This window comes from Bacteroidota bacterium, from assembly GCA_016713765.1.
Taxonomy (GTDB): Bacteria; Bacteroidota; Bacteroidia; order AKYH767-A; family 2013-40CM-41-45; genus Pollutiaquabacter; species Pollutiaquabacter aromativorans.
On the sequence record JADJON010000003.1, the window covers coordinates 230,686 to 346,028 of the forward strand.

Annotated in this window: 84 protein-coding genes, 2 tRNA genes and 1 pseudogene (2 of these 87 only partly in view); 33 read left to right on the top strand and 54 right to left on the bottom strand. The window is 54.7% G+C overall.

The features are described from left to right. From IPJ96_11770 to IPJ96_11810, 9 genes and pseudogenes are all read right to left on the bottom strand, one after another. Positions 1–244, bottom strand: the start of a protein-coding gene (locus IPJ96_11770; protein MBK7911007.1) for a heavy metal translocating P-type ATPase metal-binding domain-containing protein. It extends 2,159 nt beyond the left edge of the window; 244 of the gene's 2,403 nt are visible here — the first part of the coding sequence; its start codon is at positions 242–244; its stop codon lies beyond the left edge, outside the window. Positions 245–272: 28 nt separating this feature from the next. Further along, positions 273–728 carry an OsmC family protein gene (locus IPJ96_11775; protein ID MBK7911008.1) on the bottom strand — a complete coding sequence of 152 codons (456 nt, stop codon included), beginning with the start codon at positions 726–728 and terminating at the stop codon, positions 273–275. Between the two features lie 84 nt (positions 729–812). Beyond that, complete coding sequence (gene hemN / locus IPJ96_11780) at positions 813–2,168, bottom strand: oxygen-independent coproporphyrinogen III oxidase (protein MBK7911009.1); 1,356 nt, start codon at positions 2,166–2,168, stop codon at positions 813–815. Between the two features lie 2 nt (positions 2,169–2,170). Further along, positions 2,171–2,620, bottom strand: coding sequence for a 6-carboxytetrahydropterin synthase (locus IPJ96_11785; GenBank protein ID MBK7911010.1), 450 nt, complete (start codon positions 2,618–2,620; stop codon positions 2,171–2,173). A gap of 105 nt (positions 2,621–2,725) precedes the next feature. Further along, positions 2,726–2,914, bottom strand: a complete 189-nt coding sequence (locus IPJ96_11790; protein MBK7911011.1) for a hypothetical protein — start codon at positions 2,912–2,914, stop codon at positions 2,726–2,728. Positions 2,915–2,987: 73 nt separating this feature from the next. Then, a complete protein-coding gene (locus IPJ96_11795; protein ID MBK7911012.1) occupies positions 2,988–3,467 on the bottom strand; it encodes a hypothetical protein in 480 nt (159 codons plus the stop codon). Between the two features lie 88 nt (positions 3,468–3,555). Beyond that, positions 3,556–4,293 (bottom strand): Crp/Fnr family transcriptional regulator, encoded by a 738-nt coding sequence (locus IPJ96_11800; protein ID MBK7911013.1) that lies wholly within the window; start codon positions 4,291–4,293, stop codon positions 3,556–3,558. A 63-nt stretch (positions 4,294–4,356) separates the two neighbouring features. Then, on the bottom strand, positions 4,357–5,487 hold the full coding sequence (gene hppD / locus IPJ96_11805) for a 4-hydroxyphenylpyruvate dioxygenase (GenBank protein ID MBK7911014.1): 1,131 nt from the start codon (positions 5,485–5,487) through the stop codon (positions 4,357–4,359). 25 nt (positions 5,488–5,512) lie between these two features. Beyond that, positions 5,513–6,686: pseudogene (locus IPJ96_11810) on the bottom strand (homogentisate 1,2-dioxygenase). A gap of 239 nt (positions 6,687–6,925) precedes the next feature. On the opposite strand from IPJ96_11810, the gene IPJ96_11815 reads away from it, so the two are divergent. Further along, the gene (locus IPJ96_11815; GenBank protein MBK7911015.1) at positions 6,926–8,560 is read left to right on the top strand and encodes a hypothetical protein; all 1,635 of its coding nucleotides are present in this window, start codon (positions 6,926–6,928) and stop codon (positions 8,558–8,560) included. A 58-nt stretch (positions 8,561–8,618) separates the two neighbouring features. Here the strand turns inward: IPJ96_11815 and IPJ96_11820 are convergent, their stop codons facing one another. The 10 genes from IPJ96_11820 to IPJ96_11865 all read right to left on the bottom strand — a co-directional run bounded on the left by IPJ96_11820 (position 8,619) and on the right by IPJ96_11865 (position 21,630). Further along, on the bottom strand, positions 8,619–11,891 hold the full coding sequence (locus IPJ96_11820) for a vitamin B12-dependent ribonucleotide reductase (protein MBK7911016.1): 3,273 nt from the start codon (positions 11,889–11,891) through the stop codon (positions 8,619–8,621). A 137-nt stretch (positions 11,892–12,028) separates the two neighbouring features. Beyond that, complete coding sequence (locus IPJ96_11825) at positions 12,029–13,105, bottom strand: c-type cytochrome (protein ID MBK7911017.1); 1,077 nt, start codon at positions 13,103–13,105, stop codon at positions 12,029–12,031. 6 nt (positions 13,106–13,111) lie between these two features. Further along, positions 13,112–13,849, bottom strand: a complete 738-nt coding sequence (locus IPJ96_11830; protein MBK7911018.1) for a hypothetical protein — start codon at positions 13,847–13,849, stop codon at positions 13,112–13,114. 121 nt (positions 13,850–13,970) lie between these two features. Then, a complete protein-coding gene (locus IPJ96_11835; GenBank protein MBK7911019.1) occupies positions 13,971–15,359 on the bottom strand; it encodes a cbb3-type cytochrome c oxidase subunit I in 1,389 nt (462 codons plus the stop codon). Positions 15,360–15,437: 78 nt separating this feature from the next. After that, on the bottom strand, positions 15,438–16,814 hold the full coding sequence (locus IPJ96_11840; GenBank protein MBK7911020.1) for a tryptophanase: 1,377 nt from the start codon (positions 16,812–16,814) through the stop codon (positions 15,438–15,440). A gap of 55 nt (positions 16,815–16,869) precedes the next feature. Next, positions 16,870–18,123 (bottom strand): cystathionine gamma-synthase family protein, encoded by a 1,254-nt coding sequence (locus IPJ96_11845; GenBank protein MBK7911021.1) that lies wholly within the window; start codon positions 18,121–18,123, stop codon positions 16,870–16,872. Continuing rightward, positions 18,120–19,520 carry a tyrosine phenol-lyase gene (locus IPJ96_11850; protein ID MBK7911022.1) on the bottom strand — a complete coding sequence of 467 codons (1,401 nt, stop codon included), beginning with the start codon at positions 19,518–19,520 and terminating at the stop codon, positions 18,120–18,122. The genes IPJ96_11845 and IPJ96_11850 overlap by 4 nt, the downstream gene beginning before the upstream one ends. A gap of 3 nt (positions 19,521–19,523) precedes the next feature. Beyond that, positions 19,524–19,913, bottom strand: a complete 390-nt coding sequence (locus tag IPJ96_11855) for a cytochrome c (protein ID MBK7911023.1) — start codon at positions 19,911–19,913, stop codon at positions 19,524–19,526. 12 nt (positions 19,914–19,925) lie between these two features. Beyond that, the gene (gene ric, locus IPJ96_11860; protein MBK7911024.1) at positions 19,926–20,663 is read right to left on the bottom strand and encodes an iron-sulfur cluster repair di-iron protein; all 738 of its coding nucleotides are present in this window, start codon (positions 20,661–20,663) and stop codon (positions 19,926–19,928) included. Positions 20,664–20,754: 91 nt separating this feature from the next. Further along, entirely contained in the window at positions 20,755–21,630 is an 876-nt protein-coding gene (locus IPJ96_11865) for a universal stress protein (GenBank protein MBK7911025.1), read from the bottom strand. A 157-nt stretch (positions 21,631–21,787) separates the two neighbouring features. Between IPJ96_11865 and IPJ96_11870 the strand changes: the two genes are divergently transcribed. Then, a complete protein-coding gene (locus IPJ96_11870; GenBank protein ID MBK7911026.1) occupies positions 21,788–23,707 on the top strand; it encodes a PAS domain S-box protein in 1,920 nt (639 codons plus the stop codon). Positions 23,708–23,709: 2 nt separating this feature from the next. Further along, complete coding sequence (locus tag IPJ96_11875) at positions 23,710–24,768, top strand: response regulator (protein ID MBK7911027.1); 1,059 nt, start codon at positions 23,710–23,712, stop codon at positions 24,766–24,768. Positions 24,769–24,867: 99 nt separating this feature from the next. Here the strand turns inward: IPJ96_11875 and IPJ96_11880 are convergent, their stop codons facing one another. The 3 genes from IPJ96_11880 to IPJ96_11890 all read right to left on the bottom strand — a co-directional run bounded on the left by IPJ96_11880 (position 24,868) and on the right by IPJ96_11890 (position 26,746). Next, positions 24,868–25,293 (bottom strand): hypothetical protein, encoded by a 426-nt coding sequence (locus IPJ96_11880; GenBank protein MBK7911028.1) that lies wholly within the window; start codon positions 25,291–25,293, stop codon positions 24,868–24,870. Further along, positions 25,290–25,613 (bottom strand): Hsp20/alpha crystallin family protein, encoded by a 324-nt coding sequence (locus IPJ96_11885; protein MBK7911029.1) that lies wholly within the window; start codon positions 25,611–25,613, stop codon positions 25,290–25,292. The genes IPJ96_11880 and IPJ96_11885 overlap by 4 nt, the downstream gene beginning before the upstream one ends. A gap of 269 nt (positions 25,614–25,882) precedes the next feature. After that, positions 25,883–26,746: a universal stress protein gene (locus IPJ96_11890; protein ID MBK7911030.1), complete on the bottom strand. Its 864-nt coding sequence runs from the start codon at positions 26,744–26,746 to the stop codon at positions 25,883–25,885. A 137-nt stretch (positions 26,747–26,883) separates the two neighbouring features. On the opposite strand from IPJ96_11890, the gene IPJ96_11895 reads away from it, so the two are divergent. From IPJ96_11895 to IPJ96_11910, 4 genes are read left to right on the top strand one after another with little or no spacing between them, the layout of a single operon-like run. Next, positions 26,884–27,711, top strand: coding sequence for a universal stress protein (locus IPJ96_11895; GenBank protein MBK7911031.1), 828 nt, complete (start codon positions 26,884–26,886; stop codon positions 27,709–27,711). 60 nt (positions 27,712–27,771) lie between these two features. Further along, complete coding sequence (locus IPJ96_11900) at positions 27,772–27,969, top strand: YtxH domain-containing protein (protein MBK7911032.1); 198 nt, start codon at positions 27,772–27,774, stop codon at positions 27,967–27,969. A gap of 22 nt (positions 27,970–27,991) precedes the next feature. Continuing rightward, positions 27,992–28,357, top strand: a complete 366-nt coding sequence (locus tag IPJ96_11905; protein MBK7911033.1) for a phage holin family protein — start codon at positions 27,992–27,994, stop codon at positions 28,355–28,357. Next, positions 28,341–28,730, top strand: a complete 390-nt coding sequence (locus IPJ96_11910; protein ID MBK7911034.1) for a hypothetical protein — start codon at positions 28,341–28,343, stop codon at positions 28,728–28,730. The genes IPJ96_11905 and IPJ96_11910 overlap by 17 nt, the downstream gene beginning before the upstream one ends. Before the next feature lie 9 nt (positions 28,731–28,739). Here IPJ96_11910 and IPJ96_11915 read toward each other — a convergent pair whose 3' ends face one another. From IPJ96_11915 to IPJ96_11935, 5 genes are all read right to left on the bottom strand, one after another. Next, positions 28,740–29,375 (bottom strand): phosphoribosyltransferase, encoded by a 636-nt coding sequence (locus tag IPJ96_11915; protein MBK7911035.1) that lies wholly within the window; start codon positions 29,373–29,375, stop codon positions 28,740–28,742. Then, positions 29,365–30,009 carry an alpha/beta hydrolase gene (locus IPJ96_11920; GenBank protein ID MBK7911036.1) on the bottom strand — a complete coding sequence of 215 codons (645 nt, stop codon included), beginning with the start codon at positions 30,007–30,009 and terminating at the stop codon, positions 29,365–29,367. The genes IPJ96_11915 and IPJ96_11920 overlap by 11 nt, the downstream gene beginning before the upstream one ends. A gap of 83 nt (positions 30,010–30,092) precedes the next feature. Continuing rightward, positions 30,093–30,302 carry a DUF2892 domain-containing protein gene (locus IPJ96_11925; GenBank protein ID MBK7911037.1) on the bottom strand — a complete coding sequence of 70 codons (210 nt, stop codon included), beginning with the start codon at positions 30,300–30,302 and terminating at the stop codon, positions 30,093–30,095. Between the two features lie 73 nt (positions 30,303–30,375). After that, positions 30,376–31,014, bottom strand: a complete 639-nt coding sequence (locus IPJ96_11930; GenBank protein MBK7911038.1) for a Crp/Fnr family transcriptional regulator — start codon at positions 31,012–31,014, stop codon at positions 30,376–30,378. Positions 31,015–31,016: 2 nt separating this feature from the next. Further along, a complete protein-coding gene (locus tag IPJ96_11935) occupies positions 31,017–32,294 on the bottom strand; it encodes a divalent metal cation transporter (protein ID MBK7911039.1) in 1,278 nt (425 codons plus the stop codon). A 142-nt stretch (positions 32,295–32,436) separates the two neighbouring features. Between IPJ96_11935 and IPJ96_11940 the strand changes: the two genes are divergently transcribed. From IPJ96_11940 to IPJ96_11955, 4 genes are read left to right on the top strand one after another with little or no spacing between them, the layout of a single operon-like run. Next, positions 32,437–33,231, top strand: a complete 795-nt coding sequence (locus IPJ96_11940; GenBank protein ID MBK7911040.1) for an ABC transporter permease — start codon at positions 32,437–32,439, stop codon at positions 33,229–33,231. Further along, a complete protein-coding gene (locus IPJ96_11945) occupies positions 33,231–33,980 on the top strand; it encodes an ATP-binding cassette domain-containing protein (GenBank protein ID MBK7911041.1) in 750 nt (249 codons plus the stop codon). Before IPJ96_11940 ends, IPJ96_11945 begins: the two co-directional genes overlap by 1 nt. Positions 33,981–33,983: 3 nt before the next feature. Next, on the top strand, positions 33,984–34,949 hold the full coding sequence (locus IPJ96_11950; GenBank protein MBK7911042.1) for an MCE family protein: 966 nt from the start codon (positions 33,984–33,986) through the stop codon (positions 34,947–34,949). Between the two features lie 42 nt (positions 34,950–34,991). Next, positions 34,992–35,516, top strand: a complete 525-nt coding sequence (locus IPJ96_11955) for a hypothetical protein (GenBank protein ID MBK7911043.1) — start codon at positions 34,992–34,994, stop codon at positions 35,514–35,516. An 8-nt stretch (positions 35,517–35,524) separates the two neighbouring features. Here IPJ96_11955 and IPJ96_11960 read toward each other — a convergent pair whose 3' ends face one another. From IPJ96_11960 to IPJ96_11980, 5 genes are read right to left on the bottom strand one after another with little or no spacing between them, the layout of a single operon-like run. Next, entirely contained in the window at positions 35,525–36,295 is a 771-nt protein-coding gene (locus IPJ96_11960) for a patatin-like phospholipase family protein (protein ID MBK7911044.1), read from the bottom strand. Beyond that, positions 36,292–37,416 (bottom strand): beta-lactamase family protein, encoded by a 1,125-nt coding sequence (locus IPJ96_11965; protein MBK7911045.1) that lies wholly within the window; start codon positions 37,414–37,416, stop codon positions 36,292–36,294. The genes IPJ96_11960 and IPJ96_11965 overlap by 4 nt, the downstream gene beginning before the upstream one ends. Position 37,417: 1 nt before the next feature. Next, a complete protein-coding gene (locus tag IPJ96_11970; protein MBK7911046.1) occupies positions 37,418–37,828 on the bottom strand; it encodes a hypothetical protein in 411 nt (136 codons plus the stop codon). Between the two features lie 10 nt (positions 37,829–37,838). Then, a complete protein-coding gene (locus IPJ96_11975) occupies positions 37,839–38,678 on the bottom strand; it encodes a universal stress protein (protein MBK7911047.1) in 840 nt (279 codons plus the stop codon). 11 nt (positions 38,679–38,689) lie between these two features. Then, positions 38,690–39,778, bottom strand: coding sequence for a hypothetical protein (locus tag IPJ96_11980; GenBank protein ID MBK7911048.1), 1,089 nt, complete (start codon positions 39,776–39,778; stop codon positions 38,690–38,692). A 308-nt stretch (positions 39,779–40,086) separates the two neighbouring features. Here IPJ96_11980 and IPJ96_11985 point away from each other — a divergent pair, with 308 nt between their 5' ends. From IPJ96_11985 to IPJ96_12005, 5 genes are all read left to right on the top strand, one after another. Further along, positions 40,087–40,473 carry a hypothetical protein gene (locus tag IPJ96_11985; GenBank protein MBK7911049.1) on the top strand — a complete coding sequence of 129 codons (387 nt, stop codon included), beginning with the start codon at positions 40,087–40,089 and terminating at the stop codon, positions 40,471–40,473. A gap of 111 nt (positions 40,474–40,584) precedes the next feature. Continuing rightward, a complete protein-coding gene (locus tag IPJ96_11990; GenBank protein MBK7911050.1) occupies positions 40,585–42,276 on the top strand; it encodes a multicopper oxidase domain-containing protein in 1,692 nt (563 codons plus the stop codon). After that, a complete protein-coding gene (locus tag IPJ96_11995; protein MBK7911051.1) occupies positions 42,273–42,506 on the top strand; it encodes a hypothetical protein in 234 nt (77 codons plus the stop codon). The genes IPJ96_11990 and IPJ96_11995 overlap by 4 nt, the downstream gene beginning before the upstream one ends. 238 nt (positions 42,507–42,744) lie before the next feature. Then, positions 42,745–43,506 (top strand): hypothetical protein, encoded by a 762-nt coding sequence (locus IPJ96_12000; GenBank protein MBK7911052.1) that lies wholly within the window; start codon positions 42,745–42,747, stop codon positions 43,504–43,506. Positions 43,507–43,514: 8 nt separating this feature from the next. Next, positions 43,515–44,561, top strand: coding sequence for a c-type cytochrome (locus IPJ96_12005; protein MBK7911053.1), 1,047 nt, complete (start codon positions 43,515–43,517; stop codon positions 44,559–44,561). Between the two features lie 13 nt (positions 44,562–44,574). Here the strand turns inward: IPJ96_12005 and IPJ96_12010 are convergent, their stop codons facing one another. Continuing rightward, positions 44,575–46,767 carry a T9SS type A sorting domain-containing protein gene (locus tag IPJ96_12010; protein MBK7911054.1) on the bottom strand — a complete coding sequence of 731 codons (2,193 nt, stop codon included), beginning with the start codon at positions 46,765–46,767 and terminating at the stop codon, positions 44,575–44,577. Positions 46,768–47,286: 519 nt separating this feature from the next. Here IPJ96_12010 and IPJ96_12015 point away from each other — a divergent pair. From IPJ96_12015 to IPJ96_12025, 3 genes are all read left to right on the top strand, one after another. Further along, the gene (locus IPJ96_12015; protein ID MBK7911055.1) at positions 47,287–49,632 is read left to right on the top strand and encodes a T9SS type A sorting domain-containing protein; all 2,346 of its coding nucleotides are present in this window, start codon (positions 47,287–47,289) and stop codon (positions 49,630–49,632) included. A gap of 257 nt (positions 49,633–49,889) precedes the next feature. Then, positions 49,890–56,711 carry a T9SS type A sorting domain-containing protein gene (locus tag IPJ96_12020; GenBank protein ID MBK7911056.1) on the top strand — a complete coding sequence of 2,274 codons (6,822 nt, stop codon included), beginning with the start codon at positions 49,890–49,892 and terminating at the stop codon, positions 56,709–56,711. A 143-nt stretch (positions 56,712–56,854) separates the two neighbouring features. Then, entirely contained in the window at positions 56,855–58,771 is a 1,917-nt protein-coding gene (locus IPJ96_12025) for a tetratricopeptide repeat protein (protein ID MBK7911057.1), read from the top strand. Here IPJ96_12025 and IPJ96_12030 read toward each other — a convergent pair whose 3' ends face one another. Then, positions 58,772–59,389, bottom strand: a complete 618-nt coding sequence (locus IPJ96_12030; protein MBK7911058.1) for an HD domain-containing protein — start codon at positions 59,387–59,389, stop codon at positions 58,772–58,774. It abuts the gene before it with no gap. Between the two features lie 53 nt (positions 59,390–59,442). Between IPJ96_12030 and IPJ96_12035 the strand changes: the two genes are divergently transcribed. Then, positions 59,443–60,744, top strand: coding sequence for a cyclic nucleotide-binding domain-containing protein (locus IPJ96_12035; protein MBK7911059.1), 1,302 nt, complete (start codon positions 59,443–59,445; stop codon positions 60,742–60,744). A gap of 68 nt (positions 60,745–60,812) precedes the next feature. Here the strand turns inward: IPJ96_12035 and IPJ96_12040 are convergent, their stop codons facing one another. The 4 genes from IPJ96_12040 to IPJ96_12055 all read right to left on the bottom strand — a co-directional run bounded on the left by IPJ96_12040 (position 60,813) and on the right by IPJ96_12055 (position 75,205). Then, complete coding sequence (locus tag IPJ96_12040) at positions 60,813–71,099, bottom strand: PKD domain-containing protein (protein MBK7911060.1); 10,287 nt, start codon at positions 71,097–71,099, stop codon at positions 60,813–60,815. 41 nt (positions 71,100–71,140) lie between these two features. Further along, the gene (locus IPJ96_12045) at positions 71,141–71,338 is read right to left on the bottom strand and encodes a transposase (protein MBK7911061.1); all 198 of its coding nucleotides are present in this window, start codon (positions 71,336–71,338) and stop codon (positions 71,141–71,143) included. 139 nt (positions 71,339–71,477) lie between these two features. Then, positions 71,478–72,233, bottom strand: coding sequence for a response regulator transcription factor (locus IPJ96_12050; GenBank protein ID MBK7911062.1), 756 nt, complete (start codon positions 72,231–72,233; stop codon positions 71,478–71,480). A gap of 116 nt (positions 72,234–72,349) precedes the next feature. Further along, complete coding sequence (locus tag IPJ96_12055; protein ID MBK7911063.1) at positions 72,350–75,205, bottom strand: histidine kinase; 2,856 nt, start codon at positions 75,203–75,205, stop codon at positions 72,350–72,352. A 343-nt stretch (positions 75,206–75,548) separates the two neighbouring features. Between IPJ96_12055 and IPJ96_12060 the strand changes: the two genes are divergently transcribed. Both IPJ96_12060 and IPJ96_12065 read left to right on the top strand, forming a co-directional pair. Then, positions 75,549–77,630, top strand: coding sequence for a T9SS type A sorting domain-containing protein (locus IPJ96_12060; GenBank protein MBK7911064.1), 2,082 nt, complete (start codon positions 75,549–75,551; stop codon positions 77,628–77,630). Positions 77,631–77,770: 140 nt separating this feature from the next. Beyond that, entirely contained in the window at positions 77,771–79,087 is a 1,317-nt protein-coding gene (locus IPJ96_12065; protein MBK7911065.1) for an MFS transporter, read from the top strand. Positions 79,088–79,196: 109 nt separating this feature from the next. Here IPJ96_12065 and IPJ96_12070 read toward each other — a convergent pair. The 4 genes from IPJ96_12070 to mutS all read right to left on the bottom strand — a co-directional run bounded on the left by IPJ96_12070 (position 79,197) and on the right by mutS (position 83,815). Continuing rightward, positions 79,197–79,281: transfer RNA gene (locus tag IPJ96_12070), tRNA-Leu, on the bottom strand. Positions 79,282–79,492: 211 nt separating this feature from the next. Beyond that, positions 79,493–79,568 (bottom strand) — tRNA-Gly (locus tag IPJ96_12075). Between the two features lie 117 nt (positions 79,569–79,685). Next, the gene (locus IPJ96_12080; protein MBK7911066.1) at positions 79,686–81,200 is read right to left on the bottom strand and encodes a DNRLRE domain-containing protein; all 1,515 of its coding nucleotides are present in this window, start codon (positions 81,198–81,200) and stop codon (positions 79,686–79,688) included. 53 nt (positions 81,201–81,253) lie between these two features. Further along, entirely contained in the window at positions 81,254–83,815 is a 2,562-nt protein-coding gene (gene mutS, locus IPJ96_12085; GenBank protein MBK7911067.1) for a DNA mismatch repair protein MutS, read from the bottom strand. Positions 83,816–83,895: 80 nt separating this feature from the next. On the opposite strand from mutS, the gene IPJ96_12090 reads away from it, so the two are divergent. Beyond that, complete coding sequence (locus tag IPJ96_12090; GenBank protein ID MBK7911068.1) at positions 83,896–84,435, top strand: RNA methyltransferase; 540 nt, start codon at positions 83,896–83,898, stop codon at positions 84,433–84,435. A 179-nt stretch (positions 84,436–84,614) separates the two neighbouring features. On the opposite strand, the gene IPJ96_12095 is transcribed toward IPJ96_12090, so the two are convergent. The 3 genes from IPJ96_12095 to folK form a co-directional block, all read right to left on the bottom strand. After that, the gene (locus tag IPJ96_12095) at positions 84,615–86,093 is read right to left on the bottom strand and encodes an OmpA family protein (GenBank protein ID MBK7911069.1); all 1,479 of its coding nucleotides are present in this window, start codon (positions 86,091–86,093) and stop codon (positions 84,615–84,617) included. A 111-nt stretch (positions 86,094–86,204) separates the two neighbouring features. Beyond that, complete coding sequence (locus IPJ96_12100; GenBank protein ID MBK7911070.1) at positions 86,205–86,855, bottom strand: deoxynucleoside kinase; 651 nt, start codon at positions 86,853–86,855, stop codon at positions 86,205–86,207. Beyond that, the gene (folK, locus tag IPJ96_12105) at positions 86,852–87,352 is read right to left on the bottom strand and encodes a 2-amino-4-hydroxy-6-hydroxymethyldihydropteridine diphosphokinase (protein ID MBK7911071.1); all 501 of its coding nucleotides are present in this window, start codon (positions 87,350–87,352) and stop codon (positions 86,852–86,854) included. The genes IPJ96_12100 and folK overlap by 4 nt, the downstream gene beginning before the upstream one ends. A 78-nt stretch (positions 87,353–87,430) precedes the next feature. Between folK and sppA the strand changes: the two genes are divergently transcribed. Both sppA and IPJ96_12115 read left to right on the top strand, forming a co-directional pair. Further along, on the top strand, positions 87,431–89,203 hold the full coding sequence (gene sppA, locus IPJ96_12110) for a signal peptide peptidase SppA (GenBank protein ID MBK7911072.1): 1,773 nt from the start codon (positions 87,431–87,433) through the stop codon (positions 89,201–89,203). Positions 89,204–89,211: 8 nt separating this feature from the next. After that, a complete protein-coding gene (locus IPJ96_12115) occupies positions 89,212–90,864 on the top strand; it encodes a DNA polymerase/3'-5' exonuclease PolX (GenBank protein ID MBK7911073.1) in 1,653 nt (550 codons plus the stop codon). 223 nt (positions 90,865–91,087) lie between these two features. Here IPJ96_12115 and IPJ96_12120 read toward each other — a convergent pair whose 3' ends face one another. From IPJ96_12120 to IPJ96_12135, 4 genes are all read right to left on the bottom strand, one after another. Next, on the bottom strand, positions 91,088–91,327 hold the full coding sequence (locus IPJ96_12120; protein MBK7911074.1) for a twin-arginine translocase TatA/TatE family subunit: 240 nt from the start codon (positions 91,325–91,327) through the stop codon (positions 91,088–91,090). 147 nt (positions 91,328–91,474) lie between these two features. Further along, complete coding sequence (gene secDF / locus IPJ96_12125; protein MBK7911075.1) at positions 91,475–94,483, bottom strand: protein translocase subunit SecDF; 3,009 nt, start codon at positions 94,481–94,483, stop codon at positions 91,475–91,477. Positions 94,484–94,628: 145 nt separating this feature from the next. Further along, positions 94,629–94,820: a hypothetical protein gene (locus tag IPJ96_12130; GenBank protein ID MBK7911076.1), complete on the bottom strand. Its 192-nt coding sequence runs from the start codon at positions 94,818–94,820 to the stop codon at positions 94,629–94,631. Positions 94,821–94,854: 34 nt separating this feature from the next. Next, complete coding sequence (locus IPJ96_12135; protein ID MBK7911077.1) at positions 94,855–95,016, bottom strand: hypothetical protein; 162 nt, start codon at positions 95,014–95,016, stop codon at positions 94,855–94,857. A 138-nt stretch (positions 95,017–95,154) separates the two neighbouring features. Between IPJ96_12135 and IPJ96_12140 the strand changes: the two genes are divergently transcribed. The 3 genes from IPJ96_12140 to msrB all read left to right on the top strand — a co-directional run bounded on the left by IPJ96_12140 (position 95,155) and on the right by msrB (position 99,544). Continuing rightward, the gene (locus tag IPJ96_12140) at positions 95,155–97,425 is read left to right on the top strand and encodes an aconitate hydratase (protein ID MBK7911078.1); all 2,271 of its coding nucleotides are present in this window, start codon (positions 95,155–95,157) and stop codon (positions 97,423–97,425) included. Between the two features lie 152 nt (positions 97,426–97,577). Beyond that, positions 97,578–98,984: an FAD/NAD(P)-binding protein gene (locus IPJ96_12145; GenBank protein MBK7911079.1), complete on the top strand. Its 1,407-nt coding sequence runs from the start codon at positions 97,578–97,580 to the stop codon at positions 98,982–98,984. A gap of 62 nt (positions 98,985–99,046) precedes the next feature. Further along, complete coding sequence (gene msrB, locus IPJ96_12150; protein ID MBK7911080.1) at positions 99,047–99,544, top strand: peptide-methionine (R)-S-oxide reductase MsrB; 498 nt, start codon at positions 99,047–99,049, stop codon at positions 99,542–99,544. 9 nt (positions 99,545–99,553) lie between these two features. Here the strand turns inward: msrB and IPJ96_12155 are convergent, their stop codons facing one another. After that, positions 99,554–101,833 (bottom strand): T9SS type A sorting domain-containing protein, encoded by a 2,280-nt coding sequence (locus IPJ96_12155; GenBank protein ID MBK7911081.1) that lies wholly within the window; start codon positions 101,831–101,833, stop codon positions 99,554–99,556. Between the two features lie 151 nt (positions 101,834–101,984). Between IPJ96_12155 and IPJ96_12160 the strand changes: the two genes are divergently transcribed. Next, a complete protein-coding gene (locus IPJ96_12160; GenBank protein ID MBK7911082.1) occupies positions 101,985–102,476 on the top strand; it encodes a YajQ family cyclic di-GMP-binding protein in 492 nt (163 codons plus the stop codon). Between the two features lie 2,414 nt (positions 102,477–104,890). On the opposite strand, the gene IPJ96_12165 is transcribed toward IPJ96_12160, so the two are convergent. Then, on the bottom strand, positions 104,891–107,125 hold the full coding sequence (locus IPJ96_12165; protein ID MBK7911083.1) for a TonB-dependent receptor: 2,235 nt from the start codon (positions 107,123–107,125) through the stop codon (positions 104,891–104,893). A gap of 412 nt (positions 107,126–107,537) precedes the next feature. Here IPJ96_12165 and IPJ96_12170 point away from each other — a divergent pair, with 412 nt between their 5' ends. Then, positions 107,538–108,155 (top strand): hypothetical protein, encoded by a 618-nt coding sequence (locus IPJ96_12170; GenBank protein MBK7911084.1) that lies wholly within the window; start codon positions 107,538–107,540, stop codon positions 108,153–108,155. Positions 108,156–108,436: 281 nt separating this feature from the next. Here IPJ96_12170 and IPJ96_12175 read toward each other — a convergent pair whose 3' ends face one another. Further along, positions 108,437–109,564: an IS91 family transposase gene (locus IPJ96_12175; protein MBK7911085.1), complete on the bottom strand. Its 1,128-nt coding sequence runs from the start codon at positions 109,562–109,564 to the stop codon at positions 108,437–108,439. After that, complete coding sequence (locus IPJ96_12180) at positions 109,561–110,496, bottom strand: tyrosine-type recombinase/integrase (GenBank protein MBK7911086.1); 936 nt, start codon at positions 110,494–110,496, stop codon at positions 109,561–109,563. The genes IPJ96_12175 and IPJ96_12180 overlap by 4 nt, the downstream gene beginning before the upstream one ends. Before the next feature lie 387 nt (positions 110,497–110,883). Between IPJ96_12180 and IPJ96_12185 the strand changes: the two genes are divergently transcribed. The 3 genes from IPJ96_12185 (at position 110,884) to IPJ96_12195 (ending at position 113,627) form a co-directional block, all read left to right on the top strand. Beyond that, a complete protein-coding gene (locus IPJ96_12185) occupies positions 110,884–111,366 on the top strand; it encodes a transposase (GenBank protein MBK7911087.1) in 483 nt (160 codons plus the stop codon). A gap of 188 nt (positions 111,367–111,554) precedes the next feature. Continuing rightward, positions 111,555–112,271, top strand: a complete 717-nt coding sequence (locus IPJ96_12190) for a transposase (protein MBK7911088.1) — start codon at positions 111,555–111,557, stop codon at positions 112,269–112,271. A gap of 576 nt (positions 112,272–112,847) precedes the next feature. Then, positions 112,848–113,627 (top strand): SPASM domain-containing protein, encoded by a 780-nt coding sequence (locus tag IPJ96_12195; protein MBK7911089.1) that lies wholly within the window; start codon positions 112,848–112,850, stop codon positions 113,625–113,627. 383 nt (positions 113,628–114,010) lie between these two features. On the opposite strand, the gene IPJ96_12200 is transcribed toward IPJ96_12195, so the two are convergent. Beyond that, positions 114,011–115,343, bottom strand: partial view of a phenylalanine--tRNA ligase subunit beta gene (locus IPJ96_12200; protein MBK7911090.1) — the 3' portion only. 1,106 nt of this gene lie beyond the right edge of the window; 1,333 of the gene's 2,439 nt are visible here — the last part of the coding sequence; its start codon lies beyond the right edge, outside the window — the gene reads right to left on this strand; the stop codon is at positions 114,011–114,013.

Consider the following 115,343-nt stretch of genomic DNA (forward strand, 5'->3'; position numbering starts at 1 on the left):
GTTTCTGCCGCACCTGGGCATCGTCCAGGTAGGCAAAACGCTCGTCGCGCGCCTGCTTGGGAGAAACGCCTGGTTTATCATTGAATTGGTAATAGGTGCAAAGATTGTTCTCCTGAAGAATCTCGTACACCAATTTGCAACCGTCGCAACAGAAGGTCTTGCTGTCGAAGGTGAGTGTTGTTTCACGGCATTCGTCGCCGCAATGGTAACACAAGACCCGGGAGTCGGTCAGTGTTTCTTTCATTCTAACAACCGGCCTTAGCGACCGCGTTTCAATTATAACGAATTTGCGGCTCTACTATCACTTCGCCCTTTACGGAATTGCTGACAATGCAGTAGCGCTTCGCTTTGGAAAGCAGGTTGTCGATTACATGCGGATCGGGGGTATTCGGGAATTCGATCTCCGGATAGATCCGGTAAGCCTTTGCCCAAAATCCGCCACCCGACACTTTTTCAATCTCTACCTCTCCCCTTACCCGGATATCCTTCAGTTCAACCCTTAACAACTGCGCGAAGTAGTTGAACGTGGTGAGGTAACACGAAGAGATCGATGCAACCAGCAGATGTTCCGGCGACCAAACCGTATCGGTACCGTTGAACTCCGGAGGAGCAGCGAACAATACCGGCATACGATTTCCCGTGCGGATCACCCCGCTTTGACTGATCTTATCCCACTGCAACGCTACATCGAATGTGTGGGAAGTGGCTTTTACAGCTTCGGTGGCCATGACAATTAATTTTATGTAAAAATGCCACTAAATGCCGCTTCCGCTGAATGACGCGGGTCAAGACCGGTACTGACAAAGGTCAGGTCAGACGGTCATGCTGAACAGGCTGGTCTCCGGTTGCTTCCGCCAGAGCCGGGCATCGAAGGCCATGCAAATGTTGCGAACGAAGGCGCGACCTGCTGGAGTGACTTCAACGGAAGCCGGAGTGAGACGAACCAATCCGTCCTGCTCCATTTCCGACAATTCTTCCGGGATGCGATCCAGCCAGTCCACCCGGCTTCCAGGTTCGTTCCAGGCCGTCCTCATATTACACATCAGGTTCAGGATGTGCCGGCGAAGGATCCGGTCCTCGTCGTTCAGCAGGTGGCCCCGGAATACCGGCAGGCGGCCCGCCCTCACCATTTCTAAATACGCTTCTACGGTTTTTACATTCTGGGCGAACGCCGTCCAGCAATCGGAAATGCTGCTGACGCCGAGTCCGATCATGATCCGGGAAGTCGTGGTGGTATAACCCATGAAATTCCGGTGGAGCCTTCCGTTCTTCTCTGCCTGAAATAAAGCGTCACTGCGAAGAGCGAAATGATCCATGCCGATCTCTTCGTATCCGGACGATTCCAGCATGGATCGCCCGAGTTCGTACAATCTTCTTTTGGCTTCGCCTTCCGGCAGGTCGGCTTCGGTGAAGCGCCGTTGCCCTGGCTTCAGCCAGGGTACGTGAGCGTAACTGTAGAAGGCGATGCGATCCGGCAGGAGCCGTTGAACAACGCCCAGCGTCTGCCGGATGCTGTCTTCCGTTTGATACGGTAGGCCGTAAACAAGATCATAGTTGATCGACGTATAACCGATCTCGCGCGACCAGCTGGTCACGGCTTCTACTTGTTCGACCGATTGAAAACGGTGGATGATATCCTGGACTTTGGGGTCGAAGTCCTGGATGCCGTAACTCACGCGCCGGAAGCCGAGGTCATAGAGAGTCTGCAAGTGCTCCCGGGTGGTATTGGCCGGGTGCCCCTCGAATCCAAACTCATGATCGTCGGCTATGGCACAGCCATCGAGCAACCCGAGAATAAGACGCCGCAGTTGAGCCGGATCGAAGAAGGTAGGCGTCCCGCCTCCTAGATGAATCTCTTTGATCAACGGCCGATCGCCGATCCGCTTTCTGTACATCGACCATTCCTGCAAGACCGCGTCGATATATGGACCTTCCACCCGATGATCGACGGTGATACGCGTATTACAACCGCAATAGGTACAGAGGCTTTCGCAATAAGGAAGGTGAACATAAAGACTGATGCCTTCTGCCGCGTGCGCATGTGCCTGAAGACTCAACTCCTCGGCCCATTGGTCTTGTTCCATCGCGCCCTCCCAATACGGAACAGTTGGGTAGCTCGTATAGCGTGGACCCGGAACATTGTACTTCACATATAAACGATGGTCCATGATTACCGGGGCTGATCCGTTTCGTTCCATTCCGCGAAGGCGTTCGCAGTTTCGTGCAATCGCATGCTTACCATACGGACCGAGTTCGGCAACTTCGCGGCGATCCGCTCGCGAAAATCCAATAAAAGGTTCTCGCAGGTCGGTTGATAATCGACATAGATGATCTTTTCGAAATTGTCCCTCATCCTATCCAGGTCCTTGTGCGGAGATTGTCCGTTCAACACCAGGGCGTGATCGAACTGGTTGACTACGGCTTCGTTGACGATTTTTTTCAGGTCTCCAAAATCCATCAACATTCCGTCTTTCGGATGTCCTGATTCCTGCAGCGCCTTCCCCAGCACCGTCACTTCCAGGCGATAGGAATGGCCGTGAATATTCTTACATGGACCATCATACCCATACAGGGCATGCGCCATTTCGAAGGGGAATTTTCGGGTCAGACGTACGAACATATTGCTTGCAAATTAGAATAAAAGAACACGCCGGAAAGATGATGAGCGTCATCTTTCCGGCGCATTGCACCACTAAACTCACAGAACATTACACTGATCTGACGATCAGTCCTTGTCGTCTTTCTCCTTCTCCTCCTCCTGCTCACCAGCCTGTCCGGCTTTTTCGGTGGCAGCATTTACGGAGTCGGTGGCAACAGCCGCTTCCGTGGCCGGAGCAGCGGCGGATTGAACAGTATCAGCCGGTTGATTTCCGGTTTGCTCGTTGGTACCGGTCGAACAGGACGAAACCAACATTGCCAAACAGCACGTTACGACGGGGATCAATAGTCTTTTCATGGCTATAATATTGAATTGCTTCATGCGATATTTAATCATCATCCTGTTCACCGGCAACATTTGCCGGGGCGGCGGAACTGATTTCGGAGTGACGGATCTTACCGCCCAACCAGCCAGTTCTGGCCAATGAAACGGACGACATGACGGCTAACAAATAAACCAGCACCAGGAGGCGACGACCTTTACCGGCCGGGCCGATGCCCAAAAACAAGGTTATCGCCGAGACAATTCCGGTTACGCCGATCACCCAGATAGCGGCTTCGCCCGCCTCCTCGTGCTCATGAATGGCCGACTCCGTTACGCCCGGCAGGTGTTCTACCGCTTCCTCAGCAGGTTCTCCCGTTAGAAAAACGGGAACGGCTACGATCGCCGAGAATACCAGTCCGAACAGTGCCGACTTCCGCAGAACAACCTGACCAAAAACAGATCCCGCTAACAGCAGAATGAAAGAGAAGATTGCTCCGAGAATGGCAACGTGATTGAGGAGTAAATGGATGTGGGTCTGATTCATGGCTGATGTTTGTTCAAAAGTATCCCAACGACTGACCGATCACTCATGAGCAATGTCACCCGAATGGGTTAACAGAAAGTTAATCCGTTCAAGCCAAGCCTGCCAATTGCATCAGGGCGCTCAGGTTGATCAGGTCGATCTGTTTTCCGTTCGTGTCGATCATACCTTTGTTCTTCAAGTCCGTCAGGACTTTGCTGACCTGTTCCTTGGTTGTCCCCGCAAGGTTACCAATATCCTGTCGGGAAAGTTCGAGGCAGAGCGTGCGTTGCTTCCCTTCCGCTCCGTAAGCTTCATAAATGGTCACGAGTGCATCAGCCACCTTTTCCTGTACCGTCATGGTTGCCAGTTTGAGGCTGCGCATTTCGGTCTTGTGCAGTTCGGCACGGTAAAATCGCAACAACTCAAAAGCAAGCTTTGCATCGGAATTCAGTAATTCAACAAAGGCATCGTGGTTGACATGACACAGCATGGTGTCCTCCATCGCCGTAGCGGACACTTCATTCTCGGGTCGCTCGGTATTGACACTCAGCCCGACGATATCACCTGGTTTAGCGAAGCGAATGATCACTTCCTGACCACGAACATCCGTCTTGAACAATTTCACCTTACCTTGCAGCAGGAAATAAACGCCCCGGGCCGGGTTACCTTCCAATAAGATCCGTTGTCCCTTGAAGAATCCGACTACTTTCTTGAGTTTATCGATCTTCTCAAGACAATCCTGCGTACAATGGCGCAAGACCGAACAGTCCAGTACCGGACAGTTATGACAACTGAGTTCGTAGAAAGGTTCTACAAGCTGTTTCTTATTCGCGGCAGAGGGTTGCATGTCCCAATATACAATAAAATGGGCGGCAGTGAAAGTAACCGGATCCGCCCATCTGATTATCCGTTATAGGGTTCCTCTCCTTGCCTGCTCCGCTTCGATCGATTCGAAGAGTGCCTGGAAATTACCTTTACCAAAAGATTTCGCCCCTACACGTTGGATGATCTCGAAGAAAAGCGTCGGGCGATCCTCAACCGGTTTGGTGAAAATCTGGAGCAAATAACCCTCTTCATCCCGATCGGCCATGATACCCAATCCTTTCAACACCTCGAGATCTTCCTTGATTTTTCCCACCCGTTCCGGAACGGTATCGTAATAAGAGCCCGGCACATAGAGGAACTCCACCCCACGCTTGCGCAATTCGGATACGGTGAAGATGATGTCATCCGTAGCGACCGCGATATGCTGGCAACCGGCACCTTCGTAGAAATCGAGGTACTCTTCCACCTGCGATTTCTTCCTACCGGTCGCCGGTTCGTTGATCGGGAACTTGATACGGCCGTTACCATTCGACATCACCTTACTCATCAACGCGGTGTACTCGGTACTGATATCCTTATCGTCGAAGGTGATCAGGTTCTTGAAACCCAGCACATCTTCGTAAAACTTCGCCCAGCGGTTCATCTGTCCCATCTCCACATTGCCTACACAATGGTCGACGTACTCCAAGCCGATCGGCGTAGGGTTGTATTCACTTTCCCATTTTTCGTAACCCGGCAGGAAGACGCCTTGGTAGTTCTTGCGTTCCACGAAAATATGCAGGGTCTCTCCGTAAGTATGAATACCGGATCGGGTCACATTACCGAACGCATCCGACTCGGTGGTGGGTTCCATATAGGGTTGCGCACCACGGCGAACCGTTTCGTTGAAGGCATAGGTCGCGTCATCGACCCAGAAGGCGATGACCTTCACACCATCGCCGTGCTGCCGAATGTGATCAGCGATCGGTGTGGCTGAACTCATGGGAGTCGTCAGCACCAGGGTGATCTTACCTTGGCGCAAGACGTAGGACGCCCGATCCCGGACATCCGTTTCGAGCCCCGCGTACGCCAGCGATTGGAATCCGAAAGCGGTTTTATAAAAGTGGGCGGCCTGTTTGGCATTTCCCACATACAATTCGATATAATCCGTTCCGTGAATCGGCAGAAAATCGCCTTCGGTTTTCAGTTCAGGACCTTGTTGGATCAGCGTTTCCATGGTGATGGTATGGTTTTGTCAATAATCAGGCGTTGGTAGTTTCTTTGTCGAGCCAGGAGAGGTAATACTCCGGTACCTCGAGCTCGAGGGCGGTTTCGGTGATCATGACGGGATGGAACGGGTCGATCATCACCGCGAGTTCTTTTGTTTCCTTCTGACCGATGCTTCGTTCGATCGCCCCGGGATGCGGGCCGTGCGGAATACCGGCCGGATGGAGCGTCAACTGACCTTTGTGGATGTTGTTTCGGCTCATGAAGTCGCCATCGACATAATACAGTATCTCGTCCGAATCGATGTTGCTGTGGTGATAAGGTGCCGGGATCGCTTCCGGATGGTAGTCGTACATGCGCGGCACGAAGGAGCAGATCACAAAATTCCGGCCTTCAAACGTCTGGTGAATAGGAGGCGGCATATGGATGCGGCCGGTGAGGGGCTCGGAAGTCGAAGATGGAGAACGCGTAAGGATAATGATAGCCATCCCAACCCGCGACATCGAACGGATGGAACGCGTAGGTGTACGGGAAAATCGTCCCCCGCTTCTGAATCATGATCTCGAAGTCGCCGGGCTCGGCATGTGTTTCCAGGTTTTCCGGACGGCGGAAATCTCGTTCGCAAAACGGCGAGTGCTCGAGCAATTGGCCGAAATCATTGCGGTATCGACGTGGTGTAAGGATCGGCCCATTGGACTCGACGAGTAAGAGACGATTTTCGGCATCATCGAAATTCAATTGATAGACAGTACCCCGGGGAATGACCAGGTAATCGCCGTATCCGAACCGAATCGAACCGAACATGGTCTTCAGGGTACCAGACCCCTTGTGTACGAAGAGCATCTCGTCCGCGTCGGCGTTCTTGAAGAAGTAACCAGCTGTTTCGGACGGCGCCATCAACCCGATGCGCATGTCATCGTTCATGAACAGAATCTTCCGGCTGCGCAAATAATCCTGCTCCGTGGGAATTTCCAGTCCGTGAAAACTCAGGCTTCGCATGTTGTTCTCAACGGCCACTTTCGGTAGGATGCCAAAAGGCTTTCCCGTCTGCTTTACCCGTGTCGGCGGATGCAGGTGGTAGACCAGAGAGGACATGCCACTGAAACCCTGTGTTCCGACGAGTTCTTCCTGATAGAGTTGGCCGTTGGGTTGACGAAATACGACGTGCCGTTTTGCAGGCAGCAACCCCTGTCGATGGTAGATGGGCATAACGAATCGGTTGGTTTTCAAAATTGCTTTTTCAACTAAGCATACCGAATGACCATCGTCACATCAGTTCCTGACTAAAATCATCTCACCAGCCACGTCAAGGGTCGGAACTTGGTATGCCTTGCCAGATGATGCGCGGAGCGAAAAACCCCAAATTGCCAGTACGCTCCAGAAAGCGGGACGTGAAGCCTAAAATCACGCCAATTGGGGAGTCTGAGGTATTGGCATTTCGGAATACGTTGCTCCAATTCGATGCGGATCACGCCACCGAAAAAGCGGACATCCTAAACACCCTGCTCGGTCGACCGATTCGCTCCGTCAAAGTCTTCACCGCTTACCATGACGCATTGCTATTAGCTGAAGCCTATGCTCCAGACGAAAACCTGTATGCCCGGTGTCGGCAGGAACTCCAGCGCTTAACCGATCTTTCCCTCCAATGGTGGAACAGCACGGATGAGCGAAAGCGTTATGCACTATCCGGAACCGGGATCGCGAATTCATTGCTGGTCGGATCCTTCAGCTTTGAACTCGTTCAGTGGTTGGTGAAGCGGTTTCCAGAATCGTTCGGACTGGAAGGACAAGATGAAACCGAGCTCCCCTTTCAGGAACTGCTTTATCGGGGCCTTCACCCGAGCGAGAACGGGGTAACCGAAGAACGCACGCTTGAACTAAAACCCTGGTTGGCCAGGTTCAACGGTGATCAACGACTTCTAAGCAGACTGGTCAGGATCTTTCAGGAGTTGCCGGTCTCACAAGAATTGCGCGACCTCTTGTATGAAAATCAGAAATTGTATGTAGAAGCCCGTTTGGACAAGCCGGAGTTGACCAGAACGTTGGCACGTTTTTCCGCCGAGCCAATTTACTTCCACAGTTCGCTACTTCGCAAAATTAACTTCGAGGAAGAAATATCCCGACCACTGCCAAAGCCTATTTCCCTGAATGAGAGGCAGCGACAATCCCTTTGGACAAACGCTCGCGTTACCTTGTTCAACCTCTTTCGGGAGACAGACCCGGTAACCTTTACGGATCCGGAGGAGACACGCTGGTATCCGGTCGGACGTGGAACGGGGATCGCGTTGTTCTTCCTTCGGCCGAATCGGCGCTTACCGCTTGATAGTTATGTGGGCTACGTTGCCTACAAGAATGGTTTACCACAAGCCTACGGCGGCAGTTGGATCTTCCGGGGACAGGCCAAGATCGGCATCAACATCTTCCCGGCATACCGCGGAGGTGAGTCTTCCTGGCTGTTCGCCCAACTGATCCGCACGTATTCACAAGCGTTCGGGGTGAAGACATTCGCGGTGGAACCGTATCAGATTGGAAAGAACAATCCGGAAGGGATCGAAAGCGGCGCCTTCTGGTTCTATTATCGCCATGGTTTTCGACCGCTTCAGGCGGAACTGCGAACGCTGGCTGCAGAGGAATTTGACAAGATCAATGCTATTCGTCGATACAAATCCGCGTCCTCCACGCTCCGCAGGCTGGCGGAATCGGATCTGTTGCTGTTACCCGATGGAAGCGACGCCCAACCGTTCCCGATCCGCTATAGCCGGTGGATGACGGAACAGTTCTCCAGTCACTTCGATGGTGACCGGAAAAAATTCGTTAGCAAATCGATCCAATTCTGTAAGCGGCTCGGATTGCTACCCGAACGGATTCTCAACGTTCAGGAGCGACAAAGTCTTGAACTGCTGGCACCCTTCGTCATGGCAGTGTATGGCAACACGACGGCGCCTCCTCCATCGTCCATGGTCCACTTAAGCAACTGGCTTTTGTCGCGCTATCAAAAATCCGAATCCGAGTGGCAGGAGCTTTCGGGAAAATGCGTGCATCTCTTCGAGCGACTGGATGCACTACTCTCCGGGGATAGATGAAATCCGCAGACAATAAAACAAGCGGATCCGGTTGGATCCGCTTGTTAGTTGCCTATGCTCAGCTACAACCCAGGCTCGTTCCGCAATTCAGGCACTTGTAACAACTGCCCGACCGAATGGTGATGTGTCCACAGTTATGACAGACGGGAGCGTCGCCCATCATGCCGGCAAGGTATTCCTGTGTTTGCTGACCCGCCAGCTCCGTGTTGATTTCCGAAGGTTGGGTGTGCCTGACTTCAATCGGCACGGACGACTTGTGTGAGACCGGAGCCTGGGGAGGCACCTGGACCAGGTCCGTTCGATCCAGATACTCCAACGCGAGTAAACGGAAGATGTAATCGATTACCGAAGTGGCGGAACGAATATTCGGGTGTTCCACCGGTCCGGACGGTTCAAAACGGGTGAAGATGAATTTCTCCGTCAACTCCTCCAGGGGTACACCGTACTGCAGACCGATGGACACGGCGATGGCGAAGCAGTTCAACAGCGACCGGAAGGAGGCACCTTCCTTGTGCATGTCGATGAAAATTTCCCCCAAAGTACCATCGTCATACTCACCAGTTCGAACGAAAATCGTTTGTCCACCCACCTTCGCCTTTTGTGTAAAACCGCTGCGGCGTGCAGGAAGTCGTTTGCGTTGCACAATGTTCGAAAGCTGCCGTTTGAAAACCGTATCGGAGCTCGACTGGATGATGCGTCGTGCCGCATCCAGCACCTGATCAGCGGTCAGGAGTTCGCTGTTGATTTCCTGCGTCAGTGCAGCAGGTGCAGCAGGTGCATCCTTCTTTTTGGTTCTGGCGGACAAGGGCTGCGACAATTTGGATCCGTCGCGATAAATGGCAACCGCCTTCAGGCCCTTCTCCCAGCCGAAATGGTAAGCTTCCAGGATATCCTTCCGGGTTGATTCATGTGGGAGGTTGATCGTCTTAGAAATAGCGCCGGAAATGAACGGCTGTACCGCGGCCATCATCCGGATGTGTCCGAGCGGTTCGATGAACCGCTGCCCGATCTTCCCACACCGATTCGCACAGTCGAAAACCGGGAGATGTTCCTCCCGCAAGTGAGGTGCGCCCTCGACGGTCATCGTACCGCAAACAAAAGCGTTCGCTTCCTCAATTTGTTCTTCCGTAAAGCCCAGGTGCTCGAGCAGGCTGAAGTCCGGATCTTTCTTTTGGGCCGTCGTGATACCGAGTTTTTGCAATGATTCGTCCTGCAGGGACCAGACCGTTACGGCATAGCGAATATCAAAGGCCGACAGGCACAAACTGTCAATGGCCCTGATCTCGGCTTTGGAAAGGCCCTTCGCCTCCAGGGTTTCGTGGTTGATGACCGGTGCGCCGTAGAGTGTACCGTGTCCCTTAGCGTACTGTTCAATATCCTGAATCTGCCCGGGCGAATAGCCCAATCGCTTCAGGGCCTTGGATACGCTTTGATTCACGATCTTGAAATATCCGCCGCCGGCGAGCTTTTTAAACTTCACCAAAGCAAAATCCGGTTCAACGCCCGTCGTATCGCAATCCATGACCAACCCGATCGTCCCCGTAGGAGCGATGACACTCACCTGGGCATTTCTGAACCCATGACGCTCCCCTTCCTGCAAGGCGTTGTCCCAGGCATGGCAAGCCGCTTTGAGGAGGTAATCAGGGCATCTGCCTGCATCGATCCCTTCCGGTTTGACCGACAATCCTTCATATGCATCGTCCGCATGATAGGCGGCATAACGATGGTTGCGAATTACACGCAGCATCGCATCCCGGTTCTCCTTGAATTTTGCGAACGGCCCGAGCGCGGAAGCCATTTCCGCCGAGGTTGCATAGGCGGTACCGGTCATGATCGCGGTGAGCGAAGCGGCGAAGGCTCTTGCTTCCGGGCTGTCATACGCCATTCCTGCTACCATGAGCAGGGATCCCAGGTTGGCATATCCAAGGCCCAGGGTCCGATAGTCGTAACTGTTTTGCGCAACTTCTTCGGACGGATATTGGGCCATCAAGACGGATATTTCGAGGACAACCGTCCAAAGCCGGCAAGCATGCTCATAAGCCTCTACATTGAAACGTCCTGTCACTTCATCATAGAATCGGATCAGGTTCAGTGATGCGAGATTGCATGCGGTATCGTCGAGGAACATGTATTCCGAACAGGGATTGGACGCGCGAATGCGTCCTCCATTCGGGCAGGTATGCCAGTCGTTGATCGTAGTATCGAACTGTAATCCGGGGTCAGCGCAATGCCATGCTGCATCACCGATGTCTTCCCAAAGTTTTTGGGCGCTGACGGACCGGATGACACTACCGTCGGTCCTGGCCCGAAGATCCCAATTCCGGTTCTGCGCCAGCGCGGAAAAGAACGTATCCGGAACACGAACCGAGTTGTTGCTATTCTGTCCGGAAACCGTGGCGTAGGCTTCGCCTTCGTAGTCGGACGGATATCCTGCAGCAATCAGAGCCGCTACCTTTTGTTCTTCCTTCGCTTTCCAGAGAATAAAGGATTCGATTTCGGGGTGATCGATATCCAGGCAGACCATCTTCGCAGCGCGACGGGTGGTCCCGCCTGATTTGATCGCACCCGCGGCACGGTCTCCGATCTTAAGGAACGACATCAACCCGGAAGAATAACCGCCACCGGAAAGTCGTTCGTGTTCTCCGCGAATGGAAGAATAGTTCGTTCCGACACCGGAACCGTATTTGAAGATACGTGCCTCACGCACCCAAAGGTCCATGATTCCCCCCGGGTTGACCAGATCATCCTTCACGGACAGTATAAAGCAGGCATGCGGCTGTGGGCGTTCATATGCCGAAGCCGATTGACGCAATTCCCCCGTATCCGGATCCACATAGTAATGGCCCTGCGGCTGACCGGTGATGCCATAAACCGAATACAAGCCTGTATTAAACCATTGCGGAGAATTGGGTGCGGCCATCTGAGCGAGCAGCATATACACCAATTCCTCATAGAATATGTGCGCGTCCCGCTCCTCTTGAAAATATCCGTAGCGTTTTCCCCATTCCACCCAACAGGACGTCAATCGATGAACAACCTGGCGAACAGAGGTTTCACCGCCGGTCGTTCCATCGGTTCGCGGCACGCCGGTGCGACGAAAATACTTCTGGGCCAGAATGTCGGTTGCCACCTGCGACCAACCTGCCGGCACCTCGACACCGCGCATCTCGAAGATCGGATCGCCTTGCGGATTCCGGATGATCGAATCACGCAACTCATAGGTAAACTGATCGAAGGCCGAAACACCTTCCCTGGTAAACAATCGACGGATATGCAGGCCATGCTTTCCGGAAGATCCGGCCGAAACACGATTTGTTTTTGATTTACTCATAGCTGATTGAAATTGGACAACGAAGTACCATCCAGGTCGAAATTCAAAAAATGACTTTTCATAGGTTCTCCTAAATATAATAAACAAACCGCCGGGGAAAAAATTCTCCGGCGGTCGAAAACTTTACGAATATTCAGTTAGAATGGATTTGCGAAATCCGGATTGGTCAATATGGACGTATCCGTGAACGTTTTCAAAAACGCGACCAGATCCGCCTTCTCCTGTGCCGTCAATTGCAATCCGTATTCTTTGAAGGGCTTTGTCATGATCGGATCGATGTTCAATGAATTCCAATGAACGCCCGAATTATAAAACTCCACCACCTCCTCCAGGGTGGAAAACCTTCCGTCGTGCATATAAGGAGGTGTCAATTCGATGTTCCTCAAGGTAGGGGCGCTGAACTTACCAATGTCGCTTGAATCTCCGGTATACAGGAACCGCCCCAGGTTCTGCCCGACAAAGACCGTGTCCATACCGTTATTATGAAACAGATTATTGGTCAGCAGAGCGGTACCATGACAATGAAAGCAATCGCCTCGTTCGGTAAAGAAGATATTGCTCCCATCCGACTCTTCCGGCGTGAACACTTCCTGATGCCGCATGACGCGGTCATACTTTGAATTCGAAGAAACGATGGTGCGAATAAACTGAATGATTGATCGTGCAAGCTGGTGCTTCAGTTCTTCATCACCGACAGCATATAAATCACTAATGCCCAATGCTTCATAGACATAGCGGGGATACAGGGCATGCCCGCTCAATCGTGCCCGGATCGTATCCATGTTGGAATTAAAAAACTCCGGACCAAAATCCGCCAACGGCACATGCTCCATCACCGGCTCCTGTCCGTACCACTCAAAATCCGGATTGAATGTCAGGTTGATTACCGGCGGAATGCTGACGGATTCACCTGCGGGATTTACATGGATGGATCTTGCAAACGCTTCGTCCTGTGGATGACAAGAGGAACACGACTTGCCATTGGAAGACAGGATCGGATCATAAAACAACATTCGCCCGAGCCGGACTCCTTCCACCGTCAGTGGATTGCTCTCGTAGTATTTCGGCTGGGGAAAACCGGCCGGAACATTGAACTGATACGGAGTAGGTTGATACGCTTCTTCGGGTTCATCCGTCTTGTCCTTCCGACAAGCGGAAACACTCAGGGCCAATCCGCCAACGAGCAACCAACCGGCAATGGTGAGTTGTTTCATGATCTATTAATTTAATCTGAATACATCAGGTCCGTTCATTGCCAATTTCATCATGGCCGACATGCTGCCCATACTGGAAGAACCGTCGACATTGAAATCATAGATGGCCGGGTTCCGAAACCATTCATTCAAGTTCATGGTCATGGTAAAATTGACCGCGGTGGATTGTACGGCTACCCGTTGCCAGATCGCGGTGCTCACCAGGTTCTCATTGCGGCCGAGGTGCATGGCGAATCCGTGCTGTACGGTATCGGTATAATATCCTTCAAACTTCATGAAGTGATATCCGCCACCCATCGGCACCGGCCATTCCATGCCTTGATTTTCAGAAGTCGCCGGCAAGGCATCAGTCTGATTCAAAACCGAATCCAAACCGATATTGAATTTCAAACCGATATAATCATCCAGCGGAACCGAAGAAGCTGAAAAGGAGCAGAACTGGCTTTGCTCCGCATCAACATATTGGAAGTCTTTCAACAATACCGTACTGCTGTCCGCTTTCACCAGTCGCACATCCGATAAGTAATAGAACAGCCGTGTGACGCTGTAGGAATAACTACCCGCGGGATGATTATACCACTGCGTGTTGTATACCAACGCATCACCATCCACTTCATGCTGCAGGGAGAAAGTGACTGTCGATGAAGTCGGAGCAGGTGTCGGAGTTTCTTCCTCGTCCTTTTTACAGGAGGATAACAGCGCTAAGCCTGTTAATGCACTGATCAATCCGAGTTTATAGTTCATAGCACTCTTATTTTGGTTATTGATTAAACTACATTATTCGCTTCAATCCGTCCATGATAGCGATCAGATATGAAATGATCTTCCTGGATAATTCAAGTAAAATGAGCGGAATTCGACACCGTCAGCCATTATCGGTTACAACTTGCATTTCCTTTTCCGGTTCACTTTCAGTTTTTACGCTTTTCACGGGTTTCAGTAGCGCTCTTAGAAATCTCCAACCCACGAATCCAACCAAGGCGCCAAGGATCCAACCTGCAAAGCCGAGGTAGCGGTAATACGGAAGGAGACGTAAACCCATTTCCGCGAAAGTCAATTGTTGCCGAATGGCATCTATCCGTAACCAACCCGCCAGCAGCAATCCTGTCCAGAAGCACAATAACAAACACTGCATGGACCACAACAGCCAGGAAACCGACCGGAGTTCATTCGAAGGTTGATCCTTCGCATTGGGTTTGAATGCGAGTGAGGCAAACAATAAGTTCGTATTGATACCGATCGTTGCCCCCATGGCATGAGCGACCGTGATATGCGTTCCATGCGTAAAAGCATTCAGAGCAGGAATCGACAATAAAATCGCCAGCGCAAGGTTCAAGAGCACCCATGCATCCGCGGCAAAAATCCACCGTCGTGCTTCCGTGTTCCAATGTACTCGGGCTTGCCGTGCATCACGGAGAAAATTCCAGAGGATCCTGGCCAGGAGCAGCAGCTCCGTCATGCTGACACCATAAGCGATGTTGCGCAATACCGCCGCGACCGGCAGCGGATAGATATGATGCCCCCAGTTGAATAGTAAATTGAGAAATCCGAGCAGGTACACCAGAAATACATCGCGTTGAAAACCCCGTCCGACGTTTCCGTCGATTCGTTCCAGGATAAAAAAGCCGCCGCCATAAATCAACATGTTCCAGGAACCCACCATGGAGCCAAGGGATTTCCATTGGATCGTCAGGTCACGAACGACCGTTCCGCCAACCGACGGGATGAGCCAGGAGAATGCTTCGATGTAGGAAAACAAAAACGCAACGATACCGGTCGCGAACATCCAGGCGTAGACCGGCCAGGAACGCGGATGGCCTGCGTTGCTGAAGAATATCGCCGCGAACAACAACCAGGAGAGAAAATAGCCGATACCCAAAACCGGCGGAAACTCCAGGTACTCGCGACCACCATAACGTCCCGACAGCAGCGCAATCAGGATCAGCAGCGATGTTCCGGAATGGAGCACAAAATGAAACGATCCCCAACGAGCCGGCTTCCGGCTCTCGGCCCAACGCGTTTGTCGCTCCAGCCATGCATAGACCCCGCCAATTCCGCCACAGAAGATCCACTGCACCACCAGAAAGACATGTAAGGGACGGGATCGCGCGAATGAAAACGAATCGCGCCAGAGCGAGGGAATCGCATACTGCAGGATAGCCGTCAAGCCGAAGACCAAACCCAGCAACAGGAAAATCAATCCCAAGACCTGGAACCGTTCCCCTACCCGCTTGGGAAAACGTATGCGCGACATGCCGCCAAGAAACGGCCGAACGAAGTTTGGAAAAATGATCGGACTCAACCGACCAGATATCAATTCACATTCCTGAAATCAAAGTCGCTCGAAGTGCGCCGTAAAATGACGCAGGAATTTCGGCTCATAGCTGATCCGGAAACCTTTGGCCGCGTCCCGCTCCTTCAACGCCGCTTCAAAGACTTCGACGACATAATCAATGTGGCTCTGCGTATAAACCCTTCGGGGTATGGCCAGTCGCACCAGGTCCATCGGCGCCGCCACGAGCTTACCCTGCTCATCGTACTTGCCAAACATCACCGATCCGACTTCAACGCATCTCACCCCGCCCAATTCGTATAAAGCGCAAACCAGCGCCTGACCGGGATAGTGCTCGATCGGTATGTTCGGATAAAAACGCCTGGCATCGACATAGACGGCATGACCGCCAACCGGAAACAGGATCGGGACACCCAAGGCTTTGAGTTTATCGCCCAGATAGGTCGTGCTCTTGATTCGATAGTGGAGATAATCCGGCTGGAACACCTCGCGCAATCCAACAGCGATGGCTTCCATGTCGCGGCCGGAGAGTCCGCCATAGGTGGCAAATCCTTCCGTAATGATCAACAATTGCGTACAGGCATCGGCCAGGGACTTGCTACGCAGTGTCAGGAATCCTCCCATGTTAACCAGCGCGTCTTTCTTCGCGCTCATGACGCAGGCATCGGCCAGCGAGCACATTTCCTGTGCAATCTGCAGATAGGTCTTCCCGCTATAACCTTTTTCCCGATGACGGATGAACCAGGCGTTCTCCGCGATGCGGCACATATCGAGAATGAACAAGATACCGTGCCGGTGGCAGATATCACGAACGGCACGGGCGTTACCCATGCTGACGGGCTGTCCGCCGCCACTGTTGTTCGTAACGGTAAGAATGACTCCGGCGATTGATCCGGCACCTTTCTGTTTGATGAGTTGCTCCAGCACTTCTATATCCAGATCGCCCTTGAAGGGAAAATCACTCTCAAAGTCGCGCGATTCCTGTACCGGGATATCGATCGCTTCCGCGCCGCTGAACTCGATATTCGCCCGCGTGGTGTCGAAGTGCGTGTTACTGATAAAGGTCTTACCCTTCCCGCCGATTTGACCATAGAGGATTCGCTCGGCGGCACGGCCCTGGTGAGTGGGCAGGATATACGGCATACCCGTCAGTTCGTGCACAGCATCGCGGAAATGCTCCCAACTTCTCGCGCCGGCGTAGGACTCGTCTCCGTCCATCATCGCCGCCCATTGCCGGCTCGACATCGCCGAGGTTCCACTATCGGTCAGGAAGTCGATTAAGACCTGTTCACTCGACAGCAGGAAGGGGTTGTAATGTGCTTCGTGCAGGTAGCGTACCCGATCCTCACGGGTTGTCATGGAAATCGGCTCGACGCTTTTGATGCGGAAAGGCTCTATGATGGTTTTAAAGTTCACCGGTCTTCTACTTTAATCGTGTGAATGCTATTATTTTCTTTCGGTAGTCTGATCCTTATACTTTTTCAAGCGCCTGATCGATATCCCAGATGATATCCTGTGCATACTCCACGCCGATCGAAAGTCGGATCAACTTATCCGTAATGCCCATTCCAACCCTTGCATCGGGTTGAATGTCGCAATGCGTCATGCTTGCAGGGTGTTCCGCGAGGCTTTCCGTGCCGCCCAGGCTGACAGCCAGCCGGATCAGCTTCAGGTTGTCGAGGAACCGAAACGCTTCCGGCTCTCCTCCGCGTATATCGAAGGAGACCATGGCTCCGGCGGAATTGCATTGCTTTTTGTAGATGGCGAACTGAGGGTCGTTCGAGTCCAGCAATCCGAGGTAGTATACTTTTTCCACCTTCGGGTGGGCCTGCAGAAATTCGGCCACCTGCGCCGCGTTCCTGGCTTGTGTTTCCATACGTGGTTTCAGGGTCTCGAGGCTTCGCATGAGCAACCAGCCTGTCCAGGGCCCGGCCATGTTCCCGAGAAACGTACGCAGCGAACGAACGCGGGCCATCAACGATTTCCGTCCAAGACATGCGCCTGCAATCACATCGGAATGGCCGCCGATATACTTGGTTGCCGAATACACGACCAGATCCGCGCCTAGTTTCAACGGGTGCTGCCACAAGGGACCCATATAAGTATTATCGACCACAATGGGCACAGGACGATCAGGCTTCCGATAGCGGGCAGCCACCTTCGCGCACATTTCGATATCGATGAGCGCGTTGGTAGGATTGGCCGGTGTCTCGAGGTAAATCATCCCGAGCCGATCCGACCTGCCACTGGAATCGATCATTTTCGCGAGTTCCGTTTCTCCCTGGCCCGCATGGAACGGAACGGCCATGATACCAAACCGGCTCAGCACCTGATGGATGAAATGGTCGGTACCACCGTAGAGCGGTGTACTGAAAAGCAGCAGGTCGCCTGGAGAAAGGAATTCCAGCATGACCGTGGTGATAGCGGCAAGACCGCTCTCGAAGACCGCACCTTCCTCCGCTTCATCCCACAGGGTGAGTCGATTTTCGAGAATCTCCAGGTCGGGATTGTTCAGCCGGCTGTAGATGAGCCCCAGTTCTTCTTTGGGTCCTTTCTCCTTGATTCCATATGCCACTTCGAAAAAATGCTTGCCCGCGGCCGCGTTCTTGAAAACGAAGGTGGAGGTCTGGAAGATCGGGCACTTGATAGCGCCTTCCGATAGTTCAGGCTTGTAGCCGTAAGACATCATCAACGTCTCCGGCCGGAATCGATGATCGCTACTCATTTTGAGAATGGTTTGAACCTGGCTTGAAAGAACCGCAGATACTTCGGCTCATAGATCATTTTTAAGCCGGGAACACTACGGCGCCGGCGATAGACACGTTCGATGGATTCGGCGACAACGTCCATATGGGCCTGCGTATAGACCCGACGCGGGATAGTCAGACGAACCAACTCCAATGGCGGATAGTAGTGATCGCCCGTTTCCTTGTTGCGTCCGGCGGATACGATACCGCGTTCCATCGATCGCACACCCGAATCAAGATAGATCGCCGCGGCCAGCGCCTGTGCGGGGAACTCCAGTTGTTTCAGGTGTGGCAGGAACCGGCGGGCGTCAAGAAAGATGCCGTGACCACCGATCGGCAATACGATCGGCACTCCGGCATCGCGCAGTTTATTGCCCAGGTATTCCACCTGGCCTATCCGGGCGTGGATATGGTAATCGTCGACCGACTCGGTAATGCCGATCGCAATCGCCTCCATGTCGCGTCCCGCGAGTCCGCCATAGGTGTGCAAGCCTTCATACACTACAACAAGGTTACTGGCTTCCTGGTAGATCTTGCGGTCGTTCACCGCCAGGAACCCGCCGATATTGACGAGCGCGTCTTTCTTGGCGCTCATCGTGGCCCCATCGGTATAGGAACAGATTTCCCGAACGATCTCTGCAACGCTTTTCTTCGCGTATCCTTTTTCTCTTTGCTTAATGAACCAGGCATTTTCGGCCACCCGGGTCATGTCGTGGATGATCCGGATACCGTGCTTACGCGTATATCGATAAAGCTCCTTCAGATTCTGCATGGAAACCGGTTGTCCGCCGGCCATGTTCACACTGGTCGCCAAGGAGACGTAGGGAATCTTTTTCGCCCCATGCTGCTTTACAAGTGCATCCAGCTTTGCCAAGTCGACGTTTCCTTTGAAAGGAAACTCGCTCCTGGGATCATGCGCTTCATCGATGATGATATCGGCGAAGGTCCCACCCGCCAGCTCCTGGTGGAGTCGCGTCGTGGTGAAATACATGTTACCGGGAACGATATCGCCCGGCTTGATCAGGATCTGCGAAATGATATTCTCCGCCCCTCTGCCCTGGTGCGTCGGGATGACATGCCGATAGCCGTAGTATTTCCGGATCACCGCTTCGAGGTGATAGAAATTCTCGCTTCCCGCGTAGGCTTCATCGCCCAGCATCATGCCCGCCCACTGGCGGTCGCTCATGGCCGATGTGCCGGAATCCGTCAGCAGGTCGATGTAGACCTGACCGGATCTGAGGAGAAAGGTATTGTAACCCGCGGCTTCCAGCGCCTTCCGGCGATCTTCCGGCGACGTCATCCGCACCAACTCGACCACTTTAATCTTGTAGGGCTCGGCCCAGGATGGTCGCTTGTTCTTTAGTTGTACTGCCATTGCTTATCCAGGTTGTTGAATCAGTTCGGACCGGCCAGGGACGATCACAGCACTGCGATCCACAGCCGATAAGAATTCAAGAAGTGCAGCCATATCCGCCTCCGTCAGGTCGTACGCCGGCATCCGTTCATTGCCGGTCCGAATGACGGCATTGGCCCAACGGCTTCCCTTGCCAGGCGTCGACATCAGCCGTGTCAGGTCCGGTCCGAGATAGCCGCCAAGACCGTACACCTGATGACAGGCGATGCAATTGTGTTGTTGAAATACTTTTTTCCCCGCCAATACCGTTTCGCTATCGGTGATGGAAGGTTCCCGCGACGAAGCGCAATAGACCCAGACGGAATATCCGAGTGAAGCGACGAAGAGCGACAACCAGGCTAGTACCTTCCACACGGCCCGGGAAGTTCAATTCAGGTTGATTGTTCCGATCGTTTGCTGCAACGCAACCGCTTTGGGAAACAAGAGGTTGTTCTCCAAATGAACGTGTTGGTGGAGATCCTGTTCAAAGGCCTTTAACTCCTCAAATACGAGCCGGTACGTCGTGCAGGCATCATCCGGAGGCGTGTAAGCCGAAGAAAGTTGATGGATCTCGGCGAGCGCCGTCCCCGCTTCGTCGTGCTCGGCTTCCATCACATGGATAGGCGCCGTAATATAATGGCGATCCGGAATCCAGTGCATACTGGCACTTTGCGCTGCGCGTTCGATCTCCAGGATACGCGGAAAAAGGATACGCTCTTCCTTGAACATATGCTGATCCATGTCGTCCTTCACCTGTGCGAACAGGTGCTGAATACGGTGCAGCTCGGGATGTCGCTCCCCGTGCTTGCCGGCCACCTTTCGCAGGTGAGCATCCAGTAATGGCATCGCTGAACGTACATAGTGATGGTGCTTTCCGATGATGTATTGCACCAACTCCTCCAGACTCAGGTGGTCGAACTCGGGGTATGTGGACAGGCCGCCTTCCAAGCGGGTAACTCGTTCCACTTCGGTGGTAACCGTGTTCAACAATAACGGATCATTCTCACAGGCATCCTGCAAGGTGCGTTTGCCGCGACAGCAATAATCCAGTTTATGACGCTCGAAGACAGCGGCGGCCATGGGGTGCCGTGTCACGATTTCGGCCAGCGTTTGTTCTTTCAGCATGACAATAGCTTATGCGCGTAAAGTTCCTGTATACCAAAAGGAAAGTCGCTGACACAAGTCATGCAATCCGCTACTCAAACACCCCTATTCGTCAGAATAAAGGTGTAGACGGCACATTCCGGGCATGGAACGCCAGGAGCGGAAGATGGGAATGAAAAGCCAGCTTTCGGGTCAGGCTCTTACTGGTGAGTTTTTCGAAAAAGCCGCGACGACGCGTCGCCACAGCCAGCATATCCGCTTTCTCCGAGGTTAAGAAATCATTCAGTGCGCCTTCGAGCTCTTCCGCGTGTATCAGGTGAAAGCTGAATTTATCGTAGGGAATGCTGGCGACTACCTGAGCTTCAAACCAATCCAGCATCCGCTGTTCGATCCGGTTATGTCGGTTTTCTTCCACATGCACGACCATGATCTCCGGATTGAAGGAACGGAACATGTCCGCAAGCATATAGAGCGTCTGAAAATCGTTGTCCGCGTAATTCGTCGCGAAGACGATACGGGCGGGCGGTACAAACCGGGCATCTTCCGGAACCGCCAGTACCGGGCAATGGCAGTGACTGATGACGTCAGCAGTATTGCTGCCGATCAGCATACTCTGCAGACGTGTGGCACCTTTGGTACCCATGACCACCAAATCGAAATCTTCGTGCTCGACCAGTTCCTTGATCTCATCCACTGCGAAACCGCTGCTGATACGAACATCGATGTTCAGATATCCGGTCTCGGACTGAAGCCGGTCGGCAAACTGGCGCAACCGATCCTTCGACTCGCGTTCCAGATCGGTATTGGAAGCGGCGATCATCATCTCGTTAGAAGCGAGCACGGGTACCCGGCAAGCATGGTACAACACCACACTGGAGGCCATGTTCCTTCCCAACTCAACGGCAAAACGCGCAGCATTGGCGGCATTTTCCGAAAAATCGGTGGGAACCAAAATCTTACGAATGGACCGGGCTTTTTGGATCGTCATAGTATTTCCCCTTTTCTGATTTCAAAACTATCGAAAGCAGTGACCCCGCCCCTATGACCTTTGTCATTCATTATCATTGACCTATGGCAGTTTTCCGGAAAGGACAAGTGCACTCCATTTTCTATTTTAAATCCATTATTTTTGAAGAGGGATGCAAATGAACGCTGTTCAAAAGAGGATACTCCTGACCGGGATCCTATTGGCGCTGGGTATTTTCGGTTTGGGGTACTACCTCGGGCCTGACTATCATCTGGAGTTCCTGTACTCGCTGGTGGTCTTGCTGACCATTTTCGTACCTGGCAACCGCTCCACCTTCGATGCCAGTGTGGCGATGACGGGGCTGATCCTGGTCGGTTTCTTCCTGAGCAAGGACACGGTGGCGACCAACAACCGGGTGCTCTTCACTTTTTTTCCGGTGTTGATCATCTGGTCTTTCACGTTCGCCATTATCAAATACAAGCTGTCGCAGGAAAATCTGCTCAAAAGCACCGAACATCTCAATGCCATGTTCCGGTTTGCTACCGAAGGAATCCTGATCTCGAATTCCAAAGGCGTCATCGTGATGGCGAATCCCCGGGCCTGTCAGTTGTTCGGATATGATGCGGACGGGCTGAACAACCGATCCATCGAGGACCTTGTTCCTACCCGGTTTCGCGACCATCATGCCGGATTCCGGAAAGGCTATACGCAGGATCCCAAGAATCGTCCGATGGGAAAGGGCCGCGACCTTTTTGCTAAAAGAAGCGACGGCTCCGAGTTCCCGGTAGAGATAAGTCTCAGCACATTCGTGATCAAGAAAGAAATGTTCGTCATCTCCTTCCTGATCGATATCACGGAGCGAAAGCTACAGGACGAACTGATCCGACAGGCGAACGAAGAACTGGAGCAACGGGTAGAGCAGCGTACCGCCGAACTTGCCGCCGCGAACCTCAGCCTGGCCACCGTGAACCGTACCCTCCACGGCGAAATGGCTACCCGCGCGAAAGTGGAAGAAGCCCTGCGCGACAGCGAACGACTATTCAATACGATCGCCCACAATTTTCCGGACGGGATCATTTGCGTATTGGACCGTAACCTGCGCGTGGTACTGATCGACGGGAACGCATTGCAGGACCTCGATATTCCCCGTGAAAAGCTAAACGGCAAGTCGTTACAGGACCTTCAATTCCTCCAATTGGATGATGAAACGAAGGAAAAATTCAGGCGGGTTTTCCAGTGGGAAACGGCTTATGTGGAATTCAGCTATGCCGATCAGCGCTTCGCGCTCAATGCTGTTCCGCTCCCCGACAACAAAGGTTTTGTCAAGGAGATCCTGTTGGTCATCCATAACGTGACCGAGATCCGGAAAGCGGAGCAGGAAATGAAAGCGTCGCTCGAAAAGGAGCGTTCCCTGAATGAAATGAAGTCGCGTTTCGTTTCGATCGCGTCGCACGAATTCCGCACCCCCCTGAGTACGATCCTCTCCTCCATTTCACTGGTCGACCGTTACCACCAGGCCGGTGAAAGCGAGAAAGCCCGGAAGCACGTCGAGCGAATCAAGACATCCGTCAAGAACCTGACGGAGATCCTGAACGATTTTCTTTCACTGGAAAAACTGGAAGCCGGAAAGGTCGAAATTCATCCGGAGACTATAAACCTCGTGCGTTTTGCCGAGGATTTGTGTGAGGAACTTCAGGCCCTGGCAAAACCCGGACAGGTCATTCATTACCGGCACACCGGCGAAAAGGAGGACGTGGTATCCGACAAGCAACTGCTGCGGCCGATCTGCATCAACCTGCTCAACAACGCGATAAAATACTCCCCGGAGAACAGCAGGATTTCGTTCACAACAGACACCCGGAACGGCATCCAACTGATCGTGGAGGACCAAGGTATGGGTATACCTCTGGAAGACCAACAGCACCTGTTCGACCGGTTCTTCAGGGCCGGAAACGTGACAGCCATCCAGGGGACCGGACTAGGCCTGAACATCGTCCGCAAATACGCGCGTCTGCTGGGCGGCGACATCCGGTTCACCAGTGAAGTCCAAAAAGGCACTACCTTTACCGTCAACCTCCCTGAAACGGCAACCGCCTAACTATGAAGAAGATCCTACTGATTGAAGACAATGCCGACATGCGGGAAAATACCGCAGAAATCCTCGAGCTGGCCAATTACAAAGTGATATCGGCTCCGAATGGCCGTGTAGGCGTGGAGAAAGCCTCCAAAGAAAATCCGGACCTGATCATTTGCGACATCATGATGCCGGAGTTGGATGGGTATGGCGTATTGTACCTGCTTTCCAAAAATCCGTCGACCGCCAGCATTCCCTTCATCTTTCTTACGGCTAAAGCCGAGAAAGCCGACCTGAGAAAAGGCATGAGCATGGGCGCCGACGATTACCTCACCAAGCCCTTCGAAGAGATGGAACTGTTGAACGCGGTCGAAGCACGCCTGCGGAAGAGTGACGTATTCAGGAAGGAATTCACGAAGAACATCGAGGGGCTCAGCGAATTCCTGGCACAAGCCCGCGGCCTCGAAGAGTTAAGCAGGCTTTCGGCCGACCGCAAAGTCCACCACTTCAAAAAGAAGGAAATGATCTACATGGAAGGCGACGAGCCCAACGGGATCATTTTCGTCGTGAAAGGACGTATCAAGACCTACAAGACCAACGAAGACGGCAAGGAATTCATTACCGGCATCCATAAGGAAGGCGATTTCCTGGGTTACATCGATCTGATCGAGAACACCGAGTACCGCGAATCAGCCGAAGCGATGGACGAAGCGGAAGTGACGATCATCCCCCGACAGGATTTCTTCTCGTTGCTCTACTCGAACCGCGATGTGGCGGCCAAGTTCATCAAATTGCTTTCCAACAACCTGCAGGAAACGGAAGACCGGTTGCTCAACCTCGCGTATAATTCCGTACGGAAACGGGTAGCCGACGCGTTGATCACGCTGCAGCAGCGCTACCATACCGCCAAGGATCAGAACTCCGGGTTTTCCGTTTCGCGTGAAGATCTCGCCAGTATGGTCGGAACGGCCACCGAATCGGTCATCCGTACCTTGTCTGACTTCAAGGAAGAAAAGCTGATCGACATCAAGGAGAAGAATATCTTCATCCTGAATCCGGACCGGCTTTCACGCATGAAGAACTGAACGGCTGTTAGCCACGAAGCGCGTGAACGATCATCCCTCCCCGGATGAAACGCCACGCGCTTCTCACACAACGGCTGCCGACCGAAATCGGCGAACCGTCTATTCCCCCTTCTCTATTTCATATATCTTCCTTTTAATCTCCCGGTAGTCACGTTTTACATCGTGGAACCTGGAGCGGATCCTGTAGTGTTCCTGCATGAAAGCAGCCGTTGATTCGGGCGCTTGAACATTCGAAGCAGTGGCGAGGCGCTCGTCGTGCCGATCGATCTCTTTATATAAATCGTGCACAATCAGTTTTTCCATGTGCACCAGATGATCCAACAACACTGACACCTTCTTTGCAACGGCATGATCCTGTTTTCGCTTGAGGATGAGTCGTTCCAGAAAGCGCAGCTCGTCCGTCCAAAATGCGATCTCCTCCTTCCACGCGACCGACTCCTCGTGGCAGGCATTGACCGGCGCACCACGCTCCAAAGCGATCTCGGTTTCCGTTGTTGATTTCATGGCGATGCGCTCTTCGATCATTTAACCGCGATCTCGCGGCCCTTCGCTGTTACCGTCTGCTTTTTGGCTACGAGCAGCTTCAGGATTCCGTCAGCGTAACTGGCTTGAATATCCTCTTCTTTGACATCCTGCGGGAGCGCGAATGATCTTGAGAACGACTGGTAGTTGAATTCGCGACGCGTATACTCGCCCTCCTTCGTTTCCTTCTCCGACTTCTGTTCCGAGGAGATCGTCAGGATACCGTGCTCCACACGAATTTTGAAATCCTCTTTCTTCAGACCGGGTGCCGCGACTTCGATTTCATACTGGTCCTTACCGTCCTTCACATTGACAGCCGGCATCCAGTCCTTTCTGAAATAGTCGTCGAAACCGAGCTTATCCGTTTCGAAGAAATCCGACAACAACGAACGCATTGCCGGGAATTGGCCGATGGGTTTGCGCATGAGTGACATGGTTGTTGTTTTTAAGAATGAGATTTACCAACCAAAGTTATGGGCAGGCGAGCTGTTCGAGAATGACATTCATCAGGTTGACGAAGGGTCCATACACCTTGTCTACCGTCCTTTGAATCAGGCATCCACTGCGGGTTGACTCGGAGCCGGGAATCGTTTCAAGGCTTCCGTTCCCCGGAAGGTACCGGTTGATCCATTCTTCGAATGGCCAGCAACGGAATCTTGGACTGATGCGACATCATCCGGGTGACACTCTGGTTAAAAAGCGTTTCACCCAAACGCCGGGGATGGGTGAACATCACCAGCAGATCAGCCGGTTGTTTTTTCAGGAAGGTCTCCAATCCTTTCGTGATGCTGGGGTTCTTTGCGATGAAGCCCGAGAGTTTCGGATACTTCACACGCCGGCGGATCCGTCGCGTCATCTCTTCGATCGCTTCGTCGGAATGCAAGAGGTGCTTATCATCGACGTAAATAAACGAGAGCTCGGCGCCGAATTTTGCCGCGAACGGCGTCACGGTCATGGCTGAAGCCAGGTTATCTTCCTGCAGGTCGGTCGCGAAAGCGATCCTGTTGATCCCGTTGAATTTCGCTTCTTTGGGAATACACAGCACTGGACAATCCGCGTCGCGGATAACCGCTGCGGTCGTACTGCCGATCAGTAAACGACTGAGCTTACTGGTGCCGGTAGCGCCCATCACAATCATATCGGCATGGATGTCGCGGGCGGCATCGAGTATTCGCTCTGAACCCAAGCCGGCCAACAACTTCGTTTCGGTTGCAAGGCGGGGGTGGATTTTTTCGAGCTGTTGCACCAATTTATCCAATTTCTTTTGGGCAGCCAGCTTAATCTGCTGCTTCGCGTCACGAATGCTCGTCAAAGGAGCACTCGAAAACACGACAGGAGATTCATACGCGTGCAACAGCACCAGGCGGGCGTTGATTTGTTCGGACAATGCGGCTGCATAAGCGACGGCATGGCCGGCAGCGGGCGAGAAATCCGTAGGGCAGAGGATCTGGTTCATCGGGGAGGATTTTATGCAATTTGTTAAGGTTTTTCGGGATGCTCTATGACCCCAGTCAGGTAGGGCCTTGATTGCGGTCAGTGAAACTTCGGAGGGAAAACGTACATTGGATTAAATTACTAAATGCTCCTGATTTCATGAAATCCATTCTGGTTCCTACCGATTTTTCAGATGCCGCCTTACACGCCGCGCTTTTCGCCGCCTCCCTGGCTCGGGATACCGGAACCGATTTGCATCTGCTCAATGTTTACCACCTGCCCAATCCGCTAAAAACCCTGCCGATTGAACTGATCGTAACACCCGATGAACTCAAATCGGATACCGAATCCGCACTCAAACAGATCGCACAAGAACTGCGGTCTTCCGTCGGAGCCTCCTTGAACATTACACTTGCGAGCAGAAACGGTGAAACCCGGCGAGCGATAAACGACTACGCTACCTATGCAGGAGCCGGACTGATCGTAACGGGAATGAAAGGCAAAAACGCGGTGCAGGAAAGGCTGATTGGAAATACCGCGCTGGAATTATTGCGCAGCAGTACTGTTCCGGTGTTGAGCATTCCACAAACGGCGGAATATCGGCAACTGAAAACACTATTATTCGCAACGGACGGCAAGTCCATCCCGGATCCGGAATCCGTCACACTGCTCAGGAATCTGTTGAACCACCATCCTGCAGGATTGCACATCGGATGCGTTCAATCGCCGCATGACAACTTTGACCGGGATCAACTCATGACCAGCCTCAACCCGCTTCTTTCGGGCATGCAAGCGACCTGGCATTTTCTGTCCGACGATGATGAAAATACCGCGCTTGAAAAGCTCGGCCGGGAGATCGGTGCCGACTGGCTCGCCCTCCTGCCTCAAAAGCACAGTTTATTCAGCAGGATTTTCCAGCAAAACCACACGCGCCAACTAGCCCTGCATGCCGGCCTGCCGATTTTGGCATTGAGAAACGAAAGGTGAGCTAACTCATGCCACTGACACTTGAATGTGCTTATATTTGTTTAATCTAAATTCCTCAGCATGAGTAACGAAGGCAAATCATTTTGGGCGTTCCTTGGCGGGGTAGCCATTGGTGCGTTGTTGGGCATCCTCTTCGCTCCTGCCAAAGGAGAAGAGACCCGGGAAAAGATGGCTGATGCCGCACGCGACTGGAGCGAGCGGGCAAAGCGAAAAGCGGAAGACCTGCGCGATACGGTAAACGGCAAAACAGCCGGCTAAGCGTTCTATCAACCCTCTCATCATGGAAGATAACCATCCGATCGACCGCATCATCGACCGCGTTCAGGATTACGTTGAAACACGGAGCCGCCTGAGCAAACTTCAGGCAATCGACAAAGGAGCCGAACTTGCCGGCAATGTAACCGCCAACCTGATCCTTGTTTTCCTATTCCTGCTGGTTTTCGGTTTTTTAAGCGTAGCGGCCGCGTTCGCTCTCGGCGAACACTTCGGAAAGACCTGGCTGGGCTTCTTACTCGTTGGCGGGTTTTATCTGCTTGCCGGACTGATCTTCTATTGGAAGCAGGAAGCCTGGCTGAAGTTGCCCATGAGCAATTCCATTATCCGTCACGCACTCAAAGAGGAGGAACACGATGAAGACGAGGCATAAGGCGATCACCAATCGCGCGGAACTCCGACAGGAGGTCCGCCGGCTCAGACAAGAAGTGAAAGAGCAGGAAAAGGGATTGCGTGAGGAAGTCAAATCGATACGCGAGCAATTGCAACCCCAGCATCTGCTAATCAACGCCCTTTCAGCGGCAACCGGCATCCGGATCGACAAGAACGAGTTTCTACGGAATGGTTTGGCCGTCGGATTGTCGATGGTGCTGCAGCGATTCATCTTCAAATCGGAAACCACCATCGAGAATAAGATCTATAGTTGGATCGACGACATCTTCAACAAACTGCGTTTCTTCATGGGCAAAGCGGCGCCTGCCGGACATACCCGTTCGGGTAAGATCGAAGAAGAAGAGATCGAATAATTTCCCAGCCTATTTCCGGTAGCGCCTTAATAACTGCACCACCTCCGCATCGCTGACCGGCTGGAAGTTCGCGTAATACTGTCCCACTCCGTAAAAATCATCGGGACGTTGCAGGCATAAGAAGGTATCGCATTCCTTTTCCAACATTCCTGCAGCACGGGTCGAAGAAACAGGTACTGCCACGATCAACTCTCCGGGTTTTTGCTTGCGCAAAAGGCGTAAGGTCATGCGCAGGGTATGACCGGTGGCGATCCCGTCGTCCACCACAATGACTTTTCTTCCTAACAAAGGTAGCGGCGGTACACTTCCGAGGTACCGCAATCTTTTTTCCTGAATCGACTTCCTTATCTCGAGAATGCGTTGCTCCAGGTAATGGCCCGGTATGGAACGAAACTCCGGATCGATGAAAAGGTCATCGGAACTCACGGCGCCAATGGCGAATTCGGGGTTCTCCGGATGTCCGATCTTTTTAACCAAGGCGATATCCAGCGGCCAGCCGAGCTCCCGTGCGATGATCGCGCCCATGGGTACTCCCCCGCGCGGAATGGCAACCACGACACCGTCGAGCCCCCGGTACTGGTGTAACAACGGCAGTAACTGCATGGCAGCCTCCGCACGATCGAGATAGACGCGGTCAGCCACCATTTGTCAGGACCCATTGTGCGGTGAGGCGACCCACCTCATCCAATTTGCCGGGTTCTTCAAAAAGATGGGTCGCGCCGGGAATGAACACGATCTCCTTCTTACAACGAAGGAGCCGATACGTCTGATTGTTAATCGGAATGAGCGGCTGATCCATCTCTCCGACTATGAGCAAGGTCGCTGCCCTCACCCTGCTCACCAACTCACCGGCCAGGTCGGTACGTCCTCCGCGACAAACCACCGCGCGCACCAATTCCGGAAGCCGACCAGCGGCTAGCAAGGCTGCCGCCGCACCGGTACTCGCTCCGAAGTACGAGAGCCTGACCGAATCCATCGCGTGAATCGCGTTAACGGAACGTGTTATTTCCACCAGCCTGTCGGTAAGCAGGGGTATATCAAACCGCAACTCCGGAACGGCATCTTCCGAAGCCGTCAAGAGGTCGGTTAGAAAACTCCCGATACCGGATTGAAAAAGGAGTTTGGCGATCCTACGATTACGCGGACTGAAACGGCTGCTTCCCGAGCCGTGCGCGAAGATCACACAGCGGTCAGCGCCTTCCGGAAGAAAGAGATTGCCAGCCAGCCGGCTATTGCCGACCGGGATTTCCACTTGTATACCGTCTTCTTCCCGGATCATACTTGCAAAAGGAGTCAGGAGAAACCGTTGGCTACGGTCATCCACCCCGAATGCAAGATAAAAAAATGCGCGAGACCGGAGGGTCAGGATTTTTCCTTACCGCAGGTATTCATCCCGAACGGTAAATAGAGCGGGCAGAAACCGACCAGGCTGGTCAGGACGAAAACGACCGACAGGACGATCAGCGTAAGACCGAGAGTGCCGGTGATGGTACCGTTGTAATAAAGCACAGCCAGTACGATTGCGACGATCACCCGCAAGACACGATCCGTAGTACCCATGTTCTTTTTCATGATGCTCAATTTTGGTACCAAGGTAGGATGGTGTTCCCCGGCAGACGGTGACCGGGGTCACATTCTGGCGCTTTCATTCGCTGATGCGTATCTCCCCGCGGGCAAGGCTGAGTTTTCCATCCTGTTCCATCCGTTTGAGCAACCGGGACACCACCTCCCGCGCCGTGCCCAACTCGTCGGCCAACTCCTGGTGCGTGGTGCGTATTTCCCGCTTGCCGGTAAGCTCCACTTTCCGACTGAGTAACAATTCCAGTCGCTGTTCCATCGGGGAGAAAGCAATCGTGTTGACGGATTGCAACAACTCTTCGAACCGCTGATGATAAAGTTGAAACAGAAACCGGTTCCAGGTAGGAAAACGTTCCATCAGATCCGGTAAAGCATGGACCGGAACCAACAGTAATTCCGACTCCTCCTCCGTGATCGCTTTTATCTGGCTGGTACGTCGAAAGACCGCGGCATTGAAGGAAGCGATGCAACTTTCGCCTGCACGTATGTAGTACAGCAATAGTTCCCGACCCGACTCATCGTTGCGCATGACTTTTACCACACCCCGGATGAGTAACGGAAGAAAACGCACGGGCTCATTCTCCCGGATCAGGGTCGTTTCCGAAGGAAAGGTCTGCAATAAGGACACTTCGGCCAATGCTTCTTTCAATCCCTGCTCGCTGAAGATCGGGAAATGGTCGAGGATGATTTTTATTTCTGTCGGCATGATCAATAGAATAGGAGTGCACCTGCACAAACCGTCATCACGACCAGTGCGATCGCGCCGAGCAAATTCGCTAATCGACCGTTCACGTATTCGCCCATGATCGAGCGGTTATTGCAAATATGCAAAATGAGTCCGATCAGCACCGGCGCGGTCAGTCCGTAAAGTACCGCCGTATACAGGAGCGATCGTACGGCCGAGAGTCCTGAAAAATGGATCAGCAAAGCTATACCGACCGATACGATCAGGACCAGATAAAAGCCCTTCGCTTCGTAGAACTTCTTGTCCATGCCATATTTCCAGTCGAAGGCTTCGGCAATCATGTATGATAACGATCCGGCGAGAACGGGAATCGCGAGCAGACCGGTCCCGATCACGCCGACCGCAAAGAAGAGATAAGCGTATCGCCCCGCCAGTGGCTTCAGTGCAGCGGCAGCCTGCTCCACGGTGTCGATATTCCGGACACCTTCCGGGAACAGGATCGCACCGGCACTGAGGATGATGAAATACATGACCAATCCGGAAAAGCCCATCCCATAGTTGATGTCGGCTTTGACGGCTGCCAGCACATGCTTATCCACGATGACACTCCGGTGCTCCTTCTCCTCCACTTCAACGCTGGCCTGCCAGAAAAACAAGTATGGAGAGATCGTGGTTCCCAGTATCCCGACCAGGATGAACAGGAATTCCTTGCTGAAGCTGACATCCGGCAAGAACGTACCGTGTACAACCTGTTGCCAGTCCAGATCAGCGAAGAACGGAACGACCAGGTAGCACAATAATGTGAGGCACATCCATTTCAGTACACGCGCCAGGCGGTTATAGGAAAGGAGGATCACGGCCGGCACCAACAAGACCGCGAATCCCAATGAAAAGATGCCGGGATGGATCGATGGGAACAGCATGGTCGAAACGGCTCCCATTCCGGCGAGGTCTGCACCGATGTTCAGCGTTATGGCAGGAAAGCTAAGCACAATGACCAGGAAGGAGATCCAGCGCGGGTAGTGGCGCCGGATCACACCCATCAGGCCGTGAGAAGTGACCAATCCGATCCGGGCACACATCTCCTGCAAGCCGGCCATCAACGGAAAAGTGATGATCGAGGTCCACAAAGTTGCAAGTCCGAATCGTGCACCGGCTTGTGTATAGGTGGCAATGCCGGAAGGATCGTCGTCGCTCGAACCGGTGATCAGACCGGGACCAAGCCGGTTCCAAAAACCGGAGAACTTTCCGGCACGGCTTTTTCCTGCCTTCGGTTCAGCTTCGCGGTCCGGTTTGCTCATCGCATCGAATGTACTAATTCGGACGGGGCTTCAACCAATACCCTGACGTTTGTCAATAAACCCGCTGATACCCGACATGGCGCGCTTCCTTTATCCGGCATTTCTTTCGATCTTGAGCGAAGCGGTTTCCAACCGAACGGCTATGAGCGGCAAGCGGTACCTGTCCCCACTCCTATCCCCCGGCATTCGGGATTTTTTCCGGGAAGCCGGCGAGATCACGCGTTTCGCCCTGCGCTTTCTGAAAGAGATCTGGGTCCCGCCCTATGAATTCCGCGAAGTGATCCGACAGTCGTACCAGATCGGCTTCCGCTCTCTCTCACTCGTTGGACTGACCACCTTCATCATTGGCATGGTGCTGACCTTGCAGTCGCGGCCGACACTGGTCGAGTTCGGTGCGGAAGCCTGGCTACCGGCCATGGTGGGCATCTCCATCATCCGGGAGATCGGGCCTGTGATCACGGCGCTCATTTGCGCGGGCAAGATCGGCTCCAGCATGGGAGCGGAACTGGGCTCCATGCGCGTAACGGAACAGATCGACGCGATGGAAGTATCAGGCACGAATCCTTTCAAATATATCGTTGTATCACGCATCGTGGCCAGTACGCTGATGATCCCCATCCTGGTCGTTATCGGTGATGCCATCGCGCTCTTTGGTTCCTTTCTCGCCGTTCGGGTAAAAGGGGGTGTCAGCCTGACCCTCTACTTCAACCAGGTGTTCGAATCACTCGAGTTCGGAGACGTCATTCCCTCCTTCATCAAGGCTTTCTTCTTCGGGTTCGCCATCGGGTTGGTCGGGTGTTACAAGGGTTACTTTTCTACGAAAGGAACCGAAGGCGTTGGTCGGGCCGCGAACTCGGCCGTCGTGATTGCCTCCGTCCTCATCTTCGTGATCGACCTGATCGCTGTTCAAATAACCGAATTCCTCGGACTCATCTGATGGCAGCCTCCTCCACCAACGAACAACCGATCATCGAGATCCGCGACATGCACAAGTCGTTCGGGAAAAACCATGTACTGCGTGGCTTCAATCTGACCTTGCATCGCGGAGAAAACGTCGTTGTGCTAGGGAGGTCAGGCTGCGGCAAATCCGTACTGATCAAATGCATCGTCGGATTGATCCCATACGACCGCGGCAGCCTGAAAGTATTCGGCAAGGAAGTCAGCGAGATGTCGATCCGGGAGCTGGACGAAGTACGCGCCAAGATCGGCTTCGTTTTTCAGAGCAGCGCGCTGTATGATTCGATGACCGTTCGTGAGAACCTCGAGTTCCCGTTACGTCGACACGAACGCGACCACCGCCACGATTCGTACATCGAACTGGTCAGCAATACCCTGGAAAATGTCGGGCTGAAACACGCGATCGAACTGATGCCGTCGGAGTTGTCGGGGGGTATGCGCAAACGGATCGGACTGGCCCGCTCGCTGATCATGCAGCCGGAGATCATGCTGTACGACGAACCCACCACCGGACTGGACGCGATCACCGGCAAGGAGATCAGCAACCTCATGCTCGACATGCAACGGAAATACAACACATCCTCCATCATCATCTCCCATGACATGTACTGCGCGCGCGTTGTGGGAAACCGCTTGGTGGCCCTGATCGACGGCATCAATTACCAAGAAGGAACTTTTTCCGAACTTTCCAGCTCCAAAGACCCGATGGTGCGGGCCTTTTTCGAATAATCCATGGCAAAAGAGACCTTCAACAACATTCGGCTGGGTGTTTTCGTCATCACCGGACTGATCTTGCTCGTAGCGGGACTCTATTTCATCGGGAACAACAAGAACCTCTTCGGTGATCGATTTGAACTATACGCGACTTTCGATAATGTCAGCGGCCTGCAAAAGGGCAACAACGTACGGTTCTCGGGCATCGACGTCGGGACGGTCGACGAGATCACCATCCTGAACGATACCAGTCTTCGGGTAAAGATGGTCATCAATCAGGACCTCCTGCACCACATCCGGAAAAACTCGTATGCAGCCATCGGAACCGATGGGTTGATGGGCAACAAACTCATCAACATCAACCCCGGCACACCCGAATCGCCGGTCGTTTCGGAAGGCGATGAAATTCCCGTCATCCCGACTGTCGATACGGAAAGTATGCTGCGCACGCTGGAAGGCACCAACCAGAACGTCCTGCTCATCAGCAACAGTCTGCGCGACATCATCAGCAACATCCAACGTTCACGCGGGACGCTCTATACCGTTTTGATGGACACCAGCCTTGCCACCGGACTGCGCCGGACGCTCACCAACCTGGAAGGCATGAGCGATCATTTGGAAGGTTTTAGCGGAGATCTCGGCCTGCTCGTCGATGATGTTCGCTCCGGAGAGGGCGTACTGGGCCAGTTGGTCACCGACAGCAGCGCTTTCCAACAGCAGCTCAGCGGCACGCTGACCGATATCCGGACCTCCGGCCGGAACCTGTCGGAAGCCACGGACCGGTTGAACCGGATCCTGGGCGAGGTAGAAGGCGGAAACGGAACCATTCAGACACTCCTGAAGGATCCTGCCACAGCCGACCATTTGCGCCGCAGCATTGCGAATATCGATTCCAGCACGGCCAGCTTCAACGAAAACATGAAAGCCCTGCAGCAGAATTTCCTGTTTCGTAAGTACTTCCGGAAAAAAGCATCCGGGAACTGATTTCATTCGACATCATCCATCCACATGTCAAATCAACGATCCATGAGCCTCCTTTCCTCCGGTTTGTTTTGGGGAATCGTCATCGTATTCCTCGGCCTTTCCATCATCCTTCGGGAAATCTTCGACGTACATTTCCCCTTCTTGCGGGTATTATTCGGAGCAGTCCTCATCTGGTGGGGCGTTCGTATGATTGCCGGAGGCTTTCAGAAGAATGAAACCGTCGCGTTCTCCGAAACGGATTCCGGATGGGATGACGGGAAGAAGGAGTATTCTGTTGTGTTCGGCAGGGGAAATTTCGACCTCTTCAAAGCGCCACCGATCACGTCCGACCGGAAGCTGGAAGTCAATGTCGTTTTCGGCAATGGCAAGCTGATCCTCAACGATTCCATTCCGACCATTGTCAAAACGAATACGGTATTCGGCACGACGCGCACACCGAACGGTACGACCGCCGCGTTCGGGGAAACAGCCTTTCGCACCTCTACTTACAAGGAAGGTGAACCCGCATTGAAAATCGAGACCAATACGGTCTTCGGTCAACTCGAAATCGAAACAAAACGCTGGTAAAGCACCCCCTAGCGGGCACAATGGTGACCGGAGGCCATAAAGCGGTTCAACCGCTCCTTTGCAAACAGGTAACCGATCTCGAATAATTTATCCGCGTGATCGAGATCGTACATGCTATAGTTTTTCAGTTCTTCCGGTTCCAGGAAAAGATCACAATGATGCTTACGGGTCAGGACCGTGCCGTAGATCGAAAGCTGAATGCTCCGTTCCATCACGCTGTACGCCGATTCCGCTTTGACACCATTTGTCCAGGGATTTACGTGAACGCCGACCAGGGTGTAGTCGTCTTCCAGGAAGGGTTCCACCGGAAGGTTATTAAGAATACCCCCGTCGACCAATTGGTCCCGGTCAAGTGTTACCGGTTGAAAGATGACCGGCAAAGCCGAGGAGGCCAGTAACGGAACGATGAGATCGCCCTGGCTGAAAAAATCGGTATGACCTTCGGAAATATCGGAAGCGCTGACATACAACGGGATATTCAGGCTTTCAAAGGTGCTTTTAGCCAGATATTTCCGGAGCACTTCACCGATCTTATCACTCTTGAATAAGCCGTCGTTGAAAGACGGACGGAGCAAGTACAAGAGCTTGCTTTCCTTGACAATCTTCAGCGTATCCTCGGGCGAGTAACCCGCCGCATGGAAAGCGCCGCAGATGGCCCCGGCGCTCACGCCGGAGATCGCGTTGATGACCAGACCGCTTTCCATCAGCGCCTTGATCACACCCAGGTGGGCAATGCCGCGCGCGCCACCGCCGGAAAGTACAAGATTGACAGGTGTCATTCGGGTTTCGAATAAAGCAACGAAAGTAGTTGATCTCCCAATTCGGACAGCCCGGTACCGGTACCGGCCAGCACGAATCCACTCTTGCCGGATTCTTCCAGCACCATCATCACGGTTTGTCCCGACTCCGACCCGTTCATATACAAGACACGACGACCGTTCCCTTCAAACGTCCGGCAATGCCAACCTAACGCGATCTCCTCGTGTTCGCGAATACGGACCCGGGGGGTGTGCATATACTCCATCACCTGCCCGATCTTGCCTGCTGGATGCAGGTTGAATCGCAGGTAACGCAGAAGATCGGCAAAGGACGCTTCTCCGCCGATGGCAGCCGCATACAATCCGTATTCACCCGGTTCAGTCCCCGTTAGCAGGCGACTGGAAGCGAGTCCGAGCGGAAGGGCGACCTCCTGCCGAAATACCGAATCCAGTGTTTGGCCCGTCTTTCGTTGTATGACATGCCCCAGCAAGACCATACCCAGATCCGAGTGAACATAGTCGAACCCGATGGGTTGTTCAATCCGGTAGATCGATAGAAACTTGTAAAGCGACCCGACGGTGAAGCCGGGGTAATCGGGAACACCGTTCTTCCGCTCCAGCGTGAACGGTTGATCCGGCAAGCCGGATGTATGCGTCGAAAGGTAACAGAGCAGGATGGGCTGGGGCTTATCGGAAGGATCTGGCAGGCACGCATACGGAGTGAAGCGCGGATCATCCGGCGAAGGAGTTTGCTCCGTCCGTTTAACCGGTTGGCAGACGAGTCGCTGGTAAACAGGAGATGGAACATTCACCGGCAGATAGTCGCTGACCGGGGCATCCAGCGAAAGCAATCCCTGCTGGGAACACGAGACAAGCATGGTCGTGGTCCAGAGAGCTGTCAACCTTCCCAGACGGAAAACGGTTGCAGTGTCCGGTTGTTGTCCGCTCGTCTGATCGGCAAAGAAAAGTTCACGGCTCTTCTCCCCTTCCAGGAATCCGAAAGCAAGGCTGGACTCCGGATGGTCGATTCGGAACCGGCTGATACGCGATTCGACCGCAGATAAGACAGTCGGTTGTGCCGGGCTTGACTCCGGCAGCAACGAGAGCGAGATCAGGATCGACCAGACAATACGGAAATTCAATCTAGACACCATCGTTCTCATCCTTTCCAAAAAACACCCGGTGAAAATGCAGCAGTTGCTCCTGTTCCGAAACGTTGGTACCCTTCCAGGAATCGAACAGCCCGTTGATCAATTTCCACGCGAACTCCAGACTCTCCTTCCCGATCCTCACACGGTCTTCCACCACCTGCTGGTTGAAATGCTCCACCACGCCGGCGGTTTGCATGCCGTTCCGCACCGCGTTACGGAAACTGATCTTGGTCAGCATGGCATTCTTGAGGTGGGAAACCTCAGTAAAATCCGGATGCGCCAACAGGGCTTCGTCGATCAATTGTTCGACGATCTCCTGCTCCCGCTCCTGCACCTGACCGTCGTTGATGGCCAGGACATACAATACACGACCGAGGTCTTCGAAGAACCTTGTGTGCACCATGGCGATGCGGTTAACGCTTGTCTCCTACCTTGAATGCCAGGAGCGGAATGTGTGTGTGATACGCCATCTCTTTCGTAATGCTCCTGGTGAACAATTTCTGCAGGAAGGAACGGCGGCGCATGGACGTGGCCACAAAGTCGGCACCCGAAGAGACCAGGAATTCGCTCAAGCCTTCGTAAACATCCTTATTCTCCAAGAGATTGAAGTCGATGTTCGCGAAATGGCTGTCTTCCTTCAATCGCTCCTTAAAGCGTTCAATTGCCTCATACTCGTATTCCTTTTCAAGTTCACCTGAACTCACATGCAGCAGGCTGACCCGGGCTTTCACTCCCTTCGCGATCTCGATCACGTCCAGTACATGCTGAAAATCGCCTTCGGAATAATTGGTAGCGAAAACGATCCGGGACGGGGCTTTGACCGGAGATTCCGCCGGTACCGCGATGAGCGGAACGTCCAACACTTCGAGCATACTGGCGGTAATCGTTCCAATGAGGGCTTCGCGGATTCCCGAGGCGCCCCGGGTGCCCATGATGACCATATCCGCTTTCATGGCTTCCACTGCAGCGCGTATGGCCTCTTCCGCGTATCCGGCCTCCAGCCGGGTTTCGAAGTTCACACCCGGAAACTCTGAACGCATCCGGGTAGCCAGCTTCTCCAACGACTCCTGGGAGGCCAATCTCAAGGCCTCATCGGTTGCAACCGGAAGTGGCAGATCGGTCGCGTAAACGGGTAAGAGATAGGAATGGAAGAGCACCACCTTGGCACCAAATGGTTTCGCGAAGATGACCGCGTACCGGATAGCATGTTCCGCGTTGGCGGAGAAATCGGTGGGAACCAGGATCGTTTTCATGGGAGGAGCTGTCAATAGCGGGTAATGAGCGCGATGTGTTGTTGCTGCTCCAGACGACCGTTGCCGACAAATACGACTTCGCCGTTGTTCTGAAGCACCATTTCGATGATGTCATCGACCGCGTCGGCGATCTTATGCCGGGCCGTTTCGACGGCATCATCCACCAAGATAGTATAATTATCCTCCCCGAAACGGGCCGCGATCCGATATTCTTTTTCAACCACCAAAACCCTGCCCCGTGCTTCCGCCGCGGCCCGCCATACTTCGGCGACTCCGGCAGCATAGTGACCGTTACCGATCGCGGCGCCCAGTTGTTCCAGTGCCTGCCGTTCTTCCTGCTCGCTCAATTGCTGAAGGATCGGCTCGACCCGTTTGCGGATTTCCGGCAAGGTGATGTGTTCGTAGTTACCATCAACGTAACCGATGATATGCTTCCCGTTCCGGGTATGATTCCGGATGTAGCCGTTGATCTTCTTATCACCCAGCACGATCACCGGAAACTCGGAACCCCGGTTCTCTTCTTCGATCACCTGGTCGATGAAGCGCAGGTAATTGTGGATGTTCTTCTCATCATACGCTTTGGTGTCGAGGTAGTCCCAACCCGGAAGTGAATGCTGGTTCATCACATCCCGGACACCTTTGGGCATTTTACCATACCGTACCGGAACAAACAGGTTGCCGAATCCGAACAGGGTGCTGACCTTATTCTGGCTGATGATCAATGCCAGGAAATGCTTGTTCAACTTGGCGGCATACAGGAGGTCGCGAATCTCGAAGGAATCGTCGACGATCACTTTTTCCGTCACTTCAAACGGCAGGTTGATCACGCGCTGAACCTCGCTCGAAACATAGATCGCCAGGCCCTGCGTCAGAGCCCCGAAATTGATACCATTGACCGCGCTGTGCAAGCGATCCATGATCATATTCGCTTTCTGCTTTCCATGGTGTTCCAGCAACTGCTGTTCCGCTTCCGTAAGCAGATGCTGCAAATGATCCCGATCCAGCTTGTATTGCGGATACTGGGGATGCGTGGGCACAATGATGGATACGGCCGGAAAGGCTTTCGTGCCGATGAGGGAGGAGTCCAGGGTGGAGTTCATGATCAGGGTATAATCGGGTTCGACTTCTGTGATTTCACCCTCAAAACTACCTTTCACCGTGAAGCTACCGAATGACCCGAATCAAGGAAAACCTTGATTAAAGTCAGTATTCTCCGGTCGGAACATGAATGTTAGAAATGGCAAAAAACACCTCCATCACCTTATCAGGCATGCTTCCGTAAGCTTTCACACCATCAACCCTGTTTGACAAAACATGAAAGATCCGTCCTGAAGTTCAAACTTGTTCCAAAATGAAGAGGCGAACGGTCAGGTGATGATGTTCTCCTTTTTTCTATCTTGCTCCCGTCATGAGAAAAGTCCTGGCGGTCTTTTTCGCAATTCTATTTCTCACGCTGAATTCGGGCGTGGTCTTCGGCGCGCATTGGTGCAAAGGAGAGTTTTCCCATTTGACCGTTGTCGGAGAACTTGCCAAGCATTGTAAATGCGGTAAGAAGTCCATGGATTCGAATTGTTGTAAAGATGAAATCTTCCAGCTAAAAGCGAACGAAGAATTATCCTCGGTCGCATCTCATCTGTTTGAATTATCGCCCGTCATCCTGTTCGTTGCATCCGCAGTACCATCCGCATTTTCGGAACAGGTATCTTCCGACGGGTTGACATTCAATCCTGATTTTTCCCCTCCGGAACCCTTCAAAGAACCGCGGCATATCCTGCTCAGCGTTTTCCTGATCTGATTTTTTCCCCTGGGTCTTCCGTTCCTGCGCGATCATAGACCCTGACCTGACTCGCGTCCGGCACATGGCCTGTGGCCGGACTTTAGTTCTTACGCTCAATTTCACCTACGAATGAAAACGCTCATGATCGGCGTATTCATCCTGTTCCATACTACAGGATTGATTGCGCAAACAACAGTACCGATTCCCGATACACTGTCCGGCAGTACCATCAGCTTGATGATAGCCGACAGTTCCTACCAATTCTTCCCTGGTCAACCGACCGCAACGATCGGTTATAACGGGGCCTTCCTGGGCCCTACCATTCTCCTCAATAAAGGACAACATGTCAACATGGAGGTTATGAACATGCTCATGGATACCACGACGACCCATTGGCACGGACTCCACGTTTCACCTGCGAATGACGGCAGCCCGCACACTCCCATTTTCGCCGGAACTACCTGGCAACCGGATTTCACAGTGCTGGACAAGGCAGGTACCTATTGGTACCATCCACACCTGCACGGAAAGACGATGGAGCAGGTGCTCCTCGGCGCGGCTGGCATGATCATCGTCCGCGATTCGGAAGAAGCCACGTTGAACCTGCCGCGTCGTTATGGCATCGATGACTTCCCGCTGGCATTGCAATGGAAGACATTCGACACGTTGACCAACCAACTTGTCATGAACGATGAACTCGACAACGCCGTGATGGTAAACGGAGCGATCAACGGACAGCTCGATGTACCGGCGCAGATGGTCAGACTCCGTATTCTGAATGGCAGTAGCCACCGTTTCTTCTATCTGGCCATGAACGACAACCGTAATTTCAACGTCATCGCCGGAGACGAAAGTCTTTTGAATGCTCCCGTGAGCATGAACAGGCTAATGGTCAGTCCGGGCGAACGTTACGAGATCGTCGTTGATTTCAGCGGCCAGGCTGGCAGTACATTTTTTCTCCGTCAACTCGGAACGAGTTTGCCTGCAGGCTATCCCGGCGGACCACCGGATGGCATGGGTATGATGCCCATGGGACCGCTTGACAATACGGATTTCGATATCATGCGATTCAACGTTCAACCAACGACCGCCGATCCTATTACAAGTCTGCCAGCCGCCCTCACCACGAATACGGTGACACCCACCACCGGTGCAGGAAGTCGCTCCTTTCTCATGCAAGGCGTTCCCATGATGAGCATGACCAATTTCACCATCAACGGCGCGCAATTCGATGAAGGTGTCATCAACTTCCAGGTCGAACAGGACAGTGTATTGATCTGGAACCTTACCAATCAAAGCATGATGCCCCATCCGTGGCACATACACGGGAACTACTTTTATATCAACTCGATCGACGGGTCAGCTCCGCCCGCTCACATGCAGGGCAGGAAAGACGTGGTGACGGTCGCTCCAATGGGTGGAACGGCTCAGATCATCATGAAGTTCGAAGATTTCAGTGATGCCATGATGCCGTATATGTATCATTGTCACATCCTGAGTCACGAGGACAATGGCATGATGGGACAGTTCCTGGTCACCGCCCGCACAACGGATATTTCGATGACCGGATCGGCAACGGGCGTAAGCTCTTTCCCTAACCCGTCGAATGACAGTTGGACCATCACGGGTTCTTCAAAAGACGCGGCCGTCCGCCTCAGCCTGCTGACCATTACCGGAGTTACTGTCCAGCAGACCTTGACATCCCCGGTCAACGGAAGGTTCATGCAACGCATGGATGCTTCGGCACTACCGGCTGGTGTTTACCTGTTAAAAATTGAAGAAAACAATACGATTACCACCATCAAACTACTCAAGCGATGAAACAATTGTCAAAAAGCCTCTACGCATTTCTGTTACTACCGGTTTTGATGGCCTGCAACCTGCCGTCCAGTCAGAAATCCAGTCACGAACAGCTGGTTGTCGCGACGGATTCAACCAAGGCACAATGGCACTGCCCGATGAATTGCCAGGGTGATACCTCCTACACCGCTGCAGGCTCCTGCCCGGTTTGCGGAATGGATCTGGTAGAAGTCGAACCAAAATCGAAATAAGAAAAGTACGGATGATCGGCTCCGATCTGAAAGGAGCCGATCATCCGTTTACTTCTCGGGACGGCCCGATTGGCCTTTCTCTGAGCTCACCCGGAAGCCGGCAGCCGCCCGGTTCCTGGTAAACCGTCCGTTGATATCAAGTCCGAATGGACAAACCAACCTCAAAAAGAGAATAAGGCTCTGACAACAACACACAACCACTTGTCTTCCCACTCTTAATCCCCTACCTTTACCTGTCATGAATATCCGGCTACTCCTTCTACCTGCCGTGTTCGTCTTGTTCCTGTCATCGTGCAAAAAAGACAAGGACGACACATCCGATCCGACCCCCACCACTACCAACAAGATCACCGTACAGGTCAGCAATGTGGTGGACGGTTCGCCTGTGGTTTTTGGTCAATTGATCTATACCAACGCTTTCGGCAGTTCGTATTCCATTGACTTGCTGAAATACTACCTGACCAATTTCCGTCTTGTAGCAACCGATTCTTCCGTACACAATTTTCGGAATTATGATCTGATCAACGCGGCGGACACGACTACCTGCAATTTCGCCTATTCGGATATTCCGGAACGGACGTATTGCAAAGTCCGCTTCTACCTGGGGGTCGATGCCGACAGCAACCATACCGGCGCGCAAAGCGGCGACCTCGATCCCGTTAACGGCATGATCTGGACCTGGAGCACCGGATACATTTTCTTCAAGCACGAAGGCCAGTTCCTGGACACTGTGGGGGCCACCCAAGACCTGCTCTATCATTTCGGTACCGATGCGGTACTGACTGAAATTGAAATTCCGATTACACCGTTCACGCTTGGTGAAACAGACCAGAAGACCATTCATCTTGAATTCGACCTGAACGGCCTGTATGGGTCCAACACAATCGTCGACTTCAACGGCAACAACATCCGGCAATCCTTAAGCGTGGACGACCGACCGTGGATGAGCGACCTGATGAACAACTTCCCCGGAGCTTTTCGCATCACCTCCATCGACTGATCCGGAACATGAAACGCGTACTGCTCTACCCGGTCTCCCTTCTCTTAGTCCTGTTTTCCTGTAAAAAGGATGAAGGTAATTTCGTCGCTGCCGGCGGTCCTACTCCCTATAGCCTGGTGATTCCGCAGGGATTGCCACAACTGTCGATTCCGGTCGATAATCCGCTCACCGTAGAAGGCGTCTCCTTGGGTAAGCGCCTGTTCTATGACCCGATCCTTTCCGGTGACAACACGATCTCCTGCGCTTCCTGCCACCGACAGCAGTACGCTTTTACCGACAGCACCCTGCAATTCAGCATTGGCATCGACCTGCTGCCGGGAACGCGGAATGCCATGCCGCTCTTCAACCTCGGTTATGCCCGGAACTTTTTCTGGGATGGCGGGGCAACGAATCTGGAATCACAGGTGATCGGACCGATCATGAATCCGGTCGAGATGCACGAAGACCTGGCCAATTGCATCGCCGAATTGCAGGCGCATCCGGAATATCCGTTGCTGTTTTACAAGGCTTTCAAAACAGATTCCATCACGACCGCCTTGCTGATGAAAGCGGTCGCGCAGTTCGAACGGACCATCCTGTCGGCCGGATCGAAGTATGACGCGGTGCAACGGGGCCAGGCATCCTTTACGGCAGCCGAGCAACGCGGACTGGATATCTTTACCGACTTCCAGAAAGGCGATTGCACCCATTGCCACACACTGGGAAGCACCTTTACCGACTTCGAATACCGCAATACCGGGCTTGATTCGATTGCGGTGGATTCCGGTCGGGCCCGCATCACCCTCCTGCCTGCCGATCTGGGAAGGTTCAAGACACCATCGTTACGGAACATCGAATTGACGGCTCCTTACATGCACGACGGCCGGTTCCAGACCTTGCAAGAGGTCATGGACCATTACAATACCGGATTTCATTACGCCGCCAACCTCGATCCTAACCTGCGCAGCGCGACAAAGGGTCGCATGAGCCAACAGGACATGGATGATGTGATCGCCTTCCTGAAGTCGCTCACCGATCACTCCCTGCTGACGAATCCCGCGTTCCAGCCGGATTGATACGGGAATAAACTTACTTGATGATGAACGGGAATCGGTGTTCCCCGCTAGCTGATTTCACCGACAACAGGTAAGCTCCTTCCACAACCTCCGGCAAGGTCACGCGTAAGCCATTTCCGGTTTCACTCCAGTTGCACGAACCAAGTTGTCTGCCGGTATAATCCAGTAGTGTGATCGACTGCGCAGCCCAAACTCCACTGACGCTCACCATACCAGTCGTCGGGTTGGGATAGACGAAAGCGGATTTGGATGCTGCATCAGGGACGCCCGTAGTAACTCCAGGATTATCCAACGGATTTACCAGATTGCCGGCCGGATAAAAAACGAGGATCGCAGCCTCCCCTGCAGGTGTTGACTGCCCCCAGGAAGGAACCTGTGTAACCGGTATGTCATTTCCTAGTGGAACTCCAGACCCATCGGCCTGTTGTCGTCCGACACCTACGACTCCTCCTTCCGTTTTGAAAATCCCGAAAAGCTCGGTGTTACCTCCGCCTTGCTGTGTCAGCGTGTCCCATTGGCCGACAATGAGTGAACTGTACAGGGGAGCTGACAGGTCATTCTTGTATACACGAATAAAGCTGTTCCAGCAACTCAACCCGCCATTACCAGGCTTGACCATTTTCTGGTAGGCATTGGCCGTTGTGATCGTACGGCGTCCAAGCCCGGTTACACAAACCCAACCCGCGGCAGTCACTTTAAGATTATTCTTCGCAAGGCGTGTTGTGTTCACATCCGGCCATCCGGAATTCGGATTGGGCCATCCGTCGAGATTGGGGTCGGCCAACGGGGTGCCCAAAGCACCGGTACCTTCCGCATATTCGGCCACATAGGTCGAATGCAGGAGGACTCCGTCGCTCAGCCGCAACTTACCCAACCAACTGATGTGAATGTTGCCGTTGGTGCCGGTGAAATTATTCTGGAAACCCTGCGCTGAAGGATTAGCCGCAATCACATTGCCTTCCCACAGGTTCTCGGTGTTATTGCCATGACAGCGCGCGTCCACGACCAGCGTGTTCACTCCCGATGCGGTAGAGTAATCGATCGCCAGGCCGTCGATGTATTGATCCGGAATAGACACCATTGTATCACCCGCCGGTGTGATCTCGTGATAAAGTCGGCTCCACCAGCGCAAGGCACCGGATGGGTCCATGGCGATAACCGCCGATTCGAAATCAGGACTGCCGGTCGGACCAACCGATTTCATGTTCATGCCGATGTACAAGTCACCGGATCGCCGATCCACAACAATGCTGGAGCCGCCATATACCGGGCAGCAGGATTCCAGGCTGTATCCTGTATAGCCGGGCGAATTCGTTACCGGGTTGTTTGGATCGCATGGGCCATCGTACAACACATCGAGTGGCCAACGACCCTTCTTCCATCCACCGTTACCATCCGGTTCCGTAAGGTCGTAGTCGTTCTGCGTCCAGGAACGCAGGTCGCAACGTCCCCATGCTTTGAGTACGATGCCACTGTAGGCCAGCGAGTCTCGTCCTCCCGGATAGGCGGATGCGGGAAAACCTTTCCACTCGCCACCGGCGACTTTCCAATGCGTTCTCCAATTCTCCACTACCTTCCGCTCTCCACTCGCATCCAGACAATAGATCGCCGCCCAATCGTATGCATGCGATTGCCCGAGGATGTAGTAGATTTCACCGTTGCCATTTACATCCCAGGGATGATAGTCCTTCGGATAACCTTCCGCCCACACCCTGCGAACCCAGCTGAGCGTGGTGGGGACTCCATTCACGAAATTGTTATCCAACTTGGCAATGAAATAGCCCCCGTCGTTGGGTTCCGTATCCAGTGTGTTTCCGCTGATGTACAAGTTGCCGGTCGGCTCCCCGGGCGCATTGGAGGTCTTGATAAAACGGATGTCTTCCACTGCACCTTGGGGGAAATGGAGGACATGCAGAATCTGCGAAAGGTCAGACGAGAGGTGGAGCAGGTATCCATACTTCGATGTACCCAGACCATTGTTGATTCCGGTAGCCGGTAGTACGGCGGTGGGAACTCCCACCGGTAACCAGTTCAGGTCTGTTGCATAGCCGCATACGAGAAACGTCTGATCGGATAGCTGAACGACATCGTAGAATGTTTCATTTCCGGAATTTCCCGCGTAGGTAACAATCGCTTGCTGAGCGGAAGCCGAACGCGTCAGTAAGAGGGATACCAGACAAAAGAAGCAGGTGCGAAGCATAAGCATGTGCTGGCAGGATTTACGATGGCGAAATGAGCTCACAATTTATTCTAAGAAGATCAAAATTCCATCTGGTAACAGCGATTCGTCCGCTGCTGCTTTCACTCTGATATATAAAGCGGGCCCAATCAAACAAATCACCCTTCCTGCTGGAGCGTTAAGTGTATGTGGTTTAACCAGCAAGAAACGACGCTTTCGGAAGTACATGCCAACTTCGTTTCACCTTAACCAAGATAGAAAACATCCTTTTATTTAGAACTGTAGAGTAGTCCGACATAATCGCACCGGTGCTGACATCATTACGCAGCGTCATCTTCAAGTTCCAGTTAAACTAGAAACTGCTCCTGTGCCGCATACTCTTCTATTCTTAGCCGGGAAAAAGCAGAGTTGGCCAACGAATAACCGGACAAATCAAAGAACCCTTTGCACTCTGATTCCAGACCGGAGAAAACATTGAAACGGTCATATGCAGGGTTTCCGGCATGACAATATTCCCGTAAATTAGGCCGAATCAATCCATCTTTCATGAAAGTACGTTTCCTCTGCCTGCTCCTGCTGAGCTCCCTACTCCTGACTTCCGGATCAAACGCCACCTGCCCCGGTGGCAACAGTGAAGTGATCGTCCAGATCATTCCGGATAATTATCCCAATGAAATCAGTTGGGAGATCTACGACATCTCCGGAACCTTACTCGGTTCGGGTGGTCCGGTTGGCGACACGCTTTGTGTACCGTCGAATACCTGCACCCAGTTCATCATGCACGACAGCTATGGCGACGGCATCTATGCACCGGGCGGTTACTGGTTGTATATCGACGGAGCGCTAGCCACTTCCGGCAACGCCTTCGGCAGCCAGGCCACATTCCAGTTCAACTGTCCGCCCGGAGCCTATTGCACCGGGCCGCTGCCGATCAATACCGGCACGTACACCACGCTGTTTGACGATTCCTGGTATTCCTTTACACCTGGTCAGACCGGCACCTACAATCTATCCACCTGTACGGGTAACACCTGCAACACCAAGATCTGGGTCTATGACAACTGCCCCGGCTTGCCCTATCCGGAAGATGCGCCGGGATCCTATGCTTTCAACGACGATTTCTGCGGCACACAGGCCAGCCTGAACGTGATGCTCGTTGCCGGAACACCCTATTACTTCCGAATCGGCGACAACAACGACGACTGCAATGGTCCGATCGATTTCTCCTTCAGTTATGTGGGTCCGGTTCAGGGTTGCACCGATCAGAGCGCGTGTAACTACAATCCGTTAGCCGTGATCGATGACGGCAGTTGTATCTACTTCCCCGATCCGGGCTGTGCAGGACCCGATCTTCGGTTCGATTCCGTTTCGTTCGTGAGCAGTCTGTCAATGGCCGCTCACAATGCCGCGACCTGCGATGTGGCGGAAGGCTGCGTGACAGGTTACGGTCAGCGCTATGTGCTCCGCTTTACCTCCAAGATCGACAACATCGGTCCTCAGGATTATTACATCGGCACGCCGCAGACCCAGCCGAACATGTTCAACCTGAACAACTGCCATGGTCATGCCCACTACGAAGGCTACGGTGATTATCGCCTGTTCGACCTGAACGGTAACATCGTGCCTGCCGGTCACAAGAACGGATTCTGTGTGATGGACCTCTGCGGCATGGGACAGTATAGCTGCGGAAACATGGGTATCTCCTCGGGATGCTATGACGTTTATGGCGCAGGCACCCAATGTCAGTGGCTCGACCTGACCGATGTTCCGGATGGCGACTACCGTGTGGCGATCATCATCAATGCACGTCACCTGCCCGATGCCCTGGGTCGTTACGAGCAGAATTTCCTGAACAACGCGTTGCAAGTCTGCATCAACATCACGCGTCCCGCACCGGGTGCCATGCCGAACTTCACGCTCCTGCCTTCCTGTGCGCCCTATGTCGACTGTGCGGGACTTCCAGGCGGTGCCAGTGAGCCGGATTGTAACGGGATCTGTAACGGACCGGGATATTTTGGCGATACGTACTCCGACCAAACCCTCAACGCCCAGGATGTCGAAACCTACCTCGACATGATCCAATCAAGTTTCCCATCGGCCACCTGCTATGACCTCAATGCCGACGGAGAACTATCGGTCATGGATGCCGCGCTGGTGAACTGGTGCCGTAACGGAAACCCCAACCATCCGGGCGGAAGCGTACACAATCACTGCCAGTTCCCGCGCAGCATCGTCAACCCGAATGATTCCATGGCGTTGACCATTACCGATATCGACTTCAGCGCGAATTATCTCGACGTGGCGATCCGCAACCCGCTGTATGGTCTGAAAGGTTATCAGTTCGAAATGAGTGGCATCAACATCAGCAGCGTGGTTAGTCTTGCCAACCCGGTCGAATTCCCGGTCGACGTACGCTTCCTGACGGGTTCGTCACAAGTCTTCGCCGTCTCCTTGCAGGATTCCATGCTCGATCGTTCCACCGGCTTCCAGCCGTTGGTCCGGATCTATTTCTCTTCGATCACCGATACTACGATCTGCATCAGTCGGGTAATCGATCTGGTGAATGAAATGGCGGAAGACGCGACCCCTGTTCTGGAGAATGCCTGCCGTTCCTCGATGACCACTTCGATCGCGCCGATCCTGTCACCGGCCGACATCGCCATCGTACCGAATCCTGCAAACGATCGTGCATTCATCCATTTGCCGGAAACCGGCAGCCCGCTCACCACGCTTGAGTTACTGGACATGGCGGGTCGCAGCTTCTCCGTACCCGTTAGTCCATTGCACGATCAATGGTACAGCGCCGACCTGAGCAAGTTGTCGCAAGGAGTCTACCTCCTGCGGATCATGACCCCATCTCAACAAGGTGTAGCGCGATTGGTCCGACAATAAGCCAAGCCCACCTGAACTTCCAACGCCGGTCTGCTGCAGACCGGCGTTTTTTTTTCGTCAAACCATGGTGATCGTTCACCAAGTTACAGCAACAGCTAATACTTAAGCATGATTTAAAAAGTTGAAATTCAGTCGAAAAATCGGGTGTAGTAATTTTTAAAAATTAACACAATGATATTCGTCCTAATTATTAGCAAACAACCTGATAGCCAGTTAATTTAACTAACTTTCCCGAACTTTTTTGACGGACATTTATCATGAAAACACACGCTACACTCCCAAAGTGCCGGAATCTCATTTTCTCCGGCATGCACCCCAAACGATTCTACCGGGCTTTCCTCCTCACCCTGATGGTGCTGGGCGGTTCGCTTGCGACTCAAGCTCAAACCCAGATCACCGACTATGTCTTGTTCGGTGGATTCGGAAACTGCCCCGGCGGTGCAGGTCTTTCCACTCCTCCCTCACCCGGCTGCGCGGTACAAATCAATTCCGGTTCCAACATTCAGGCTGGACGTATCGGATCCTATACGTTGGTGAAAACCACCGGAAACGTCTTGATCAATGGCGGCATTCATTCCGGTCGTACGATTTCGCTTGCGACCAACAACACGGTCACCGGTAACATCACTGCGGCGAACGCCGGCAACGCGTCGGGCAACATCATGTCTGCCGGTTCCAGCACCGTCATTACCGGCAATATCGACGTCAACGGAAACATTACGATCTCCGGTGGCAGCGTGAATGGAGTGGTTACCCGTCCTTCCGGTAAAACCTATTCGGGCCCCACGCCAACCGGCGGTGTGGTGACCGCAAGCCCCAACCTGCCTATCCTTCCTGCAGCGCCCACCATCGTCACTTTTCCGGCTGCCGGCACCACGACCATCAATTCCACCCGAACGATCACACCGGGAAGTTACGGCAGTGTCTGTCTGAGCGGGAACAAGACCTTGACACTTGCCGGACCGGGAGTCTATGTGTTCAGTTCCATCCGGAACAGCGGCTCCTTCAACACATTCAAATTCGACTTCCAGAATTCCGCTTCAGGCAACTTTCTGATCTACGTTCACGGCGACATTGACCTGAACAAGAACCTGGTCGATATCATCAACGGCGGATCGGCCTCCCGGATATTCACGGAGACGCATGGCACCGGCAGTACCTGTGGTTCAGGACCATTCTCATTCCTCCTTGCGAACGGAACTTCCGGTAGCCGCCGTAGCCAGTGGATGGGCACCGTTTACGCTCCCTACGCCGGCATCAACGTCGGTACCGGCTCCAACAATTACGCTTCGATTACCGGAGCCTTGTGGAGCGGAACACAGGTCAATATCTGTAGCAACGTGACCATCGCGTTCGCTCCTTTCATCCAGTGCAGCACACCGAATGTTTCGGCCGGTCTTGATCAGTCACTCACCTGTCTTCAACCATCCGCTTCGTTGAACGGCTCTTCTTCGACAGCAGGCGTGACCTATGCCTGGACATCGCTGAATGGAAATACGATTACGAATGCCGGCAGCGCCGTAGCTACGGTCAGTGCCGCCGGCACCTATGTCCTCACCGTTACTACTGCCAGCGGCGGTTGCACGGCACGCGACACCATGGTGGTAACAAACAATACATCCGCTCCGAATGCGAACGCGGGAGCGGACCAAACCATCACCTGCGGTTCCACCAACGCTTCCCTCACCGCCTCTTCGACTACCGGCGGCGTGAGCTATTCCTGGAGCGGGCCCTCTATCGTATCCGGTGGTAATAGCGCCAATGCCACGGTCGATGGACCCGGCACCTATACGGTGACAGTCACCAATACCACCACCGGGTGTACGGCTACCGACCAGGTTCAGGTCGGCCTGAACCAGACCGCTCCCGACGCGGAGGCCGGCAATACCAACGCCCTTACCTGCACCATTACGGAGCTCGAACTGAAAGGCAGTTCGGCTACCAGCGGAGCACAGTTCAGTTGGACCACGACTAACGGGAACATCGTCGCGGATGCCGGAACCGATTCTCCGCTCATCAATGGCATCGGCATGTACTACCTGACGGTTACCGATCCTGCCAACGGCTGTACGGCGATTGATTCCGTATCCATAGAAGAGGGACCCTGTATTCTGCCGTACTACGTTCCCTGTCCCGGCGGCAAGTACGTCGAAAAGATCGGATGTGAATTGAGCTCGCTTTACAACAACTACTCAGTAGGCTCCGATACCATCAGCGATATCTTCACTTTCGCGGAAGACTCCGTGTACATTGAGATCATTTCGATCGAAGGCTTCACCGCACAACTGAAGAGCCTGATCTATCAGGCGCCTGGTTATGGGCTTACGGATACGATCCCCAATGGCTTGAACCCCCTGATCATCACAGGGAAATTCCCGATTGCCAACCTGATCAACCTCACGGTGCCGCCTGCTTCGGATTGGATCAACTACGTCCGTCCGGTCTATCCCGCCCTGAACAACAGTGGTATCGCCCTGTCTCAAGGTGATAAGGCACAGACCTCCGATCTCGCCCGTGCCGGCTTCCAGTTGGACGGCAGCGGAGTCAAGGTTTGCGTTTTGTCCGACAGCTATAATACGCTGCCTGGCGACAATGCCAACATCGATGTCTCGAACGGCGACTTGCCCGGTTCCGGCAACCCGTCCGGTCGCAACACACCGGTGCAAGTGCTCAAGGATTATCCTTATGGCAGCCGTACCGATGAAGGCCGCGCCATGCTTCAGATCGTGCACGATGTCGCACCCGGATCACCGCTCGCGTTCCGCACGGGTGTGATCAGTGAAGGCGACCTCGCTTCTGGAATCATCGAATGCGCCCAGCAGGGTTGCGACGTAATCGTGGATGATGTGACCTTCCTTACCTCACCGTTCTATCAGGATGGCGTGATCGCGAAGGCTGTAGATTCCGTTGCGGCAATGGGTGTCACCTATTTCACCTCCGCCGGCAACTTCGGGAACAAATCCTACGAAGGCGCTTTCAGTCCGATGGTCGCCCCCTTGGGCATCGCAGGTCAGGCGCACGACTTCGGCGGCAACGACAACCTGCTCAGCGTCAGCCTGCCTCCAGGCAACTACACCATTGTGATGCAATGGCAGGATTCCATTTACTCGCTTGGCCAGACATCCACCGGTACGGTCAACGATTTCGACATCTACCTAACCAATCAGTACGGCACCCAATACTTCGGATTCAACCGTAACAACCTGGGTGGTGATCCGCTTGAAGTGCTGCCGTTCATCGTCCCGGGCACTTCCAATGTCCAGGCGAATATCTCGGTCATCCGTGCCGCCGGCAACCAGGCTGCCCGGTTTAAATTGATCGTCTACCGCGGCGAGATCATTTTCAACGAACACACCACCGGAAGTTCGACCATCACCGGACAGGGCAACGCGAACGGCGCGATCACCCTGGGTGCGTCCAACTACTTCAATACGCCTCCCTTCGGCGTGAGCCCTCCCTTGGTGCAGAATTTCTCCTCGCGCGGAGGTACGCTCGTTGACGGCGCCATCCGGAACAAGCCGGATCTTGTCGCACCGAACGGTGGTAACACGACCGTTAATCTCGGAGCCCCGAACGTTGACAACGACCCCTTCCCGAATTTCTTCGGAACCTCGGCTGCTGCTCCGCATGCGGCAGCGGTCGGCGCACTGCTCCGTCAGGGCAAACAGAAGTTTTACGGAACCGACCTGAGTCCGTCCGAAGTCAGGAACCTGTTGCAAACTACAGCGCTCGACATGGACGCGCCGGGCTTCGATTTTGCCAGCGGCGCCGGTTACATTCAAGCCTACGCGGCCTTGAAGACCTTCGCGGCTCCGACCCCGGATCTCGATTCCCTGGTCGTGCCCAGCGGCATCACCCCCGGCACCTCCACCTTCAACACCAGCGTGTATGGCCAGTTCTTTACGACACAGTCGGTGGTCATGTTCAACGGCAGCGTGCTACCGACCAGTTTCGTGAATGGAAACGTGCTCTCGGCTACCGTACCTCCCTTCTTCGGTAACTACCCGCTCAGTGTTTATACTCCTCCCATCGTACCGAACATCAACGACGGCGGCTACTCCGACACCTTGTATTTCTTTTCGCCTGTCAAGAAGCAGGTCGTCATCACTGCCGATGACAAGACGAAAAAATACGGTGAGCAGTTGCCGGAGTTCACGGCTACCATCACGGTCGACGGAGTTCCACTGGCGTCTTCCGGATTCACGCTGACCGATCTCGGACTCGACCAGCTTACGTTCACGAGTTCCGCGACCAGTGCCAGTAATACCGGCCTCTTCTTCATCCAACCATCCAACGTCTTCACGGATCCGGGATACCAGACCCTGTTCAATTACTCATTCGTGAATGGGCTCCTTACCATTGATCCGATGCCGATCGTGATCACGCCTCGGGATACAACACTTACCTACGGCGACAAGATCGAAGGATTCCAATTCAACTACGACTACGACGACACCAACATCGATCCTTCCCTGCGCGCCAATTTCCTGGGCGACATCAAGCAGACGCACAATTCCCAGCTCTCCAACGTGCTGGCGCTTGTGGACGGCCGGGTGGTGACGAATGGCCGGGTAGTCACGAATATCGACCTGCAGAACCTGGCCATGGTAGCCAGCGGACGGGCGGTAACGAACGGGCGGGTCGTGACGAACGGACGGGTGGTAACGAACGGCATCGAGTACGACACGACGATTGTCGTGGATGTCGCGCCCGCTTCGATTTTCTCTTATGTCGATTCGATGGCCACCTATACCGGCGACACCTTGTATGCCACTTTGTACAGCCCTCGCGCCGGCGTCAACGGTCGTGTCGTGACCAATGGTCGCGTAGTAACCAATGGTCGCGTAGTGACCAACGGACGCGTGGTGACCAATGGTCGGGTTGTTACCAACGGCTACCCGGTGCTCAACAGTTCCAACGTGAACCTGGGCAGCAATGATAACATGGCGATCATCATCGACTCCACGGACATTTACGCGGCGCCTCCCGGCGATTCGCTCTATGACCTGAAGTCCGTCAACATGGTAACCGGCACCACGGTCGGTACCTGGAGCATCGTTCCCGGAGCCTTCGTGAGCAGCAACTTCTCGATTTCTTACGGCTTGGGCGAACTGACGATCGAGCCGGCTACGCTGACGGTGAAAGCGGATGACAAATCAGCTACCTATGGCGAATCGCCCGCCTTCACCTATACGGTTTCGGGTTATCAGTATCAGGATGCCGACAGCCCCGTATTCGCAGGACCTCCCGTATTCGAAGTAGTCGACGCCCAGAATGCTGTGGTCAATCCGCCCGGTGCGGGGTCGTTCGGTGTACGGATCCAATCCATGCCGTTGTTGCAGCCATCGAATTATATAACGCAATTCGAGCAAGGCGATCTGGATGTCGCTAAGGCGGACCTCCACATCACGGCTGACGATAAATCACGAACCTACGGTGCAGCCAACCCTGCCCTGACGCTCAGCTACGCGGGCTTCGTATATAACGATGGTCCCGCGGCCCTCACCGCACCTACGGCTTCTACCTCCGCCGAGGCGACGAGTCCGGCCGGCAATTATCCGATCACCCTTTCCGGCGGCCAGGCAGACAACTATAACCTCTTGTTGCACGACGGCAACTTGCGGATCGACAAAGCGAATCTGGAAGCCAGAGCCGACAACAAGACCATGGTAGGCGGAACGTCTGTCCCGTCGTTAACGATCACCTATACCGGATTCGTGAACAACGAAGGCCCATCCGCCATTTCACAACCGACGATCGCAACAACGGCTACCAGCAGTTCTAGCCCGGGCAATTACCCCATTACGCTTACGGGTGGAGCTTCTGACAACTATAACATCAGCCTCGTGAACGGAACCTTGACGGTCCTCACGCCGATCACCTGTAACATCAGCATGCCGTCAACCCTACCCCTTTGCGGCATCGGCGGAAATAGCATCAATGCTACCGCAAGCGGTGGTAACAGCTATTCCTGGAATGTCAGTTCTTCGAATAATTCCTGGAGCATGACCGGCGGACAAAACAGCCTTTGCGCTACCTACCAGGCCGGCAGCAGCGGAGTTTCCGGAACCTTCATACTTACGGTAACCAATACCACGTATAACGTCAGCAATTCTTGTTCACTTACCGTGAGTTCACGTTGCGATGAATACTGTACGTATGTTCAATCCTTCTGGGGCAGCACCACCGCCACTTCCTGTACAGGCGCTTCGAGCCTGACGCTGATCAATTCCGCGCTCACCACCCCACTCGTGAACGGAAGCGGTTCCCGACTGGTGACGATAGGCACGTCGGAAGGCAGTTGTCTCCGCTCCAAGATGCCCGGTGGAACGACGTACGCTTCGTTGCCGAGCGGCTGCGTATCCTGCTCCGGCGCAACCGGAACATCCTACCTGAGCAGCAGCAAATTCAAAAACGGTTTGTTGTCGAATACGATTGCTTTGGGTCTCAGCATTCGCCTTCAGCCGGCCTTGGGCAGTGTTCGGATCACCGCCCGCTACCTGACGACCTATAACGCGACCTCCTGCAGCGGCGGCACTGCCGTTCCCGGCACCAAGCAGGTTTATTCGCTGCCGTCCTCTGTCGTTTCAGCACTGGGAAGCGCCAATACCGTGAATGATCTGCTTGTACTGGCCAACCGCGTATTGGGTGGCGCTTGCACGACACCATCCGCTACGGATGTCAACACCGCTGTATCGGCTGTATTGACCGGCTTCAACAGTTGCAAAGTACTCGCCGGCTTCTCGAGTTCTTCGGGCGGCAGTCGGGAAACCGAAGTCGAACCGGTTCCGGACGAAGTTCCGGCTTACGAACTCGAGCCGGTCATGGTCTACCCTAACCCGACCGATGGTAATGCAACCGCTGTATTCCTGGGCGGACTGGGACAACTGACAACGCTGGAAGTCTATGACCTCAGCGGTTCCCGTATGGCAACGCTCTGGAACGGACAAACCGAAACCGGCCTACCCTATCTGGTGGAGATTCCCTCTGCACAATGGGCCGCCGGAATCTACTTTGTCCGCCTGACCAATGGTTCGGAGTCGGTTGTGACCAAACTGATCCTGACAGAGCAGCGCTAAACATCAGCGACAACATTTTTCCAATGCAAAAGGCCGTCCCGCAAGACGGCCTTTTGCATTGGAAATACAGTCTAAACACCGGTTTCAATCGCTGAAGCTTTCATTGAAATTGATTAAATTGTCCCATCATTCGCCGGTACTTCATGAAGTGTTCGCACTACCTTTTATTCATCGTCCTGCTGCTCACGCATCCCCTTTTTGCACAGGATCCCGTAGCCGACAGCCTTAAGAACGCCTTGGCAACTGCGCCAGCGGACACCAATCGTGTGAACCTGCTTTTCACCCTGGCCAAGTCGAGTATGGCTACTTCGCCAACGGAAGCCCTCGACTACAGCGAACAAATGCTCAAACTTTCGGAGCAACTGAAATTCAGCAAAGGTGTCGCGCAAGGTTACAAATGGCTCGGTATCGCCAAATTCAATCTGGGGAATTACTTCGACGCCATCCAGAATTATGAAAAAGCACAAGCCGTCTTTGATTCCATCGGTGACCGGCGCGGCGTTGCCAACATGTACAGCAACATCGGCAATGTCTATTACAACCAGGGTGAAGACTCGAAAGCCCTGGAATACTTCCTGCAATCACTCAAGATCTCGGAAGAGATCAACGACACCCTGCGGACCACGACCGCGCTGATCAACATCGGTGCCGTGTTCGCAAACAAGTCCATCACCTATCCTCAGGCACTGAAATACCTCGGACGGGCATTACCATTGAGCCTAGCAATCGACGACCTTACCACCTACGGAACCGCCTGCGTCAACATCGGCGAGATCTGGCTGAACAGCAATGAATACGATTCCGCCCAGGTGTACTTCGAAAAAGCCGCGAAGGCCTATGATGGAACCGAGGATCTGCCTTATGCCCTGAACGACCTGGGCAAGGTCTACCAGATGCGCCAGGAATACGACGCGGCCTACCGCTACCAAAAGCAGGCCTACGACATCGCCAAGAGTCTCGACCTGCGGAACGACATGGCCATCTCGATGCTCGGCATCGCCAAGACACTTCAACTGCGGGGCGAAACCCGTACCGCCCTTAACGCCTACCTTGAAGCGGAATCCCTGGCCAAGGAGACGAATTCCAACTACAGCCTCAAAGAGATCTACGAAGGCCTTTCCGGAGTCTATGCGAGACTGGGAGATTTCACCAAGGCCTTCAAGTATCAGAACCTTTTGATCGGAGTCAAGGATACGCTGTACAACATCGACACCGACAAAAAGCTCCAGGGTCTTACATTCAACTTCGAGATCGAGAAGAAACAAGGACAGATCGACCTGCTGACGAAAGATCAGAAACTCCAACAGGCGGAAATACGGCGCCAGCGCCTGGTCAAGAATGGCTTCATCGGCGGTTTCGCCGTTGTCCTGCTCTTCGCTGGTGTGTTCTTCAGCCAGCGGAACCGCATCTCACGGGAGAAGAAACGCAGCGATGAACTGCTGCTCAACATTCTGCCGGAAGAAACCGCGGAAGAGCTCAAAGCGACCGGCACCGCCAAAGCACGCAACTTCGATTCGGTGACGGTCATGTTCACCGACTTCAAGAATTTCACCCAAGCCAGCGAACGGCTTAGTCCGGAGGAATTGGTTCGGGAGATCAACGATTGCTACAGCGAATTCGATCGCATCGTTTCCCGGTACGGTATCGAAAAGATCAAGACCATCGGCGACGCTTACATGTGCGCCGGGGGCTTGCCGGTTCCCAATGGTACGCATCCGGTCGACGTGATCAAGGCCGGTCTGGAATTCCAGGCATTCATCGAACAGAACAAGCAGAAGCGGATCAGCCAGGGGCTGCCCTATTTTGAATTACGCCTGGGGATCCATACCGGACCGGTTGTGGCCGGTATCGTAGGCATCAAGAAATTCGCGTATGATATCTGGGGCGACACCGTCAATACTGCTTCACGAATGGAAAGCAGCGGCGCCACCGGCAAGGTGAACATCAGCGGCACCACATACGAACTTGTCAAGGATCATTTCGATTGCACACCCCGCGGAAAGGTTGAAGCCAAGAACAAAGGCTGGATCGAGATGTACTTCGTGGAAGGTCTGAAGTGATCAGGCCCGGGCAGCGGAACGGGATCGTTCGTATTGAGCACGGAGTGACTCCAACTGTCGGTTCAGTCCCGCTTCGCGGGTTCGCTTGGCGGAGTCCGTGAAATACCGGTGCGCACCCAGGAATTTCACTTGAAGCTCGAGCCATTCGGCCTCGTTCCGTACCGTTCCGTCGTGCAGGAATTCCGCGTACATCCGGCTGGCTAGAGGGAAATAATCTTCCCGGCCGAGGTAATCCAGATCCGCATCGCACAGGATACGGTCGAACAGATCCTGTGGTTGTTGCGGCACCCGGGTTGCCGCGATCATCCGCTCGACCTTTCGGATCTGTTCTTCGTCGATATTCAACCGGGTCAGGTAATCACGTGCGATTCGCTGGCTGATGACTTCATGTTCTTTCCTGCCTTCCAGGTAGCCGGTATCGTGTAACAAGGCCGCGGTCCGGATCAGCAGGCGATCGGATTCGTCCAAACCTTCCATTCTGGACAGGCGTTCGGCAGCCTCAATCACATCGAGCGTATGCTCGGCGTTGTGATACCGATATTCCGGAGAGAGGTCGCGGCGCAGGCGACCAATCACCTCCGCTTCCAACGAGGCGTAGGTGAGGTTGTCGATCAACATCACCCCAATTTACGAAAATCCTATATATTTACCTTCGGCGACCCGATAATTGCATGTCCCTGAACAGCGTCCCCTACGAAAAAACCCTGCGCATCCTGCAGCAGGTGGAGCTGTTTGAGCACGTTCCTACGAATGTAATCGAGGAACTCTGTAAAAAGATGCTGATTTCCAGTTTCCGGGCGGAAGACCGGATCATCAACCAGGGCGATGAAGGAAACAGCATGTACGTTATCCTGTCGGGCAAGGTGCACATTCACGATGGCGACTTTGTCGTGGCCAGCCTGCACGAAGGCAGTTTTTTCGGTGAATTCTCGCTACTCGACGACGAACCCCGTTCACTTTCTGTTTCCGCCGCTACGCCCTGTGTGACCGGCACGATTCTGCAAAACGACTTTTACCGCATCATCAACAAATACCCGGACGTTACCAAGGACATCATCAAGGTGATGCTGAAACGTCTGCGCGGTCAGAATACCACCATCATTGCGCAACTCCGTTCCCGCCAGCGCGAGCTGGAAAACATGGTACGCGAGCGGACAGCGGATATCCAAAAGAAAAACGAAGACCTCGAAAAAGCCATCGCGGAACTGAAGGTAACCCAGGAACAACTGATCCAGCAGGAGAAACTGGCTTCACTCGGCCAACTCACTGCCGGAATCGCTCACGAGATCAAGAATCCGCTGAACTTCGTGAACAATTTCTCGGTACTGACAAACGACCTGATCAAGGAACTGCACGAATGCGAGGATCCGGAAGAACGCGAAGCGATCTTTTCCGACATCCAGCAGAACCTCGAGAAGATCCGCTTCCACGGCCACCGCGCGGACTCCATCGTCTCGAGCATGCTGGACCATGCCCGCTCCAGCAGCCGGTCGCGCGAACTGATTCACCTCGATCAGCTGTGCGACGAGTACCTCAACCTCGCCTTCCACGGAATGCGAGCGAATGTTCCCGATTTCAACTGCACACTCGAGAAGAATTACGAGCCCAACATTCCGGAAACCACCTGCATACCACAGGATATCGCACGGGTGTTCCTGAACCTGTTCAACAACGCCTTTTACGCAGTCAAAGGCCGGCACCTGCCCAAGGTGAGCGTGCACGTCCGCACGCTTTTCATGCCGGGTAAAAAGGAAATCGAAATCCGTATCCGCGACAACGGAAGCGGCATCCCGGAAGATAAACTGAACAAGATTTTTCAACCCTTTTTTACCACAAAACCTGCCGGACAGGGCACCGGATTGGGACTAAGCATCAGCCACGATATCATGACCGCCCACGGCGGCAGCATCCGTGTCGAGAGCAAGGAGAATGAATACACCGAATTCGTTCTCAACCTTCCCGTTACCAATTAAAAAAGCCGCCGGAATCATCCGACGGCTTTGTCCACGTCCCTGCCGGCAAACAACCGGCACTAAGGGCTTCAAGGTTGTATGGTGAACAGGAATAGCATCATGTTGTTCTCGACGATGGAATAATCGGTCGCTTCGACCAAAAGGTCACCGGTCAGGTCAGTCGGCACATAGCCGAAGACGAAATTCAGTGCCGCGTTTTCAACCGCTGTATAATCCGAGGCCTCGATCAACTGATCCTGATTCACATCACCGCTCCAGAGCGCGAATCGACCGTTACCCAGTTCGCGCAGGTTAGCCCCGTACGCGCTGCCGGCCGAACTGGAGAAGTCATAGGACATGACCGACTGCACGGTCAGCGGTACCGCGCTCCAGGTTTCCAGGCTGTTACGATGACGCACCCGGATGTAACACCGTTCGCCGATCAGCAGGCTGTCGGACCAGGATACCGCAACTGAACCGTCATCCTGAACGATCCCCACACCTTCCAATCCAACCAGACCACTGGCGGAATCAACCAACGCGATGTTGATGGAATCCACATCCGCCGGATTCGTTGAGGTACCGTTGAGGAAGAGACAACCGCCCGAACCACCGTTGCCCATCGGTGCCGCAACGGTACCCGATAAGGTAAAGCCCTCGATCAGGATATCCAGGTGCAGATCGATCGGACAGAAAGAACGCCGCACCACGACCGAAAGCGTGGTCGAACATCCGTTCGCATCGGTGACGGTCAACGTATAGAGTCCGGCTGCCAATCCTGCAATGGAAGGCGTGGTGGCTCCATTGCTCCAGGCATACGTATAAGGTGGCGAACCACCGCTCACCGTGCTGGAAGCTGTACCGTCGTTGATACCCAGACACCCCACAGGTGTGGAGCTAAGCGTCACCAACGGACCTCCACCCGTAACGGGTGGCAGGAATACATTGCAACAGATCATATCACCATAGTCGTTCGTGATGCAAACTGTATAGGTGCCGGGAGGCACCGCGACACAACTCGAACCTGCTCCGATCGGGACGCCGGTCCAGAAATATCCCGTCACATTCCCCCGGTAACATTGCAGGTCGATGCAAATTGATCCAAGCCCTGTCGCGCAGCTGACCGGCGAAATGGAGGGCAAAACCGCTGGCACACGGAACCCGTAGTGGTGTTGACTTCCGTCACAGCCAACGATCGTAAAGGTGAGTGAATCACAGGCATTCGCGCCCTCGAAGAACGGTTCAGTGCTGTTATTCTGCCAGTGATAAGAATAATTGCCGCATCCGTTTCCGTTGATCACCGCTGTTACCATGCTGCCGCAGTTGGAGAAATTGAAACTGACGGAAGGCGGAACAAATCCGGCATCCGACAAGGTGTAGCAACAGGTGAATTGCTCTCCGTCACGATTGGTAACGGTTACACAATACGTTCCCGCACCCAGTCCTGCTATGCAGGAAGTCGTGGCTCCGTTGCTCCAGGAGTAGAAATACGGTTGCGGTCCGAAGCAACCCTCGATGCAGATACTGCCGTTGTTCAGACAACAATGCGGTTGGACCGCTACGAAATCAAAGCGCGGAACCGTGATCGTTTTCGTGACACTGCAACCACGGGCATCGGTGATGGTCACTGTACGCATAACACAACGCTCCTCCAGGGCAATGCACTGATCCGTAGTAGGGCCATTGCCCCAATCGAAGGTGTAAGGAGCACATCCGCCCTCCACTGCCACACAAACCGAATCTCCGCACTGCGAAAAATTCAGGATGGCCGTCAACGGACCGCTGGCCAAGGGGACGGTCACACTCTGCTGCGTGAAATTGCCACAGGCATCCTGAACATAGATGATATAGTTACCTGCCCGCAGGTTGCAGAAGATGTTGGAATCCGGCGTCTGCGCGATGCTGTACGATAAGAGCGGGTTGCACGGATCGAAATAGGAATAACTGAACAGGAGACAACAACCCGTGAACGTGGCATGTATGCAACCGTCGTTGAAGCAATTGTCGGGATCGACGCTGACGATGGTAATGGTCGGTGGCGGAGGCGGCGGAACATTGTTACAGTTGCATGCTGCCGTATCGCAACCGCCACACTGGATGACCGTGATCGCGTTCGTCACCGTAGTCGAGCAACCGTTGGTATCGACAAAAGTGTAGCTGACGAGGAATGAACCGATACCCGGTGGGGTGAAGACATTCGCGAAAATGCCCGGACCGGTGAAGTACCCGGTTCCGGCAGCGAGGTTCGCCGGAATCCAGGCATTTCCCTGCCAAACCAGGATCGAAGAATCACTCAATGCCTGCGGGCCCGCATCAACGCAGATGGAAGACAGGAAACAAGGCCATTGCAGGATCGGCACGGGGTTCACGGTTACACAGACAGTATCCGTATCTGAGCAACAACCGTTCGAGCACACCAGAACATAACAGGTGCTCTGCATCGGGAAGAGGTCGATGATTGGCCCCTGCCCTACTGGTTGCAATTCACCTTCGAAGATCTCGAACCAGGTCGTCGAATCACAGCCTGCCGTTTGCAAGGTGAGTGGTTGACCGGCGCAGATCACCTGGTCAGGTCCCGCATTGGCGTCACAGGTATCCAGACAACAGGCGATTACATTGATATACTTCGTAATCGACGCACTGCAACCGAGGCTGTCGGTATAGGTGAAAACAACCGGGTTGGAGCCCAATTGGTTCGGGAAGAAATAGTTCCCGACCACATTCACACCGGAGAAACTCCAGGTTCCCGGCGCGTTCGCCAACGGCACCCAGGAATTGTTGATATAAACCGTCACCAGCGCGGTATCCAGGTAAATGGAATCGCTGAATTGACATACCGGTGCCAGGCTGAACGGCCACTGGATCTGGGGTGGAGGATTCACCGTCAGACAAACCGTATCCGTATCAACACAACACCCCTCGTAACACACCAGGACATAGCAGGTGTTCTGCATCGGGAATACATCCACGATCGGAGTATTGCCGACTAATACCAGGGAATCGCCGGAGATCGCGTACCACTTGGACGAATCGCAGCCGGCCGTCTGGAGGATGAACGGCTGACCAAGGCAGACAACATGATCCGGGCCGGCATCCGCCTCGCAGGTATCCGGGCAACAGTAGATCACACTGAAATACTCGGTAAGCGAAGCACTGCAACCCAGGCTGTCGGTGTAGGTAAAGGTGACGGCATTCGGACCAAGTTGGTTCGGATAGAAGTAGTTTCCGATAACATTCACCCCGGAGAAACTCCAGGTACCCGGCGCGTTCGCCAACGGCACCCAGGCATTGTTGATGTATACCGTGATCTGAGCGGTATCCAGGAGGATGGAATCAGCGAACTGGCAGACCGGTGTGTAAGCGAAAGCCCATTGGATCTGCGGCGGCGGGTTGACCGTCAGACAAACCGTATCGGTATCGACACAACAACCCTCGTAGCAGACCAGGACATAGCAGGTATTCTGCATCGGGAATACATCCACAATCGGAGTATTGCCGACCAAAACCAGCGAATCGCCGGAGATCGCGTACCATTTCGAGGAATCACAGCCGGCCGTCTGCAGAATGAACGGCTGACCAAGGCAGACAACATGATCCGGGCCGGCATCCGCCTCGCAGGTATCGGGACAACAGTAGATCACGCTGAAATACTTGGTAAGCGACGCGCTGCAACCCAGGCTGTCGGTGTAGGTAAAGGTCACGGCATTCAGTCCAAGCTGATTCGGATAGAAGTAGTTCCCTACTACGTTCACACCCGAGAAACTCCAGGTTCCCGGCGCATTCGCCAAGGGTACCCAGGTATTGTTGATGTATACCGTGATCTGTGCGGTATCCAGGAGAATGGAATCAGCGAATTGGCAGACCGGCGTGTAGGCGAACGCCCATTGAATCTGGGGCGGTGGGTTGACCGTCAGACAGACAGTATCCGTATCAACACAGCAGTCTTCATAGCACACCAGGACATAGCAGGTATTCTGCATCGGAAACACGTCCACAGATGGCGTATTTCCGACCAGAACCAGGGAATCGCCGGAGATCGCGTACCATTTGGACGAATCACAGCCGGCCGTCTGTAGGATGAACGGCTGACCAAGGCAGACAACATGATCCGGGCCGGCATCCGCCTCGCAGGTATCGGGACAACAGAAAATCACGCCGATGTACTTGGTCAGGCTCGCGCTGCAGCCGGCAGAATCCGTATAGGTCAACGTGACAGCATTCGGCCCGAGCAGGTTCGGGTAGAAATAATTTCCGATCACATTGGCGCCGCTGAATACCCAGGTGCCACCTGCGTTGGCGAGCGGGATCCAATTGTTGTTCACAAATACCGAAACATTCGCCGTATCAAGGTAGATCGAATCACTTCCCAGACATACGGGGGTGAACGGAAGATTCCATTGCAGTTGCGGGAGCGGCCGCACGTTGACACAAACCGTATCGGTATCACAACAACAAGCCTGGTAGCCGCAACAGGTAACGACATAGCAGGTATTTTGCAAGGGCATGACATCGATGAACGGCCCGTTGTTCAACGGGATCAAAGAATCACCGGAGATCTGCGACCAGGTCGGTGTACCCGTACAACCGCTTACGTGCAGGGTGACAACCGAACCGACACAAATCGTAGTATCCGGACCTGCATCGATATCGGGCACATCCGAATTGAGACAGATATTGTCGAGCGCGCTCGCTTCATCCGGCGCGGCATTGTAATCCGCGGGGAAGATCACTTCCGTAACGTTCGACAAGACGGTTGTCCAGTCGGTCGGCAAGGTCGCTCCTACCGGCGTCCAGGCTCCGCCGGGTCCGGCAGGAGCAGGATTGCAATCCGTGATCGGCGCACAGACCGAATGCCAGCCGTTGTTCTGATTGGCATTGATCGTAGAAGTAAAGGTGAAACCGAGCGTGCCGCTCATGATGGTAACGGAAGGATTCACGTTACCACCCACTCCGCCGTCGTTCAACAACCGGAAATCAAAACAGAAACTTCCGCAACACCATTTCCCGTCGAACAGATAACTGCCCAACACACCCGAAGCGCCGGGCTGGTCCTGTACGAACAGATAATAATCACCCGGCCCGCCCTGCGAATTGACATTCGAAGTGGAGACGATCACATTCGATGCATTCGGATCAGGCCCGAAATCGTTCAGCAGGTTATCGTCGAAATTCTCACAGGTATCGAGACAGGTAAACAGGTCCGGAGCCGGACAACAATCTTCAAAGTGAATATTGAGCGTATCCGTAGTATCCGCGCAACCCCATTGGTTAGTAGCCACCAGGTTGAACTGTCCGCCCGGAGGAAGCACGGTCAGATTCTGGCTGTTGCTGTAGTATACGAACATGTTCGGGACGAAGATCTGCCAGGTGTAGGTTGCCATGCCGGCGGGACCGGGAATCGTAACCGAATCACACTCGTTGCAGAATTCATAACATCCGGTTGGCGCGCAACTCAGATCCGGACGCGGATGAATGGTCAGGATGTTGCTGTTGGCTTTACAACCGAATGAGTTGGTGACCATTACCCAATAGTCGCCCACCAAAGCAGCATTGATACTCAAGCCCAGTTGTCCGGTACTCCAGTTATAAGTGTGCCCTGCGCCTGCAGGATTGGTTACAAAGAGATTGAACAAGCTGCCCTCACACAGGATACCGCCGGGATTCGATTGAATGACCGGAGCAACCGGACTCGGATTCACGACTACATTCACCGATCGTGTGGTCGTACAACCGTTCGGGCTGGTGATGGTCACCGTATACACTCCCGCATCCGACAATTGCATGTTCGGTTGGTACATCGGGTTGGCACCGCTGACGAAATTCGGACCTACCCAACTGTAGGTGGCACCTGCTATCTGGGTGGCCAATAAACTGAGGCCCTTCCCGCTGCAAACAATGGTATCGCCGGTGATCGTGATCGCCGGCAAGGGATTGACCGTCACCGTTACCGGAGCAATGTTGGGATAGGAACATCCGTTCACCGTCTGAGCGATTACGGAATAGGTGCCACTCTGCGTAACCCAGATGAACGAATTGGTATTCGACGGGGGCGACAAAGGCGGGGTGGGCGACTTTGACCAGAGGTAACTGCCGGCGGCAGGAACAACCTGCAATTTCACCGAGTCGCCTTCGCAGAAGGTCAACGGACCTGAAGCCACGATCACCGCGGAAGATGGAACCGGATCCACCGTTACTGAGATCGTATCCGTAGCCGTACAACCATTCGCTGCTGTCAGCGTAACCTGATAAGTGAAGGTGCCCGCAGTGTTCGCGGGAATCGTCAGGTTGGGATTGGTACCGAGCACCGGTCCCGACGGATACAGGTTCCACGAAACAGTAACACCCGCCGTGCTGGTCTTCAGATCGAGGTTTTCACCCTGACAATACTGCGTTTTACCGGAGATGGACGCGTTCGGCGATTTCTTTACCGTCAGCGGACCGACCGTGGCTTTGTACGGACAACCGAAAGAAGGATTGTAACCGGTAACCGAATAGTAGCCGTTTTGCTTTACGTAGAATGGATTATCCGGTACCGGTTGACTGACAACGTTCGACCAGGTGAACGGTCCTACTCCGGATGCGGTGAGTTGAATGGAATCACAGAAGGTGTTGTTGATCGTGATCGTACCCGTACCCGCCGCGTTGATGGTGATCGGTCCGGTCGTCGAACTGCTGCAACCGTATTGGTCACCGACCGTCAGCTTGTACGTGAAGCTTCCCGCTGCCGGGTAGGTGAACTGCGGATTCTGCAAGTTGGACAAGTTGATACCGTTGTTGTAAAAATCCCAGGTCCAGGAAGTAGGCGCTGCAAACGAAGCGTCAGAGAAGTTCACCGGCGTACCCGCACAAAACGGCGGAGTTGCCGGCGGATTCGCGGCCGCCGTGACGGGTACGGGCACATTGACCGCAACGGTCAGCGTACAAGTGGCCAGGGTCCCACCCGGATCGCTGATGATCAGGGTGATGTTGTGCGGACCGGCGGCGAACAACTGATTCGCTGGAGAGTGGACCGAACTGAACGGCGTTCCGTTTCCGTCGAGGTACCAGTTCCAACTATAGGATGCCGCGCTGTTCAGATACAACGAAGTATTGTTGATGATTGTCTGCATCTGCCCCAGGCCGTTACACTGGTAGGTCACATTGAAGGCAGCGTCGAATGGAATCGTAACCGGATGCGTTCGTGCAATGGACGTGGTACACGGTTGCCCCATCGCATCCATACCAATGGCGAATCCCTGCACAGTCACATTGTAAACACCGGGTGTCGGGAAGGTATGGGTGATCGGACTGATCGGCCCGGCATTGCTGCCGTCTCCGAAATCCCAGCCGGTGAAATTGCCACTGTAGATCTTCGTGAATGTCGTGGTAAGACACAAAGGCGGCACCGAAGTGAAATCAATACTGTCGTTCACGACGCATACGCCCGGAATCGAATTGCAGACACCGCCGTTGATGGTTTTCGATCCGGTGTTGGTACACCCGAACGCGTTGGTGACGGTAACGGAATAGGTCGTCGGACCCGTCAGGGTTTGCGTGATCGACGCGGTCGTAGCGCCGGTGCTCCAGAGATAGGTATAACCACCGGTATTGATCGTATTGAAGGTGACACTGGCTGGGAAATTACAGATCTCATTCGCCGTCACGTTCACCAGTGGTAAGGGATTGATCGTAAACGTCACGTTCGTATTGGCCGTACAACCGTTCGCGTCAATGATCGAAAGACTCGCGCCGAAATTGCCGGTAGCATTGTAGGTCACCACCGGCGCTGCCTGGTTGGTGAGATTCACATTTCCCGCACCCGGGAAACTCCAGTTGTAGGTCACCCCGCCCGCTCCCGTAAAGGTCAAGGGCGCACCGATACACAGAGGGGATGGAATACCGATCGAGGCGGTAGGCAGCGCGTTGACCACTACATTCATTGGAGTAACTGGTCCCGGCGGACAACTCGACTGCACCGCCAGCGACACGGTTCCAGAGCCCGGCGAATTCCATTTCACCGTGATCGTGTTGGTCCCCTGGCCTGCCTGTAGCACCCCCGGTGCCGTGACAGTCCAGACGTAATTGGCGCCAGGAAATACCGGCTGCGTGAACGTATAAGTAACCGTACTGCCCGAACAAACCGAAGCCGGACCGGTAATCACCGGCAACTGCGGTATGTCATCGACTTGGATGGTCGTGAAGGCCGTGTCTGAACATCCGTTCGCGTTCGTCACGGCAAGGAATACATTGAAATTACCTGCGGTTACATACGTATGCGAGGCATTCTGCGTATTGGCGGTTCCCGCGTCACCGAAGTTCCAATTCCAAACCGGTCCCGGACTCGAAGTGGAGAAGTTCACCAGGCTGTTCTTGCAGACCGTAGCGGGCGCCACGATGTTCGGCACCGGCGGCAAGCCCAGCAAATTCACCGGGAACATCACCGAGTCGGCATAGCACCGCTCGATTTTCAACTTCACGAAGATCGGTCCGTTCGATGCGTCGATCCATCGGATCGTGATCTGGTTCGTCCCGTTCGCCGACAAGATATTCCCGGCAGTAGAGGGAACCACGGACCAGGTGTACGTACCGTTGCTGATCAGGGAGGGCGGTATCGAATAAACGATCGTGCTCTTCACACAGGCGATCGGTACACTCGGTGTGATGGTCGGCAGACTGAAGGGCGGCCAGACATAAACGCTGAACGTGGCCGATGCAGGACTGGTACATCCCGGAGGATTGGTCAGCGTCTGCGATACGTTTACACTACCGCCTCCCGCGTTCCACTGGATCATCACGCTGTTCCCGTTCGCGGGGCCGATGATCGTTCCGTTCGTCACGGTCCAGTTGTACGTGACACCGTTCATATTCGGAACGGTGTTGTACAGATACGAGACACCCGGACAAACGGTATCCGGCCCGCTGATCGCGGCCGGTGCGATCATGTCGAGTACGGTCACGGCCTTGAAGGCGGAGTCGTTACAGTAGACTCCCGCCGGCGCATAGGCCGTCACGTAGTACGAGCCGGGGCCGGCATTCCAGGTGTATGCATTGAAGGCCGCCGTGGTAGCGAAGTTGAGAATCGAAGGTACCGGCGTCTGTACCTTCCAACTCGTGGCAGGCTCGATGGTGTTGGTCGTGAGGTTCATGCCGTTGAAGGGCGAACTCGTCACGTTCGGGCAAACCGTAGCAGGACCCGATATCCCGAAGATGGGCTTCACATGAATGGTGATGGAAGCAGTACCGCCGCAGTTGTGGTCATCGCGACAGTTGCCCGGCAGATTACAACCCGATCCGGTGAGGATGTTCTGGTAGTTCAGGGTCAAGGTCACTGTTCCGGCAAATCCCGGCGCCCACTGGATCGTCAGGCAACAGGTCCCCTGCCCGCTGATGGTCCCGGCGTTTGCCGGCATCAGTTCCCAGTTGTGAATATTACCCGGGATGCATTCGACACAATACGTCGAGGTGGAACCGGAACAGACGATCGTATCACCCGCGATCGGTAATGTCGCGGGAACGATGCTGACGGTCTTGATCGTCGGGTTCGGGCAGTTGAGCGGCGGTGTACAACCACTGACGCTGAGCGAGATCGTACCCGAGGGACCACTGCCCCAGATCACCGTACAGGAATCCGATGTGGGAGGCGGTGGTGTCAGGAAGGTGCCGCCCGTCACCGTCCAGGTATAATTCGTACACACCGCGCTGGTGTGATAGGTAACCGTGTCGCCCGGACACTGTACCGAAATGCAGGTGATATCCGGACCCGAAGCCGAATCCACCACCACCATGAAGGCCGTATCGTGCGGTGAACCGCAATCGTCGTAGACCGTCAGAGTATCGTAATACGTTCCGGGCGGATAATGCCAGGCCGGTTCGGTATGCGTCGCGTTGCTGCTGTAATAACCATTCCCGAAGTTCCACAACAAACCACTGATACCGGTGGAGTTGTCGTTGAAGGTGATCGATTGTCCGTTACAGATGTTGATCACGCCACCGACGATCGGCGGACTGGTGGTAAAACTGATCGTATACGAGGATGGTGGATTGCGCACTACGTTCATCGTGCAGGAATCCAGTCGTCCGGGAGGAGCCCATACATACCAGGTCACGACCGTGGTACCGACCGGATACACGCCCGGCGCATTGCTCCAGATGGAATCGAACTGGCAATCGGGTCCATTGCCGATCACCGGTCCCGCCGGTGCGTAGGCGGGTGGCAGCAATTGCACCATCGAATCCGGCAGGTTGAAACAGATGGTCGTATCCCGGCATTTCAACACGCAGGGAAAACTCTGCCCCTGCGCGGTCGCCCGCTCCGTCTGGCCAAACAGAAACAGGCAGAAAAGCAGACCCGAAAGGAGTCGCGTCAACGGGCGATGTGCAAGCGTAAAGGTGGTCATGATGTGCGTGTGTTTCGTTGGACAGTTAACTTGACTCCGGGTCATTTTTGTAAATGCTCTCCGGTCATGGGTATTCCTGACTCGCGCCCGTTCAGGGAAGCAGCGCTCTCGTTCATCCAGGACTTGAGCAACCGGACTTCAATATCATATTTCCGGGCAATTTCGCTTAACGACAACCGGCCTTGCACGTGTTCCGCAAGTACCTGTTGCTTGAAGGCGTCACTGAATTTCCGGCGCATGGAGCTGGTGTTTGCCTCGGCAAATGCCCGATTATGTTGGAAAAATGGAAACTTTTGGCAGATTGAATGCACCGGATTAACCCGCGGCGGGTAAATGCAACAACTGGCTGATCAGGTTTAACCCCCGGCAGATCCGGCATCAGGCTTTCCCGCCCGCGTAACTCATACGCTCCAGGAATTCGTCCTTTTTTCTGCGGGAGATTTCGACCCTCGACCCGTCGGCCATCTCGACAAAATAGCCGTCGACCCGACTGAAATTCCGGACATGCCGCAGATTGATCAGGTGGGAATGGTGCGCGCGAAAAAAACCCTGCTCGCTCAGGAGTTGCTCATACACTTTGATGTTACGCGTACCGGTGTACTTTCCTTGCAAGGTATAGACATGCGTGTAGGTACCGTCCGCTTCCAACCGTACGATCTCTTCCGGGGCAAGAAACGCGATGCCGTCACGGATCGGGATCGCCAGTTTGCGGATACCGGCCTGCCCCAGACTCTCCAACAAGTGCTGGTGCTGCGGTGCACTGGATTGCGAACGCTCTTCCATGGCCTTACGCACCGCCTCGACCAGGTCGTCGGTGTCGACCGGCTTCAACAAGTAATCGATCGCCGAAAAACGGATCGCCTTGATCGCATAATGCGAATGCGCGGTAACGAAGATGACCCGGAAATTCCGCTCCCCGGCTCGTCGCAGAAAATCAAAACCGGTGCCACCCGGCATCTCCACATCCAAAAAGACGAGCTCCGGCTCCAGACGCTCCAATGCTTCCAAGGCCCCCTCCACCGAGTCCGCCTCGCCGACTACCTGTACGTCCGGACAATAAAGCTCCAACAGCTTCCGCAACGAATCGCGGTTCTTCTGTTCGTCGTCAACCAGCAGTGCCGAAAGAGTGCCCATGTACTAGCAAGGTAAGGAATCGGCGCGAGAAAGCACGCGAGATGAGGGACAAGGGGCGTGGGACGTGGGACGAAACAACACGCCCACCTGCCGAAGCTTTAGCGAAGGCAGGGAACTCAAAACCCAATCTCCACCCGCGTCCCCGGAAACTCCCCATCCCCCGGATTCAACTCCGAGTAGGTCGCCCGGATCTTCCGGTTAAAGGCTTTGTTGAAGGCCTCGATACGCGCGAAGGCGATACCGGTTCCGTGGGAGACATGCGCCGGATCACTGCTGCTACGATGCGCTTCCGCGGCCCGGCGTCCGACCCCGTTGTCTTCGATCAGGATGCGCAATCCGTCGCCAGCCGCTTCCAGCCGGATCACGATCTTCCCGTCTCCACCACGACGCGCAATACCATGCTTGATGGCATTCTCGACAAAAGGTTGCAAGAGCAGGGAGGGTAGCGTAAACTCCTGCACATCCACCACCGGATCCAGGTCCATCCTAAACTGAAAAGGCGAAGTAAACCGCTGCTGCTCCAGCTCCACATAAGAGCTGAGTGCTTTCAACTCTTCCTCCAGGCTTACCTCCTGCTCGTCCGAATGATCGAGGGTATAACGCACCAGGCGCGAGAACGAGGTGAGGTACTTCTCGGCGGAAGCCGTGTCTTTGTTCATCATATAACTCCGGATGGAGTTCATCACATTGAAGATGAAATGCGGGTTCATCTGCGCCCGCATGGCGGTCAGTTGCAAACTGGCTTGCTTCCGCTCCATCGCGTAACGCGCCCCGATCAGCTTCAATCTGCGTCGATACAGGAGGTAGATCAGGCTTACCAGGACCAATACCAGTAAAAGCCGGAACACGATCGTCTGCCACCAGGCCGGATGAATGTGAAACTCCGCTATCGCCGGTTGTTCACTGACGACTCCCGATGCATTGAAGGCCGTCACCGAAAACCGGTAAGCGCCCGGTCGTAAAGCCAGGAACTGCACTTCTCGTGATGTCGTGGTTCCGCTGACGGTATCGGTTCCGTTCGTCAACTGATACCGGTAACGAAGTTGTCCGCCACTCCGGAAGGAGACGGCATTGAACCGGACCTGGATGGTATTCTCGTCGTGTGCGAGACGAATTCGGCGCTCCGAAGAAATACCACGCTCATTCACGCTCATACCCGTGATCGAGATCGGCGGCGGTACGGCGTTGAGAAAACTGGTGGCACAGGCCAGCACCGAGATTCCGCCTGGACCGGCCGCATACAGCGTATCCCGCAACACCAGCAGATCATTCACTTCATCGCTGATCAGGCCGAACTCGGGGAGAATATTTCCGACCGACACCACTTGCCGCTTGCGCTCGTTGAAATCGATCCTGCCGACGCCCTTGTTGGTCCCGCACCACAACCGGTAACCGTCCACGCAGATCCGGTGGACCATATCGCTGAGCAAACCCTCCGCTTCTCCGATCACTTCCTGGCTGCCGTCCGGCTTTCGCCACAATACACCACGCCCTTTGGTGGCGACCAACAACTGATCGCCCATCCATTGCAGGTCTTCCACCCGTATGCCCACCAGGGAGGAGTCGAAGACGGATTGCTCATGCGTGCTCCGGTTGAATTTGAAAACACCCTGGTTCGTCCCCAGCAACAGATATCCCGGCGGACCTTCCGCAAGGCAATTGATCCGGTATTTCAATTCGCAGGTCACCACCAGCGAATCTCCTTTCACTTCATGCAGCGAAGCCGAGCCGGCACAGTAGATCGTCCCGTCAGCGCAACGGAGATAATTCGACTTCGTCCCCATCAAGCCCGGCGTCAGGAAAAAACGCTCGCGCGAATCCCGGATATACGACGGCCGGGCCCGGCTGATGAACACCCGATCATCGCCCGCGAAAGCGGACAACCAGCCGATCGGACGCTCTTGCGACAGCGGCTCCGAAGCAACCAGCACCTCGGGACGCCCGCCGGTATATCGGATCACCGCGCCGCTCCAGTCGGCGACGACCAGCCTTCCTTGGTCGTCCACCGTCATGCGCATCGGGCGCGGCAACATGCCGTCGGGATACGACAAACGGTTCACACCGTAACCGGGTGTATAATAAACCCCGTTCACCAGACTCGAGAACCAATACCCGCCTTCATGGTCCTCCGCGATGCAGGTGATATGGTCGCCCTGCAGATACCAGTCGGGTAGCGCGCTCATCGCCTTTTCGGAAAAACGGTACACGCCGTCTTCCGTACCTACCCAGATGTTTCCATGACGGTCCTGCATCAGGGTCAGTACATTCGCGTTGAATCGGAACAACTGCTCAATTTGTCCCGCCCGCTGTTCAAAAAGCTCCTTCCCCACACTGAAGAACAAGCGCGTGCTATCCGGTTGTAACAACCGGAAACGGTTGGAGAACTTCCCTTCGATCTTCAATTCGACGGGTCGTGCTTCTGCATAGGAGATCAGTCGCTGATCCGATTCGTAAACACCATTATAAAAGATAAGCGGATAACATACGCCCTCCCCGGTGCGCTCTATCACATACCGGTAAGGCGATCGCGTACCGTTTCGGGTACCTTCCGTGAGCTTACCGTCACGACTTACATGAAAACTGCCGGAGCCCTGCACGTTCAACCGCACCCCGCCCGCCGCATCCACCTGCAGATCGGTCGGCACATACTTGCGCGTTCGATCCGTCAGGACCTTGTTATGCGGGAACGGACGAATACTGTCTTCCTCCAGATAGAAAACACTCCCGGAATAAGTCAGCACCCAGATGCGACCACCAGCATCTTCCTCGATCCGAAACACCGTATTGTCGGTCAGTCCCTGCCGGGTCGAATAGGTACGAAAAGTGGTTCCGTCGTACGAGCAGAGACCATGGTCGGTCCCCAGCCAAAGCACACCCTGACGGTCCTGCTTCATCACATACACCTCGCTCGTCGGCAAACCGTCGGCCGTGGTAAACCGCCGGTAATTCGGCTCCCCGGCCTGTACCCGCATGCACAGCGCTATCAGGACGATTGACAGAAAACCAGCCGACAAACTCTTCCGGAACATAGACCCCTGGCGCCCTCAGGCGCTAGTTCAAGTTAACGAATCCTCCGAGGGCAGACAAGTCCTAAAAGGCTCGAAATACGTCCGCAAACAATGATTAGAAGCGGATCTGGCAAGCCCGATCACCCGCGGTCCTGCTCTCGGCTCCCTGCGGTCGCCTCCATCAGGGCTAACTTGCAGCTTGCCGGCTATCGATTGGCTGCCATTCGCCAAATAAAATGTCAGCAGACTGGTTTTTCCGAAAGGGTCTTGGAAAAAGGCATTAGCTTTATTGCCCTAACCCTTCTTCATGATGCGCTACTTCATTCTCCTCGCAGGCTTGTTTCTGTTCACCATCACTCAGAGCATCGCCCAGCGGGAAGCCAACATCTGGTACTTCGGCGCCAACGCCGGACTCGACTTCAACTCCGGCGCTCCGGTGCCGTTAACCAATGGTCAAGTCAATACGGCCGAAGGCTGCTCCGCCATCAGCGATTCTGCCGGCAACCTGCTGTTCTATACCGACGGTCTCTGGGTTTATAACCGCAACCACACGTCCATGCCCAACGGCTTCGGTCTCCTGGGCAGCAACACGTCCAACCAAAGCGCGCTCATCATCCGCCAGCCCGGCTCCTTCACGACCTACTACATCTTCACCGTCGACGGCGGTAACGGCCCCGGCGGACTCTGCTACTCGGTCGTCGACATGACGGCACAGGGCAGACTCGGTGATGTGACCTCCAAAAATGTAAACCTCTACACGCCCACCACCGAAAAGCTGGCTGCCGTCAAGCATGCCAACGGGGTCGACTTCTGGATCCTCTCGCACGAATCCACGACCAACAACTTCCAGGTGTATCTGCTCACCGCTGCCGGCGTCAACACTACGCCGGTCATCTCCTCCGTAGGAACCGTCTTTACCAACTTCGCCGATTTCAATGGAGCCCTCAAAGTAAGCCCCAGCCATACCAAAGTCGGCATGGCCGTCTGGGGCAGCGACTACGCCGAACTCTTCGATTTCAACCCCGGCACGGGCGTCCTCTCTAACCCGATCACGCTTCCTTCCATCACGACCTGGCCGTATGGTCTGGCGTTCTCCCCGAGCGGACAACGCCTCTACATCAGCACCGAAGGCTCCAACGAACTCAGCCAGTGGGACCTCAGCTCGAACAACGCGGCTACCATCAACGCCAGCCGCACGCTCATCGCGAACATCACCACCATGGGCACACTCGGAGCGCTGCAACTCGCACCCGACGGCAAGATCTACCTCGCCGGTAACTCCACCGCCGATCTCTGTGTCATCAACAACCCCGACGCCCTCGGTGCCGCTTGTAACCTCTCCATTAATTCCGTGAACCTCGGAGGCCGTTTCTCCTACTGGGGACTGCCCAACTTCTGCACCGACTACATCAACTTCCTCACCATCCTCGCGAACGGCAATTGCTTCGGCGATTCCACCTACTTCTCCCTCGCCGATACGGCCGGTCTCATCAGCGTGTCCTGGAACTTCCGGGACTCCATCACCGGCGCGAACAATTTCAGCACCAGCTTCACTCCGGCGCACGTGTTCAGCCTGGCCTCCAACTTCACCGTCATGGTGACGGCCACCTATACCACCGGTACCTTTACCGGTTACCTCACGGTCTCCATCGTGCAGTGCAGCTCGGTCGTAGCCGGCTTCCAGGCAGATACGACCCTCTGCGTCGGCTCCTGTACCGACTTCACCAACCAATCCGTCAATGGCCTCACCTACACCTGGAGTTTCCCCGGTGCAGCCACGACAACCAGTACCGATACTGACCCGACCGGCATCTGCTACAACCTCGCAGGCACGTACGACGTCAGCCTCATCGCCCACAACGGCCTGCAGTCCGATACGCTGACCCTACCGGGCTACATCCACGTGTACGCGCCGCCGACCGCGCCTATCCTCATCAACCAGAACGATACGCTCTACCTCACACAGGACTACGACAGCTATCAGTGGTACTTCATGGGCGCGCCGATCGTCGGGGCCACCGACTCGTTCTTCGTCGTGACGCAGGACGGCCTCTACAGTGTACAACTGACCGACGCGAACGGCTGTATCTTCTTCAGCCGTACTTCCGACATTGCCGTTGGCACCAGCGAGATCGAAGGGATCCACGGAGGTCTGCAGGTATTCGCGAACGAATCGGAACTCATCATTCGCTACCAGACCGATCGTACCCTTGAACTGACATTTTCCATCTACGACGCCGCCGGCCGTCTCGTCCACACCTCGCGGGAACAATCCCAGGCAGGCGCCAATACCCTACGTCTGCAAGGACTACAACTGGCGAAAGGACTCTACGTCCTGCACGTCAGCGACGGGAAAAACATACTGGTACAGAAATTCGCGGAGCGATGAACGTTGAAGGTTGCAGGTTGAAAGTTGAAAGTTGAAGGTTAATACCCCAAATCCATCCAACCCAATCACGAATTACCAATCACCAATCACTAGTTTCTAGTTTTTAGTTACTAGTTACTAGTTACCAATTACTCCCCCCCATGCTCCCCGCCACCCTCGGCCTCCGACAAAACCTTCGTCAGTTCATCCTGCTGGTGATTGTCAATGCGTTTGTTGGCGGCATGATCGGCCTGGAGCGATCCATTTTACCACTCATTGCGGAGCAGGAATTTCACTTAGCAGCCACCAGCGCGGTGCTTTCCTTTATCGTCGTATTCGGTATCGTGAAAGCGATCACCAATTACTTCACCGGAACACTGGCCAATCGCTTCGGTCGGCGGAAGCTGCTGATCACCGGTTGGATCATCGCGATCCCCGTCCCGTTCTTGCTGATGTCCGCGGATCAATGGACTTGGATCGTGGTCGCGAATATCCTGTTGGGATTGAACCAGGGACTGGCATGGTCCGCGACGGTGGTCATGAAGATCGATCTCGTGGGTGAACGGCAACGCGGGTTTGCGATGGGCCTGAACGAGTTTGCCGGTTATCTCGCGGTTGCCCTCGTAGCTTTTCTGACCGGTTACATAGCCAGTCACTATGGGATTCGTCCATACCCGTTTTACATCGGCATTCTGCTCGTGGTGTTAGGCTTGCTGTTCAGCATCTTTCTGGTTCGTGACACCCGTAAGCATGTGGAACTGGAAGCGAAGGATCATCCGGTACCCCGCCTGCGAAAAGTGTTTTGGGATACAACGATCTGGGATCGAAACCTGGGCTCGGTCACGCAAGCAGGTTTGGTCAACAACCTCAACGACGGGATGGCCTGGGGACTCCTGCCAATCCTGCTTGCAAGCAAAGGCTTCGGCATCGCCGCCATTGGCACGATCACGGCGATCTACCCTGCCGTTTGGGGCATCGCGCAATTGTTTACCGGAAAAATGTCGGATCGGTTTTGTAAGAAGAGTATGCTGTACTGGGGTATGTTCAGTCAGGGAATTGCGCTGCTATTGCTGGTCTTGGCAGACACCTTTTTTCAGTACATCTTGCTTTCAATAGTACTCGGCTTGGGAACCGCCCTCGTCTACCCCACCTTTCTCGCAACAGTCGCGGAGAATACCCACCCACTGGACCGAGCCGAAAGCCTTGGCGTATTCCGGCTTTGGCGCGACATGGGTTACGCGATCGGAGCCTTACTGACCGGTCTGATCGCTGATCAATTCGGCATCAACGCTTCCATCACGGTGATCGGAATTCTCACCCTGATTTCAGCACTTGTGATCGAATACCGCATGCGTTGTCGCACCGAAGCACCCCGCCTCACCGACTGGCTTCTGAATAGGAAAAAGAAATCCTGCAGAAAAGCTCCGGCAAACAATTACACATCGTCGGAAACACTGGCCGGGTTCAGCCTTGAATAGACTGGAAAATTGGAATGTCAGAAACTGGTAACTAGTAATTACTAATTAGTAACTGAAACCTGAATTCGAACCACTAATTACTAATTTCTAGTTACCAATTCCCCCTCCGTACCCGAGGCGGGAATCGAACCCGCACGGCCGCAATGGCCAAGGGATTTTAAGTCCCTCGTGTCTACCAGTTTCACCACCCGGGCATCTTACGTTGGAACGTTTGAACGTTAAAACGTTGTAACGTTGAACGTTGAACGTTGCAGGTTGAAAGTTAACACCCCAAATCCATCCAACCCAATAACCAATCACTAATCACGAATCACTAGTTTCTAGATTTTAGTTACCAGTTACCAGTTTCTACTTCCCAGTTCCCCCCTTCCCAAAAAAAAATCCCCCGTTACCGGAGGACTTTTTTGGAGCGGAAGACCGGGCTCGAACCGGCCACCCTCACCTTGGCAAGGTGATGCTCTACCAAATGAGCTACTTCCGCTTAAGTTCGCTTCCCGCCCGTGGCGTTGAAGCGAGGACAAAAGTACTGCTTTTTTTATTAGAAATCAACGTCTGAGGAGAAAAAAACGCCTTTTTTCGCAAAAAAACTGACTGATTTTCAACGCTTAATCACAGGAAGACTTTTCACCGCTCCTGCGCACTGGATACGTAACATATAAACGCCCGAAGACAGGTCGGTCAGGTCAAGTTCAGCATATCCGGTTTGTGTGGTTATACCGAGGTTTCGGATTACCTGCCCCTGCAGGGTCAGCAGTTGGAGTACGGCGTCGGAATAGACAGTAGGGTCATAACTAAGTTGAGCACGATCACCGACCGGATTCGGGAATACCCTCGGCTCCGTTGCGTTGGAATTCATCGGCTGGAGTCCGTTCGTTATGGAATAGCAAATCTCCAGCTTGGGATATCGGGATGGGTCTGCAGCATCGCTCGACGTGAACACGAGGCTACTGTAATAGTGCTCGTCCAACAAGGCAAATTCAAATCCGTAGCTGGACTGCGAATTTTGTATCATATCCTGCACAAGCTGTGTTACGTCCATGTTCAGGTAATCGTCGTATGGACCGATCGAGGGGGGAAGCACCACTTCGTTGACAAACGTAAACGTCGGTTGTGTAAACCAGATCACCGAATCCTCCCGCCAGGGAGAAGTGATCCGCCTGATCACGCCCGCATTCGGCCAGGAAAAAGAGGAATGTTGTCCGCCCGCGTAGGCGGTTCCCGGATTGCTGTAGAGCGACAAACCCGCCGATACAACAGCTGCATTCGTCGGTATCACATCGATATCGAAGTTCAGTAAAGACCTGCCGGTGTCCGGTATACCGGAATTCGTCCAGGCATGCGCGCCGATGCAATCCGCGCTTCCGTAATTGGTCGTGCCATTCGAAAAACCCGGTGCGTTCCAGACAAGGGCGTCGATGCCACACTCATTCATGGCCTGCAGGCGAAAGCAACCCGATGCCGGGATCTGATAAATGATCAAGAGGGACGGCCGCATGGAAGGATTGACATCATCACTGCTGGCAAAGGTGAGGGCGCGATAGTAGGTTTCATCTTCCAGACTCAGCATGAAACCGAAAGAAGAATCCGGATCGTTCACCATATCCTGTACCAAAGCGGTGACATCGATACTTTGGTAATTGGAATGTGGTCCTGCGGTCGCGGGTACAATCACTTCGTGGAGAGCGGTCGTGCTCGGCTGTGTAAACCATTTTACCAGGTGTTCATTCCAGGGCGAGATGACACGCCGGATCCGACCCGTGTTAGGACCCGATAAGGATGCATGACTTCCGTAACAATAAGCAAGAGAAGAATCGTTGTAGAGGGAAAGGTAAGCCGAGGTGATCAGGGCTCCAACCGGTATCTGATCCAGTTCGAACTCGATCAAAGACCGGCCCGTGTCCGGAATCCCGGTATTGGTCCAGGCATGCGCCCCGATGGAGGGATCGTCGCCGTAGTTAATGTTCGCGTTATTGAAACCGGGCGCATTCCAGACCAGGGCATCCTTGCCGCAATCAGGTCCGGGCCGGAGGAACACTTCGCCTCCACCGCCCTGCCCGTAGGACAGAAAAGGTGATATAGCCAGGAAGTATAGGAAACAGTAGATGAAACGCATGTGGTGAACTATACTGGAAAGGTACTGTTTTCCAGCCAACTGCGTACTGTGGCTCACCCCCCGATCAGCTTCTTGATCTCATTCAGCTTGTTCAGCGCCTGTACGGGAGTCAGATGGTCGAGGTCGGTGGAGCGGATTTCTTCACGAATCTGCTCCAACACCGGATCGTCGAGCTGGAAAAAGCTGAGCTGCACGTTCTCGTCCTTTCCGACTTTCGCTCCGCTCCTGCCCCGGCTGTCTTCCAGTTGTTTCAGGATCTCGCCGGCACGTTGAACCACTTTCACCGGAATACCGGCGAGCTTGGCGACGTGAATGCCGAAGCTGTGCTCACTGCCACCCGGGACGAGCTTTCGCAGAAACAATACCTGCTGACCGGTTTCCTTCACGGCTACATGGAAATTCCGGATGCGCGGCAACGTGGCCGCCATCTCGTTCAACTCGTGATAGTGTGTGGCGAAGAGGGTCTTGGCCCGTACGCTCGGATGTTCGTGCAGGAATTCCGCGATCGCCCAGGCGATGCTGATACCGTCGTACGTTGCGGTGCCGCGACCGATCTCGTCGAGCAACAACAGACTACGGTCGGAGAGGTTGTGCAGGATGCTCGCCGTTTCGTTCATCTCCACCATGAAGGTGGATTCGCCGCTCGAGATGTTATCGCTCGCGCCTACGCGCGTGAAGATCTTATCGACGATGCCCACACTGGCACCCGCGGCGGGCACAAACGAACCGATCTGCGCCAGCAGGGTGATCAAGGCGGCCTGCCGCAGCAGCGCCGACTTACCCGACATGTTCGGGCCGGTGATCATCAGGATCTGCTGGTTGTCGGGGTCGAGGTAAATATCGTTCGCGACGAACTGCTCACCCGGCGGCAATTGACGCTCGATCACCGGATGGCGGCCACCTTTGATGTCGAGTATCCGGCTGTCGTTCACCTCCGGTCGGGTGTACTCCCACTTTGTCGCGACGGCCGCGAACGACTGCAAGACGTCCAGCCGCGCCAGCAGCGAAGCATTGAGTTGCACCGGCGCGATATACTCGGCGATGGCCTGCACCAGCTCGGCGAAAAGCCGCGTCTCCAGCGCGAGGATCTTCTCCTCCGCGCCGAGGATCTTCTCTTCGTATTCCTTCAGTTCCGCCGTGATGTAACGCTCGGCGTTCGTCAGGGTCTGCTTGCGCGTCCACTCGGCGGGAACTTTGTCTTTGTGCGTATGCGTGACTTCGATGTAATAACCGAAGACGTTGTTGAAACCGACTTTCAGCGAGGTGATACCCGTCCGTTCAGCCTCTCGTTGCTGCACCTTGAGCAGGTAGTCCTTGCCGTTGAACGCGATCTCGCGCAACTGGTCGAGCTCCGGCGAAACGCCCTCGCGGATCACACCACCCTTGTTCACCAGCGCAGGCGGATCGGCATGCAACTCGAGTGAAATGCGGTCGCGGATGATCCGGCACGGATTCAATTGGTCGGCAATCGTGCGGATCGCGGAATTGTCGGTGCGCAGGCAGGCTTCGCGGATCTGCTCCACCAGCTCGAGGCTGCGCTGCAACTGTTGCACGTCGCGCGGCGTAGCCTTGCCGAGCGATACCCGGCTGATGAGACGCTCCAGGTCGCCGACCTGCCGGAGCTGACCGGACAGTATCCCGGAAAACTCCGGGTGGTGCAGAAAGTAGTGGACCGCTTCCTGACGTTCCTGGATGGCGGCTACGTCTTTCAGCGGTAACAGGATCCAACGCTTGAGCAGTCGCCCGCCCATGGGGGTCAGCGTTTCGTCGAGTACGTCGAGCAGGGTAACGGCTTTCTCGTTCGACGATCCCACCAGTTCCAGGTTCCGCACCGTGAACTTGTCGAGCCAGACATACCGGTCTTCTTCGATCCGGGAGATGCCGGCGATGTGCCGCAACTGGTCCTGCCGTGTATCGGACGCGTAGTGAAAAGCCGCACCGGCGGCGATCACCGCGAAGGCCAGATCTTCCACGCCGAAGCCTTTCAGCGAAAGGGTACCGAAATGCTTCAGCAACACTTCACGGGCATAGTCGGGTTGGTACACCCATTCGTCGACCGCGTACTGGTAAAAGCGGTTGCCGAGTTGCTCCTGTAATTCTTTGCGGTGCTGCCGGGAAAAGATGACCTCACTCGGCTGGAAATTCTGCAAGAGCTTGTCGATGTACTCGCGCTTGCCTTCGGCGACCAGAAACTCGCCGGTGGAAATATCCAGGAACGCGACGCCCCACACCTTTCCGTCAGTATGTACGCTCGCGAGGAAGTTGTTCTTTTTGTGCTCGAGGATCTTGTCGTTGTACGAAACGCCCGGCGTCACGAATTCCGTCACGCCGCGCTTGACGATCTTCTTCGTCAGCTTCGGGTCTTCCAACTGGTCGCAGATGGCCACGCGCATGCCGGCACGGACCAACTTCGGCAGGTAGGTATCGAGGGAATGATGCGGAAAGCCGGCCAGCTCCACAAAGGAGGCCGCGCCATTTGCGCGCCGCGTCAGGACGATACCGAGGATGCCGGCCGCCTTGACGGCGTCCTCTCCGAAGGTCTCGTAAAAGTCCCCGACCCGGAACAACAGCAGCGCGTCCGGATACTTCGCCTTGATGGCGTAATACTGCTTCATCAAGGGGGTTTCGACTACCCCCGCTTTGGTTTCCTCCCGGATCACGATATTCGCTTCAAAATCCGTTAAAGATACCCAAATTGCGTAAGACCGCCAACGAAGAACTCGGCCGCCTGAGCCTTGAAGACTACCGGAAAGCCGGTAAAATACCGGTCGTGCTGGTACTCGACCAGGTCCGCTCCCTCCACAATGTCGGCTCCGCGTTCCGCACAGCCGACGCTTTCCGTTGCGCGGGTATCTGCCTCTGCGGCATCACCGCCACCCCGCCGAACCGCGAGATCCACAAGACCGCTCTCGGCGCCGAAGAGTCGGTCGACTGGAAACACTTTACCGACACCCCAGCCGCGCTGCTAGAATTGAAGCAACAAGGCTACACCATCTTAGCCATCGAACAAACCTCTTCCAGCGTTCCGCTCCAGAATTTCCTGGCACCGCCCGACCAAAAGCTGGCGCTCGTCTTCGGCCACGAGCTCGACGGCGTCAGCAACGAAGCCCTCTCGCTCTGCGACTCCGCCATCGAAGTTCCTCAGCACGGCACCAAGCACTCGCTGAATGTGGCGGTTTGCGTGGGGGTGGTGTTGTGGGAGCTGGCAGGCCGTCGACTACCGAAGTATGGGTAGTTCCCAACTCACTGCTCACTCCCACTGTTTCTTACACTGTTTCTCCACTGCTCACTCACACTGTTTCTCACACTGTTTCTCTTTGATTAGTGTAAGTGTAAGAAACAGTGTAAGTGAACAGTGTAAAAAAAGCCCCGTTGAATCACCAACGGGGCTTGAAACTATATCGTAGTTCCACTTTACTCCGGCAACACCCGGAAATCAACCCTCCGGTTCATCCGGTGTTCCTGGGTGATCGGGGAGTTCTTGCCAAGGGAAACGGTCTGGAGGCGGGCTGCGTCGATGCCGTAGCGGTCGACGAGGTGCTTCTTCACGTTCTCGGCACGGCGCAGGCCGAGCTTGATGTTGTAATCCACGTTCGCGCGGATGTCGCAGTTACCATTCAGTTCGAACTTGAGATCCGGATTGGCTTTCATCACCAGAGCGATGGATGCCAGTGTCTCGTGGTACTTCTTGTCGATGACGTCGCTGTTGAGTTCGAAGAAGATCGAAGGCAGGTAGCCGTTGGCGGCCATGACCGAAGATGCACCGCCGGCGCGTGAACCTGCAGGACCTGTCGGAATGGTGACGCCGGTATTGTTGACCAGCGTTCCTTTCGGCGTGTTCGGCTCTAGGTCGCGGGTGTCGCCAATGCCATCGCCGTCGGTATCGATCTCGCGACCGGCTGCGTCCACTTTCGCGCCCTTGGGCGAGAACGGTTCGGCATCCTGCGCATCCGGCACGCCGTCACCGTCGATATCCACCGAGGTACCGTCGCCGTACACTTTGTTGCCTTCCGGAGTAGCCGGCTCGCGGTCGAAGAGATCGGCAACACCGTCTTTGTCTTTATCACCCGACATCAGGTCGACACGATCCTTCATGTCGTACAGGTCGGCATAGACCGTTTGCAAGGGGTTCACCCACTCGATCGGCTTCTCTTTCGCTCCGAGGTGGTAGGTAAGTCCTACGTTGAAATAGGAATAGGCGTCGTCTTCCGAAAGCAGCTTATACCAGCCGTCGAGTTTGTCGAAGTTCGTCGTGCGGAGCGTGTACTCCAGGCTAAGCGAGAACGGACGGGCGATGCGGTACTTCACACCTACCCCGAACGGAATCGTCAGCTGCGTGGTGTTGGAGTAATCCATCGTATCGTACGGCTGCTGGTACTGGCTGTAAATACCGTTGAGGTACGTCTTGCCGTCGTCAAGTGAAACCTGCGGATCGACGTTCATGACGCCTACGCCCATGTAACCGTAGATGCCAAGGTTCGGGGTCTTCTTCAGGAACGCGATGTTTCCGATCTGGATCAGGGCGTTCAGCGAAATGTCGTAGTTGACCGTGGTCTCGTAGCGGTACGGCTTGTTATTGTCGATACCGGACAGCTTGGCGTGAATGAAGGAGGCTTGCAACGCGAACGAATGCGTGAAGAACTTCGTGACATTGAAACCGAAGCCGAGCTTGTTGATCACTTTGTCGTCCGTCAGATCGCTGGCGGCGATATCGGTATTCGGATAGGTGAATCCGATGTGCGCGCCGATGTCCCAGGTACGAAACTCGTTCGACCGCGGCATCTTGTCGCCTTTGATATCAACGCGGACACTGTCCTGCGTGATGCTGGTCTGCGCGGAAACGGTTCCGGCATACATGACCAGCCCGGCCAGTAGCGTGTAGAAAAATCTCATGGAATGATAGTTTATCGGGTCTGACTTATACCGCCTTACCCGTTACAAGGTTCGCAAATTTAGCAACTTCCCGGAATGGGACAAGGCGCAAATGCCCACCCAATGCGGTTTTCAGCCCTTTGGGAGTATTCGGTGCAGCCCCACCGGAAAGTCCTGCTGGAGAATCTCGAGGATGCGGTTGTAATCGTTCATATTATGCACAAAATCCACCTCATTCGTGTCTAAAACCACGATCCGCAAGCCTTCCTGCTGCTTGAAAAAGTCCCAGTAGCCCTTTTCCAGATTGCCCAGGTAATCGTCCTGGATGTTCTGTTCATAGTCGCGCCCGCGGTTCCGGATGTTCTCTTTCAGCTTGGGTACGTCCTTGTGCAGGTAGACCAACAGGTCCGGCTTGGGCAGGTGCGGGTTGATGATGTGGAAGAGTCGCTGGTACAACTGAAACTCGTCTTCTTTCAGCGTTATGCTGGCAAAGATCAACGACTTGCTCAACACATAGTCCGCTACGGTCTGCTGACGAAACAACTCCTGCGGCATCACTTCATCGTTCAGTTGCTGGTAACGGTCGGCCAGGAAACTCAGCTCGAGCGGAAAAGCGTAACGCGAGGAGTTCTCATAGAACTTCGGGAGAAACGGATTGTCGGCAAAACGCTCCAGCACGATGCGTGCCTGGAACTGCTCCGCGATGCGCGTGGCCAGCGAGGTCTTGCCTGTACCGATGTTTCCCTCAATGACCAGGTAGTCGTATTTCAGCCGTTCACTCATGGTTGCCCGGCTGCAAAGATGCGAACGGAAAGCGGATCATCTACCCTGTCCAGAAGTTCTTTCATACTCAGCTTCAGTTCCGGATGCACCAATGCCGGTGCGATCTCCACCAGTGGCGCGAGCGTGAACCGACGCAGGTGCAGTCGTGGATGCGGGACCTGGAGATCGTTGATTTTAAGAACCGAATCATTGAAGAATAACAGGTCCAGATCCACCGTACGTGGCTCCCACTGTTCCCGTCGTTCCCGCCCTAACAGGCGCTCGATCGTGTGCAACTGCTCCATCACGACCGTTGCCGAAAGCGGTGTCTCCAGCCGCAGGACCTGATTTAGAAACGCCGGCTGGTCGGTTTTACCCCAGGCCGCCGTCTCGTACAAGGAGGACACTCCTGTCAACTCCCCGACACGACGCGCCAATTCCTTTCGGGCTTTTTCAAGAAAAAGCTCCCGTTCGCCCAGGTTGGAACCGGTCAAAACATAAATGATGTTAAGATCCACACGCCAAACCTACTGCGATTCGTCTATCCTTCAAAATGAACCGCCGAATCGGCTAACTTTGTCAATCAATCCAATCGCATGAGAGATTTCTTCAAGTATTTCCTGGCATCGGTCCTTGGTTTCGTGGTCGGGACCATCGTCCTCTTCTTCCTCTTCCTCGGCATCGTCTCCCTGCTCGTCTCTTCCCTGCAGTCGGATACGGAAGTGACGGTACGGGATAAGTCGGTTGTCGAAATCCGACTCCAGTATCCCGTAAAAGAACGCAGCTCCAAGAACCCCTTCGAGTCGTTCGACTATGACGCGTTCGAAAGCCGACAGGAACTTGGTCTCCATGATATCCTGCGCAACATCGATAAAGCCCGTCGCGACGAACGGATAAAGGGCATTTTCCTCAACCTCAGCTCCCTCAGCATGGGTATCGCGACGCTCGACGAGATCCGTGGCGCGCTCAGCGAATTCCGCAAGAGCGGAAAGTTCATTTACGCTTATGCCGACTCCTATTCGCAAGGCGCCTACTACCTTGCTTCCGTTGCCAACACCGTTGCGGTCAATCCCGAAGGCGGCGTCGAACTGCGGGGCCTCCACACGGAACTGATGTTCTTTAAAGGAGCACTCGACAAGCTCGGCATCGAACCGGAAGTGATCCGGCACGGTAAATTCAAGAGCGCGATTGAACCGTTCACACTCGACAAGATGAGCCCCGAAAACAGGGAACAGATCAGCCGCCTGCTTGGCAGCGTCTGGAACACCTGGCTCGGGAATATTTCCGCTGATCGTAAACTCCCGAAGGAAGAACTTCAGGCCATCGCCGATCAGTACCGTAGCCGCAAGGCGAAGGACGCGCTTGACCTCCGCCTGATCGACAAGACCGCTTACTTCGACGAAGTAACCGATGACCTCCGCAAGCAATGCGGCCTTGAAGAGAAAGAGAAAGTACGCTACGTCGAATTGCAGAAATACAACAAGGCGTACGTAAAACCCGAAAAGGAATTTTCCAACCGCAAGATCGCCGTCGTCTATGCGGTCGGCGAGATCCGCTCCGGACAAGGCAGCGACGAAGTGATCGGTTCGGAGCGCATCAGCGAGGCCATTCGCAAAGCCCGCCTCGACACGACCGTCAAAGCCATCGTCCTGCGCGTGAATTCACCGGGTGGCAGCGCCCTTGCCTCCGAAGTGATCTGGCGCGAAGCCTTGCTGGCACGCAAAGCCAAACCGCTGGTGGTATCCATGGGTGACCTGGCGGCTTCCGGAGGCTACTATATCTCCTGTATCGCCGACACCATCGTCGCGCAAGCCAACACGCTTACAGGCTCCATCGGCGTGTTCGGACTGCTGTTCAACACCCAGAACATGTGGAAGGACAAACTCGGCATCACCTTCGACACCGTACGCACAGGCCGCTTTGCCGATATCGGCAGCCTCTCGCGTCCGCTGACCGCCGAAGAGCGCGCCATTTACCAGGAAGAAGTGGAACAGATCTACAACGTGTTCATCGGTCACGTGGCCGAAGGCCGGAACATGACCACCGCCGAGGTCGACAGCATCGGCCAGGGCCGCATCTGGTCAGGTACGGACGCGAAACAGATCGGGCTGGTCGATGTGATCGGCGGACTGGAAACTGCGAAATCCATTGCCGCGAAGATGGCCGGGCTCGACAACTACCGAACGGTCAACTATCCCGAGCAAAAGGAATTCCTGCAGAAGTTGATGGAAGACTTCTCCGCCGACGCGAAAGCCTACTTCGCCAAGGAAGAACTGGGCGAAAGCTATCGTTACTACGCGAAATTGCGCGAAGTCCTCAATAGCCAGGGCATTCAGGCACGCCTGCCGTACGAACTCTTCATCTACTGAATCGGCGCATGACGAACAAGGAGATCGCGCGCGCCTTCAAACTGGCCGGACAACTGCTCGAGCTGCACGACGAAAACCCGTTCAAGGTCCGCTCTTTTCAAAACGCGGCCTTCAAAGTGGAACGACTGCCGGAAGCGCTCGAAACCATGGACGCAGCCGCCATCGCCGGGATCGAAGGGATCGGGAAGAGCCTGCAAGCGCGCATCCTGGAACTGAATGAACGCGGTTCCTTCGACGAACTCGACGAACTGAAAAGCAAAACACCGGAAGGTATCCTCGAGATCCTTTCCATCAAAGGGCTGGGCCCAAAGAAGGTCCGCACACTCTGGCAGGAACTCGAGATCCAATCTGTCGGCGAACTGCTTTACGCTTGCCAGGAGAACCGGCTGGTTACCCTGAAAGGCTTTGGCGAGAAAACGCAGGAGCAGGTGCGTCACAGCATCGAGTACGCGCAATCCAACAAAGGCAAGTTCCTCTATGCGGTCATCGAGCCCCTTGCGCTTCAACTGCTCGCAGACTTGCGGCAAACTTCGGGTATCGGCTCCGCCGACTGGACCGGCACACTTCGCCGCGGTTGCGAGATCATCGAAACGGCGGAATTCGTAACAGTAGCCACAACTGAAAAGATCACCGCTTTTCTCGCCGACCATCCCCTGGTGGCAGGACAACCTGTTTCCACCGATGGAACGATGGTCCGCAGCTCACTGGCCGGAAGACTGCCGCTCGTGTTTCATTGCTGTTCCGAAAAAGCCTTCGGCAACACCCTGCTTCGCACGACAGGCGATGAAGCGCACCTGGCGCGTCTCAGCAGCGCGTTCAACTGGAACGCCTCACTCGAAGGTTCAGAGGTGGAGATCTATCGTACGATCGGTTACGCGTTTCCCGAACCTGAGCTACGCGAGGAGCTATGGGAAACACGCCAGCGACCCGATACGTCAAAGCTCATCACGGAAGCCGACCTGCGTGGCATCCTGCACAACCACTCCACCTGGTCCGACGGCACGCATTCGCTCGAAGTCATGGCACGCTATTGCCAGGAGCTCGGCTATGAATACCTCGGCATCTGCGACCACAGCCGCAGCGCATTTTATGCAAACGGCCTTTCGATCGAACGCGTGGCTGAGCAGCACAAAGAGATCGAAGCGCTCAACAAGAAACTCGCCCCGTTCCGGATCCTGAAAGGGATCGAGTCCGACATCCTCACCGACGGCTCGCTCGACTACCCGGATGAAATCCTCGACACCTTCGACCTGGTCGTCGCTTCTGTCCACTCGGTCCTGAAGATGGACGAAAATAAAGCCACCGCACGCCTCATCCGCGCCGTCGAACACCCGGCAACCACCATCCTCGGCCATCCGACCGGGCGCCTTCTCCTCTCCCGCCCCGGCTACCCGATCGACCACCGCAAAGTGATCGATGCCTGCGCCGCCAACGACGTGATCATCGAACTCAACGCGAATCCCTATCGCCTCGACATCGACTGGCGCTGGATCCCCTATGCACTCGACAAAGGCGTCATGATCTCCATCAACCCCGACGCCCACCGCAAAGAAGGCTACCACGACATGCACTTCGGCGTCCGCGCAGCAAGAAAAGGAGGACTCACGAAAGAGATGACGTTTAATGCGCTGTTACTGGTGGAGTTGGAGAAGCGGCTGTGATGTACAGCAAGTGGTAGGCAGTAGGCAGTAGGCAGTAGGCAGTAGGCAGTGGGCAGTGGGCAGTGAACAGTGAATAGTGAATAGTAAATCTCGCTACCTTGAGCGGTTAACTGTCCCTCGTCCCTCGTCCCTCGTCCCTCGTCCCTCGTCCCTCGTCCCTCGTCCCTCGTCCCTCGTCCCTCGCCCCTCGCCCCTCCGCCGAAGCGCGCAGCGCGAAGGCGGACTATTGATCCAACTTCTTCGCCTCTTCCTTCTTCTCCGCCGGCTTGCTCTCCGTATTCGCGGCGTCGCGGATCTCGCGTTCCACCCCGTTCATCGCGTCCTTGAAGTCGCGCATGCCGCGACCGAGTCCCTTCGCCAACTCGGGGATCTGTTTCGATCCGAAAAAGAGCAGGACAACCAGCAGGATGACAAAGATCTCACCGCCACCGAGGTTCAGAAAGAGCAGGGATTGGAGCAACATGGTAGGATTATTTATCGCAAAGGTAGCTGCAAAGGTAGTCGGAAAGCATGAAGGTTTAAGGAGGGCTTTTTTCAGCTTTGCCCTTTGAATTCAAAAAAAAGAGCCTGATCGGGATCGACCAGGCTCCATTTTCAGGATTCGTTAATATCAGTCTTTCTTCTTGTCTTCAGAATCCAGTTTCGCGAAATCGACTACGACCGGCGTAGCGATACAGATCGACGAATAGGTTCCGATCACGATACCGATCAACAGGGCGAAGGTGAATCCGCGGATAACCTCTCCGCCGAAGATGAAGATCGCCAGCAGTACGAAGAAAATCGTCAGCGAGGTATTGATCGTACGGCTCAGCGTGGCGTTGAGCGCGTCATTGATCACCTTACGCTGGTTGTGCGCGTGGTGGTGTACGCCGACAAACTCGCGGATACGGTCGAATACCACGACGGTATCGGTCATCGAGTAGCCCATAACCGTCAGGATCGCGGCGATGAAGGCCTGGTCGATCTCCAGCGAGAAGGGCAGTACGCCGTTGAAGATGGCGAAGAAGCTCAGTACCACGACCGCGTCGTGCAGCAGGGCGATCACAGCGCCCAGACCGAACTGCCAACGCTTGAAGCGGATGAAGATGTAGATGAACATCAGCGCGCAGGAGATCAGGATCGCCCAGATAGCGGATGATTTGATATCATCGGCGATGGTCGGACCTACTTTCTGGGTGCTGAGCACCGTGTAATTGCCGCCGATGGCTTTCAGACCCTCATTCAGCTTGTCCGTCACACGCACTTCGGCATCCTGTGCGGGATCGTCGATCAGGTAGGTGGTGGTGATCTTCACCTGGTTCTCGCCGCCGAAGGTCTTTACTTCCGGAGATTTGCCGAACGGGCCTTTGAGCGCGTCGATCACGTCGACGGTCGCCATCGGCTTCTCGAAGCGCACCACATAGCTGCGGCCGCCCTGGAAGTCAACACCGAAGTTCAGACCCTTGGTCACGAACGCGGCAATACCCGCCGCGATGATGAGGCCGCTGATCATGTAGTAGATCTTCCGGCGCTCCACGAAGTTGATGTGGATGTTCTTGAAGGCGCCTTTGGAGAAGTTGTTCCAGAAGCGGATGTCCTTGTTACGACCGAGCATCCATTCGAAGATCATGCGCGTGATGAAGATAGCGCAGAACAGCGAAGTGAGAATACCGATGATCAGCGTCGTCGCGAATCCCTGGATCGGACCCGTACCGAATACATACAGGATGATACCGAGGATCAGGGTCGTGACGTTGGAGTCGATGATCGAAGAGTAAGCGTGCTTGAATCCGTCGGAGATCGCGAGGCGAAGTCCTTTGCCCAGCGCCATCTCTTCCCGCACACGTTCGAAGATGAGGATGTTCGCGTCAACCGAGAGACCGATCGTGAGGACGATACCGGCGATTCCCGGCAGCGTCAGCACGGCGCCCAGCGAGGCGAGAATGCCCATGATGAAGAACACGTTCGCGAAGAGGGCGATGTCGGCCACAAGACCGGCGTTGCTGTAATACGAAACCATGAACAACAGCACCAGCACCAACGCGATCACGAACGAGATGAGACCGGCGTTGATGGCTTCCTGACCAAGCGTCGGCCCCACGACAGTATCTTCCACAATGCGTGCGGGAGCCGGAAGTTTACCGACTTTCAGCACGTTCGCGAGATCGTCCGCTTCTTCCAGCGTGAACTGACCGGTGATGCTGGAATTTCCACCTGAGATCTCGTTCTGTACGACCGGGAAGGAATAGACGTAATCGTCGAGTACGATGGCTACCGATTTGCCGATGTTCTGACCCGTCAACCGTTTCCAGGTGCGTGCGCCTTCCGCGTTCATGCTCATGCCGATCTCCCAATTGTCGGAGAACTGGCCTTTCTGCTTACGCGCGTCGACGACCGCGGAACCGTCAAGCGGAGCCTGGAAGTCGCGGTTCGGCATCTTGATGGCAACGAGCTGCAGCACGCGGCCTTCCGCGTCGATCGGCTTCACCGACCAGAACGCCTTGAACTCACGCGGGAATTTCGAACGCACCTGCGGCATGGCGAGGTACTGGTTCACACGGGCGGTGTCCTTGATCAGCGACATGCCGATGACCGGCCCTTTGCGCAGTTCCGATTGTCCCTGCTCGTTCTGTCCGACCGAAGGGGTCAGCACAGCGAAGAAGGGATTCTCACGCGCGAAGTCTTCGAACGACTTCTGTCCGGTGGTATCCGTTTTCGCGGTATCTCCGCCTTCTTTCTTGTCGCCGAGTTGGGCTACCAGGTCTTCCGACTTGGCAGCCGTATCCGCTGCGGCAGTCGCGTCTTTCAATGTATCAGCCGGAACAGCGAGGCTGTCGGTATTGATCGCTTCAGCCTGCACCGTGGTGTCGGCAGCACCCGTCAGCTTGAGGGCCTTGTTGGCCTCCTCCAGCATCGGGTAGATCTCGGTGTTGTCATAGGTCTCCCAGAACTCGAGCTTCGCCGTACCCTGGAGGAGCTTGCGAACACGCTCGGGTTCTTTGATACCCGGAAGCTCGACGAGGATTCGTCCGTTGCCCAGCTTCTGTACGTTCGGCTGGGTAACGCCGAACTTGTCGATACGGGTCTTGATGATCTGGTAGGTACGATCAAAGGCGGCATTCGCTTCCGTCTGAATGATCTGCTTCACTTCCTCATTCGAAGAGTTGAAGTTGATGCGTTCGGACAATTCCTTGGTCGCGAAAATGGCCGCGAGACGACCGTTCGGATCGAGCTTTTGGAATTCATCGACGAACAGGGATACGAAGTCCTTCTGACTCTTCGACTGGGCGGCAACGGCGTTGTCCAGGGCCTTGTTGAAGGTGGCGTCCGTACTGTGGTTGGCCATCGAACGGATCAGATCCACCAGCGACACTTCAAGGGTGACGTTCATGCCGCCTTTGAGGTCAAGACCGAGGTTCAGTTCGTTCTCTTTACACTTCTTGTACGTGTGACCGAAGATCGGATACACCGGCTGGGTGTTCACCGAGTCGAGGTACTGACGCTCCTTCGCCGGATCTCCGTTGGCGAACGCCTTGGCATCCTTTTCAACACTGCGCGTGACCAGCGTAAATGATAGCTGGTAAACACAGACCAGGGCCAGCAGGATCGCAAACAGTTTTACAGCTCCTTTGGATTGCATGGATGATAATTGGGTTAATAGAATATGAGTGGCTTACGCCCAATTTTTTTGAGCGTGCAAAGATAGAATTTACAGGCTTAAATCCAATTTTAAACGGAAATCGGCCTTTTATCGGCAGAAGTGGAATTCCGGGCAAAAAAGGCGATTACTTTCCCTGTTCCTGCTGCACGCCACCCGAACCCGCGTCTTGCGGATGCAGGACTTCCGGATGCGTGATCAGGCTGATCAGCAGGAATAACAGGGCGTAAAAGAGAAAGACGCCGGCAAAGCGCAAGGCTCCTTTGAACGGCATTTCATGCCGGGGAGCTGCGGAAAGGGTATTGGTGTGAACTACCATAAAGTGTCTCTAAATCAATCAGATGTAAATAAAATCAGGGCTGAAGGGAGCCAAGCAGGGAGGTTTCCGACGCAGACTGGATTAGCAGGTATCCGAGCACGGCCGCTCCCAGCAAAGCCTGGAGCAAGAGGGTGGTCGGAGCGAAGAGTTGTCGGCGGTAGCGTTCGTTGGTCGAACCGATCTTGTAGCTGTTCATCGCATGCAGGTTGTTTTGGGGAAAATATACGCCCCGCCACCGGTGAGGATTACTCAATCCTACCGACCTTCTTACAGGAGGAGTTCACCCGCCCCCGCCGCTTTTTTCGTACCTTTGCAGTCCGAAAAACAGAGAAAAATGGCCTTTGACATCGAAATGATCAAAGCGATCTACGCCCAACTCCCCTCCCGCGTAGCCGCTGCCCGCAAATTGGTCGGTCGACCGCTCACCCTCACCGAAAAAATTCTCTACTCCCACCTCACGACCGCGCTGCCTTCAAAGGCCTACGAGCGAGCGAAATCGTACGTCGACTTCAACCCGGACCGCGTAGCCATGCAGGACGCGACCGCCCAAATGGCCCTGCTGCAGTTCATGCAGGCCGGTCGTCCGAAGGTCGCGGTTCCCTCTACCGTTCATTGCGATCACCTCATCACCGCTAAAACCGGCAGCAAGGAAGACCTTGCATTCGCCATCAAGGAAAGCGAAGAGGTCTTCAACTTCCTTTCGTCCGTCTCCAATAAATACGGCATCGGCTTCTGGAAGCCGGGCGCCGGTATCATCCACCAGGTGGTACTCGAGAACTACGCCTTCCCCGGCGGTATGATGATCGGTACCGACAGCCATACGGTGAATGCCGGCGGCCTCGGCATGATCGCCATCGGTGTCGGCGGTGCCGATGCCTGCGACGTGATGGCCGGACTTCCCTGGGAACTCAAGTGGCCGAAACTCATCGGCATCAAACTGACCGGTAAACTCAACGGCTGGACCAGCGCGAAGGATGTGATCCTGAAAGTCGCCGGCATCCTCACCGTGAAAGGCGGTACCGGCGCGGTCGTCGAATACTTCGGCGAAGGCGCGACGTCCATGAGCTGTACCGGCAAAGGCACGATCTGTAACATGGGCGCCGAGATCGGCGCTACCACTTCCACCTTCGGCTACGATGCCAGCATGGAACGCTACCTGCGCTCCACCGGTCGCGCCGATGTAGCCGAACTGGCCAACGCGGTGCGCGAACACCTCACCGGCGACGCGGAAGTGTATGCCGATCCGAAAAAATATTTCGACGAAGTGATCGAGATCAACCTCAGCGAACTCGAACCGCACGTCAACGGCCCCTTCTCCCCCGACCTGGCTACTCCAATCAGTAAAATGAAAGAGGTTGCCGCCGCAAACGGCTGGCCGGTGAAAGTGGAAGTCGGCCTGATCGGCTCCTGCACCAACTCCTCCTACGAAGACATCGCGCGTGCCGCTTCCCTCGCGAAGCAGGCGGTCGAGAAAAAACTGGTCCCGAAAGCGGAGTTCACCATCACGCCCGGATCGGAGCAGGTGCGCTACACCATCGAACGCGACGGCTTCATCGGCACCTTCGACAAGATCGGCGCGAAGGTATTCGCCAACGCCTGCGGCCCCTGCATCGGCATGTGGGCGCGCATGGGCGCCGAGAAGCAGGAGAAGAACACCATCGTTCACTCCTTCAACCGCAACTTCAAAGCACGCAACGACAGCAACCCGAACACCTTCGCGTTCGTCGCTTCGCCTGAACTGGTGACCGCCCTGGCCCTCGCCGGCGACCTCAGGTTCAACCCGATCACCGATACGCTCGTCAACGCGGAAGGCAAGGCGGTGAAACTCGAACCGCCTTCCGGCGACGAACTGCCGTCGAAAGGGTTCGCGGTGGAAGACAACGGCTACCAGGCACCCGCGGCCGACGGTTCGCGTGTGCAGGTCGTTGTTGATCCGAAGTCCTCCCGCCTCCAACTCCTCGATCCGTTCCGCCCCTGGGAAGGCGCCGATCTCGTCGGCCTCCGCCTCCTCATCAAGGCGAAAGGCAAGTGCACCACCGACCACATCTCCCCGGCCGGCAAGTGGCTCAAGTTCCGCGGTCACCTCGACAACATCAGCAACAACATGCTGACGGGCGCGACGAACTTCTTCAACGACAAAGCCAACTCGGTCAAGAACCAGTTGAACGGTCAGTACGACGAAGTGCCGAACGTGCAGCGCGCCTACAAAGCCGCCGGTATCGGCTCGATCGTGGTGGGCGATGAAAACTACGGCGAAGGCTCCAGCCGCGAACACGCCGCCATGGAACCCCGCCACCTCGGCGTACGCGCGGTGCTCGTGAAGTCCTTCGCGCGCATCCACGAGACGAACCTCAAGAAGCAGGGCATGCTGGCGCTGACGTTCGCCAACCCGGCCGACTACGACAAGATCCGCGAAGACGACTCGATCGACCTGATCGGTCTCACCGGCTTCGCACCGGGCGTTCCGCTGACGCTGGTGGCGCACCATACCGACGGCTCCGAAGACCGCTTCCAGGTCAACCACACCTACAACGAGAACCAGATCGAGTGGTTCAAAGCCGGCGGCGCGCTCAACATCATCCGCGCATCGGTGAACGAAGGTTGATCGTACCTTGAAGAGTTCATGCGCGCCCCGGAGCGATTCACAGACGAATCGGTCCGGGGCGCGATCTTTTCCGCCAACTGCCTCGCGGGTCATTTTACCTGCTGATCAAACCCTGTATCTTTGAACCCTTCACATCTGCTGCCCGCGCTTTTATGTCGACCACTTCACCTCCTGCCATCGCGATCATCGGCGGTGGCTTCAGCGGCAGCTTCACCGCGGTACAACTGATTCGCCAGCACCGGCAACCGCTGCGCATCCTGCTGTTCAACTGCCGTTATCCGGTCGCGCGCGGTATCGCCTACGACACCTACTCGGACGAACACCTGCTGAACGTCAAGGCAGGCAACATGAGCGCCATCGACGGCGAGCCGGACCACTTCGTCAACTGGTTCCTGCAACAAGCCGAAGGCAAAGGCCTCGATCCCGGGCAGGTCCCGTTCATGTTCCTCCCGCGATCGGTCTATGGCCGCTACCTCTCCGACGTATTCGAACAGCAACTCCTCCGACTGCCACCCAGCGTGAGCGTGGAGATCGTGCAACAGGAGGTCACCGACCTGCGCCGCGAAGACCACCACTGGTCGATCGTGACGGAACCGGGAAGACGCATCAAGGCCGAGGCGGTCGTGCTCGCCACCGGCAACAGTCTGCCGGGAACACCCTCCGGACTCACCGGCATCAGCGAGAGCAGCCGTTACTGCGGCAACCCATGGCTCGAGTCCTGCGTCGTCACAACGAATGAACGCGAAGTGCTGATCGTCGGCACCGGCCTGACAATGGTCGACATTGTCCTCGGTCTGCGCGGCAAAGGGTACACCGGAACGATCATCGCCATCTCGCCCAAAGGCTTCGACATTCTCCCCCACCGCAATTTCCCGCCGCACAAAGCGATCCTCGATGAATTGCGGGAACCCTACCACATCGATCAGCTCGTGCGCGTCTTCCGGCAACACGTCTTCGCCATCCGCAAACTGGGCATCTCCGGAGAGGCGGTCGTGGACGCCTTGCGTTCGAAGACCCAGGAGATCTGGCAACAACTCAGCAGCCGGGAAAAGCGACAATTCATCCAACACCTGCGGCACCTCTGGGGAATGGCGCGACACCGCCTGCCGTTCACCATCCACGAACAGATCCAACGTGAGATCCGCAAAGGCAGCCTCATCATTCGTGCCGGCAGGATCCTGTCCGCCTCCGAAGAGCAGGCACGAATCAAACTGGAGATTCGTCCGCGCGGCTCCGACGCGACGGAAACACTTCGCGTCGATCGCGTCATCAACTGCACCGGACCGCAACCGGACATCCGGAAAGTAGCATCGCCGCTCCTGCAGCGACTTACCGACCGCGGACTGATCGTTCCTCATGAACTCAACCTGGGTATCGAAGCGACCACCGACGGACGGATCATCGACAGTGACGGAAACGCGCAAACCGATTTTCTGACGCTTGGCACGCTCCTGCGCGGCGCCCTCTGGGAAAGCACTGCCGTTCCCGAACTCCGTGTCCAGGCCGCCGGTGTGGCCCGGCATCTGGTGAACTTGCTTGCCACGCGAACGACACCTTAACAAGCTTTAACCTCTGCCGGAAATCCAAACCTTCCCTCCCGCCGTTTGTTTCTAAAACTGATATGAGGATCCTCAGCCTTTCCATCTTCTCCCTGCTGGTCTCCGCGTTGATCGCGTGCGGACAACCGGCCGTCCAACAACAGCAATCGAACAACATGCAAGAGCAAAACGGAATTTCAAAAGACGAACTCAAAAAGAAACTCACCCCGGAACAGTATCGCATCACGCAGGAATGCGGCACGGAAGCGCCTTTTACCGGCAAGTACTGGGACAACCACGAGACGGGCATGTACCACTGCGTGGTCTGTAATGCTCCGCTCTTTTCAAGCAACACGAAATACGACAGCGGCAGCGGATGGCCGAGTTTCTACGCGCCGGTCGAGGGCAGTAACATCCGTGAAAAACGGGATTCGAGTCACGGCATGATCCGTACCGAGATCGTGTGCGCGAAATGCGGCGCCCACCTGGGTCACGTCTTCGACGACGGCCCCAACCCTACCGGGCTGCGCTATTGCACCAACTCCGGTTCGCTGCAGTTCTACAAGGAAGGCAGTAAGTAAATCATCCGATCAATGCTGCACCCGCAGTTTCATGCTGCGGGATGCAGTTTCGGAAACGAGCCGAAGCAGGTAAAGACCGGACGCCCATTCGGTCGTGGAGATGACCATTTGCTCGGCGCTGACACGCGACCGATACAGCACGCGACCTGCGATGTCCGTTACTTCCAGTTGTTCCGTCCCTTTTCCACTCAGGTGGTTGAAACTGACCCGCACTTCGTCACGTGCCGGATTCGGAAACGCGATGAAGGAAACCGCCGGCTCTTCGAGCGCCGGAACGCCGGCTGTCGGGTTGTACTGATACCACAGTTGTAGTCCGCCGGAAGCCTGTCCCAGAACCAGGTCGACAAAGCCGTCACCGTTGATATCACCACCGTTCACCGAAACATTGAACTTGATCCTGGACGATTCCGGCTTGTTGTACAGCGAATCCAGGAGCCGGAACGTACCGTTCAGGTTACCGTCGATGTTGTCGTAGAAGTACACGTTGCCGCCCATGTTCGACACTGCCAGCCGACGCGTGCCTGCGGTATCGTAAAAGAAGGGTACGGTATACCCTTCGACGTATCCCTGTGACTGCAGCAGAATACCGCCAAGCGTATCGTTATCGGGCAGGTTGCTGTAAAACGCGCTCGCCGCAGTTCCGATGTTCTTGAAGTAGTTGATGGTGGCCGACTTCTCCCCGATCAACAGATCCTGCAGTCCGTCCCGGTTGATGTCAAACAGTTGCGGGGTCGCCGTGTTACCGACATCGATGCCCATGTAATTCGGGAATGCAAGTTGGAAGCTGCAGGGATTACCCGCGCCGGCGCTGTTGTTGAAGAAGTAGAGTTTTCCGTCGTCCGCACCGATGATCATGTCGGCATCGCCATCGGCATCCAGATCACCGAACGTCGCGGCCAGGGGCGCGACGAGATTCAGTGCCGAGATGCCGGCCAGGTCGTCCGTGATGAGTTCGTATGCCGGCTGGGTGGCTGTGCCTTTGTTGCGGAACAACCACAAGCTGTTCTTATTTGCCTGCGGTGGATTCTGGAAGATACTGCCCCCGACGATCAGGTCCGGCAAGCCGTCACTGTCGTAATCGAATGGCACCGGCACAGCCGCTTCGCCGACGTCGATCATGCCGCCGACCAGAAAATCACTCGAACGGTAACTGAAGGTCGGGTTGGGATCCGTTGCGGTGTTCTTGTACCACCACATACCCTGTCGGTTCTCGTTCTCATTCGGCGCGAAGAGCATATCGCGCTTGCCGTCGTTGTCGAGGTCGATGTAGCTGTGCGCGTGGAAGCCGTTGAAGACCGCGGCCAGGTCGTAGGATGGAAAGCTGACATCCTGCGTATCCATCTCCGCGGAAAACTGCGTCCCGCCGTTGTGGACCATGAGAGTGTTGTACGAAGAGATGTCTCCGATCAGGGCATCCATATCGTTGTCGCCGTCGAGGTCGAGCAGGTAGATCGAAGAGATCGTATCATCACGACGAGCGGCATCGGAAGGATCGTAAGCCGGTTCCAGGACCGGGTTGGGCTCTTCGGTCGGCCGACCGACACGGCACGGACAATGAAAACATCCCACCTCGTTGGCGCCGCCTACTTGCAGGGCGAAATTTCCCCAGCAGGCGGAAGCCCATTCGTACACCAGCGAATCGCAGGTGCCATAGTTGTCCATGGACAGGTTACGGTGATAAATGAATCGGCCATCCGGAACCGAATTGTATCCGATGATATCCATGTCGCCGTCGCTATCCACATCCGCAAAGGCCGGGATGGAAACCGCGCTGGCGAAGATGTTCGTCGGGAAGCCGGCGAAGGTCTCCCGCATGAACGGATTGACGAGGGTGAACTGCAAACCGGAGCCAGGCGTGTAGTCGTTGCGCCAGGCGGCGATGCCTGACGGAAACTGGGAAGAGAGCATGAACAGGTCTTCCTTCCCGTCGCAATTGTAATCGTAGAACAGCGCCCACTTGTTGATCGGAGGGAATCTCTGCACCATTTCCGGCGCGTACTGCCATGCGGTGACCACATTCGTCGAGCCGGTATTCAGGAAGCAACTCACCCGGTTGTTGAAGCGGTCGAACACGAAGAGGTCTTTGCGTCCGTCACCGTCCATATCCACGGAAGAGGTCAGCGGATAATTGATCCCGCCTGACCAGGGGTTCTGCATCGGGGTCCCGGCGATCTCCACCGCGACATTATCGACCCGGTCGAAGCGGACCTGGGCATTGGACTGATCCGAGAGCAGGAACAGGAAGACAAACGGCAGCGCCGCCAGGAAACGTAAGTGCGTATTTCGCATGATTACGAAGATACTCAATAGGCAGGCGGCGAAAGCAGGACAAATGTCAATTCTTATTCATTTTCCAACATGAACAGTCCGCTCCCGGCTGGAAAATTAGGGCAGTTTTGGTCCGGCTCGCGTATCTTTACAAGACCACACACGCACGCCCATGCCTTCTTTTGACATCGTTTCCAAAATAGACGTCCAAAAACTCGACAACGCCATCAACGTGGCGATCAAGGAACTCGCCAACCGTTTCGATTTTCACGGTTCCAAGACCAACGTGGAACTCGACAAGAAGACGCTCCAGATCCACGTCCTCACTGAAAACGACATGCGCCTCAAAGCCGTGGAAGGCATCATCATCGGCCGCATGGTGAAGCAGGGCCTCGACCCGCAGAGCCTCGACTTCGGCAAGGAACTCTACGCCTCCGGCAACATGGTCAAGAAGGACATCAAGGTCAAGCAGGGCGTCGACAAAGACACCGCGAAGAAAGTCGTCAAGATCATCAAAGACACCGGCCTCAAAGTCCAGGCGTCCATCATGGACGAACAAGTCCGCGTCACCGGCAAGAAGATCGACGACCTCCAGGAACTCATCAGCATTTTGGAAAAGTCACAGGTCGGCATTCCAATGCAGTACGAGAATTTCCGGAGTTGATCGTATGCATCCAGGCGGTGCATGACAAAGATCAATTTTCCAACCACCACCCCGCCTCGTAGGGGCGGCAGTATCCTTGTACCGGTTGTCCCTCTCGGATTTTCGACCCCGTAGGGGTCGCGGTATGAATGGTTGATGCTGTGATAAAAAAATTAATGCTCCATCGCCGGTCCATCGCGGCAAACCAATTTGCTTCTTTCACCGCCCCTTACCGCGACCCCTACGGGGCCGTGATCATTGGGGGATTGCAACGGGCCAGGATACCGGCGCCCCGATGGGGCGCACGGGTGGGCGTGATTGGACGGCGGTTTGAAAACAAATTTTATTCCTTGCGCTAACAACGTTGTGTACCAGCGATGTCTTGGATGTATCATCCCGGACGACGCGGCCGTTCTTCACAACCACCACCCCGCCCCGTAGGGGCGGCGGTATCCTTGTACAGGTTGTCCCTCTCGGAATTTCGACCCCGTAGGGGTCGCGGTATGAATGGTTGATGCTGTGATAAAAAAATTAATGCTCCATCGCCGGTCCATCGCGGCAAACCAATTTGCTTCTTTCACCGCCCCTTACCGCGACCCCTACGGGGCCGTGATCATTGGGGATTGCAACGGGCTGGGATACCGGCGCCCCGATGGGGCGCACGGGTGGGCGTGATTGGACGGCGGTTTGAAAACAAATTTTATTCCTTGCGCTAACAACGTTGTTTACCAGCGATGTCTTGGATGTATCATCCCGGACGACGCGGCCGTTCTTCACAACCACCACCCCGCCCCGTAGGGGCGGCGGTATCCTTGCACCGGTTGTCCCTCTTGGAATTTCGACCCCGTAGGGGTCGCGGTATGAAATGTTGGTTCAGGGAACAATGGTCCGTCTGGCGGAATGTTAGCGCCTTCGAACAGCGACCACATGGGTATAAAGCTCCCAGCGCGTATTCCGCCGCAGCATCCGATCAGTCAACACCCCGCCCCATAGGGGCGGCGGTATCCTTGTACAGGTTGTCCCTCTCGGAATTTCGACCCCGTAGGGGTCGCGGTATGAAAGGTTAGTGCTGTGATAAAAAAAATAATGCATCATCGCCGGTGAATCGTGGCAAACCAATTTGCTTCTTTCACCGCCCCTTACCGCGACCCCTACGGGGCCGTGATCATTGGGGGATTGCAACGGGCTAGGATACCGGCGCCCCGATGGGGCGCACGGGTGGGCGTGATTGGACGGCGGTTTGAAAACAAATTTTATTCCTTGCGCTAACAACGTTGTTTACCAGCGATGTCTTGGATGTATCATCCCGGACGACGCGGCCGTTCTTCACAACCACCACCCCGCCCCGTAGGGGCGGCGGTATCCTTGTACAGGTTGTCCCTCTCGGAATTTCGACCCCGTAGGGGTCGCGGTATGAAAGGTTAGTGCTGTGATAAAAAAAATAATGCATCATCGCCGGTGAATCGTGGCAAACCAATTTGCTTCTTTCACCGCCCCTTACCGCGACCCCTACGGGGCCGTGATCATTGGGGGATTGCAACGGGCTAGGATACCGGCGCCCCGATGGGGCGCACGGGTGGGCGTAAGTCAGCGGTTTGAAAACAAATTTTATTCCTTGCGCTAACAACGTTGTTTACCAGCGATGTCTTGGATGTATCATCCCGGACGACGCGGCCGTTCTTCACAACCACCACCCCGCCCCGTAGGGGCGGCGGTATCCTTGCACCAAATGTCCCTCTCGGATTTTCGACCCCGTAGGGGTCGCGGTATGAAATGTTGGTGCTGTGATAAAAAAAATAATACATCATCGCCGGTGAATCGTGGCAAACCAATTTGCTTCTTTCACCGCCCCTTACCGCGACCCCTACGGGGCCGTGATCATTGGGGGATTGCAACGGGCTAGGATACCGGCGCCCCGATGGGGCGCACGGGTGGGCCTGATTGGACGGCGGTTTGAAAACAAATATTATTCCCTGCGCTAAAAACTTTTTTCACGAGAGATGCCTTGATGTCTTATCCCGGAAGACGCGGCCTTTGATCACAACCACCACCCCGCCCCATAGGGGCGGCGGTATCCTTGCACCGGTTGTCCCTCTTGGATTTTCGACCCCGTAGGGGTCGCGGTATGAAATGTTGATTCAGGGAATAGTGGTCCGTCTGGCGGAATGTTAGCGCCTTCGAAAAGCAACAGCATAGGCATACCACTCCCAGCGCGCATTCCGCCGCAGCATCCGATCAGTCAACACCCCGCCCCGTAGGGGCGGCGGTATCCTTGCACCGGTTGTCCCTCTTGGATTTTCGACCCCGTAGGGGTCGCGGTATGAAATGTTTATTCAGGGAACAATGGTCCGTCTGGCGGAATGTTAGCGCCTTCGAAAAGTAACAGCATAGGCATAACACTCCCAGCGCGCATTCCGCCTTACCACCGGCGATCCTTACAACTTCATTCCCACCGTCACAATCAACGTCCTCGCCTCGCCGGGCAGCAGGCCGGGACCGGGATAACCACCGGAACGTCGGGTGAAATAACGGTCGTCGAAGAGGTTCGACAGATTCACCTTCAGCTCGTAGCGCTCCTTATAAGTATAACCGGCGGATGCATCCCAGACCGTCCAGGCGGGAATGACGCCCGCTTGCCCGTTCGCGGTGGGCATCTCGGTGTTGCCGGCATCGGCATAGACTTTACCGGTGTAGCTGTATTGCAACTCAGCACGGAAGTCGCCCAGGAGGAAGGATGCACCACAACGATGGATCAGCGCGGGGGCGTACTCCACAAGCTTGCCGTCGAGGTTACTCGTCCCGTTCACGGGCGATGCGAGCGGGAAGTCGCCGTAGGTCGCTTTCATCAGCGCGAGCGAGTTCCACAGCGTGAGCTCCACGCGTGTTCGGTGGTTCAGGAAGCGCAGCGGGTTCACTTCCACGTAGGCTTCCAGTCCTCGGTGCAGGCTGTTGCCCAGGTTGGTGCGGTAGAGGTAGCTGCTGCCGTCGGCGTTCGTGCGGCTGAGGTTGCCGATGCGGTCGCCGTAGGTCATCGTGTACACGCTAACATCCGCGCGCAGCCGGTCCTGCCACTTGCCGCGGATGCCCAGCTCGGCCGAATGTCCGCGCGCGTCGCGCAGGTTGGGGTCCACCACGTCGGTCGTAGCCGGCGGGGTGAGGTCGGAAAAAAGCACCGGCCGGTAAGCCTGTGACCAGTTGCCGTACAGGCTCCACGCGCCCGGCAGTTGATACGACGCGCCGAGGCCGGCGAGCAGGAAGGTCCGCTCCCGCTCCAATGGCTGCATGCGTGACTCGCTTCCGTCGCTGTTGAACGCGTAACGGCCCTCGCCTTCGCTCCGCACCCGCTCGAGGCGCAGGCCCGGACTCAGACTCCAGCGCTGGCCGATATGAAAGACGTTCTCGAAAAAGGCCGCCAGGTTGCCGCTGCCGAACTCCAGCGAGCGCGGGAAGCGGCCGTTGCTGTTCGTGATGGCGAAGTCGGCGCCGCTGCCGGTGGTGCCTTGTCCGCGCTGGTCGCGGCGGGTGTTGCCGCGGAAGTAACGCAGTCCGGCGGAGAGGGCGTGTTCCCGACCCAGCCAGCGGTAGCGGCGCAGTCCGCGCAGCTCGAGGCCGAGGTTGGTGTAGAAGTCGCGGTCGACTTGCCGCGGCGCGTAAGTGCCGGTGGCGGGGTTGATAGTATCGGCCACGGTGACGGCGGATACAAAGCCCACCGAGTTGCGTTCTGCGATGAGGCCGTTGACGGAGAGTTGCAGGCTCGTCATCGAATCGGGAGCGTATTGCAGAGAGCCGGTCAAAACATTCCAGGGTGCGGAGAACCAGTTGCGCGCGCGCAGGCTCTGCCGGGCGTCGGCGGCGAACTGCGCGTCGGTGAGGCCGCCGGCTTGTTGGAGGCGGTTGGTGCTGCGGGTGTAGGAGAACGCAGTCTTCCACTTTTCCGAGATGCGGTAGCCGAGGGAGCCGTAGAGCACATCGGCGCGGTAGCGGCTGTGTTCGCGCCAGCCCTCGGCCTGGCGGTGGTGGTAGAAAGCGTAGTAGGACAGCCGGCCGACCGTGCCGCCCAGCGCGTTGAAGGAGCTCCACAGCCCGTAGCTGCCGCCGCTCTGCCGGCTTTCGACGGCGAGCTTGCGGTCGGTGGGTGCCTGCCGGATGCGGTAGTCGAGCAGCCCGCCGAACTGCGGACCGTATTGCAGTCCCGCCGCCCCACGCACCAGCGTGATCGACTCCACCGCCTCGGCGGGCGGGTTGTAGTAGGCCTCGGGATAACCGAAGGGATCCGCGGCGATGTCGAAGCCGTTCTGCCGCACGTTGAACTCCCAGGAGCGGTTGGGACTCAGTCCGCGGCTGCCCACGCCGATCTGCGTGCCGGAGCCGTCGCTTTCCCATACGCTGATGCCGGGCGCCTTTCCGAAGAGCTGCCGCGACTGGTTCTGCACCGTATTCGCGCCCAGGTCGTCGAGCCGGATCAGCTCGGTCTTCTTACCCGCCAGCAACACCAGTCCATCCCGCTCCGGCAACCATTCCCGGCCCCGTTCCCGGAAACCCTGAATGTCTACCGACTTCAAAGTATCCGCCCACAGGAACTTCTCCCCGCCCGGCTCCTCCGCTCGTAAAACGCTGGGAATGAACACTAAAACGCTGACAAACCCAATTCCGGCTATCCTGAAACCCATGCTTATTTTTATTTAGACTGTTTCTAAATAAGGCTGCAAGGATAGGAAATGATTGGATTGGGTTTGAATGACGGATGTCAGTTGGGGTGTTGGGTTGCCGTAAAGGGTTGATTATTAAATTTAAAAGTTGAAAGGCATCGAATCTGCCGGTGCTTTGAATCTATGTTCTCCTGGTTAACACCTCCCTCCTCCCAAGGTAGATGCACCTTAAACTACTTCAATAGAGATTTCAATGACTCGTCAATCCTATGCTTTCTCCAGATAACATGAAAAAAACTTAAATGACTAATACGCATTTCGCCAATCTGCCCGTTTGTTTAAATTTCCTAGTAAAATCATAGAGTCGAGAGAAATAAAACGAAGTAAACCTTCGTCTATTTGAGCGTTAGCTGTAATTTTAAAACCCATAAATATGGAATCAATATTTAAAGAAATAATAACAGACTACAAAGCTATATTCACAATACTTGTGACAGTAACCTACGCTGTTGCTGTAAAGTATGTTTTCGACTTGCAACGAAAAAGAAGAGTTGAGCGAAACGAAATATTTTTCAAGGCATTAACTACTGGACTCGAAAACAACGCAATTTCTTCATATGAAGACATTACAAATATTTATGAAGGTATAACAAGGACTTCTATTGATAACAGTGATTTCAAGTATGGACTTAAAAGATGGCTAAAAGAATATCTTGTTGCACTTATTTCTAAATCATTAGATAGTAAACCAGATGACACTAAGATTAATGATTGGAAAGAAAAAATAACTGGATTTATTAGAAAGAATGAAGAAATATCACCTTATGACGACATTCCACCAGCAGAGAAAAATTTACTCATTGATATATTAGCATATGACGATAAGGGAGACAAAGATGCCGTTAGAAGAAAAGTAGATGAGTTAAGCGGACTGATTAAAAGTAAGAATGAAGTATTGACAAATATTCAGAACACAAATAAATATTCGACCATACTAGCAATCGTGGGATTGATTTTGACTATTTTCTTCGGAATATTATCAATCAAATGAAAAGGAAAACTACAGCTAACAACTAAGGCTTCGTTGGGCCCAACGGGCCAACAATGAAGCCGCTGTTGCACGGAACCCCGCGATCGCGGCGCCGTGCAGGTGACTATGGGGATTGAATGAGTGGTGTGTGCTGATTCGTTGCCGTTTCCGATCACACAAAGGTTGATATCGGCGCCGTTCAGAAGAGGATCAGGGATTGAAAAAGCGTAGCGAGTCGGGTGTCAGGCACTGGTTTTTCAGGTTGGGGCAATGCAACTCCAGCCCGTGGTGCAGGTGTTTTTTTATTGTGAGGAAGTGGTGTTCAGTATTGATCGATAGCGCGCGGGCGGGCCGCGGTGATCAAACCGCAGGATGGTTTTCATCAGGGATTTTTTGCAACAGGGACAACGCACGGCCAGGGCTTTGCTGCGTGGCTGCCGGATCAGGGTAACGGTCTTTCCCTGCAACTGTAGTATGATCTGTGGGATGCTCACGGCCTTTTTGCGGCTGGAGAGGATGCCGTAATGCCGGATGCGCACAAAACCCCTGGGCAGGATGTGCTGCGCAAAGCGGCGGATGAACTCCATCGGCGTCAGCTCCATTACCTTGTTGCTGCCGTCGCGGTAGTCCTTGTAACGGAAGCGAACACGGTCTTTGTCAACGGACAAGAGCCGATGGTTGCTGATGGCGATCTTGTGCGTGTATCGGCCCAGGTAATCGATCACCGCACCGGGAGAGGCAAAGGGCCGCTTGGCATAGACCACCCAGGGCTTTGTAAAGAGCATGCGGAAGAGCTGCGGATCTTCGCCCGGGAAGGCCTTGCGCAAGTTCGCTACCATACGCGCCCGCATCACCCGGCTCAGTGCCTTTACCGGGAAGAGGAACTTTCCTTTGGAGCGTGCATTCTTCCAGAACCCGGCAGCGGTGATGCCCCCGCCGGGTACGATGCAATGCAGGTGCGGATGCAGGGAGAGGTTCTGACCCCAGGTGTGCAGCACGGCGATCATACCCGTGCGTGCTCCCAGGTGGGCGGGATCGCCGGCAAAGGAACCGATCACGCTCCAGGCTGTGGCAAAGAGCGCATCATAGACACGATCCGGCCCATACAGGCACAAACGGTTCAGCTCCCCGGGCAGGGTGAACACCACATGAAAGTACGGCACCGGCAGCAGCTCGGCCTTGCGGGCGGCCACCCAGTCTTCCCGGGCCAGGACCTGGCACTTGGGACAATGACGGTTCCGGCAACTGTTGTAGCTTATGCGCAGGTGGGAACAGGCGGGGCACTGATCCAGATGCCCGCCCAGGGCCGCCGTGCGGCAGTCCCGGATCAGGCGCAGGGTGCGCTTTTGCCAGTTGTTGAGTTGCGTACTCTGCTCAACCTGTGTCCATGTTTGCCCTATGACCTGCGCTACTTCGCAGGCCGGCCTCAAGGTGCAGGAGCGAAGAGTGTATCCAGCGGACTGAACGGCGCTTTGCGGCCGTGCTTTGCCACGTGCAGGTACACCATCGTGGTCTCGATGCGCTCATGCCCCAGCAGTTCTTTGATGGAGACAATGTCCAGCCCGTCTTCCAGCAAGTGGGTGGCATAGGTGTGGCGCAGGGTGTGCACCGAGATGTCTTTCTTGATGCCGGCCGCCTTGGCTGCCTGCTGTACAGCCCACTGCACCCCGCGTTGGGAGTAGCGACTGTCAAAATCACCGCCCTTGCGGCCCTCGGGCTTGCCGTTGAACAGGAACGTCTGGGGGTTCTCCGCTTCCAGGTAGCTGCGCACACCTCGGCAGAGCAACTCGCCCAGGGGCACATACCGGTCCTTCCGCCCTTTGCCTTTACGCACGTGCAAAAGCCGGCGGTCCAGGTCCAGGTCTTTGATGTGGATGCTGCGCACCTCCATACACCGCAGGCCGCAGCCGTAGAGCAGACCGATGAGCAGCCGATGCTTGAGCAGCGCAGGGGCCCGCAACAATCGCCGCATCTCCTCCCGGCTCAGGATCACCGGCAGCTTCTTCTCATGCTTAATGCTCGGAAGGGTGAACCGCTTATAATCCAACCCCTCGGCCTTGAACGCGAATCGAAGGCTGTACACCACGAACTTGAAGTAGGACTCCGAGGGTGTGTCGTGCTGATCGAGCATCTGCTCCAGATACTCATCCACCTGTTCGGTATCCAACTCCGTAGGCAGGCACTCAAAATGCAGTGCCATCTGCGCCAGGTAGCGCGTGTAATTACTCAACGTGCTGGGACTCTTACCCGCGATACGGATCTTGCGCGAGAGGCGCTTGTAAAAATCCTCGAATCCCTGTACCTTTAAACAGGCTTGTTTTACCAGCGTCCTGTAGGGCTGTTTTTCAGATTTGTTCTTCATACATAGAATGTTTGTGGTAAAACCTTCTACGACGATCCATCTGAAATCGGTTCTGCTCAGGTATCACAGGCTACCCCGCGATAGCGGGGTTTAGTGCAACATGGGCTTAGCGAAAGTGGCGGTTCAGTGGTTAATTGAACATTTGTGCTTCGTATCAAGTGTAGTGCTGGTTGACAGTTTTGTGCTTCGTATTCGCCACCTTCGCCAAGCCCCGGAACGTCAGACTGTGCAAAAACCCTCCCCTATTGTTTAAAGAATTTTGATCTGTTTCCGGGCGGGGCTGATTATATTGAGAGAATAATCAGCTTTTCATGAAATACCTAACCGGATTCGACCGCAGGCAGGCCACTTTATTCCCGACTTGTATCGATGATTTGATCCCGGAAGATGCGGGAAGTGCGGGTTATCGATTTATTCGTAGACGCGTTGCCGCTGAAAGAACTGGGATTTTTAGAAAATGAACCTGCGGAAGAGGGCAGGCCGATGTATCACCCGGCCGATCTGTTCAAATTGTATGTGTACGGTTATCTGAACCGCATACGGACTTCTCGCCTGCTGGAGCGTGAGTGCCAGCGGAACATCGAACTGCTCTGGTTACTGAAGGGACTACAACCCTGCTTTCGTACGATTGCCGGCTTTCGGTCAGACAACCCAAAACTGTTCCGCAATGCGTTTACCCACTTCGTCCGGCAGATCAACCGAAAGGGCCTGACCGGGGAAAACGCTGGTGGCGCTCGATTCAAGCAAGTTCAGGGCGGTCAACTCCAAGAAGAAAAACTACAACCAGAAAAAGATCGACCGGCAACTGGAGTACATCGACAACAAGATCCAATCTTACATCGAGGAACTCAACGCAGGCGATCTGGATGAGGCCAGAGAAGCCACGATCGCTGAGAAACTGAAAAAGCAAAAGGCCCAACGTCGCAAGTACAAGCGCATTGAAAAGCAGCTTGCGGAAACGGGCCTGGACCAAATCTCCACCACCGATCCCGATGCCCGGACCATGATCCTGCACGGGTCGGTAATCGAAGTGGCCTACAATGTACAGACGGTGGCAGATGAGCGGAACAAGCTCATCCCCTGAATACGAAGTCACCAAACAGAACGACCGGAAAGCCTTACTGCCGATGGCGCAGAAAACCAAGCGTATTTGCGATACGGATGCCGTGGCTGTACTGGCGGACAAGGGTTACCACAACGGCGAGCAGCTTACCGGTTGTGAGCAGGAAGACATCTACACAATCGTAGCCTACCAGGAAGTACCCCGCAGTTATCCCGTGCCGACTCCGGAGTACTACGGCGAGCGCTTCCGGTACAACCCGAAGAAGGACCAGTACAAATGTCCGCAGGGTCACATCCTGAAGACCACCGGCCATTGGTATAATAAGAAGTACGAAGAGTCGGTAACCAAAGTCAAGCACTACAAGACGACGGCCTGCGGCAGTTGCGCGGTCAAACACCTGTGCACCCGCAACCCCAAGGGGCGCCTGATCGAACGGTCTCAACATGCCGGCGCGGTAGAGCGCAACAACCGCCGGGTGCGTGAAAACACATCGACCTATTCCCTGCGCCAGCAAATCATCGAACACATCTTCGGCACCATCAAGCGACAATGGGGCTACGATCACATACTACTCAAAGGCCTCCGGAAAAATGAAGGCGAGTTCGGATTAATCTATCTCATTTATAATTTTCGGAGGGTTATAAACATTTTAGGCCTGCCAGAAGTTGAAAAAGTGGCTCACCAGGCTGCTTTTTTCTATTTTTACGGATAGGGCGCTCCGTAATGCAAGGCAATACCAAAAATATTCGTGCTGGCAGCTTGTTCCTGTTATCGTCCGGGAAGGGTGGTGCTGAATTTTTGGGGAGTTGTTGCACGAACTGACGTTGTGTGCAATTTTAACCGATTAGATTATACTGTATCGTAATATTAACCTGACCGACAAAAAAAGAAAACTATATGGGGTAGCCGAAAACCAATAAGAGTAGGCATAACAAACAAACAATTTTATTATGAAAACACTAAATCAAAATCAATCAGGTACACCAACAATTGCAAGTTGGAAACGGTCTCTTGACTTTCTTTGGTTGGAAATTACTCCGAAGTGCAATCTTACTTGTGTTCATCGTTACGCCGACTCTACACCCTTTAACCCTTTAGAAAGTAAAATGACTTTTCAAGACTGGGTAAATGTAATGAAGGAGAGTTATGAATTGGGTTGTAGAAAAATTCAGTTTATTGGAGGCGAACCGACTATTCATCCTGAGTTCTTAAACTTAGTAAAGATTGCCAAAAAACAGGTTACGAGTTCATTGAAGTTTATACAAATGGTACTGTATTAAATGAAGAAATGTTTTCTACGTTTACAGAACTCAATGTAAATCTTGCTTTTTCTTTTTACAGTTCAAACCCAGACACACACGATAAAATTACTTTGAGGAAAGGAAGCTATTTAAAAACTGACAGAAGTATTAAAAAGGCATTGCAGCTGAGATTGACAATTAGAGGTGGAATAATTGAGATGGAAGAAAATGTAAATCAATCTTTAGAAACTATTAATTACCTCAAAAGCTTAGGCATTAAGAATATTAACGTTGACAAAAAAAGAGAAATAGGCAGAGGGCGGGAAAACGGCAAAGACACAAATCCAATGAGCCAGCTTTGTGGTGCATGCTGGAATGGAAAATTAGCGGTTGACGCTAACGGAAATGTTTTTCCCTGCGTTTTTTCAAGATTAAATATTGTTGGCTCTGTGAATGAAGGTCTAATAAATATCTTGCAAAAAGAAACTCTGAAGCAATTTAGAGAAGAAGTGTATAAAATAAATCATAATAATAGTTGTAGTCCACCTGACTGTGGGCCGAGTAGTGAATGTACTCCTCAAGGTGACTGTAGTCCATCAAACGAATACAAACCTCTAATAAACAATTTGAATTGTTCTCCCGAGAGTGGAAAGGACTGCAATCCAGATTATGCTTGTAATCCTGACACTGGGGAGTGTGGGCCAGACCATCACCCAGCGAAAGTTCTTGTATTGAATACGTGTGGCCCTAATGATTGTAGTCCTGGCAGCGAATGCGTCCCACAAGGCGATTGCAGTCCTTCCAGTTGCAGACCTTGGGGTGGTTAAACGGACGACAAAAAACAGCACACAACATAAAGATTAACGACAATAAAAAAAGAAAGGCTTTGGTGGATATATGAAGTGTATGCAAGATATTAAATCTGTTCAAGTTCAAAAAATGCGAACTACTTTATGGCAGAAAAATATATTTTATTGTTCGCATTTTTTACGGAGAGAGTGTCGCTCCGAATCCCTTCTTTTTTACTGCGTTAATCCCTTCTTCGTTATGTGCAAGCCTAAAAACCAACACTGCAACACCGCTAAGGCGGATCTTCCACACTGTCTGTGGGCAGAATGTTAAGGACTCTGTTCAGCTACGACCGAAGCACTTAAAAAAGTATAACGCGATACACTAGGACATAAATCCTGGTCGCAATCAGAGAAACTTATCAAGCCCTCCTAATCACCGCCCCCAACTCTCCCTCAAAACTACCCATCAGCCGCTCCATGACCTTGTCGATCTGCTGGTCGGTGAGGGTTTGGGTGTCGTCCTGGAGGAGGAAGCTGATGGCGTAGGATTTCTTGCCGGCTTCGATCTTCTCGCCCTCGTACACGTCGAACAGGTTGAGGGAACGCAGCAGCTTCTTTTCGGTCTTGAAGGCCAGGGCTTCCAGTTGGGCGTAGCTGACCGTGCGGTCCAGCACCATGGACAGGTCGCGGCGTACGGGCGGGAACTTGGAGAGCTCGGCGCTCTTCACCGGCTTCCTCTTCGCGCGCTGCAGCAGGAGGTCCCAGTCGATGTCGGCATACGCCACCTCGGCCTGGATGTCGAACTGCCGGGCCACGCTGCGCTTCACCATGCCGAAACGCACGAGGGTCTTCTCCCCTGCCGTCCAGGCCAGTCCCTGCGCTAGCTCGGGATGGTCCGCCGCCTGCTCTTTCCATTTCCCCTTGTCGATGCCGCAGCGCTGCAGCAACTGCTCCACCATGGCCTTGAGGTAAAAGAAGCCCGCCGCCGCTTCCGGCGCGTTCCAGGCCGGCTCGTGTTTGCGGCCGCAGAGGTACAGCGCCAGGTGCCGGCGTTCGGTGAATTGTCCGTCCAGCTTGTGGTACGACTTCCCGAACTCGTAGAAGCGTACGTCCGCCTGCTTGCGGTTGCGGTTCCAGGCGATGGCTTCCAGGCCGGTCGGCAGCATGTCGAGGCGCAGCATACCCAGGTCGCCGCTCAGCGGGTTGAGCAGGCGTACGGCCTCCTCCGCCTTCACCGACGGACGTTCGGCATACTGTTCTTTCGTGAGTGAATTGGTGAACAACTCGAAAAATCCGTTCGAAGCCAGGAAGGCCGAGATCGCGGCCTGCAGGCTGTCGGCGTCGAAGCCCACGATCGACGGCAGCGAGACGCTCAGCTTCGCCGGCAGCGGGATGCGGTTGTAGCCGTAGATGCGCAGCACTTCCTCCACCACGTCCACCGGACGGGTCACGTCCACCTTGTTGGTCGACACCTCCAGGCGCAGACCAACTTCGTTCGACTCGACCGCGAACCCCAGGTCGGCCAGGATCCTCCGCACGTCGTGCTCCGGAATAGCGGTACCGGCGAAACGGTTCAGGTAATCGAAGCGCAGCTCCACGCGCGCGGGCGCGATCGGCTGCGGATAGGTATCGGTCACGGCCGAGCGGATGCTACCGCCGGCGACTTCGCAGATCAATTGCGCGGCGCGCTTCAGCGCCCAGAGGGTCTGGTTGGGATCGGCGCCCCGCTCGAAGCGGAACGAGGAGTCGGTC

Coding starts and splice junctions, on each gene's coding strand:
- IPJ96_11775 (MBK7911008.1), bottom strand. CDS start 728: ATGGCCACCGAAGCTGTAAAAGCCACTTCCCACACATTCGATGTAGCG.
- hemN (MBK7911009.1), bottom strand. CDS start 2,168: ATGGACCATCGTTTATATGTGAAGTACAATGTTCCGGGTCCACGCTAT.
- IPJ96_11785 (MBK7911010.1), bottom strand. CDS start 2,620: ATGTTCGTACGTCTGACCCGAAAATTCCCCTTCGAAATGGCGCATGCC.
- IPJ96_11790 (MBK7911011.1), bottom strand. CDS start 2,914: ATGTTGGTTTCGTCCTGTTCGACCGGTACCAACGAGCAAACCGGAAAT.
- IPJ96_11795 (MBK7911012.1), bottom strand. CDS start 3,467: ATGAATCAGACCCACATCCATTTACTCCTCAATCACGTTGCCATTCTC.
- IPJ96_11800 (MBK7911013.1), bottom strand. CDS start 4,293: ATGCAACCCTCTGCCGCGAATAAGAAACAGCTTGTAGAACCTTTCTAC.
- hppD (MBK7911014.1), bottom strand. CDS start 5,487: ATGGAAACGCTGATCCAACAAGGTCCTGAACTGAAAACCGAAGGCGAT.
- IPJ96_11820 (MBK7911016.1), bottom strand. CDS start 11,891: ATGAGTAAATCAAAAACAAATCGTGTTTCGGCCGGATCTTCCGGAAAG.
- IPJ96_11825 (MBK7911017.1), bottom strand. CDS start 13,105: ATGAAACAACTCACCATTGCCGGTTGGTTGCTCGTTGGCGGATTGGCC.
- IPJ96_11830 (MBK7911018.1), bottom strand. CDS start 13,849: ATGAACTATAAACTCGGATTGATCAGTGCATTAACAGGCTTAGCGCTG.
- IPJ96_11835 (MBK7911019.1), bottom strand. CDS start 15,359: ATGTCGCGCATACGTTTTCCCAAGCGGGTAGGGGAACGGTTCCAGGTC.
- IPJ96_11845 (MBK7911021.1), bottom strand. CDS start 18,123: ATGAGTAGCGATCATCGATTCCGGCCGGAGACGTTGATGATGTCTTAC.
- IPJ96_11850 (MBK7911022.1), bottom strand. CDS start 19,520: ATGGCAGTACAACTAAAGAACAAGCGACCATCCTGGGCCGAGCCCTAC.
- ric (MBK7911024.1), bottom strand. CDS start 20,663: ATGCTGAAAGAACAAACGCTGGCCGAAATCGTGACACGGCACCCCATG.
- IPJ96_11865 (MBK7911025.1), bottom strand. CDS start 21,630: ATGACGATCCAAAAAGCCCGGTCCATTCGTAAGATTTTGGTTCCCACC.
- IPJ96_11870 (MBK7911026.1), top strand. CDS start 21,788: ATGAACGCTGTTCAAAAGAGGATACTCCTGACCGGGATCCTATTGGCG.
- IPJ96_11875 (MBK7911027.1), top strand. CDS start 23,710: ATGAAGAAGATCCTACTGATTGAAGACAATGCCGACATGCGGGAAAAT.
- IPJ96_11880 (MBK7911028.1), bottom strand. CDS start 25,293: ATGATCGAAGAGCGCATCGCCATGAAATCAACAACGGAAACCGAGATC.
- IPJ96_11885 (MBK7911029.1), bottom strand. CDS start 25,613: ATGCCGGCTGTCAATGTGAAGGACGGTAAGGACCAGTATGAAATCGAA.
- IPJ96_11890 (MBK7911030.1), bottom strand. CDS start 26,746: ATGAACCAGATCCTCTGCCCTACGGATTTCTCGCCCGCTGCCGGCCAT.
- IPJ96_11895 (MBK7911031.1), top strand. CDS start 26,884: ATGAAATCCATTCTGGTTCCTACCGATTTTTCAGATGCCGCCTTACAC.
- IPJ96_11900 (MBK7911032.1), top strand. CDS start 27,772: ATGAGTAACGAAGGCAAATCATTTTGGGCGTTCCTTGGCGGGGTAGCC.
- IPJ96_11905 (MBK7911033.1), top strand. CDS start 27,992: ATGGAAGATAACCATCCGATCGACCGCATCATCGACCGCGTTCAGGAT.
- IPJ96_11910 (MBK7911034.1), top strand. CDS start 28,341: ATGAAGACGAGGCATAAGGCGATCACCAATCGCGCGGAACTCCGACAG.
- IPJ96_11915 (MBK7911035.1), bottom strand. CDS start 29,375: ATGGTGGCTGACCGCGTCTATCTCGATCGTGCGGAGGCTGCCATGCAG.
- IPJ96_11920 (MBK7911036.1), bottom strand. CDS start 30,009: ATGATCCGGGAAGAAGACGGTATACAAGTGGAAATCCCGGTCGGCAAT.
- IPJ96_11925 (MBK7911037.1), bottom strand. CDS start 30,302: ATGAAAAAGAACATGGGTACTACGGATCGTGTCTTGCGGGTGATCGTC.
- IPJ96_11930 (MBK7911038.1), bottom strand. CDS start 31,014: ATGCCGACAGAAATAAAAATCATCCTCGACCATTTCCCGATCTTCAGC.
- IPJ96_11935 (MBK7911039.1), bottom strand. CDS start 32,294: ATGAGCAAACCGGACCGCGAAGCTGAACCGAAGGCAGGAAAAAGCCGT.
- IPJ96_11940 (MBK7911040.1), top strand. CDS start 32,437: ATGAGCGGCAAGCGGTACCTGTCCCCACTCCTATCCCCCGGCATTCGG.
- IPJ96_11945 (MBK7911041.1), top strand. CDS start 33,231: ATGGCAGCCTCCTCCACCAACGAACAACCGATCATCGAGATCCGCGAC.
- IPJ96_11950 (MBK7911042.1), top strand. CDS start 33,984: ATGGCAAAAGAGACCTTCAACAACATTCGGCTGGGTGTTTTCGTCATC.
- IPJ96_11955 (MBK7911043.1), top strand. CDS start 34,992: ATGAGCCTCCTTTCCTCCGGTTTGTTTTGGGGAATCGTCATCGTATTC.
- IPJ96_11960 (MBK7911044.1), bottom strand. CDS start 36,295: ATGACACCTGTCAATCTTGTACTTTCCGGCGGTGGCGCGCGCGGCATT.
- IPJ96_11970 (MBK7911046.1), bottom strand. CDS start 37,828: ATGGTGCACACAAGGTTCTTCGAAGACCTCGGTCGTGTATTGTATGTC.
- IPJ96_11975 (MBK7911047.1), bottom strand. CDS start 38,678: ATGAAAACGATCCTGGTTCCCACCGATTTCTCCGCCAACGCGGAACAT.
- IPJ96_11980 (MBK7911048.1), bottom strand. CDS start 39,778: ATGAACTCCACCCTGGACTCCTCCCTCATCGGCACGAAAGCCTTTCCG.
- IPJ96_11985 (MBK7911049.1), top strand. CDS start 40,087: ATGAGAAAAGTCCTGGCGGTCTTTTTCGCAATTCTATTTCTCACGCTG.
- IPJ96_11990 (MBK7911050.1), top strand. CDS start 40,585: ATGAAAACGCTCATGATCGGCGTATTCATCCTGTTCCATACTACAGGA.
- IPJ96_11995 (MBK7911051.1), top strand. CDS start 42,273: ATGAAACAATTGTCAAAAAGCCTCTACGCATTTCTGTTACTACCGGTT.
- IPJ96_12000 (MBK7911052.1), top strand. CDS start 42,745: ATGAATATCCGGCTACTCCTTCTACCTGCCGTGTTCGTCTTGTTCCTG.
- IPJ96_12005 (MBK7911053.1), top strand. CDS start 43,515: ATGAAACGCGTACTGCTCTACCCGGTCTCCCTTCTCTTAGTCCTGTTT.
- IPJ96_12010 (MBK7911054.1), bottom strand. CDS start 46,767: ATGCTTATGCTTCGCACCTGCTTCTTTTGTCTGGTATCCCTCTTACTG.
- IPJ96_12015 (MBK7911055.1), top strand. CDS start 47,287: ATGAAAGTACGTTTCCTCTGCCTGCTCCTGCTGAGCTCCCTACTCCTG.
- IPJ96_12020 (MBK7911056.1), top strand. CDS start 49,890: ATGAAAACACACGCTACACTCCCAAAGTGCCGGAATCTCATTTTCTCC.
- IPJ96_12025 (MBK7911057.1), top strand. CDS start 56,855: ATGAAGTGTTCGCACTACCTTTTATTCATCGTCCTGCTGCTCACGCAT.
- IPJ96_12030 (MBK7911058.1), bottom strand. CDS start 59,389: ATGTTGATCGACAACCTCACCTACGCCTCGTTGGAAGCGGAGGTGATT.
- IPJ96_12035 (MBK7911059.1), top strand. CDS start 59,443: ATGTCCCTGAACAGCGTCCCCTACGAAAAAACCCTGCGCATCCTGCAG.
- IPJ96_12040 (MBK7911060.1), bottom strand. CDS start 71,099: ATGACCACCTTTACGCTTGCACATCGCCCGTTGACGCGACTCCTTTCG.
- IPJ96_12045 (MBK7911061.1), bottom strand. CDS start 71,338: ATGCGCCGGAAATTCAGTGACGCCTTCAAGCAACAGGTACTTGCGGAA.
- IPJ96_12050 (MBK7911062.1), bottom strand. CDS start 72,233: ATGGGCACTCTTTCGGCACTGCTGGTTGACGACGAACAGAAGAACCGC.
- IPJ96_12055 (MBK7911063.1), bottom strand. CDS start 75,205: ATGCGGGTACAGGCCGGGGAGCCGAATTACCGGCGGTTTACCACGGCC.
- IPJ96_12060 (MBK7911064.1), top strand. CDS start 75,549: ATGATGCGCTACTTCATTCTCCTCGCAGGCTTGTTTCTGTTCACCATC.
- IPJ96_12065 (MBK7911065.1), top strand. CDS start 77,771: ATGCTCCCCGCCACCCTCGGCCTCCGACAAAACCTTCGTCAGTTCATC.
- IPJ96_12080 (MBK7911066.1), bottom strand. CDS start 81,200: ATGCGTTTCATCTACTGTTTCCTATACTTCCTGGCTATATCACCTTTT.
- mutS (MBK7911067.1), bottom strand. CDS start 83,815: ATGAAGCAGTATTACGCCATCAAGGCGAAGTATCCGGACGCGCTGCTG.
- IPJ96_12095 (MBK7911069.1), bottom strand. CDS start 86,093: ATGAGATTTTTCTACACGCTACTGGCCGGGCTGGTCATGTATGCCGGA.
- IPJ96_12100 (MBK7911070.1), bottom strand. CDS start 86,855: ATGAGTGAACGGCTGAAATACGACTACCTGGTCATTGAGGGAAACATC.
- sppA (MBK7911072.1), top strand. CDS start 87,431: ATGAGAGATTTCTTCAAGTATTTCCTGGCATCGGTCCTTGGTTTCGTG.
- IPJ96_12115 (MBK7911073.1), top strand. CDS start 89,212: ATGACGAACAAGGAGATCGCGCGCGCCTTCAAACTGGCCGGACAACTG.
- IPJ96_12120 (MBK7911074.1), bottom strand. CDS start 91,327: ATGTTGCTCCAATCCCTGCTCTTTCTGAACCTCGGTGGCGGTGAGATC.
- secDF (MBK7911075.1), bottom strand. CDS start 94,483: ATGCAATCCAAAGGAGCTGTAAAACTGTTTGCGATCCTGCTGGCCCTG.
- IPJ96_12130 (MBK7911076.1), bottom strand. CDS start 94,820: ATGGTAGTTCACACCAATACCCTTTCCGCAGCTCCCCGGCATGAAATG.
- IPJ96_12135 (MBK7911077.1), bottom strand. CDS start 95,016: ATGAACAGCTACAAGATCGGTTCGACCAACGAACGCTACCGCCGACAA.
- IPJ96_12140 (MBK7911078.1), top strand. CDS start 95,155: ATGGCCTTTGACATCGAAATGATCAAAGCGATCTACGCCCAACTCCCC.
- IPJ96_12145 (MBK7911079.1), top strand. CDS start 97,578: ATGTCGACCACTTCACCTCCTGCCATCGCGATCATCGGCGGTGGCTTC.
- msrB (MBK7911080.1), top strand. CDS start 99,047: ATGAGGATCCTCAGCCTTTCCATCTTCTCCCTGCTGGTCTCCGCGTTG.
- IPJ96_12155 (MBK7911081.1), bottom strand. CDS start 101,833: ATGCGAAATACGCACTTACGTTTCCTGGCGGCGCTGCCGTTTGTCTTC.
- IPJ96_12160 (MBK7911082.1), top strand. CDS start 101,985: ATGCCTTCTTTTGACATCGTTTCCAAAATAGACGTCCAAAAACTCGAC.
- IPJ96_12165 (MBK7911083.1), bottom strand. CDS start 107,125: ATGGGTTTCAGGATAGCCGGAATTGGGTTTGTCAGCGTTTTAGTGTTC.
- IPJ96_12170 (MBK7911084.1), top strand. CDS start 107,538: ATGGAATCAATATTTAAAGAAATAATAACAGACTACAAAGCTATATTC.
- IPJ96_12180 (MBK7911086.1), bottom strand. CDS start 110,496: ATGAAGAACAAATCTGAAAAACAGCCCTACAGGACGCTGGTAAAACAA.
- IPJ96_12185 (MBK7911087.1), top strand. CDS start 110,884: ATGCGGGAAGTGCGGGTTATCGATTTATTCGTAGACGCGTTGCCGCTG.
- IPJ96_12190 (MBK7911088.1), top strand. CDS start 111,555: ATGAGCGGAACAAGCTCATCCCCTGAATACGAAGTCACCAAACAGAAC.
- IPJ96_12195 (MBK7911089.1), top strand. CDS start 112,848: ATGTTTTCTACGTTTACAGAACTCAATGTAAATCTTGCTTTTTCTTTT.